Source organism: Pseudomonas sp. IT-P171, from assembly GCF_949767765.1.
GTDB lineage: Bacteria > Pseudomonadota > Gammaproteobacteria > Pseudomonadales > Pseudomonadaceae > Aquipseudomonas > Aquipseudomonas fluorescens_B.
Window position 1 is genome coordinate 112912 of record NZ_CATKQN010000033.1, and the last position, 109237, is coordinate 222148.

Annotated in this window: 115 protein-coding genes and 3 pseudogenes (2 of these 118 running past the window's edge); 64 read left to right on the top strand and 54 right to left on the bottom strand. The window is 59.0% G+C overall.

The features are described from left to right. Window positions 1-383 carry the 3' end of an ATP-dependent Clp protease ATP-binding subunit ClpA gene (gene clpA / locus ACM6I5_RS17850; RefSeq protein WP_017339592.1) on the top strand. 1888 nt of this gene lie to the left of the window's left edge, so 383 of the gene's 2271 nt are visible here — the last part of the coding sequence; its start codon lies beyond the left edge, outside the window; it ends in the stop codon at window positions 381-383. 141 nt (window positions 384-524) lie between these two features. Here the strand turns inward: clpA and infA are convergent, their stop codons facing one another. The 4 genes from infA to trxB form a co-directional block, all read right to left on the bottom strand. After that, window positions 525-743: a translation initiation factor IF-1 gene (gene infA, locus ACM6I5_RS17855; RefSeq protein ID WP_002553999.1), complete on the bottom strand. Its 219-nt coding sequence runs from the start codon at window positions 741-743 to the stop codon at window positions 525-527. A 100-nt stretch (window positions 744-843) separates the two neighbouring features. After that, window positions 844-1551, bottom strand: a complete 708-nt coding sequence (locus tag ACM6I5_RS17860) for an arginyltransferase (protein ID WP_414884308.1) — start codon at window positions 1549-1551, stop codon at window positions 844-846. 57 nt (window positions 1552-1608) lie between these two features. Further along, window positions 1609-2289, bottom strand: coding sequence for a leucyl/phenylalanyl-tRNA--protein transferase (aat, locus tag ACM6I5_RS17865; RefSeq protein WP_017339590.1), 681 nt, complete (start codon window positions 2287-2289; stop codon window positions 1609-1611). Between the two features lie 64 nt (window positions 2290-2353). Next, entirely contained in the window at window positions 2354-3313 is a 960-nt protein-coding gene (gene trxB, locus ACM6I5_RS17870; RefSeq protein ID WP_414884309.1) for a thioredoxin-disulfide reductase, read from the bottom strand. 294 nt (window positions 3314-3607) lie between these two features. Between trxB and ACM6I5_RS17875 the strand changes: the two genes are divergently transcribed. The 6 genes from ACM6I5_RS17875 (at window position 3608) to cysG (ending at window position 11287) form a co-directional block, all read left to right on the top strand. Beyond that, window positions 3608-6016: a DNA translocase FtsK gene (locus tag ACM6I5_RS17875; RefSeq protein WP_017339588.1), complete on the top strand. Its 2409-nt coding sequence runs from the start codon at window positions 3608-3610 to the stop codon at window positions 6014-6016. A 65-nt stretch (window positions 6017-6081) separates the two neighbouring features. Next, complete coding sequence (gene lolA / locus ACM6I5_RS17880) at window positions 6082-6705, top strand: outer membrane lipoprotein chaperone LolA (RefSeq protein WP_414880070.1); 624 nt, start codon at window positions 6082-6084, stop codon at window positions 6703-6705. 194 nt (window positions 6706-6899) lie between these two features. Then, complete coding sequence (locus ACM6I5_RS17885; RefSeq protein ID WP_017339586.1) at window positions 6900-8222, top strand: replication-associated recombination protein A; 1323 nt, start codon at window positions 6900-6902, stop codon at window positions 8220-8222. Then, window positions 8222-8596 (top strand): fluoride efflux transporter CrcB, encoded by a 375-nt coding sequence (gene crcB / locus ACM6I5_RS17890; RefSeq protein WP_017339585.1) that lies wholly within the window; start codon window positions 8222-8224, stop codon window positions 8594-8596. Before ACM6I5_RS17885 ends, crcB begins: the two co-directional genes overlap by 1 nt. A gap of 15 nt (window positions 8597-8611) precedes the next feature. Continuing rightward, window positions 8612-9892 carry a serine--tRNA ligase gene (gene serS, locus ACM6I5_RS17895; protein ID WP_414880068.1) on the top strand — a complete coding sequence of 427 codons (1281 nt, stop codon included), beginning with the start codon at window positions 8612-8614 and terminating at the stop codon, window positions 9890-9892. After that, entirely contained in the window at window positions 9893-11287 is a 1395-nt protein-coding gene (gene cysG / locus ACM6I5_RS17900; protein ID WP_017339583.1) for a siroheme synthase CysG, read from the top strand. A 117-nt stretch (window positions 11288-11404) separates the two neighbouring features. On the opposite strand, the gene ACM6I5_RS17905 is transcribed toward cysG, so the two are convergent. The 9 genes from ACM6I5_RS17905 to ACM6I5_RS17945 all read right to left on the bottom strand — a co-directional run bounded on the left by ACM6I5_RS17905 (window position 11405) and on the right by ACM6I5_RS17945 (window position 16334). Further along, window positions 11405-12406 (bottom strand): glutathione S-transferase family protein, encoded by a 1002-nt coding sequence (locus ACM6I5_RS17905; protein WP_414884310.1) that lies wholly within the window; start codon window positions 12404-12406, stop codon window positions 11405-11407. Window positions 12407-12496: 90 nt separating this feature from the next. Further along, window positions 12497-13498 carry a glycosyl transferase family protein gene (locus ACM6I5_RS17910; RefSeq protein ID WP_414884311.1) on the bottom strand — a complete coding sequence of 334 codons (1002 nt, stop codon included), beginning with the start codon at window positions 13496-13498 and terminating at the stop codon, window positions 12497-12499. Further along, a complete protein-coding gene (locus tag ACM6I5_RS17915) occupies window positions 13495-13830 on the bottom strand; it encodes a TusE/DsrC/DsvC family sulfur relay protein (RefSeq protein WP_017339580.1) in 336 nt (111 codons plus the stop codon). Before ACM6I5_RS17915 ends, ACM6I5_RS17910 begins: the two co-directional genes overlap by 4 nt. Then, complete coding sequence (gene tusB, locus ACM6I5_RS17920) at window positions 13827-14120, bottom strand: sulfurtransferase complex subunit TusB (RefSeq protein WP_017339579.1); 294 nt, start codon at window positions 14118-14120, stop codon at window positions 13827-13829. The genes ACM6I5_RS17915 and tusB overlap by 4 nt, the downstream gene beginning before the upstream one ends. Beyond that, window positions 14120-14482 (bottom strand): sulfurtransferase complex subunit TusC, encoded by a 363-nt coding sequence (gene tusC / locus ACM6I5_RS17925; RefSeq protein WP_414880064.1) that lies wholly within the window; start codon window positions 14480-14482, stop codon window positions 14120-14122. Before tusC ends, tusB begins: the two co-directional genes overlap by 1 nt. 1 nt (window position 14483) lies before the next feature. Further along, window positions 14484-14876 (bottom strand): sulfurtransferase complex subunit TusD, encoded by a 393-nt coding sequence (tusD, locus tag ACM6I5_RS17930; RefSeq protein WP_031319020.1) that lies wholly within the window; start codon window positions 14874-14876, stop codon window positions 14484-14486. A 126-nt stretch (window positions 14877-15002) separates the two neighbouring features. Continuing rightward, window positions 15003-15707, bottom strand: coding sequence for a YoaK family protein (locus ACM6I5_RS17935; protein ID WP_414884312.1), 705 nt, complete (start codon window positions 15705-15707; stop codon window positions 15003-15005). A 28-nt stretch (window positions 15708-15735) separates the two neighbouring features. Beyond that, window positions 15736-16065, bottom strand: a complete 330-nt coding sequence (locus ACM6I5_RS17940; protein ID WP_017339575.1) for a DUF6388 family protein — start codon at window positions 16063-16065, stop codon at window positions 15736-15738. Window positions 16066-16085: 20 nt separating this feature from the next. Continuing rightward, window positions 16086-16334: a hypothetical protein gene (locus tag ACM6I5_RS17945; RefSeq protein WP_150582959.1), complete on the bottom strand. Its 249-nt coding sequence runs from the start codon at window positions 16332-16334 to the stop codon at window positions 16086-16088. Between the two features lie 161 nt (window positions 16335-16495). On the opposite strand from ACM6I5_RS17945, the gene ACM6I5_RS17950 reads away from it, so the two are divergent. Then, on the top strand, window positions 16496-16846 hold the full coding sequence (locus ACM6I5_RS17950; RefSeq protein ID WP_414884314.1) for a hypothetical protein: 351 nt from the start codon (window positions 16496-16498) through the stop codon (window positions 16844-16846). Between the two features lie 54 nt (window positions 16847-16900). Here the strand turns inward: ACM6I5_RS17950 and ACM6I5_RS17955 are convergent, their stop codons facing one another. Continuing rightward, entirely contained in the window at window positions 16901-17332 is a 432-nt protein-coding gene (locus tag ACM6I5_RS17955; protein WP_017339572.1) for a GNAT family N-acetyltransferase, read from the bottom strand. Window positions 17333-17482: 150 nt separating this feature from the next. On the opposite strand from ACM6I5_RS17955, the gene ACM6I5_RS17960 reads away from it, so the two are divergent. Together ACM6I5_RS17960 and ACM6I5_RS17965 are read left to right on the top strand one after the other, a co-directional pair. After that, window positions 17483-17920 carry a hemerythrin domain-containing protein gene (locus tag ACM6I5_RS17960; protein ID WP_414884315.1) on the top strand — a complete coding sequence of 146 codons (438 nt, stop codon included), beginning with the start codon at window positions 17483-17485 and terminating at the stop codon, window positions 17918-17920. Window positions 17921-17972: 52 nt separating this feature from the next. Further along, window positions 17973-18563, top strand: a complete 591-nt coding sequence (locus ACM6I5_RS17965) for an NUDIX domain-containing protein (RefSeq protein WP_414884316.1) — start codon at window positions 17973-17975, stop codon at window positions 18561-18563. A 132-nt stretch (window positions 18564-18695) separates the two neighbouring features. On the opposite strand, the gene ACM6I5_RS17970 is transcribed toward ACM6I5_RS17965, so the two are convergent. Beyond that, on the bottom strand, window positions 18696-19217 hold the full coding sequence (locus ACM6I5_RS17970) for a methylated-DNA--[protein]-cysteine S-methyltransferase (RefSeq protein ID WP_017339569.1): 522 nt from the start codon (window positions 19215-19217) through the stop codon (window positions 18696-18698). A gap of 147 nt (window positions 19218-19364) precedes the next feature. Here ACM6I5_RS17970 and ggt point away from each other — a divergent pair, with 147 nt between their 5' ends. Both ggt and ACM6I5_RS17980 read left to right on the top strand, forming a co-directional pair. Next, a complete protein-coding gene (gene ggt / locus ACM6I5_RS17975; RefSeq protein WP_414884317.1) occupies window positions 19365-21092 on the top strand; it encodes a gamma-glutamyltransferase in 1728 nt (575 codons plus the stop codon). Between the two features lie 69 nt (window positions 21093-21161). After that, window positions 21162-21695 carry a cysteine hydrolase family protein gene (locus ACM6I5_RS17980; RefSeq protein WP_414884318.1) on the top strand — a complete coding sequence of 178 codons (534 nt, stop codon included), beginning with the start codon at window positions 21162-21164 and terminating at the stop codon, window positions 21693-21695. On the opposite strand, the gene ACM6I5_RS17985 is transcribed toward ACM6I5_RS17980, so the two are convergent. Beyond that, complete coding sequence (locus tag ACM6I5_RS17985) at window positions 21692-22051, bottom strand: DUF3630 family protein (protein WP_017339566.1); 360 nt, start codon at window positions 22049-22051, stop codon at window positions 21692-21694. The genes ACM6I5_RS17980 and ACM6I5_RS17985 overlap by 4 nt on opposite strands. A 247-nt stretch (window positions 22052-22298) precedes the next feature. Between ACM6I5_RS17985 and ACM6I5_RS17990 the strand changes: the two are divergent. After that, window positions 22299-22529, top strand: a pseudogene (locus ACM6I5_RS17990) (hypothetical protein); the annotation flags it as partial. Continuing rightward, entirely contained in the window at window positions 22430-22888 is a 459-nt protein-coding gene (locus tag ACM6I5_RS17995) for a GNAT family N-acetyltransferase (protein WP_414884319.1), read from the top strand. The pseudogene ACM6I5_RS17990 and the gene ACM6I5_RS17995, both read left to right, overlap by 100 nt. 4 nt (window positions 22889-22892) lie before the next feature. Here ACM6I5_RS17995 and ACM6I5_RS18000 read toward each other — a convergent pair whose 3' ends face one another. From ACM6I5_RS18000 to ACM6I5_RS18010, 3 genes are read right to left on the bottom strand one after another with little or no spacing between them, the layout of a single operon-like run. Further along, on the bottom strand, window positions 22893-24329 hold the full coding sequence (locus ACM6I5_RS18000; RefSeq protein WP_414884320.1) for a M15 family metallopeptidase: 1437 nt from the start codon (window positions 24327-24329) through the stop codon (window positions 22893-22895). A gap of 40 nt (window positions 24330-24369) precedes the next feature. Further along, window positions 24370-24696: an NIPSNAP family protein gene (locus tag ACM6I5_RS18005; RefSeq protein ID WP_017339563.1), complete on the bottom strand. Its 327-nt coding sequence runs from the start codon at window positions 24694-24696 to the stop codon at window positions 24370-24372. Window positions 24697-24731: 35 nt separating this feature from the next. Continuing rightward, window positions 24732-25613 (bottom strand): AraC family transcriptional regulator, encoded by an 882-nt coding sequence (locus ACM6I5_RS18010; RefSeq protein ID WP_414884321.1) that lies wholly within the window; start codon window positions 25611-25613, stop codon window positions 24732-24734. 152 nt (window positions 25614-25765) lie between these two features. Here ACM6I5_RS18010 and ACM6I5_RS18015 point away from each other — a divergent pair, with 152 nt between their 5' ends. Further along, entirely contained in the window at window positions 25766-26494 is a 729-nt protein-coding gene (locus tag ACM6I5_RS18015) for a cysteine hydrolase (RefSeq protein WP_017339561.1), read from the top strand. Window positions 26495-26558: 64 nt separating this feature from the next. Here ACM6I5_RS18015 and msrA read toward each other — a convergent pair whose 3' ends face one another. Beyond that, window positions 26559-27065, bottom strand: a complete 507-nt coding sequence (gene msrA, locus ACM6I5_RS18020; RefSeq protein WP_017339560.1) for a peptide-methionine (S)-S-oxide reductase MsrA — start codon at window positions 27063-27065, stop codon at window positions 26559-26561. A 688-nt stretch (window positions 27066-27753) separates the two neighbouring features. Between msrA and ACM6I5_RS18025 the strand changes: the two genes are divergently transcribed. Both ACM6I5_RS18025 and ACM6I5_RS18030 read left to right on the top strand, forming a co-directional pair. After that, window positions 27754-29103 carry a gluconate:H+ symporter gene (locus ACM6I5_RS18025; protein ID WP_052909684.1) on the top strand — a complete coding sequence of 450 codons (1350 nt, stop codon included), beginning with the start codon at window positions 27754-27756 and terminating at the stop codon, window positions 29101-29103. Window positions 29104-29247: 144 nt separating this feature from the next. After that, window positions 29248-30573, top strand: coding sequence for an OprD family porin (locus ACM6I5_RS18030; protein WP_414884322.1), 1326 nt, complete (start codon window positions 29248-29250; stop codon window positions 30571-30573). Window positions 30574-30801: 228 nt separating this feature from the next. Here ACM6I5_RS18030 and ACM6I5_RS18035 read toward each other — a convergent pair whose 3' ends face one another. Next, window positions 30802-31041, bottom strand: a complete 240-nt coding sequence (locus ACM6I5_RS18035) for a hypothetical protein (protein WP_017339314.1) — start codon at window positions 31039-31041, stop codon at window positions 30802-30804. A 158-nt stretch (window positions 31042-31199) separates the two neighbouring features. Between ACM6I5_RS18035 and ACM6I5_RS18040 the strand changes: the two genes are divergently transcribed. Next, window positions 31200-31454: a hypothetical protein gene (locus ACM6I5_RS18040; RefSeq protein WP_414884323.1), complete on the top strand. Its 255-nt coding sequence runs from the start codon at window positions 31200-31202 to the stop codon at window positions 31452-31454. Window positions 31455-31514: 60 nt separating this feature from the next. Here the strand turns inward: ACM6I5_RS18040 and ACM6I5_RS18045 are convergent, their stop codons facing one another. After that, entirely contained in the window at window positions 31515-33227 is a 1713-nt protein-coding gene (locus ACM6I5_RS18045; protein ID WP_414884324.1) for an amidase, read from the bottom strand. Window positions 33228-33411: 184 nt separating this feature from the next. Here ACM6I5_RS18045 and solA point away from each other — a divergent pair, with 184 nt between their 5' ends. Both solA and ACM6I5_RS18055 read left to right on the top strand, forming a co-directional pair. After that, window positions 33412-34581 carry an N-methyl-L-tryptophan oxidase gene (gene solA / locus ACM6I5_RS18050; protein WP_414884325.1) on the top strand — a complete coding sequence of 390 codons (1170 nt, stop codon included), beginning with the start codon at window positions 33412-33414 and terminating at the stop codon, window positions 34579-34581. 354 nt (window positions 34582-34935) lie between these two features. Then, on the top strand, window positions 34936-35271 hold the full coding sequence (locus ACM6I5_RS18055; protein ID WP_017339310.1) for a hypothetical protein: 336 nt from the start codon (window positions 34936-34938) through the stop codon (window positions 35269-35271). Window positions 35272-35322: 51 nt separating this feature from the next. Here the strand turns inward: ACM6I5_RS18055 and ACM6I5_RS18060 are convergent, their stop codons facing one another. The 5 genes from ACM6I5_RS18060 to ACM6I5_RS18080 all read right to left on the bottom strand — a co-directional run bounded on the left by ACM6I5_RS18060 (window position 35323) and on the right by ACM6I5_RS18080 (window position 41561). Beyond that, the gene (locus ACM6I5_RS18060) at window positions 35323-35742 is read right to left on the bottom strand and encodes an organic hydroperoxide resistance protein (RefSeq protein ID WP_017339309.1); all 420 of its coding nucleotides are present in this window, start codon (window positions 35740-35742) and stop codon (window positions 35323-35325) included. A 211-nt stretch (window positions 35743-35953) separates the two neighbouring features. Next, a complete protein-coding gene (locus tag ACM6I5_RS18065; RefSeq protein WP_414884326.1) occupies window positions 35954-37510 on the bottom strand; it encodes an amino acid permease in 1557 nt (518 codons plus the stop codon). 114 nt (window positions 37511-37624) lie between these two features. Then, on the bottom strand, window positions 37625-38785 hold the full coding sequence (locus ACM6I5_RS18070) for an iron-containing alcohol dehydrogenase (RefSeq protein WP_414880050.1): 1161 nt from the start codon (window positions 38783-38785) through the stop codon (window positions 37625-37627). Window positions 38786-38788: 3 nt separating this feature from the next. Beyond that, the gene (locus tag ACM6I5_RS18075) at window positions 38789-40180 is read right to left on the bottom strand and encodes an aldehyde dehydrogenase family protein (protein ID WP_414884327.1); all 1392 of its coding nucleotides are present in this window, start codon (window positions 40178-40180) and stop codon (window positions 38789-38791) included. Window positions 40181-40187: 7 nt separating this feature from the next. After that, window positions 40188-41561 carry a glutamine synthetase family protein gene (locus tag ACM6I5_RS18080; RefSeq protein WP_414884328.1) on the bottom strand — a complete coding sequence of 458 codons (1374 nt, stop codon included), beginning with the start codon at window positions 41559-41561 and terminating at the stop codon, window positions 40188-40190. Between the two features lie 359 nt (window positions 41562-41920). Here ACM6I5_RS18080 and ACM6I5_RS18085 point away from each other — a divergent pair, with 359 nt between their 5' ends. Continuing rightward, a complete protein-coding gene (locus ACM6I5_RS18085; RefSeq protein WP_414884329.1) occupies window positions 41921-42310 on the top strand; it encodes a c-type cytochrome in 390 nt (129 codons plus the stop codon). Window positions 42311-42314: 4 nt separating this feature from the next. On the opposite strand, the gene ACM6I5_RS18090 is transcribed toward ACM6I5_RS18085, so the two are convergent. Then, window positions 42315-42884, bottom strand: coding sequence for a chorismate mutase (locus ACM6I5_RS18090; protein ID WP_414884330.1), 570 nt, complete (start codon window positions 42882-42884; stop codon window positions 42315-42317). 150 nt (window positions 42885-43034) lie between these two features. After that, window positions 43035-43475 carry a phage infection protein gene (locus ACM6I5_RS18095; RefSeq protein ID WP_414884332.1) on the bottom strand — a complete coding sequence of 147 codons (441 nt, stop codon included), beginning with the start codon at window positions 43473-43475 and terminating at the stop codon, window positions 43035-43037. A 267-nt stretch (window positions 43476-43742) separates the two neighbouring features. On the opposite strand from ACM6I5_RS18095, the gene ACM6I5_RS18100 reads away from it, so the two are divergent. Both ACM6I5_RS18100 and ACM6I5_RS18105 read left to right on the top strand, forming a co-directional pair. Beyond that, window positions 43743-45419: a tetratricopeptide repeat protein gene (locus tag ACM6I5_RS18100; RefSeq protein ID WP_414884333.1), complete on the top strand. Its 1677-nt coding sequence runs from the start codon at window positions 43743-43745 to the stop codon at window positions 45417-45419. Between the two features lie 264 nt (window positions 45420-45683). Further along, the gene (locus tag ACM6I5_RS18105) at window positions 45684-47357 is read left to right on the top strand and encodes an MFS transporter (RefSeq protein ID WP_414884334.1); all 1674 of its coding nucleotides are present in this window, start codon (window positions 45684-45686) and stop codon (window positions 47355-47357) included. A 42-nt stretch (window positions 47358-47399) separates the two neighbouring features. Here the strand turns inward: ACM6I5_RS18105 and ACM6I5_RS18110 are convergent, their stop codons facing one another. After that, window positions 47400-47936 carry a cupin gene (locus tag ACM6I5_RS18110; RefSeq protein WP_414880044.1) on the bottom strand — a complete coding sequence of 179 codons (537 nt, stop codon included), beginning with the start codon at window positions 47934-47936 and terminating at the stop codon, window positions 47400-47402. Between the two features lie 428 nt (window positions 47937-48364). Then, the gene (locus ACM6I5_RS18115; protein WP_008040440.1) at window positions 48365-48727 is read right to left on the bottom strand and encodes a hypothetical protein; all 363 of its coding nucleotides are present in this window, start codon (window positions 48725-48727) and stop codon (window positions 48365-48367) included. A gap of 218 nt (window positions 48728-48945) precedes the next feature. Between ACM6I5_RS18115 and ACM6I5_RS18120 the strand changes: the two genes are divergently transcribed. Genes ACM6I5_RS18120 through ACM6I5_RS18135 form a run of 4 tightly spaced genes read left to right on the top strand, consistent with a single transcriptional unit; the run spans window position 48946 to window position 53264 of the window. Continuing rightward, a complete protein-coding gene (locus ACM6I5_RS18120) occupies window positions 48946-50496 on the top strand; it encodes a T6SS phospholipase effector Tle1-like catalytic domain-containing protein (protein WP_414884335.1) in 1551 nt (516 codons plus the stop codon). Beyond that, a complete protein-coding gene (locus tag ACM6I5_RS18125; RefSeq protein ID WP_052909711.1) occupies window positions 50496-51152 on the top strand; it encodes a DUF2931 family protein in 657 nt (218 codons plus the stop codon). Before ACM6I5_RS18120 ends, ACM6I5_RS18125 begins: the two co-directional genes overlap by 1 nt. Further along, entirely contained in the window at window positions 51076-52608 is a 1533-nt protein-coding gene (locus ACM6I5_RS18130) for a phospholipase effector Tle1 domain-containing protein (RefSeq protein ID WP_414884336.1), read from the top strand. Before ACM6I5_RS18125 ends, ACM6I5_RS18130 begins: the two co-directional genes overlap by 77 nt. Beyond that, window positions 52608-53264, top strand: a complete 657-nt coding sequence (locus tag ACM6I5_RS18135) for a DUF2931 family protein (protein WP_017338282.1) — start codon at window positions 52608-52610, stop codon at window positions 53262-53264. The genes ACM6I5_RS18130 and ACM6I5_RS18135 overlap by 1 nt, the downstream gene beginning before the upstream one ends. 63 nt (window positions 53265-53327) lie before the next feature. Here ACM6I5_RS18135 and ACM6I5_RS18140 read toward each other — a convergent pair whose 3' ends face one another. Together ACM6I5_RS18140 and ACM6I5_RS18145 are read right to left on the bottom strand one after the other, a co-directional pair. Continuing rightward, window positions 53328-54020, bottom strand: a complete 693-nt coding sequence (locus ACM6I5_RS18140) for an RES family NAD+ phosphorylase (protein WP_017338283.1) — start codon at window positions 54018-54020, stop codon at window positions 53328-53330. Next, window positions 54014-54418 carry an antitoxin Xre-like helix-turn-helix domain-containing protein gene (locus ACM6I5_RS18145; protein WP_017338284.1) on the bottom strand — a complete coding sequence of 135 codons (405 nt, stop codon included), beginning with the start codon at window positions 54416-54418 and terminating at the stop codon, window positions 54014-54016. Before ACM6I5_RS18145 ends, ACM6I5_RS18140 begins: the two co-directional genes overlap by 7 nt. 131 nt (window positions 54419-54549) lie before the next feature. Between ACM6I5_RS18145 and ACM6I5_RS18150 the strand changes: the two genes are divergently transcribed. Further along, the gene (locus tag ACM6I5_RS18150) at window positions 54550-54942 is read left to right on the top strand and encodes a GFA family protein (protein WP_414880040.1); all 393 of its coding nucleotides are present in this window, start codon (window positions 54550-54552) and stop codon (window positions 54940-54942) included. Window positions 54943-55017: 75 nt separating this feature from the next. On the opposite strand, the gene ACM6I5_RS18155 is transcribed toward ACM6I5_RS18150, so the two are convergent. After that, a complete protein-coding gene (locus tag ACM6I5_RS18155; protein ID WP_017338286.1) occupies window positions 55018-55866 on the bottom strand; it encodes a hypothetical protein in 849 nt (282 codons plus the stop codon). Between the two features lie 117 nt (window positions 55867-55983). Beyond that, a complete protein-coding gene (locus ACM6I5_RS18160; protein ID WP_414884337.1) occupies window positions 55984-57162 on the bottom strand; it encodes a GGDEF domain-containing protein in 1179 nt (392 codons plus the stop codon). A gap of 297 nt (window positions 57163-57459) precedes the next feature. Between ACM6I5_RS18160 and ACM6I5_RS18165 the strand changes: the two are divergent. The 3 genes and pseudogenes from ACM6I5_RS18165 to ACM6I5_RS18175 all read left to right on the top strand — a co-directional run. Next, window positions 57460-57660: pseudogene (locus ACM6I5_RS18165) on the top strand (dihydrofolate reductase family protein); the annotation flags it as partial. Between the two features lie 86 nt (window positions 57661-57746). Continuing rightward, window positions 57747-58238 (top strand): VOC family protein, encoded by a 492-nt coding sequence (locus ACM6I5_RS18170; protein ID WP_017338289.1) that lies wholly within the window; start codon window positions 57747-57749, stop codon window positions 58236-58238. A 244-nt stretch (window positions 58239-58482) separates the two neighbouring features. Continuing rightward, entirely contained in the window at window positions 58483-58941 is a 459-nt protein-coding gene (locus ACM6I5_RS18175; RefSeq protein WP_017338290.1) for a MarR family winged helix-turn-helix transcriptional regulator, read from the top strand. A gap of 192 nt (window positions 58942-59133) precedes the next feature. On the opposite strand, the gene ACM6I5_RS18180 is transcribed toward ACM6I5_RS18175, so the two are convergent. Next, the gene (locus ACM6I5_RS18180; RefSeq protein ID WP_414880038.1) at window positions 59134-59559 is read right to left on the bottom strand and encodes a hypothetical protein; all 426 of its coding nucleotides are present in this window, start codon (window positions 59557-59559) and stop codon (window positions 59134-59136) included. 126 nt (window positions 59560-59685) lie between these two features. On the opposite strand from ACM6I5_RS18180, the gene ACM6I5_RS18185 reads away from it, so the two are divergent. Next, window positions 59686-60336, top strand: coding sequence for a TetR/AcrR family transcriptional regulator (locus ACM6I5_RS18185; RefSeq protein WP_017338292.1), 651 nt, complete (start codon window positions 59686-59688; stop codon window positions 60334-60336). A 16-nt stretch (window positions 60337-60352) separates the two neighbouring features. Here ACM6I5_RS18185 and ACM6I5_RS18190 read toward each other — a convergent pair whose 3' ends face one another. Next, a complete protein-coding gene (locus tag ACM6I5_RS18190; protein WP_414880037.1) occupies window positions 60353-61030 on the bottom strand; it encodes a class I SAM-dependent methyltransferase in 678 nt (225 codons plus the stop codon). Between the two features lie 97 nt (window positions 61031-61127). After that, the gene (locus ACM6I5_RS18195; protein ID WP_017338294.1) at window positions 61128-61769 is read right to left on the bottom strand and encodes an FMN-dependent NADH-azoreductase; all 642 of its coding nucleotides are present in this window, start codon (window positions 61767-61769) and stop codon (window positions 61128-61130) included. Between the two features lie 96 nt (window positions 61770-61865). Between ACM6I5_RS18195 and ACM6I5_RS18200 the strand changes: the two genes are divergently transcribed. Continuing rightward, window positions 61866-62720, top strand: a complete 855-nt coding sequence (locus ACM6I5_RS18200) for a LysR substrate-binding domain-containing protein (RefSeq protein WP_414884338.1) — start codon at window positions 61866-61868, stop codon at window positions 62718-62720. Window positions 62721-62775: 55 nt separating this feature from the next. Here ACM6I5_RS18200 and ACM6I5_RS18205 read toward each other — a convergent pair whose 3' ends face one another. Further along, window positions 62776-62994: a DUF4287 domain-containing protein gene (locus tag ACM6I5_RS18205; RefSeq protein ID WP_414884339.1), complete on the bottom strand. Its 219-nt coding sequence runs from the start codon at window positions 62992-62994 to the stop codon at window positions 62776-62778. A 37-nt stretch (window positions 62995-63031) separates the two neighbouring features. Next, on the bottom strand, window positions 63032-63283 hold the full coding sequence (locus tag ACM6I5_RS18210) for a hypothetical protein (RefSeq protein WP_414884340.1): 252 nt from the start codon (window positions 63281-63283) through the stop codon (window positions 63032-63034). Window positions 63284-63484: 201 nt separating this feature from the next. On the opposite strand from ACM6I5_RS18210, the gene ACM6I5_RS18215 reads away from it, so the two are divergent. Then, window positions 63485-63817: a hypothetical protein gene (locus tag ACM6I5_RS18215; protein WP_017338298.1), complete on the top strand. Its 333-nt coding sequence runs from the start codon at window positions 63485-63487 to the stop codon at window positions 63815-63817. A gap of 130 nt (window positions 63818-63947) precedes the next feature. Here the strand turns inward: ACM6I5_RS18215 and ACM6I5_RS18220 are convergent, their stop codons facing one another. Together ACM6I5_RS18220 and ACM6I5_RS18225 are read right to left on the bottom strand one after the other, a co-directional pair. Beyond that, window positions 63948-64448: a GNAT family N-acetyltransferase gene (locus tag ACM6I5_RS18220; RefSeq protein ID WP_031318794.1), complete on the bottom strand. Its 501-nt coding sequence runs from the start codon at window positions 64446-64448 to the stop codon at window positions 63948-63950. 98 nt (window positions 64449-64546) lie between these two features. After that, the gene (locus tag ACM6I5_RS18225; RefSeq protein WP_017338300.1) at window positions 64547-65818 is read right to left on the bottom strand and encodes an epoxide hydrolase family protein; all 1272 of its coding nucleotides are present in this window, start codon (window positions 65816-65818) and stop codon (window positions 64547-64549) included. Between the two features lie 92 nt (window positions 65819-65910). On the opposite strand from ACM6I5_RS18225, the gene ACM6I5_RS18230 reads away from it, so the two are divergent. Together ACM6I5_RS18230 and ACM6I5_RS18235 are read left to right on the top strand one after the other, a co-directional pair. Beyond that, window positions 65911-66138 carry a hypothetical protein gene (locus ACM6I5_RS18230; RefSeq protein ID WP_414884341.1) on the top strand — a complete coding sequence of 76 codons (228 nt, stop codon included), beginning with the start codon at window positions 65911-65913 and terminating at the stop codon, window positions 66136-66138. A 124-nt stretch (window positions 66139-66262) separates the two neighbouring features. After that, window positions 66263-69160 (top strand): EAL domain-containing protein, encoded by a 2898-nt coding sequence (locus tag ACM6I5_RS18235; protein ID WP_414884342.1) that lies wholly within the window; start codon window positions 66263-66265, stop codon window positions 69158-69160. Window positions 69161-69277: 117 nt separating this feature from the next. Here the strand turns inward: ACM6I5_RS18235 and ACM6I5_RS18240 are convergent, their stop codons facing one another. Then, window positions 69278-70732: a TrkH family potassium uptake protein gene (locus ACM6I5_RS18240; protein WP_031318797.1), complete on the bottom strand. Its 1455-nt coding sequence runs from the start codon at window positions 70730-70732 to the stop codon at window positions 69278-69280. Between the two features lie 339 nt (window positions 70733-71071). Between ACM6I5_RS18240 and ACM6I5_RS18245 the strand changes: the two genes are divergently transcribed. The 4 genes from ACM6I5_RS18245 to ACM6I5_RS18260 all read left to right on the top strand — a co-directional run bounded on the left by ACM6I5_RS18245 (window position 71072) and on the right by ACM6I5_RS18260 (window position 73310). Then, complete coding sequence (locus tag ACM6I5_RS18245) at window positions 71072-71473, top strand: GNAT family N-acetyltransferase (protein WP_414884343.1); 402 nt, start codon at window positions 71072-71074, stop codon at window positions 71471-71473. Beyond that, a complete protein-coding gene (locus ACM6I5_RS18250) occupies window positions 71440-71871 on the top strand; it encodes a bleomycin resistance protein (protein WP_414884344.1) in 432 nt (143 codons plus the stop codon). Before ACM6I5_RS18245 ends, ACM6I5_RS18250 begins: the two co-directional genes overlap by 34 nt. Window positions 71872-72018: 147 nt before the next feature. After that, complete coding sequence (locus ACM6I5_RS18255; RefSeq protein WP_017338305.1) at window positions 72019-72447, top strand: VOC family protein; 429 nt, start codon at window positions 72019-72021, stop codon at window positions 72445-72447. A gap of 278 nt (window positions 72448-72725) precedes the next feature. Continuing rightward, a complete protein-coding gene (locus ACM6I5_RS18260; RefSeq protein ID WP_017338306.1) occupies window positions 72726-73310 on the top strand; it encodes a hypothetical protein in 585 nt (194 codons plus the stop codon). 318 nt (window positions 73311-73628) lie between these two features. Here the strand turns inward: ACM6I5_RS18260 and ACM6I5_RS18265 are convergent, their stop codons facing one another. Continuing rightward, window positions 73629-74537, bottom strand: coding sequence for a LysR substrate-binding domain-containing protein (locus tag ACM6I5_RS18265; protein WP_017338307.1), 909 nt, complete (start codon window positions 74535-74537; stop codon window positions 73629-73631). A 92-nt stretch (window positions 74538-74629) separates the two neighbouring features. On the opposite strand from ACM6I5_RS18265, the gene ACM6I5_RS18270 reads away from it, so the two are divergent. Further along, window positions 74630-75616: a DMT family transporter gene (locus ACM6I5_RS18270; protein ID WP_414884345.1), complete on the top strand. Its 987-nt coding sequence runs from the start codon at window positions 74630-74632 to the stop codon at window positions 75614-75616. Window positions 75617-75647: 31 nt separating this feature from the next. On the opposite strand, the gene ACM6I5_RS18275 is transcribed toward ACM6I5_RS18270, so the two are convergent. Next, window positions 75648-76742 carry an NAD(P)/FAD-dependent oxidoreductase gene (locus ACM6I5_RS18275; RefSeq protein WP_414884479.1) on the bottom strand — a complete coding sequence of 365 codons (1095 nt, stop codon included), beginning with the start codon at window positions 76740-76742 and terminating at the stop codon, window positions 75648-75650. Between the two features lie 247 nt (window positions 76743-76989). Between ACM6I5_RS18275 and ACM6I5_RS18280 the strand changes: the two genes are divergently transcribed. Beyond that, window positions 76990-77835 carry an AraC family transcriptional regulator gene (locus ACM6I5_RS18280; RefSeq protein ID WP_414884346.1) on the top strand — a complete coding sequence of 282 codons (846 nt, stop codon included), beginning with the start codon at window positions 76990-76992 and terminating at the stop codon, window positions 77833-77835. A gap of 44 nt (window positions 77836-77879) precedes the next feature. On the opposite strand, the gene ACM6I5_RS18285 is transcribed toward ACM6I5_RS18280, so the two are convergent. Next, entirely contained in the window at window positions 77880-78389 is a 510-nt protein-coding gene (locus ACM6I5_RS18285) for a YkgB family protein (protein WP_017338311.1), read from the bottom strand. Between the two features lie 436 nt (window positions 78390-78825). Between ACM6I5_RS18285 and arsN2 the strand changes: the two genes are divergently transcribed. Then, window positions 78826-79275 (top strand): arsenic resistance N-acetyltransferase ArsN2, encoded by a 450-nt coding sequence (gene arsN2 / locus ACM6I5_RS18290; RefSeq protein ID WP_414884347.1) that lies wholly within the window; start codon window positions 78826-78828, stop codon window positions 79273-79275. 125 nt (window positions 79276-79400) lie between these two features. Here arsN2 and ACM6I5_RS18295 read toward each other — a convergent pair whose 3' ends face one another. Both ACM6I5_RS18295 and ACM6I5_RS18300 read right to left on the bottom strand, forming a co-directional pair. Next, window positions 79401-79721, bottom strand: a complete 321-nt coding sequence (locus ACM6I5_RS18295; protein ID WP_017338313.1) for an isochorismate lyase — start codon at window positions 79719-79721, stop codon at window positions 79401-79403. A gap of 141 nt (window positions 79722-79862) precedes the next feature. After that, the gene (locus tag ACM6I5_RS18300) at window positions 79863-81722 is read right to left on the bottom strand and encodes an ABC transporter ATP-binding protein (protein ID WP_031318803.1); all 1860 of its coding nucleotides are present in this window, start codon (window positions 81720-81722) and stop codon (window positions 79863-79865) included. Window positions 81723-81940: 218 nt separating this feature from the next. Here ACM6I5_RS18300 and ACM6I5_RS18305 point away from each other — a divergent pair, with 218 nt between their 5' ends. The 3 genes from ACM6I5_RS18305 (at window position 81941) to ACM6I5_RS18315 (ending at window position 85102) form a co-directional block, all read left to right on the top strand. Beyond that, window positions 81941-82849, top strand: a complete 909-nt coding sequence (locus tag ACM6I5_RS18305; RefSeq protein ID WP_017338316.1) for a LysR family transcriptional regulator — start codon at window positions 81941-81943, stop codon at window positions 82847-82849. A gap of 106 nt (window positions 82850-82955) precedes the next feature. Further along, window positions 82956-83978: an LLM class oxidoreductase gene (locus tag ACM6I5_RS18310; RefSeq protein ID WP_414884348.1), complete on the top strand. Its 1023-nt coding sequence runs from the start codon at window positions 82956-82958 to the stop codon at window positions 83976-83978. A 29-nt stretch (window positions 83979-84007) separates the two neighbouring features. Next, window positions 84008-85102: an alkene reductase gene (locus tag ACM6I5_RS18315; RefSeq protein WP_414884349.1), complete on the top strand. Its 1095-nt coding sequence runs from the start codon at window positions 84008-84010 to the stop codon at window positions 85100-85102. A 75-nt stretch (window positions 85103-85177) separates the two neighbouring features. Here the strand turns inward: ACM6I5_RS18315 and ACM6I5_RS18320 are convergent, their stop codons facing one another. Next, window positions 85178-85912 carry a FadR/GntR family transcriptional regulator gene (locus tag ACM6I5_RS18320; protein WP_017338319.1) on the bottom strand — a complete coding sequence of 245 codons (735 nt, stop codon included), beginning with the start codon at window positions 85910-85912 and terminating at the stop codon, window positions 85178-85180. Window positions 85913-86175: 263 nt separating this feature from the next. Here ACM6I5_RS18320 and ACM6I5_RS18325 point away from each other — a divergent pair, with 263 nt between their 5' ends. Next, a complete protein-coding gene (locus tag ACM6I5_RS18325) occupies window positions 86176-87282 on the top strand; it encodes a mandelate racemase/muconate lactonizing enzyme family protein (RefSeq protein ID WP_414880023.1) in 1107 nt (368 codons plus the stop codon). A 117-nt stretch (window positions 87283-87399) separates the two neighbouring features. After that, entirely contained in the window at window positions 87400-88341 is a 942-nt protein-coding gene (locus tag ACM6I5_RS18330) for an AEC family transporter (protein ID WP_414884350.1), read from the top strand. 82 nt (window positions 88342-88423) lie between these two features. Here the strand turns inward: ACM6I5_RS18330 and ACM6I5_RS18335 are convergent, their stop codons facing one another. Next, window positions 88424-89317: an AraC family transcriptional regulator N-terminal domain-containing protein gene (locus ACM6I5_RS18335; protein WP_414880131.1), complete on the bottom strand. Its 894-nt coding sequence runs from the start codon at window positions 89315-89317 to the stop codon at window positions 88424-88426. A 139-nt stretch (window positions 89318-89456) separates the two neighbouring features. Between ACM6I5_RS18335 and ACM6I5_RS18340 the strand changes: the two genes are divergently transcribed. Genes ACM6I5_RS18340 through ACM6I5_RS18350 form a run of 3 tightly spaced genes read left to right on the top strand, consistent with a single transcriptional unit; the run spans window position 89457 to window position 91386 of the window. Continuing rightward, a complete protein-coding gene (locus tag ACM6I5_RS18340) occupies window positions 89457-90200 on the top strand; it encodes an SDR family NAD(P)-dependent oxidoreductase (RefSeq protein ID WP_017338324.1) in 744 nt (247 codons plus the stop codon). A 17-nt stretch (window positions 90201-90217) separates the two neighbouring features. After that, window positions 90218-90406, top strand: coding sequence for a hypothetical protein (locus ACM6I5_RS18345; RefSeq protein ID WP_017338325.1), 189 nt, complete (start codon window positions 90218-90220; stop codon window positions 90404-90406). Then, on the top strand, window positions 90403-91386 hold the full coding sequence (locus ACM6I5_RS18350) for a saccharopine dehydrogenase family protein (RefSeq protein WP_414884351.1): 984 nt from the start codon (window positions 90403-90405) through the stop codon (window positions 91384-91386). Before ACM6I5_RS18345 ends, ACM6I5_RS18350 begins: the two co-directional genes overlap by 4 nt. A gap of 7 nt (window positions 91387-91393) precedes the next feature. On the opposite strand, the gene ACM6I5_RS18355 is transcribed toward ACM6I5_RS18350, so the two are convergent. Next, window positions 91394-92287 (bottom strand): AraC family transcriptional regulator N-terminal domain-containing protein, encoded by an 894-nt coding sequence (locus tag ACM6I5_RS18355; protein WP_414884480.1) that lies wholly within the window; start codon window positions 92285-92287, stop codon window positions 91394-91396. Between the two features lie 208 nt (window positions 92288-92495). Here ACM6I5_RS18355 and ACM6I5_RS18360 point away from each other — a divergent pair, with 208 nt between their 5' ends. Continuing rightward, the gene (locus tag ACM6I5_RS18360) at window positions 92496-93245 is read left to right on the top strand and encodes a glucose 1-dehydrogenase (RefSeq protein ID WP_414884352.1); all 750 of its coding nucleotides are present in this window, start codon (window positions 92496-92498) and stop codon (window positions 93243-93245) included. 162 nt (window positions 93246-93407) lie between these two features. On the opposite strand, the gene ACM6I5_RS18365 is transcribed toward ACM6I5_RS18360, so the two are convergent. Next, a complete protein-coding gene (locus tag ACM6I5_RS18365; RefSeq protein ID WP_017338329.1) occupies window positions 93408-93569 on the bottom strand; it encodes a DUF2986 domain-containing protein in 162 nt (53 codons plus the stop codon). A gap of 220 nt (window positions 93570-93789) precedes the next feature. On the opposite strand from ACM6I5_RS18365, the gene ACM6I5_RS18370 reads away from it, so the two are divergent. The 10 genes and pseudogenes from ACM6I5_RS18370 (at window position 93790) to ACM6I5_RS18415 (ending at window position 105839) form a co-directional block, all read left to right on the top strand. Beyond that, window positions 93790-95481 (top strand): Hsp70 family protein, encoded by a 1692-nt coding sequence (locus tag ACM6I5_RS18370; protein ID WP_414884353.1) that lies wholly within the window; start codon window positions 93790-93792, stop codon window positions 95479-95481. 6 nt (window positions 95482-95487) lie between these two features. Beyond that, complete coding sequence (locus ACM6I5_RS18375) at window positions 95488-96873, top strand: J domain-containing protein (protein WP_414884354.1); 1386 nt, start codon at window positions 95488-95490, stop codon at window positions 96871-96873. Window positions 96874-96950: 77 nt separating this feature from the next. Then, window positions 96951-97571 (top strand): DUF4157 domain-containing protein, encoded by a 621-nt coding sequence (locus tag ACM6I5_RS18380; protein WP_414884355.1) that lies wholly within the window; start codon window positions 96951-96953, stop codon window positions 97569-97571. 69 nt (window positions 97572-97640) lie between these two features. Then, window positions 97641-98567 carry a Gfo/Idh/MocA family protein gene (locus tag ACM6I5_RS18385; RefSeq protein WP_414884356.1) on the top strand — a complete coding sequence of 309 codons (927 nt, stop codon included), beginning with the start codon at window positions 97641-97643 and terminating at the stop codon, window positions 98565-98567. Between the two features lie 129 nt (window positions 98568-98696). After that, window positions 98697-98903, top strand: a pseudogene (locus ACM6I5_RS18390) (sodium-independent anion transporter); the annotation flags it as partial. Window positions 98904-99330: 427 nt separating this feature from the next. Continuing rightward, a complete protein-coding gene (locus ACM6I5_RS18395; RefSeq protein ID WP_017338335.1) occupies window positions 99331-100329 on the top strand; it encodes a helix-turn-helix domain-containing protein in 999 nt (332 codons plus the stop codon). 42 nt (window positions 100330-100371) lie between these two features. Next, entirely contained in the window at window positions 100372-101205 is an 834-nt protein-coding gene (gene ucpA, locus ACM6I5_RS18400) for an SDR family oxidoreductase UcpA (RefSeq protein WP_238588298.1), read from the top strand. Window positions 101206-101287: 82 nt separating this feature from the next. Next, on the top strand, window positions 101288-102694 hold the full coding sequence (locus ACM6I5_RS18405; RefSeq protein ID WP_017338337.1) for an APC family permease: 1407 nt from the start codon (window positions 101288-101290) through the stop codon (window positions 102692-102694). 346 nt (window positions 102695-103040) lie between these two features. After that, window positions 103041-105017 carry a primary-amine oxidase gene (locus ACM6I5_RS18410; RefSeq protein ID WP_414884357.1) on the top strand — a complete coding sequence of 659 codons (1977 nt, stop codon included), beginning with the start codon at window positions 103041-103043 and terminating at the stop codon, window positions 105015-105017. A gap of 57 nt (window positions 105018-105074) precedes the next feature. Continuing rightward, window positions 105075-105839, top strand: coding sequence for a cytochrome c oxidase assembly protein (locus tag ACM6I5_RS18415; protein WP_414884358.1), 765 nt, complete (start codon window positions 105075-105077; stop codon window positions 105837-105839). Here ACM6I5_RS18415 and ACM6I5_RS18420 read toward each other — a convergent pair. Together ACM6I5_RS18420 and ACM6I5_RS18425 are read right to left on the bottom strand one after the other, a co-directional pair. Then, window positions 105784-106701 (bottom strand): helix-turn-helix domain-containing protein, encoded by a 918-nt coding sequence (locus tag ACM6I5_RS18420; protein WP_414884359.1) that lies wholly within the window; start codon window positions 106699-106701, stop codon window positions 105784-105786. The two genes, ACM6I5_RS18415 and ACM6I5_RS18420, sit on opposite strands and share 56 nt — an antisense overlap. 31 nt (window positions 106702-106732) lie before the next feature. Beyond that, window positions 106733-107317 (bottom strand): TetR/AcrR family transcriptional regulator, encoded by a 585-nt coding sequence (locus ACM6I5_RS18425; RefSeq protein ID WP_017338341.1) that lies wholly within the window; start codon window positions 107315-107317, stop codon window positions 106733-106735. Window positions 107318-107477: 160 nt separating this feature from the next. Between ACM6I5_RS18425 and ACM6I5_RS18430 the strand changes: the two genes are divergently transcribed. Beyond that, a complete protein-coding gene (locus ACM6I5_RS18430) occupies window positions 107478-108644 on the top strand; it encodes an ATP-NAD kinase family protein (RefSeq protein WP_414884360.1) in 1167 nt (388 codons plus the stop codon). Between the two features lie 36 nt (window positions 108645-108680). Then, window positions 108681-109237, top strand: the 5' end (the start) of a protein-coding gene (gcvPA, locus tag ACM6I5_RS18435) for an aminomethyl-transferring glycine dehydrogenase subunit GcvPA (protein WP_031318813.1). The gene runs 847 nt beyond the window's last position; 557 of the gene's 1404 nt are visible here — the first part of the coding sequence; it begins with the start codon at window positions 108681-108683; its stop codon lies beyond the right edge, outside the window.

The window sequence follows — 109237 nt, forward strand, 5'->3', positions numbered from 1 at the left end:
CCGATGCGATGGAAGTGATCAAGAAGAGCTTCACGCCGGAGTTCCGTAACCGTCTGGACACCATTATCCAGTTTGGTCGCCTCAGCCATGAGGTCATCAAAAGCGTGGTGGACAAGTTCCTTACCGAGCTTCAGGCGCAGCTGGAAGACAAGCGCGTGCAGCTGGAAGTGAGCGATGCGGCGCGCAGCTGGCTGGCGGCGGGTGGCTACGACTCGGCAATGGGCGCTCGACCAATGGCGCGTTTGATCCAGGACAAGATCAAGCGTCCGCTGGCGGAAGAGATCCTCTTTGGCGAACTGGCCGACCATGGCGGTGTGGTGCATATCGATCTGAAGGACGGCGAGCTGACCTTCGAGTTCGAAACCACGGCGGAAATGGCCTGACGTTCATCGCAATAAAGCAAAAGGCGCCGAAAGGCGCCTTTTTGCTGTCTGGAGTTTGTACGCTGCCCTGCATGGGGAATTCGTCAAATCCCGGGCAAACAAAAACGCCCGGCATAAGCCGGGCGTCTTGTATTGACTTGATTAGCGAGCGCGGTAAGTGATGCGCCCTTTGCTCAAGTCATAGGGCGTCAGCTCGACGCGCACTTTGTCACCGGTAAGAATACGAATGTAGTTCTTGCGCATCTTGCCGGAGATATGCGCGGTTACGACGTGCCCATTTTCCAACTCCACGCGAAACATGGTGTTGGGCAGGGTGTCGACGACAGTGCCTTCCATTTCGAAGCTGTCTTCTTTCGACATGCAGTAAAGCCCTCGGTGTCCAATGAATGGCCCGGTGCAACTGCGCCAGGCAAAAGCGGCGTGCATTGTGCCCGAAAAATGGGGTTTAAGCCAAGGGGTTCTAGTTCAGGATGACCCAGCGCTGATTAATCAGCAGTTCGATGGGGCGATATTGGGTCTTGTAGCTCATCTTTTTGCAGTTTTTGATCCAGTAGCCCAGGTAAACCGCTTCCAGCTGCAGCCGCTGGGCTTCGGCGATTTGCCAGAGGATCGCATAGCGCCCCAGGCTGCGTCGTTCCTCAGAGGGTTCGTAGAAGGTGTAGACCGCCGACAGACCGTTCGGCAGCAAGTCGGTCACGGCCACCGCCAACAGTTGGCCATCCAGGCGAAATTCGTAGAAACGGGAAAATGGCAGGTCACGCACCAGGAACGTCGAGAACTGGTCACGGCTCGGCGGGTACATGTCGCCGTCGGCATGCCGCTGTTCGATGTAGCGCTGGTACAGGTCGAAGTATTCTTCGCTGAACTTGGGTTTGGCGGGACGTACCTGCAAGTCGGCGTTGCGCTTGAAAATGCGTTTCTGCTGACGGTTGGGCATAAATTGCGCCACGGGAATGCGCGCCGGCACACACGCATTGCAATTCTGGCAATGAGGCCGGTAAAGATGATCGCCGCTGCGGCGGAAACCCATTTCAGACAGGTCTGCATAGACATGCACATCCATGGGCTGGCTAGGGTCGAGGAACAAGGTCGTGGCCTGCTCCTCGGGCAGATAACTGCAAGAGTGGGGCTGAGTGGCATAAAACTTCAAACGCGCCAACTCGGTCATGATCAACCCTCGGGGATAAGCTTTGAATTAAGTGTAAGCCACCGGCGCAAAAGTCGCTCAGCAAACCCAGCTGGCGCGGTTGGGCTGATCCAGATGCTGCGTCAGGTAGCGGGCAAACTCGCGACGCGGAATGGCCCGGGCGCCCAGGCTGTGCAAATGGTCGGTGGGCATCTGGCAATCGATCAGCACGAAACCCGAGTCTTTCAGATGTTTGACCAGGGTGGCAAAGCCAAATTTGGAGGCATTGTCGGCGCGGCTGAACATGGACTCGCCGAAAAACAGCTGGCCCATCGCTAATCCATACAGCCCGCCGACCAGTTCACCCTGGTCCCAGACCTCAACCGAATGCGCGTAGCCACGCTGGTGCAGTGCGAGGTAGGCGTTCTGCATGGCCTCGGTGATCCAGGTTCCGTCGGCGTAATCCCGGGGTGCGGCGCACGCGCGGATGACCGCGGCAAAATCCTGATCGAAGGTCACCTGATAGCGTTGCTGGCGCAGCAGCTTGTTCAGGCTGCGCGAGACATGCAGTTCGTCGGGAAACAGCACGGTACGCGGATCCGGCGACCACCAGAGAATCGGCTGGCCTTCCGAGAACCAGGGAAAACAACCGTGGCGATAAGCCTGAATCAGACGATCGGCGGACAGATCGCCGCCCGCAGCCAGCAATCCGTTGGGATCGCGCATGGCTTTTTCCAGCGGCGGGAACGTCAGGGTGTTGCGTTGTAACCAAGTCAGCATGGCATCCGGGCTTACAGAAGGGGAGGGCAGTGGTGGGCAGGTGCGCCCACCGTGAAGTTTGCCGTCAAACGGTCGGAATGTCGTCGAGGTATTTTTCTGCGTCCAGCGCGGCCATGCAACCGGCCCCGGCCGAAGTGACGGCCTGGCGATAAACGTGATCCGCCACATCACCGGCGGCGAACACGCCGGGGATCTCGGTGGCCGTGGCATCGCCCTCGCTGCCGCCCCTGACCCGCAGATAGCCGTCGCGCATGTTCAGTTGACCGATGAACAGGTCGGTGTTGGGCTTGTGACCGATGGCGATGAACACGCCGGCCAGCGGCAGCTCAGTAGTTTCACCGGTATGGCTGTCGCGAAGGCGGGCGCCGGTCACGCCGCTGGCATCGCCCAGGACTTCGTCGAGATTTTGATTCCAGTGCAGGCGAATATTGCCGTTGGCGGCTTTTTCGAAGAGTTTGTCCTGAAGGATTTTCTCCGAGCGCAACTTGTCGCGTCGGTGAACCAGGTGAACTTCCTTGGCGATGTTGGACAAGTACAGCGCTTCTTCAACGGCGGTATTGCCGCCACCGACGACAGCGACCACCTGATTGCGATAGAAGAAACCGTCGCACGTCGCGCAGGCGGACACCCCTTTACCCGCAAAAGTCTCTTCCGATGGCAGGCCCAGGTATTGCGCCGAGGCACCGGTGGCGATAATCAGTGCATCGCAGGTGTAAGTGCCGCCGTCGCCGGTAAGTTCGAACGGGCGTTGTTGCAACTTGGCCGTATGGATGTGGTCGTAAACGATCTCTGTGTCAAAGCGCTCGGCGTGTTTTTGCATGCGTTCCATCAGTACCGGGCCGGTCAGGCCTTCGACGTCGCCGGGCCAGTTATCGACTTCGACGGTGGTGGTGAGCTGGCCACCTGCCTGTATCCCGGTGATGACCACCGGTTTGAGGTTGGCGCGGGCGGCATAAACGGCCGCGCTGTAACCGGCTGGGCCGGAACCCAGAATGATCAGGCGGCAATGCTTGGATTCGCTCATAAAACACCTCATAAGCCTTTGTCACAAAAGAGAATGCGTGCTCAAATTGAATCGCAGGTACGCGCCGTTGGCTATGCTGATCCATGGCCTGCCAGCATGGCATCGTACGAACAAACCCGTACAATGCGTGCCGGTCACTTGAATATTCAGTGCGCACCGTGTTTATAAAAACCGGAGTGCAGTGTTAAAAGTAGTCCCAGTTGCGCCTGTTAACTTTTTTACCTGCCTGGATTGGGCAGTTTTTTATAGTCATTCAACAGATGGACGCGCCAAAGGCGCAGGAAAAGAAGCGTTTTGAAGAAATCCACCGCAGCACCTAAACCAGCCGTCGTTCCGCTTTGGCGCCAGCATTTGCACTACCGACTCAAGGAAGGTGCATTGATCGCCATCGGCGGCTTGTGCCTGTTCCTGATGATGGCCTTGTTGACTTACGGCAAGGACGATCCGGGCTGGAGCCATAACAGCAAGATCGACGATGTTCAGAACTTCGGCGGCCCGGTCGGCTCCTACAGCGCCGACATCCTGTTCATGGTGCTGGGTTACTTCGCTTATATCTTCCCGTTGTTGCTGGCGATCAAGGCGTGGCAGATCTTCCGTCAACGCCACGAGCCGTGGCAGTGGAGCGGCTGGCTGTTCTCCTGGCGCCTGATCGGTCTGGTGTTCCTGGTGCTGTCGGGCGCGGCGCTCGCGCACATCCATTTCCACGCCGCGACCGGTCTGCCGGCCGGTGCGGGCGGTGCGCTGGGTGAAAGCCTTGGCGACCTGGCCAGGAACGCGCTGAACATTCAGGGCAGCACGTTGCTGTTCATCGCCCTGTTCCTGTTCGGCCTGACGGTGTTCACCGACCTGTCTTGGTTCAAGGTGATGGACGTCACCGGCAAGATCACCCTCGACCTGTTCGAACTGTTCCAGGGCGCGGCCAATCGCTGGTGGGCCGCCCGTGTCGAACGCAAGCAACTGGTGGCGCAGTTGCGTGAAGTCGACGATCGCGTGCATGACGTGGTCGCGCCGACCGTTACCGACAAGCGCGAGCAGGCCAAGGTCAAGGAACGCCTGATCGAGCGCGAGCAGGCCCTGAGCAAGCACATGTCGGACCGCGAGAAGCAGGTGCCGCCCGTGATTGCCCCTGCGCCGCCGAAACCCGCCGCGCCGAGCAAACGCGTGGAAAAAGAGAAACAGGCGCCGCTGTTCGTCGACAGTGCCGTCGAAGGCACCTTGCCGCCGATCTCGATTCTCGATCCCGCAGAAAAGAAACAACTCAATTACTCTCCAGAATCGCTGGCCGCCGTCGGCCATTTGCTGGAAATCAAGCTCAAGGAATTCGGTGTCGAAGTCTCGGTGGATTCGATTCACCCGGGACCGGTGATTACCCGTTACGAAATCCAGCCTGCGGCCGGGGTCAAGGTCAGCCGTATCGCCAACCTGGCGAAAGACCTCGCCCGTTCCCTGGCCGTGACCAGCGTGCGGGTGGTGGAAGTGATTCCGGGCAAGACCACCGTCGGTATCGAGATTCCGAACGAAGACCGGCAGATTGTGCGCTTCTCCGAAGTGCTGTCGACCCCTGAGTACGACAACTTCAAATCCCCGGTGACCCTGGCCCTGGGCCACGACATCGGCGGCAAGCCGGTCATCACCGACCTGGCGAAAATGCCGCACCTACTGGTGGCCGGTACGACCGGTTCCGGTAAATCGGTGGGTGTGAACGCGATGATCCTGTCGATTCTGTTCAAGTCCGGCCCGGAAGACGCCAAGCTGATCATGATCGACCCGAAAATGCTCGAGCTGTCGATCTACGAAGGCATTCCGCACCTGCTGTGCCCGGTCGTGACCGACATGAAGGACGCGGCCAACGCCCTGCGCTGGAGCGTGGCGGAGATGGAGCGTCGCTACAAACTGATGGCGAAGATGGGCGTGCGCAACCTGTCGGGCTTCAACGCCAAGGTCAAGGAAGCCCAGGACGCCGGAACGCCGCTGACCGATCCTTTGTACAAGCGCGAAAGCATCCACGACGAAGCGCCGCTGCTGACCAAACTGCCGACCATCGTTGTGGTCGTCGACGAGTTTGCCGACATGATGATGATCGTCGGCAAGAAGGTTGAAGAGCTCATTGCCCGTATCGCCCAGAAGGCCCGTGCAGCCGGTATCCACTTGATCCTCGCGACCCAGCGTCCGTCGGTTGACGTGATCACCGGTCTGATCAAGGCGAACATCCCGACGCGCATGGCGTTCCAGGTGTCGAGCAAAATCGACTCGCGGACCATCATCGACCAGGGCGGCGCCGAGCAACTGTTGGGCCACGGTGACATGCTCTACATGCCGCCAGGCACCAGTCTGCCGATTCGGGTTCACGGTGCGTTCGTGTCCGATGACGAGGTTCACCGGGTGGTTGAAGCCTGGAAACTGCGCGGTGCGCCGGAATACAACGACGAGATCCTGGCGGGTGTCGAAGAGGCCGGCAGCGGCTTTGAGAATGGCGGTGGTGGCGGTGATGACGATGCCGAAACCGATGCGCTGTACGACGAAGCGGTGCAGTTCGTGCTGGAAAGCCGTCGCGCGTCGATCTCCGCGGTTCAGCGCAAGCTGAAAATCGGCTACAACCGCGCCGCACGCATGATCGAAGCCATGGAAATGGCCGGGGTCGTGACATCCATGAACACCAACGGCTCGCGTGAAGTCCTGGCCCCTGGCCCGGTACGCGACTGATTTGATTTGAAAGGATGGCGCAGTAACGCGCCGCCCGAAATCCCACGAATGTTATGAGGACTCCCATGCGTCTTATCCGCATGCTGTTGCTGCCGGTTCTGGCTTTGACCACGCTCTCGGCCCACGCCGACGACAAGGACGTGACGCGTCTGACCCAACTGCTGGAAAAATCCCAGACCCTGACCGCGCGTTTCTCGCAGCTGACCCTCGATGGCAGCGGCACGCAATTGCAGGAAACGGCCGGTGAAATGTCTCTGCAGCGCCCGGGCCTGTTTTACTGGCATACCGATGCGCCCGCCGAGCAGGTCGTGGTTTCCGACGGCAAGAAGGTGACGCTGTGGGATCCGGACCTGGAACAGGCCACCATCAAGACCCTCGACCTGCGCCTGAGCCAGACGCCGGCGTTGCTGCTGTCCGGTGATGTGTCCAAGATCAGCGAGAGCTTCGCCATCAGCGCCAAGGAAGCCGGCGGCGTGATCGACTTCACCTTGAAGCCGAAAACCAAGGACACCCTGTTCGACAGCCTGCGCCTGTCGTTCCGCAATGGCCTGGTCAACGACATGCAACTGATCGACAGCGTCGGTCAGCGCACCAACATCCTGTTTACCGGCGTGAAGGCCAACGAGCCGATCCCTGCGTCGAAATTCAAGTTCGACATTCCTAAAGGTGCGGACGTCATTCAAGAGTAAAACGCAGAGCCTGTGAGAACGGGCTGTTGTGGCGAGGGAGCTTGCTCCCGCTGGACTGCGCAGCAGGCCCCTTCTTTTCAGTTAAAAAGAGGGGGGGGCGCTTCGCGACCCAGCGGGAGCAAGCTCCCTCGCCACAGATTGATGACATGCTCGGCTGATTGGCATCTGGAATATGAGGTTTTAGAAAAGCAGTGATGGACCTGTTTCGCAGCGCCCCGATCTCCCAGCCCTTGGCCGCCCGTTTGCGCGCGGCCAATCTGGATGAGTACGTCGGTCAGGAACACGTGCTCGCTCGCGGCAAGCCATTGCGCGAAGCGCTCGAGCAGGGTGCCCTGCACTCGATGATTTTCTGGGGGCCGCCGGGCGTGGGTAAAACCACGCTGGCGCGGCTGCTCGCGGAAGTCTCGGATGCGCACTTCGAAACGGTCTCGGCAGTCCTGGCTGGTGTGAAGGAAATCCGCCAGGCGGTGGAAATCGCCAAGCAGCAAGCCGGACAGTACGGCAAGCGCACCATCCTGTTCGTCGATGAAGTGCATCGTTTCAACAAGTCGCAGCAGGATGCGTTTCTGCCGTACGTTGAAGACGGCACGCTGATTTTCATCGGCGCGACCACGGAAAACCCCTCATTCGAGCTCAACAATGCGTTGCTCTCCCGAGCCCGCGTCTATGTGCTCAAAAGCCTCGACGATGCAGCCCTGCGCAAGCTGGTGCACCGCGCGCTGACCGAAGAGCGTGGCCTGGGCAAACGGCAACTGACCCTCAGCGATGAAGGTTTCCAGATGCTGTTGTCTGCCGCCGATGGTGATGGCCGGCGCCTGCTCAATCTGTTGGAAAACGCCTCGGATCTCGCCGAAGACAACAGTGAAATCGGCGTCGATCTGCTGCAAAGTCTGCTCGGCGACACCCGTCGGCGGTTCGACAAGGGCGGCGAAGCGTTCTACGACCAGATTTCCGCGCTGCATAAATCGGTACGCGGCTCCAATCCCGATGGCGCGTTGTACTGGTTCGCGCGGATGATCGACGGCGGTTGTGATCCGCTGTACCTCGCCCGGCGCGTGGTGCGCATGGCCAGCGAAGACATCGGCAATGCCGACCCCCGCGCCCTGAGCCTGTGCCTGGCGGCGTGGGAAGTGCAGGAGCGCCTCGGCAGTCCGGAAGGTGAACTGGCGGTGGCCCAGGCCATCACTTACCTGGCTTGCGCGCCGAAAAGCAACGCGGTGTACATGGGCTTCAAGGCGGCCATGCGCAGCGCCACCGAACATGGCTCGCTCGAAGTGCCGTTGCACCTGCGCAACGCGCCGACCAAGCTGATGAAGCAACTCGGTTACGGCGATGAATATCGATATGCCCACGATGAACCGGACGCCTACGCTGCCGGCGAAGATTACTTCCCCGAAGAGCTTGAACCACAACCGTTCTATCAGCCAGTGCCCCGTGGCCTGGAGCTGAAGATCGGCGAAAAGCTCAATCACCTTGCGCAACTGGACCGTCTCAGCCCCCGGCAAAGGAGAAAATAGTGCTTCCATTGATCGTTGCGGTTTCCGTCGGCGGTGTCGCCGGCACACTGTTGCGCTTTGCCGCCGGTAATTGGGTCAACGCTAATTGGCCGCGGCACTTCTATACCGCGACGCTGGCCGTTAATATCGTCGGCTGTTTGCTGATCGGCGTTCTATACGGTCTGTTTCTGATTCGCCCGGAAGTGCCTTTCGAAGTGCGCGCCGGGCTGATTGTCGGTTTCCTCGGGGGCCTGACGACTTTTTCATCCTTTTCACTGGATACGGTGCGCCTGCTGGAAAGCGGGCAAGTGCCACTGGCCCTGGGCTATGCTGCCATCAGCGTATTCGGCGGGCTGCTCGCCACCTGGGCTGGCCTGTCCTTGACCAAACTTTGATAACGAGAGACCGACATGCTCGATTCCAAACTGTTACGTAGCAACCTTCAGGACGTAGCGGACCGCCTGGCTTCCCGTGGCTATACGCTGGATGTTGCGCGCATCGAAGCGCTGGAAGAACAGCGCAAGACCGTCCAGACCCGCACCGAAGCACTGCAGGCTGAACGTAATGCGCGCTCCAAATCCATCGGTCAGGCCAAGCAGCGCGGCGAAGACATCGCGCCGTTGATGGCGGACGTCGAGCGCATGGCGAATGAATTGAGCGCCGGTAAAGTCGAGCTGGACGGGATCCAGACCGAACTGGATTCGATCCTGCTCGGCATTCCTAACCTGCCGCACGAGTCCGTGCCGATCGGTGATGACGAAGACGGCAACGTCGAAGTGCGCCGCTGGGGCACCCCGACCGCATTCGATTTCCCGGTCCTGGACCACGTCGCCCTGGGCGAGAAGTTCGGCTGGCTGGACTTTGAAACCGCCGCCAAGCTGTCCGGCGCGCGTTTCGCCTTGCTGCGTGGCCCGATCGCCCGTCTGCACCGCGCCCTGGCGCAGTTCATGATCAACCTGCACACCAGCGAACACGGTTACGAAGAGGCTTACACGCCTTATCTGGTCCAGGCGCCGGCGCTGCAAGGCACTGGCCAGTTGCCGAAATTCGAAGAAGACCTGTTCAAGATCACCCGCGAAGGCGAAGCCGATCTGTACCTGATCCCGACCGCTGAAGTGTCGCTGACCAACATCGTGGCCGGCGAGATCGTCGATTCGAAGCTGCTGCCGATCAAGTTTGTCGCCCACACCCCGTGCTTCCGTAGCGAAGCCGGCGCATCGGGTCGCGATACCCGCGGCATGATTCGTCAGCACCAGTTCGACAAGGTCGAGATGGTCCAGATCGTCGAGCCTTCGACATCGATGGAAGCGCTGGAAGGCCTGACTGCCAACGCCGAGAAAGTCCTGCAACTGCTGGAGCTGCCTTATCGCACCCTGGCGCTGTGCACCGGCGACATGGGCTTCAGCGCGGTCAAGACCTACGACCTGGAAGTGTGGATTCCGAGCCAGGACAAATACCGCGAGATTTCGTCGTGCTCCAACTGCGGCGATTTCCAGGCCCGTCGTATGCAAGCGCGTTTCCGCAACCCGGAAACCGGCAAGCCTGAACTGGTTCACACCCTGAACGGTTCCGGTCTGGCAGTCGGTCGTACGCTGGTGGCGGTGTTGGAAAACTACCAGCAGGCCGACGGCTCGATCCGTGTGCCTGAAGTGCTGAAACCGTACATGGGTGGCCTCGAGGTCATCGGCTAAATGGACTATCTGCCGCTGTTTCACAACCTTCGCGGCAGTCGTGTGTTGGTCGTCGGCGGGGGGGAGATTGCCTTGCGCAAATCCCGCCTGCTGGCCGATGCCGGTGCGCTGCTGCGGGTGGTCGCACCTGAAATCGAACCGCAACTGCGTGAACTGGTGACCGGCAGCGGTGGCGAGTGCTTGCTGCGCGGTTACGTCGAGGCGGATCTGGACGGTTGCGGGCTGATCATTGCCGCCACCGATGACGAACCGCTGAACGCGCAAGTCTCTGCCGATGCTCACCGGCGCTGCGTGCCGGTCAACGTGGTGGATGCGCCGGCCTTGTGCAGCGTGATTTTTCCGGCGATTGTCGACCGGTCGCCGCTGATTGTTGCCATCTCCAGCGGCGGCGATGCGCCGGTACTGGCGCGGCTGATCCGGGCGAAAATCGAAACCTGGATTCCTTCCACCTACGGGCAATTGGCCGGTCTGGCCGCGCGTTTCCGCAACCAGGTCAAAGGCCTGCTTCCGGATGTGCAGCAGCGTCGGGCGTTCTGGGAAGATGTGTTTCAGGGCCCGATCGCCGATCGGCAACTGGCCGGGCAGGGCGCTGAAGCCGAGCGTTTGCTGCTGGCGAAAATCGCTGGCGAGCCGCCGACAAAAACCGGTGAGGTGTATCTGGTCGGTGCAGGGCCGGGTGATCCCGACCTGCTGACCTTCCGCGCCTTGCGCCTGATGCAGCAAGCCGATGTGGTGCTGTATGACCGTTTGGTGGCGCCGGCGATTCTCGATTTGTGCCGTCGCGATGCCGAGCGGGTGTACGTCGGCAAGCGTCGCGCCGATCACGCGGTGCCTCAGGATCAGATCAACCAGCAATTGGTGGACCTGGCCAAGCAGGGCAAGCGCGTCGTGCGGTTGAAGGGCGGGGATCCGTTTATTTTCGGGCGCGGCGGTGAAGAGATCGAAGAGCTGGCGGCCCATGGCATCCCGTTCCAGGTCGTGCCGGGAATCACGGCGGCCAGCGGTTGCGCGGCGTATGCCGGGATTCCGCTGACCCACCGCGATTACGCGCAGTCGGTGCGATTCGTTACCGGCCACTTGAAGGACGGCTCCACCGATTTGCCATGGGCCGATCTGGTCGCACCGGCGCAAACCCTGGTGTTTTACATGGGGCTGGTGGGCTTGCCGATCATCTGCGAGCAGTTGATCAAGCATGGTCGCGGGGCGGATACCCCGGCGGCGTTGATCCAGCAGGGCACCACGGTCAATCAGCGGGTGTTTACCGGCACCCTGGCCGATCTTCCACGGCTGGTGGCGGAGCATGAAGTGCATGCACCGACGCTGGTGATTGTTGGGGAAGTGGTGCAGCTGCGCGAGAAACTGGCGTGGTTTGAAGGGGCTCAGGCGCAGGTCTGAACACCGGGTCGGTCGCATCGCCAGCAGGCTAGCTCCCACAGGGGATTTGTGAGCGACACAGATCCAGTGTGGGAGCTAGCCTGCTAGCGATTAGGGGCCTCTAAAATTGCACAAACCTCAGGCCCTGCGCCAAACCCCTTTCCCGCTCAACCGTGCCCGATCATGGGCCGCGCTGAAATCCTGCTCCGGCCCTTTCGGCACGATACCCGTCGGGTTGATGGTCTTGTGGCTGCCGTAGTAGTGGTTCTTGATGTGGGTAAAATCCACCGTCTCGGCAATCCCCGGCCACTGATAAATCTCGCGCAGCCAATTCGACAGGTTTGGGTAATCGGCAATCCGCCGCAGGTTGCACTTGAAATGTCCGTAGTACACCGCATCAAAGCGAATCAGCGTGGTGAACAGCCGAATGTCCGCTTCGGTCAGGTATTCGCCTACCAGATAACGATTAGCGCCTAACAACGCTTCCAGCCGATCCAGCTCGGCAAACACCTCAGCGAACGCTTCTTCATAAGCCTTTTGCGATGTGGCAAACCCGGCGCGGTACACACCGTTGTTCACCGCCGGATAAATCCGTTCGTTCAGTGCATCGATCTCGCCCCGCAGCGGCGCCGGGTAAAAGTCCAGGTCATTGCCGGTCAACTCATCGAACGCGCCATTGAACATGCGGATAATCTCCGCCGACTCGTTGTTGACGATGCGATTCTGCTGTTTGTCCCAGAGCACCGGCACGGTGACGCGCCCGGTATAGTCGGCGGTATCGGCGGTGTAACGTTGGTGCATGAAGTCGAGGTGATCGAGCTTGTCGCCAGTCGAGCCAAAATGCTGGTCGAAGGTCCAGCCGTTTTCCAGCATCAGCCAGCTGACCACGGACACGTCGATCAGGCTTTCGAGGCCTTTGAGTTTGCGCAGGATCAACGTGCGATGGGCCCACGGACAGGCGAGGGACACGTACAAGTGATAACGACCCGCTTCTGCCGCAAAGCCACCGACACCGGTCGGGCCGGGTTTGCCGTCGGCGGTCAGCCAGTTGCGCCGCTGCGCCTGTTCACGCTGGAATGCGCCGTCCTTGCTGCTTTCGTACCACTGGTCGTGCCAGCGACCTTCAACTAACAAACCCATGTTCAAGACTCCTCAACCGATAAGCGTTGGAGAGGAGTCTATTCGGATAGGTTCGATAAAAAAGCGCAAAGGTTGGAGGGTTATGATCGGTTAAATCGATCTGTCCCGAGCGTCCCAATACTGCTGGGCGGTTTCGAAGGCTTGCTCGCGCGTCTGGCCGAGGCCGCGCAAGGCGAGGGCCATGGTCGCGATCAGCGCCATTTGCGGGTAGCTGTCGACCACGTCGCCACGCCATACGGCTTTCAAATGTCCGGGGTCGAGCGAGGCGGGTTTGACGTGGCGCTGGCTCGACAGCTGTGGCCATTCTTCATCCCAGCTCTCGCCGCCGGTGGTGCCGTACAAGTGGCTGTCGGCGTCGGGGTTGATCTCGATTTCGCCGCCATCGCCCTTGACCACGATCGCCGTGTCGCCGAGCAAGCCGCTGGCATCACGGTGCACCGCCTGATAGCCGGGGTGGAAAATGCTTTGCAGGCCACATCGAGCGCGCAACGGATTGAGAATGCGCGCCAGGGAATGGATCGGCGAACGCAGGCCGAGGGTGTTGCGCAGGTCGATCATGCGTTGCAGTTGCGATGCCCAATCCACCAGCGGCATGAATGCGAGGCCGCCGTTGTCGAGGGCCGAGCCGACCTGTTGCCAGTCGCGGCACAGCGGGATGTTCAACTCGTCCAGCAATTGCTCGCTGTACAGCCGCCCGGCGGTGTGCGCGCCACCGCCGTGCATGAAAATCCGCACGCCGTTCTGCGCCAGGCACTTGGCCGCCAGCAGATACCACGGCAGATGACGCTTCTTGCCGGCGTAGGTCGGCCAGTCCAGATCGACATTCAATGCCGGTGCCTGCAAACGTTCACGCAAGGCTTCGGTGAACCCGGCCATTTCCTCGGCACTTTCTTCCTTGTGCCGCAACAGCATCAGAAATGCACCGAGCTGAGTGTCTTCGACCTTGTCGTCGAGCACCATGCCCATGGCTTCGCGTGCTTCCTCTCGGGTCAGGTCGCGGGCGCCGCGCTTGCCTTTGCCGAGGATCCGCACGAACTGGGCGAAGGGGTGTTCGGCGGGCGTTTCGAGGGTCAGCGCTGGGTAGTCGGTCATAAGCAATTCGTCGGTTTGGGCAGGCCCGCGAGTTTCGCGGCGAGTTTGGCAGGGGTGCCTTTGAACAGTCGGTTCAGGTGCAGGCTGTTGCCTTTTTCCGGGCCGAGCTTCAACGCGGTGTATTTGATCAGCGGGCGCGTCGCCGGGGACAGCTGGAATTCGGCGTAGAAGCTGCGCAGCAGTTCGAGGATTTCCCAATGGTCAGGGCTCAACTCGATGTCTTCGGCGGCGGCGAGGGCACTGGCTACTTCAGCGGACCAGTCGCTCAATTCAACCAGGAATCCATCCTTGTCCAGCTCGATGGCGCGGGCGCCGACGGTCAGTGAATTCATAGCCAACTGTTGACCTTGTCGTAGTGAATCGACAGTTCGACGAAAGCTGGATAGTCGATGGCCTTGGCGGTGTCAGGAATGTCCAGCGCGCGCGCCCGGGCATCTTCGGCCAGCACGAACAGCGTCGGGTGGCGAGCGTTCAGCGCGTCGCAGGGTACGGTGCCCGGCTGCAACGCGTACACCGCGTCGCCGGTCAGCAGCAGCGCATCGTTTGCACCGATCACGCGCAGGCAACTGGTCAGGCGATCGTCGCCGAACGGGGAATGAGACAACACATGCAAAGTCGACATCAGAGGGTGATCACCTGGTCGTAACGGTCAATGAGGGCGGTGATGTCGTGGGTGCTCAGCACCTGGGCTTCTTCGAGAGCCAGACCGGTCGGGTCCAGACCGCGTTCAGCGGCGCTGTCGCCACAGACGAAGAGGTCTTCGACGCCGAACATTGGCAACGCCTGCAGGTTGGCGCTCAGGTCTTTCTGTTGCAGGGCCCTGGCGTCCTGTTTCGCGGCGAGCTGGAACACGCCGTCATCGAGAAACAGCAGGCCGATCGGCAGGTCGAACGCGCCGCCGGCCAGCACGATGTCCAGCGCTTCCCGCGCGCTCGGCCCGGACCACGGTGCCTGACGACTGATGATCAGCAGGGATTTAGGCATGTCACGCACCTCCGAAGCAGATCAGGCGGTCGGCATCCTGCACCGCGTCATGCAACTGGCCGAGCCCGGACAACTCCCACGGTGCGCCGACGGCAATGGCCTCGCGCTGATAGCGCCCGGCTTCTTCTTCGTTCAACACGCCACGGCGCAGGGCGGCGGCGATGCAGACCACGCCGTCCAGCTGGTGCTCGGTGACGAAGGCGCGCCATTGCTTGGGCAAATCCAGCTCATCCTGCGGCGTGACCACGCTGCTGGAAGCGTTGTACACGCCGTCCTGATAGAAAAACAGCCGGACGATTTCATGCCCGCCGGCCAGCGCAGCCTGGGCGAACAGCAAGGCGCGGCGCGAGGAGGGCGCATGGGCGGCGGAAAACAGCGCGATGGCGAACTTCATGACGGACTCGATCAGCAAAACTGCGGCCATGATAAAGCTTTATCGCGGGTGCGGCTAAATCGATGTTGTCTATGCGGGCCTCGTCGCGGGCAAGCCCGCGATGAGGCCCGAACAGTCGATACAGGATCAACGCGGCATATACCCCAACTGCCAGCGCCGCGGAACCTTCAACGACAGCGCCCCCAGCGCACCCGCCAGCAATCCGCTGACAAACAGCGCCTGGAGCCCGAGATGCTGTTCCAGCACGGCACCGAGCACTGCGCCGGCAAACATGCCGGTCCAGGGGATCAGTTGCACCCGCCATCCGTTGCGCCGCTCGCCGAGCATCCAGCGTCCCAGGCCGCGGCCGAAGCGCGACAAGGCGCCGGTGACATAGGTCAGCCCCACCGGCAGACCGTTCACTTCTTCGACGGCCGCATTGAGCATGCCCATGGCGATGATCGCTGCCAGCAGCGCCGGCAGTTGTTCGTCATAGGGCCAGGCCGCGGCCGCACACAACAGCATGGCGATGCACAGTAATAACGGCAGCGCCCGACGCCCGCCCAGACGACTGACCACAATGCCCAAGGCATTACCGAGGATGAACGTCCCCACGAGCAGCAGCAGGCGCAACGTCAGGCCCATATCGCCGTCGCTGATCGCCACGGCCAGGCGAGTGGTGTTGCCGCTCATGAAGGAGACGAAGTCGCCGCTGGCCATGAAGCCGATGGCGTCGGTCATGCCGGCGAGTACGGAGAGTGCGGCGACCAGCGACAGGCCGATACGCCCGCGCCATTTCTGGGTGTGCAGGTGCCCCGGACTGGCGCGGGTTGTGGAGGACGAAGGCAGCATCGGTGGCGGGATCCTTGATCGGTGACGGTTACGGATTCAATCCATATAACTCGCAATAGTCCCGCCAGTCCATCCCTGCCATTTCCGCTACTTCCTTGTGCACTTCCATGCGTTGGGCCTGATAATCCTCGGCCGTCGCGGCCGTCAGTTGCAGCGTCAGCTCCCAGGCGAACAAGCCCAGGCGCTCGGCCTCGGCTTCGAACGCTTCATGCAAGCGTTCGTCGCGAAATTGCGCCGCTGTTTCACCCTTGGCCTGGGCCAGCAGCGGGTTGAGGTTGTCGAGTTCGTGGCGCAGCTCGGGGCGCTCATCGAGAAACTTCCTCAGCGCCTGCTCGTGTTGCTGTTCGGTTGCCGCCATGGTCGCTCCTTGAGAATGGGTTACGAAGACTGCTTCTTGCTGGCCTTGGCCGCAGCGGCCAGGCATTCGAGGGCCCACTGCTCGGGGTAGGTCATCTGGATCGGCGTGGTTTCGCCCTTCACGGTGCGTTCGCCATCGAGGATGTAACGGATCCGCTTGTCGGTGACGCCGATTCGCTTGGCGATCCAGGAAGGCGTCTGACCGATCTGGCTGATCAGCTTGTCGGCGTATTCAGCGGTCGGTTTGTAAAACTCGGCGTTGGGTGTCATGGACGTTCCAGAAAAAATAGGCCCGGAAATAGGGGCGATACGGCGTTTGGCGCGACAGGGTGCGCGAATCGTTGCGCGGTGTCGCGGTATAAATGAAGTAAAGCAGAACGATACGCCTGCCCACGGTGATACAGTCCGCTTTTTCTTGATGAGCACATGCAATGCGAATTCTGATGGTGGCGCTGGCCGCAACGTTGCTGGCGGGATGTGCCGGTTCGGCAATGAACGATGCCCGCACCGGAGCCCCGTACAAAACCCTGACGTCGGACAAGCCGGAAAAGGTCGTTGCCCAGTGCGTGCAGTTTTCCTGGCAGGACGAAGCGGTGTTCGGCGTCGATGCGGGCGCGTACCTGCAGCCGGGCAAGAAGGGCGGGTCGACTGTTTACACGCGTTCGGCGGAATCCTTTGTGGACATCACCGCGGATGCCTCGGGTACGACGTTGAGTTATTACGCCCGGCATGACGATTTTGTCGCCAAGCGCCGGTTGGCGGCACTGGCGACTTGCCTCTGATTTACTGAACACCGCAATACCCTTTGTAGGAGCCAGCAAACCGGCTCCTACAGGTTAGGCGTTGTTAATCAGGCGCTTCTGAAAGAAGAACCGCTTGTGCCCCGGCGGGTAATCAGCGATCTGGCCCAACTCGCTATACCCGAGCTTCTTGTAAAACTCCGGCGCCTGAAAATCGAAGGTGTCCAGCCAGATCCCCACGCACTCCTTCTCCCGCGCCAGGTCTTCGGCCATCTGCATCAGCCTGGAGCCTATGCCTTGTCCCCGGCCCTGTTCTGGCACCGAGAGCAATTCGATAAACAACCACTGATAGAAAAACCGGCCATACAGTCCGCCCAGGGTTTCACCCTGGTCATCGCGAACCATCAAGGCCAGCGGTTGCGCCTTGCCGTCACCCGCTTGCGCGACGTTGTAGGCGCGCAACGGTGCAAGGATCGCCTCGCGATCTTCCGGTGTCGGGTTTTGCAACAGTTCGATGCTTAATGTCATTGGCTACATCCTTATGGCAGTGAGGCACGAGCGTATCCGGGTCGCGACGTTTGTTCTATCCCCCCGACGAACAGAGGAACCGTCGCCAGCGCGCAGATGTCTAGCCTTTACAGCGTCATTCCAGAACGCAACCGAAGAGGGCCACCTGCCTTGAACATTTTTGAAGCCTTGCGCGAAAGCCATGACCGCCAACGCACCTACGCCGATGCACTGATCAAGACCAGCGGCGACACCCCGGAACGCGTCGAAGCGTACAAACAGCTCAAGTCCGAACTCCAGGCCCATGAAACCGCTGAAGAGCGGCATTTCTATATGCCGTTGATGGAATTCGACAACGGTGTCGACCTCAGCCGCCATGCGATTTCCGAACACCACGAGATGGACGAAATGATGGAAGAGCTCGACGAGACCGAGATGTCGAGCCCTGCCTGGACGGCGACCGCGAAGAAACTCTCCGAGAAGGTCCATCACCACTTGAAAGAGGAAGAGCAGAAGTTCTTCCAGATGGCCGGCAAGTTGCTCGACGACAAGCAGAAGGAAACGCTCGCCGGGCAATATGAGAGGGAATACAAGGCTCAACTGTCATGAAGGTCTTTTCGTCTAAGATGGGCGTCTTCTGACGATTTAAGGACGCCTTGTCATGCCGAACACAGCCGAACGGGTCAACATCATCGAGTCCCAGGTGCTGTCCCACGACTGGTATTTGCTGAAGAAAATCACCTTTGATTACCAGCGCAACAATGGCGAATGGCAGCGCCAGACCCGCGAGGTCTACGACCGTGGCAATGGCGCGGCGATTCTGCTGTTCAACCGAGAGAAAAAAACCGTCGTACTGACCCGGCAGTTCCGCTTGCCGGTGTTCGTCAACGGTCACGACGGTTTACTGATCGAAGTGGCGGCGGGGTTGCTTGAAGGTGCCGCGCCGGAAGCGCGCATACGCGATGAAGCGGAAGAGGAAACCGGATACCGCGTGCACCATGTGCAGAAGGTCTTTGAGGCGTACATGAGCCCGGGCTCGGTGACTGAAAAACTGCACTTCTTCATCGCCGAATACGACGCTTCATCGAAAGTCGGCGAGGGTGGCGGGCTGGAGGAAGAGACCGAAGAGCTGGAAGTGCTGGAGTGGTCGTTCGAGGCGGCGCTCGAGGCGTTTTATCGTGGCGAAATCTGCGATGCGAAGACCATCATGCTGTTGCAGCATGCGGCGATGAAAAACATCTTCTCGGCGTGAGTCATCCTCCCTGTGGCGAGCTCGCTGGCGCCGGGCTGCGAAGCGGCCCCAAAATCTTCAGCCTTATCCAGGATTTTGCCAGCGCTGCGCACTGGAGCGGGAGCAAGCTCCCTCGCCACAAAGGAGCGGGCGTTAATTCGAAAACAAATCGCCCATCCTGTTGGCGCCCGACCACTCGCATCCCTCCAGCGTCAGCAACAATTCCTTCGCCTCAAGCCCACCCGCAAACCCCGTCAGTTTCCCCGAGGCGCCAATCACCCGATGACACGGCGCAACAATCGAGATCGGGTTCTTGCCATTCGCCGCACCCACCGCGCGAACCGCGCTCGGGTTGCCGATCTGCTCGGCAATCTGGCTATAGCTGCGCGTTTCGCCGAAGGGAATGGTCAACAGCGCTTGCCACACCTTCTTTTGAAAATCAGTCCCGGTGAAATCCAGTTCCAGGTCGAAGCGATTTCGTGTGCCGGCAAAGTATTCCGTCAACTGCTGCCGGGCGCGAACCAGGATCGGGTTGTCCGGAGCTTCGCTGAGCGGGCCAAGCCGCACACGGTTCGGTTTGTCGTTTTCCCAGAGGATGGCCGCGAGTCTTGCACCGTTCGCGACCAGCTTCAATTCGCCGACCGGAGAGGCCAGGGTGGTGAAGGTAAACGTCATGCCGACGAACTCCAAAACGGGTGAACAGGGGACAAGCATACTGCCTCGTTGGGGAGGCGCAATACGCAATCCCAGCCATACTGCGTACTGCTCTTGACACGTTTTCTCTGTTTTTTACCGACCCTAAAAACAAAAAGAGACCGACTCATGAAGTTCGAACCTTTTGCCAAATCGCTCATCGCGACCTCCTTGGCGCTCAGTTGCCTGATGGCCCACGCGGCCTCCGTCGCGCCTGTCGCTGCCGAAAACGGCATGGTGGTCACCGCCCAGCACCTGGCCAGCCACGTGGGTGTGGATGTGCTCAAGAACGGTGGCAACGCCATCGATGCCGCGGTCGCGGTCGGGTATGCGCTGGCGGTGGTGTATCCCGCGGCGGGGAACCTGGGTGGCGGCGGTTTCATGACCATTCAACTGGCGGACGGGCGCAAGACCTTCCTCGACTTCCGCGAAAAAGCCCCGCTGGCCGCCACTGCCGATATGTACCTCGACAAAGAGGGCAATGTCGTGCCGGATCTCAGCACCCGTGGCCACCTCGCCGTCGGCGTGCCGGGCACGGTATCCGGCATGGAGCTGGCGCTGAGCAAGTACGGCACCAAACCGCGCAAGGAAGTGATCGCCCCGGCCATCAAGCTCGCTGAAGACGGTTTCACACTGGAGCAGGGCGATGTCGATTTGCTGGAGTACGCCACCGACGTGTTCAAGAAGGACATCAAGGATTCCGGCTCGATCTTCCTGAGCAACGGCGAGCCGATGCAAGTCGGGCAGAAACTCGTTCAAAAAGACCTGGGCAAGACCCTGCGGGAAATCTCCGAGAAGGGGGCCGACGGCTTCTACAAGGGGTGGGTGGCTGACGCGATCGTCACTTCCAGCCAGGCCAACAAGGGCATCATCACCCAAGCCGATCTCGACAAATACAAGACCCGCGAACTGGCGCCCATCGAGTGTGATTACCGTGGCTACCACGTGGTCTCGGCACCGCCGCCAAGCTCCGGCGGCGTAGTGATCTGCGAGATCATGAACATCCTCGACGGTTACCCGATGAAGGACCTGGGCTACCACTCGGCGCAGGGCATGCATTACCAGATCGAAGCCATGCGCCACGCGTATGTCGACCGCAACAGCTACCTCGGCGACCCGGATTTCGTGAAAAACCCGATCGCCCATCTGCTGGATAAAAACTACGCGACCAAAATCCGCGCCGCCATCAATCCGCAAAAGGCCGGCGTGTCCCGCGAGCTCAAACCCGGCGTCGCGCCCCACGAAGGCAGCAACACCACCCATTATTCGATCGTCGACAAATGGGGCAACGCGGTCTCGGTGACCTACACCTTGAACGACTGGTTCGGCGCTGGCGTCATGGCCAGCAAGACCGGGGTCATCCTCAACGATGAAATGGACGACTTCACCTCGAAAATCGGCGTGCCGAACATGTACGGCCTGGTGCAGGGCGAGGCCAACGCCATCGCGCCGGGCAAGGCGCCGCTGTCGTCCATGAGCCCGACCATTGTCACCAAGGATGGCAAAGTCGTAATGGTGGTCGGCACGCCGGGTGGCAGCCGCATCATCACCGCGACCTTGCTGACCATCCTCAACGTGATCGACTACGGCATGAACATCCAGGAAGCGGTGGATGCGCCGCGTTTCCACCAGCAGTGGTTGCCGGAAGAGACCAACCTGGAAACCTTCACCACCAGCCCGGACACCGTGAAGCTGCTTGAAAGCTGGGGACATAAGTTCGCCGGGCCGCAGGATGCCAACCATATCGCGGCGATTCTGGTCGGCGCGCCGTCGCTGGACGGTAAACCGGTGGGCAAGAACCGTTTCTACGGGGCGAACGATCCGCGTCGCAACACCGGGTTGTCGCTGGGTTACTAAGGGTTGTGTTCGCAAGGGGGCGGATTTACTTTCTGTCCCCTGACTTACCGACAGATCAAGGAAGGAATCATGTCCACTGCACTGTTAATCATCGACGTCCAGCAGGCGCTCTGTGCTGGCGAGTACAAATGCTTCGAGATTGCGCGTGTCATCGACACCATCAACGGTCTCAGCACCCGCGCCCGACAGGCCGGGATTCCGGTGGTGCTGATCCAGCATGAGGAAGCGGGCAGCCCACTGGCGCATAACGCCAAAGGCTGGCAACTGGCCGAGGGGCTGGACGTCTCGCCCAAGGATTGGCGTGTACGCAAGACCACGCCGGATTCGTTCTACCAGACCAACCTGCAAAAATTGCTGCCGAGGGAGGATTTCGAACGTCTGATCATCTGCGGTTTGCAAACCGATTATTGCGTCAACGCCACCGTGCGTCAGGCGCTGAAACTGGGGTACGACGTGGTGCTGGCGGCTGACGCTCACTCCACGGTAGACAATGGAAACCTCGCCGCCGAAGACATCATCGCCGAGCACAACAAGGACCTGGCGCATTTGACCGGCTCGGTGACGCGGATCGACGCGACGCCCGCGGCGGCCATCACGTTCTAGCGCCAGTGCCAGAACCGTTTTTTCACAGGAACCTGGCTTGCCGGCGATGGCGCATCCAAGGGCACCATCGCCGGCAACTCACCCACTTGCAACCGCTGCACCAACGCCTGAAAGCGTTCCGATGCCACCCAGTCGGGATCGGCGTCATCCACGAGCAGCATGATCCCCAGGTAATGTTCCAGGTGCAGCGTGATGACCTGCCCCTCGGCCTCCAGATCCCAATAACGCTGGTCCAGCCCGCTGGCCTGTACAACCCACGTTCCGTCGAGTGCTTGCCTCAATTCATCGGCGATCCGATCGAACAGCGCCCGGTCAGATGTATCGGACAGGTAGATCGTTGGCGCGGGTTTGGTCATGTCGGACTCCGGAAAGTCCCCTGACTTTACGTCAGCCACACACCCTGTGGCGAGGGTGATGCTGTTCACTTAAGCGCGGGCCCGGATCTATGTGAACGGAATTATGCGGCGTGAAGCTTGCCCTTCACTCCAAAGGGACGTGCAGCGCCCGGAAACGGAACTACACTCAAGAACCGTTCTCGGTTACGGCGTGATTGGCAATGACCTTGCCTGGATGAAGGCGAGCCCGTCGTGGATGCTCTTGCCTAAACCCGAAGCCCTCCGGTTCGGCACTGGTGAACAGGATCACGACAGATACCTGACGGTTTACAGCGTCATCGTCACGCCGTTTATCGACATTGCCCGACACACCACTGTTGTCTCATGGAGACCTCTCCCATGGATGTCCAGGTTCATCGCGCCGACGCCACTCACCTCGACAACGTTGCCAGCCTGTTCGACGCCTATCGAGGTTTCTACGGCCAACCCTCAAACCTGACGCAATCGCGTGACTTCATCGCCGAGCGCATCGCCCGGGATGAGTCGGTGATCTTCTTCGCCCAGGACGCCACCGGCGAAGCACTGGGTTTCGTCCAGTTGTTCCCGACGTTTTCCTCCATCGACGCGCATCGCACCTGGCTGCTCGGCGACCTGTTCACCGCACCCGCCGCCCGAGGCCGCGGGGTCGGGACGCAACTGATGAACACCGCGCGGACCTTCGCGTTGCTCACCGGCGCGAAAGGCATGACGCTGGAAACGGCCACGGACAATCACGGCGCACAACGCTTGTATGAATCATTGGGCTACGTGCGCGAAACGGGTTACTACACCTATTGCCTCGATTTGAAGCAAGGCTGATGCCTCACCGTTCCGGGAGATTCCAGCGTTCACGCAAGTGTTCGTATTGCGCCTCGGGCATTTGCACCAGCAGGGGCGACTGGCGAGGATCGAGCCAGTCGAACAAACGGGAAATATCCGCCTGATCCATGGCCGTGCAGCCCGCCGTCGGTGAGGTCGGGCTGCGCCAGATGTGGAAGAAAATGCACGAGCCCGAGGCGGGGGACGCCGGTGTGTTGTGCTCGATGACAATGCCTTTGCGATAGCCTTCCTCGCTGCGCATGCGTTCGGCGCTGTTCCAGTCCTTTGCGATCTTCGAGCCGTCGACCAGTTCGTTGTAGCGTGCGGAGTGGCTGTCGTCGACGCATTCGATGGCCGGCGTCAAGGCGAGGTAAGGCAGTTTCGTTTCGGTCGTGTTGTCGTAGCCAAATGCCGTACCGAGCTTGAATACCCCGGCCGGCGCTTTGCCGTCACCTTCACGTTTGACCGGCCCGTCGCCTGGCTCATCGCTGCTCAAGCCCTTGCCCCAGGCCATGCCGTTTTTGCCGACCACGACCGCAAACGCATTACCCGATTTTCGAAAGGTTTTGCCGTCCCGTTCGTAGCGTTGGGCGGTGCCCTGGATGTCATCCCAGTTTTTGCTGGTGACCACAATCAGCTGATGGCTGGCGTCGAGCGCTTCGCTGGCGCTGAGCGGTGTAATCGGGAAATCCATGACCTCGTTCGGCGCTCCGGCGCCGGTGTAAGTGAAGTGCCACCACTCCTTCGAGTACCCGGAAAATCCTTCTTTTTCCATCGCACGGCTTAGCCGCTGACGATTGTCCTTCGCGGTTGCGTTGATGGTCGGGTTGGCGGTATGCGTCCGCTCATCGAAGCAGTCGAAGCCGGTGCCTATGTCGAGCGCGCCGTCGTGCCAGCGCTGGGCATAGGGCGCAGTGCAATCGACCTGCGTCGCCGAGGATGACCAGGTTGCGGCGGGCATCGCTGTCGGACCGGTGAGTGTCAGGTCGACGGTGGAGCCGCGGGAGTGGTTCGACACCCGTGCCACATACCCCAGGCGCCAGAAATCCTGCTTGTCCACGCGTGGGTAGAACTCGGCCTTGCGTGGGTCGCCAGGCATGGAAGCGAAGCGGCCCATATCGGCGACTGCACGACTGGGCCGATAACAGTCGAACACCTTCAAGCCATAGCCTTGCACCTGCAATGACGCCTGCACCCGTGCCAGCGCTTTAGCCGCATCCAGCGTCAACAGACACTCGGCGGCGGCGTACCCGTCGAGTGGATGACCGGTGAAGTTGTGGGCGCTGGCGTAGCGGATGTCCTGCTCGATGGTGGGGGCGATCGTGCGCAGATAGACCATGTGTTCGGGCCGTGGCTCGGCGCTGGTCATGGCGGGAATGACGATAGTCAGGAGCAGCAGAGATTGCAGCCAGGATCGTGCGGTTTTGTAAGAGGAACCCATGCAATTTCTCCTGGGTAGGGCTGCACACTGCCGACCGACATCAGGCCGGTTGCTGCGCCTGATCGCCAAATACGGGCCTGAAGAAACTGCGCTCATAACTGAGGATGCATTTTGTCTCTTCGGCGAACTTGAACGCCGCGATGCACTCGGGATCTTTCATCGAGTCCTGGCGATAACGCTCATACGCGGCAAGGCTTGGAAAGCTGAACATCGCCATGGCGATATTGTTCGCGCCTTCGGACGGCAGGAAATAGCCGTGATGCTGGCCGCCGAATTTTTCAACGAGGGGAATCCACAACTTTCCATAGTGTTCGAACGCTGCGATCTGGTAGGGATCGAGTACATATTTCAGATAACAAGTGATCATGTCTTTGCTCTCTTGGGCTGGAAGATCAAGCGATTTTAAAGTGCGTCGTCCGACGCGATTTGCTGCACGTGCGCCACCACCAGGGGAATCTCCTCACGGCTATCACGCTTGAGCCATTCGGCGGGGGGCGAGCCCACCACGTTCAGGAAGGTTCTGGAAAACGACGCTTGCGAACTGTACCCGACCGATGCAGCGATGACTTTGATTTGTACACCGTCGCGCAGCAAGTCCTGGGCGACTTTCATTCGCCACGCGGTGACGTAGCCCATCGGTGAGACCTCCATGATCCGGGTGAAGTACGCCGAGAATTTTGAGCGGGACATGTGAGCCAGCGCTGCCAGTTTTTCCACGGTCCAGGCGGCTTCGGGCTCTTGGTGAATGCGATTGAACACTGCGCCAAGGCGCCCGTCCTGCAAGGCATAGAGCAGGCCGCTGGAAATCTTTTGCTCGACGACGGAGCGTCGCACCAGCAGTACGAAGATGTATTGGAGCAACAGGTTGAGTGCCTTGGTTCTGCCGGGTGCCTGATCCTGGAATTCGCCGATCAGCGAGCCGATCACCGGAGCAATGTTTTCCAGGCCGCTGATGGGAAATACCAGCGTTTCCTTGAGGCCGAGGGGGAAGGGCTGGAGCGTGTTGCGTCCGAACTGGAAAGAGGCGCAGACCAGCTCGGCGCCCTGTGCTGAACTGGAACGCAACCGGTAACGGCAACTGCTCGGGCAAAACAGCACGCTGGGCTCGGCAATCGATATCTTCGGCAGGCCGGGCTGAATCATGTCGATACCGCCCTGGCTGATGACGTGGATGAACGCCATGCCCGGTGGTTTGTCGAGTACGAGCGTGCCGTCGACCCGGCCGGAGAAGAACAGCCGGCCCTGGAGATGGGTGCGCTCGAAGAACTCGGAGAGGATATCCATGATAGGGACGACCGGGTAAAGACTCTGCACGTCCTGGCAAAAGCGAAGCTGTGCGCGGCAATAGGATGAAGTTCTCGCCGATGGTAGACAACGGCCCTCCCGGGCGCCATGGCGATATCGTTATTTCTGATTGTCGACTGGAGTCTACTGCCATGAGCAACCCTTCACCTCACATCGCCTCCCCGTACGCAGACCCGCTGGAACCGGCCTTGCCGGATCCCGGCATGAAGCTGGACCTGAGCCGCGCCGCGCTGGTGGTGATCGATCCGCAAATCGACTTTCTCAGCCCCGAGGGGGTCAGCTGGTCCGTGTTTGGCAAAAGCATTGTCGAGCACGATACCGTCAAGCACATTGGCCAGCTGTTTGCTGCAGCAAAGAGTGCCGGCATCACGGTCGCGGTTTCCCCGCATTACTACTATCCGTGTGACCACGACTGGCATTTTGGCGGGCCGCTCGAGAAGGTCATGCACAGCATCTGCATGTTTGATCGCAAGGGGCCGTTGAGCCTCGACGGTTTCGAAAACTCCGGCGCCGACTTCATGCCCGAGTACAAACCCTACATTCTTGATGGCAAAACCCTTATCGCTTCACCGCACAAGGTGTACGGCCCGGAAACCAACGACCTGGCGCTGCAACTGCGCAAACATGGCGTTTCGCAGATCATTCTGGCCGGCATGGCGGCGAACCTCTGCGTCGAGTCGCACCTTCGTGAACTGCTGGAACTCGGTTTCGAAGTGGCGGTGGTTCGGGACGCGACGGCCGGCCCGACAACCCCTGAAGGCGATGGTTATCTGGCGGCGTTGATCAACTATCGCTACATCGCCAATGCCTTGTGGAGCACGGCGCAGACGCTTGAGTTTCTTGGTCGCGGGAACCCATGAGGGAGAGGTGCGATCGGGCATGAAATAACAGAGGCGGCTCATTCGAGCCGCCTCTGTTGCGTGACTACCCGCGTACGGGCAATTTCCAGCCTGGCCGGATGAAGTGACAGGTGTAGCCGTCGGGCAGGCGTTCGAGGTAGTCCTGGTGTTCCGGTTCGGCTTCCCAGAATGGTCCGGCCGGGGTGATTTCGGTGACCACTTTGCCAGGCCAGAGGCCAGACGCTTCGACGTCAGCCACGGTGTCTTCGGCAATCTCCCTCTGCTTGTCGCTGAGGTAGAAGAGGGCAGAGCGATAGCTGGCGCCGACATCGTTGCCTTGGCGATTCGGGGTCGTCGGGTCATGGATCTGGAAGAAAAACTCGAGGATCTGGCGGTAACTGATCTGCTGCGGGTCGAACACAATCTCGATCGCTTCCGCGTGGTTTCCGTGGTTGCGATAGGTCGCATTCGGCACATCGCCTCCTGAGTAACCCACTCGCGTGGACAGCACGCCGGGGTAGCGCCGCAGCAGATCCTGCATGCCCCAGAAGCAGCCGCCGGCCAGAATGGCGGTTTCGGTTTGCGTCGTCATAGACGGTCATTCCCCTCAAAGTGTTGACACGCTACTGATTGCCGATCGGGCTGTTGAACTGGCCGGAGTAGCTGCCGTCCATCAGCGAGGATGCCACCCGATCCGATCCTATACCACTGCGGGAGTATGCCAGACGAACAGCACCGACGTGATCAGCGCCATCCGACGCCAGGGCTCGTGTCGCTGCAGCCCAGGCACCGGGGGGCAGCACCCTTGTTGCAAGACCCATACAACCCCCGAAAAAGTTTTCATGACATTCTCCACAATCCCTCAGCCATGGAGCCATTGAACACGACCCGTCATCTGATGCTGGACGGCACAACGCCTGGGGTCTTGGCTGGTTACGTTTGCGATTGGCACGGGCGCGCTTTGGCGCGCACGGGTGTCGAGGGATTTCCTGACACAGAGAAGACGAACTGAAGAAGTATAAGGCTGTGGTGGCGATTGTTCAGAACCGGTGACCACCGGTGCGGATACCGCACTTGGCAGACCTTAAAACCGAGCGCAAACAGCGCAGGCGCAATGAAAATCCGCCTGACCCAATTTCAAAAACCACGACCCTCCATACCTCTACGCGACAACCCTTATCCCTCTACGAAAATTACTTTCGCCTCGTTTGAAAATCGCTCTTCGAAATGTTTTATGAGTTTCACAACCCATTCGACGTGACCCTTTCGAGGAGTACCGCATGACCCTGTCCTTCGGCTATTGGCTGCTGGTGTATGCCGCCATCGCCATCATTGCCCTGATCGTTCTGATCGCCCGTTACCGGCTTAATCCCTTCATCGTCATCACCCTGGTGTCCATCGGCCTCGCGCTGCTGGCCGGCATGCCGCCGTCCGGGGTGGTCGGTGCGTACGAGGCCGGCGTCGGCAAGACCCTGGGGCATATCGCGCTGGTGGTGGCGCTGGGCACGATGCTCGGCAAGATGATGGCCGAGTCCGGCGGTGCCGAGCAGGTGGCGCGGACCTTGATCGATCGTTTCGGCGAGAAGAACGCGCACTGGGCGATGGTCTGCATCGCGTTCCTGGTCGGGCTGCCGTTGTTCTTCGAGGTCGGTTTTGTGTTGCTGGTACCGATCGCCTTTACCGTGGCGCGTCGCGTTGGCGTATCGATCCTGATGGTCGGTTTGCCGATGGTGGCCGGGCTCTCGGTGGTGCATGCCCTGGTGCCGCCGCACCCGGCGGCGATGCTGGCGGTGCAGGTGTATGGGGCGTCGGTCGGGCAGACTTTGATGTACGCGATTCTGATCGGCATTCCGACCGCGATCATCGCCGGTCCGCTGTACGCCAGGTTCATCGTGCCGCGCATTCAATTGCCGGCGGAAAACCCGCTGGAGCGGCAGTTCCTCGAACGCGAACCACGCGACAGCCTGCCGGGTTTCGGCATCACCATGGCGACCATTCTGCTGCCGGTGGTGCTGATGCTGATCGGCGGCTGGGCCAACCTGATTTCCACGCCAGGCAGCGGCTTCAACCAGTTTCTGCTGTTCATCGGCAACTCGGTGATCGCCTTGTTGCTGGCAACCTTGCTGAGCTTCTGGACCCTCGGCATCGCCCAGGGCTTCAACCGCGAATCGATCCTCAAGTTCACCAACGAATGCCTGGCGCCGACCGCCAGCATCACCCTGCTGGTCGGTGCTGGCGGCGGGTTGAACCGGATTCTGGTGGACGCCGGGGTGACCGATCAGATCGTCAGTCTGGCCCATGAATTTCACCTGTCGCCGCTGCTGATGGGCTGGCTGTTCGCCGCGCTGATGCGCATTGCCACCGGTTCCGCCACCGTAGCCATGACCACCGCGTCGGGCATCGTCGCGCCGGTGGCCATTGGGCTGGGCTATCCGCATCCGGAGTTGCTGGTGCTGGCGACGGGCGCGGGGTCGGTGATCTTTTCCCACGTCAACGACGGCGGCTTCTGGTTGATCAAGGAATACTTCAACATGAGCGTCGCCCAGACCTTCAAGACCTGGACCGTGCTGGAGACCATCATTTCCGTGGTCGCCTTTGCGTTGACCGTAGGTCTTTCCTATCTGATCTAGCTCGAACCCTCCGATCGCTCTCCAGTTTCAATGCTCATGGTCACCCATTGGGCGCGTCATCGTGCGCGCCGGTGTTGGGTATCAGCGGCGGATTGCGCTCGGGCAAAACTCAAAAACCATAAAAAAATCACCCTGGAGCATCGTATGTTCAAGCGAGCAATCCCCACCGCACTCTTGTTGGCCACCGGTTCGATCTGCGCACAGGCAGCGGACTCTGGCACGCACGGTTTTCTGGAAGACAGCAAAGCCAGCCTCTCGATGCGCACGCTGTATTTCAACAGTGATAACCGCGATGGTGCGGCGGATCCCTCGAAAACCGAGGAGGCTGCGCAGGGTTTTGTGCTGCGCTACGAGTCCGGGTTTACCCAAGGCACGGTCGGTTTCGGGCTCGATGCTCAGGCGCTGCTGGGGGTGACATTGGACAGTGGTGCCGGGCGCCACGTCGGTAGCGGCATGATCCCGACGGAGGGCGACGGTGCAGCCGAAAGCTGGAGCAGCTTCGGTCCCGCGGCGAAGATGCGTATTGCGAAGACGGAGTTCCGCTACGGCACGTTGTTGCCGAAACTGCCGATCCTGCTGTCGAACGATGCCCGCGTCTTGCCGCAATCGTTCACCGGCGCCCAGATCACGTCGAATGATATCGATGGGCTGATGCTGACCAGTGGTGTGCTTGAACATGCGGTCGGTCGTGCTTCGACGGACCGGACCGGTTTGTCCGTACCGGGCGCCACACAGGACAGCAACAAGTTTTACTTCGCCGGGGGTGATTACTTCATCACCAAGGATCTGAAAGCACAGTATTACTTCGCGCAGATGGAAGACTTCTATAACCAGAATTTCTTCGGTCTGACCCATGTACTGCCGATCGACAGCAAGAGTTCGTTCACCACTGACCTGCGTTACTTTCGCACCACGTCGACCGGGGCCAACAGTTCCGCCGCTGGCCGCGCACAAGGCTACCGCGCTTCCGGTTACACCGAGGACAACAATGGTGAAATCGACAACAACACCTGGGTTGCGATGATCACTTATATGAACGGTGGGCACTCGGTGTCGCTGGGCCATCAGCAGGTGGGTGATGGCAGTAACTTCGTCCAGCCCAACCAGGGCAGCCTGGTTGATAAAGGGGCGGGTGGCGGCAGTGTTTATCTGCCGACGGACCGCATGATCCAGAGTTTTACCCGTGCGGGTGAGCAAACGAACTTTGGTCAGTACACCTATGACTTCGCGCCTTTGGGCGTGCCGGGCCTGAAAGCGTCGATCGTGTATTTGAAGGGGACTGATATCAAGGTTCGCAACGCCGGTGATCAGTCAGAGTGGGAACGCGATATGACCCTGGATTATGTGTTGCAGTCGGGGTCGCTCAAGGGGCTTGGGTTCAGTGTGCGCAATGGCAAGTCGAACACTGATGCGGGGCGTAATGTTGACCAGAATCGCTTTATCATCAACTACACCTTGTCGCTCTTGTAAGCGCCGGGCGAATAAGAAACTCCGTTTCTGCGGTAACGGCCGCCTTACAGCGAGTCATTTGGAAAAGCCCCACGTAATGGCCTCTCGAGGGGCCAGCACCTGGCTCTTCATGTGTGCGCATTCCCCCCTGTGGGAGCTAGCAGGCTAGCTTCCACAGGGGATTGATGTCCGGCATTGCATCGGGTTACGCCGCCGGTGATTCGGCCGGACCCAACCAGGTCGGCGCGGCTAATTGCCGTCGGCAACCTTGCGTTCTATCTCGTCGATTTTGCGCTGCAGTTGCTCGGCGTCCTGCTCTTTGGTTCGGGTGGAAGAGGGCGTGATGGCTTGATCGACACCTTCGGCTTCACCGTTTCTGTCCTGCACATCCCGCTCGACCACATTCACCGGTTTGCCCGACGAATCGATGGGCGGAGCGTTTGACGTCGTTTGCGATTCGAGTGCGTTATCACGGTCATCACTGTTCATGTCGCGTACCTCCGTTTGCCTACCCATTGGATGCGACGGTTACCCACGAGTTCGAGATTTTTCGCCCACGATAGTCGCCCCCTCACCTCTGGTCGGGCGTGATGAACCTGTGTCGCACCCGATCGCTCCATTCAGAAACGACCGTGGAAACCGCCGCCATGAATTCATTCAGAAACCTGCTGACGAGAACCCAGGAGCAAAAACTTCGGGCCCTGGATGCCTGGCACCGTACGCTCGAAAACTGCTCGCTGCGCATGGACTGCCCGGATGCCTACCATGAGGAACTGCTGCGGCAGGCGGATGAAATGGATCGCCAGGGCATCATCGATTGGGAGGAGTGGCGAGACTTGCGCACGAAGAGTGACGAGGCTTATCTGCGAGCGGTCGCGGGGGAGGATTACCACGGTCGTTGAAGCGTAGACTGGCTGAAAAAAAACGGGATTGGAGCGTGTGCCCCAATCCCGTTTCTTCCATTATTTACCGGTCGACAACGGTGGGGTTCGAGGCGGGATTTTGCGCTTCGATCCGGTCGATTCAAACGCCGAGGCAACACGCAGCAGCGCCGAATCGTCATAGGCACGACCGGCAAAGGTCAGCCCGACCGGCATGCCGATATCCGGCATGATGCCCATCGGCACAGTGACCGTTGGAACACCGAGGTGACGGATGGCGAGGTTGCCGTTGGCGACCCAGACACCATTGCTCCACGCGATGTCGGCGGAGGCCGGATCGACATCGGCATTCGCTGGCGCAACGTCAGCCACCGTCGGGAACAGCACCGCATCGAGGCCCAGCCGGTCCATCCAGTCTTCAAGGTCGATGCGACGGGTCTGTTCAAGTCCGCGCAGCCCATCGGGAACGGTAGTGATCTGGTCCCACGGTGTGATGCCGCGCTCGGCCATCCGCACGTACTCGTCCATGCCCGCGACGAGGTCGCCTTCGCGGTTGGGCAGGGTGCCCGGGTCGTGGGGGAAAATCAGCGGCCCGTCGACGTCGACCAGGCGGTTCAGTTTCGGATCGCCGTTGGCCTGCAGGAAATCATCGAACGCCCAGGCCGTCAGGTCCCACAACTCATGATGCAGGAACTCCTTCGACACCAGGCCCCGGGTGAACACTGTCGACGCGCCCGGACGATCACCCTCGCAATTGGAGACCAGCGGAAAATCGACTTCGATCACTTCGGCGCCCGCGGCTTCGAGTGCCTTGCGTGCCTCTTCCCAGAGAGCAATCACTGAAGGCCGGGTGTTGATGCGTTGCCCCGTCGGCCCACCGATCCCCGGCGCCTCGCTGGTGCCGGCGTCGGGATCGGCGTTGATGAACATGCGCGGAACACCCAGGCGCTTGCCGGCGAGGGCATCGGGCTTCGCCGCCAGTTCGGCATAGGAAGCAGGGCGCACCGAGGTGACACTCGGAATCGGCACCCAGGGCTGCATCCGCCACAGGTCGCCGCGGGTATCGGGGTCTTCCGCCACCACCACGTCGAGCACTTCGAGCAGGTCAGCCATGGTTCTGGCGAACGGCACGACCACGTCCATCGTCGGCGTCAGCGGCCAGTTGCCGCGCACCGAAATCACCCCGCGGGACGGCGTATAGGCGCACAGCCCATTGTTCGAGGCCGGGCCGCGACCGCTCGACCAGGTTTCTTCTGCCAGGCCGAATGCCGCGAAACTGGCGGCGGTGGCAGTGCCTGCGCCGTTGGACGAACCGGAGGCAAAAGGCGCGGTGAGGTAATCGGCGTTGTACGGACTTTCCGCACGGCCATAAACGCCGCGCTGCATGCCGCCGTTCGCCATCGGTGGCATGTTGGTCTTGCCCAGGCAGATCGCCCCGGCGGCGCGAAGCCGTTCGATGGTGAACGCATCGCGATAGGCAATCAGGTTGGCGAAGGCGGGACTGCCAGAGGCGGCGGTCAGCCCTTTGACCAGGTAACTGTCCTTGGCCGTATAGGGAATGCCATCGAGTGGCCCCAGCGTTTTGCCCTGCGCTCGCCGGCTATCGGAAGCCTGCGCTTCCTTGAGCGCCTCGGGATTGCGCACCACCACCGCGTTGAGGGCGGTGGGCGTGTCGGCGCTGTCGTAGGCGTCGATTCTGGCGAGATAGGCCTGGACCAGTTCCACTGCAGTGGTCTGGCCGGATTCGAGCGCCGCGCGCAGTTCGGCAATGGAAACCTCGGTGACCTCGATCATGCTGTTACCGCCGTTTTGATAGGGAAGAAGTGAATGCGCGGCATGGTATGTCCAATGAAGGGGTTGTTGCCAGTGCCGGGGCGTTTTATGGCCGCGGGATCCCACCCTGCACTGAGGGCTTTTTCGGCCCTTGAGTTTTCATCGGCTTTCAGACTCAAATGATCATTTTGCGGACGGTGATGATATGGAACATCGGTGTGAAGTAGCCGTGGTCGGGCTGGGTGCGATGGGCGCTGCGACGGCCTATCAATTGGCCAAGTCCGGCGTCAGGGTGATCGGTGTCGACCGATACCATCCGCCCCACACCCAGGGCTCCAGCCACGGTGATACGCGTATCACCCGACTGTCGGTCGGGGAAGGCGCGGCTTATCTGCCTGTCGTCCGTAACTCCCACCGGATCTGGCGCGAACTCGAAGCACTGTCCGGCGAGTCGCTGTTCGAGCAGTGTGGCGTGCTGGTCATGACCTCCAGCCCCGACTATGACGCCAATGATGCGAGCGACTTCACCCACCGCACCTTTCAACTGGCGAAAACCTACGGCATCGAGCATGAGGTGTTGTCCGCCGAACAGATTCGCCAACGATTCCCGCAGTTCTCCCCGGTGCTGGACAGCGCCGTCGGCTACTTCGAACCGAGTGGCGGTTTTGTCCGGCCGGAACGCTGCATCGCCGTGCAACTGCGGCTCGCCGAGGAACACGGCGCGACGCTGCTGAAGGGTGAAACCGTCACAGGCATCACCTCGCACGAGCAGGGCGTCACCCTCACCACCGACCAGCGAACGATCCATGCCGACAAAGTCGTGGTCAGTGCTGGCATGTGGTCCCGGGACTTGTTGGGTCAACCGTTCGACCGGTTGTTGCGGGTGTGTCGGCAGAAACTGTTCTGGTTCGAGCTGGAAGAGAACGCCCGGTTTGCGCAGGTCTCGCCGACGTTCATCTTCACCCACGGGCGAGGGCAGTCCTACTACGGCTTTCCGCCGTTACCCGGCGAGAGCAGCCTGAAAGTCGCGACGGAACAGTACCGCGAGGCATCTTCCCCGGACTCCCTGGACCGCACCGTCAGCGCCGCCGAAGCGTGCGACATGTTCGAGACGCAGGTGCGCGGCAGGATCGCCGGTGTGACCTCGCGGGTGGTCAAGTCAACGGTGTGCGCCTATACCGTCACGCCGGATTCGCACTTCATCATCGACGAGCATCCGACCTTGAAAAACACCCTGGTGGTCTCGGCCTGTTCAGGGCATGGCTTCAAACATTCTGCGGCGTTGGGCGAGGCGGTGGCGCAGTGGTGTGTGCGTGGCTCCAGCGACCTGGATCTGTCGGCGTTTTCGTTGAAGCGGTTTGAGGGGCAATCCTGATTCATTATTAAGCCAAACCGATGAGCCCGTTGTTTTCCCCCCTTCCTTTGCAATGCCGCGTGTCGGGGTCATGCTGTTCATGTTGCTCGCGTTGGGCTGCGTAGCGGCCCCAAAATCTGACCACCATCGCCGGTTTTTGTGAGTGCTGCGCACTCAAGCGGGAGCAAGCTCCCTCGCCACAGGTTTCTTCTGACCCCGGACGGTGAACGACAGCTTCATACGGAAAATCAAAGCCCCCCGGCCGTTACGCCGGGCGATAATGCGGCTACATCTGATACCAATTGGCCACTACCTCCGGTAAAGTGTGCGCCGCTCGAGAGATGGATCCCGGGTGTTTTTCCATGGAGTTACTCAGTGAATTACCTCAGCAAAGTGGTTGCCGTTTCCCTGCTCGGTCTGGTTCTGGCAGGTTGCACCGGCGCGCCGATGAAAACCCAGCAATACGATGCCAGCCAATACACCGTCGTTGGCCACAGCGAAGCGAGCGCCACCGGCCTTATGCTGTTCGGTGTCATCCCGATCCGCCAGAACAACCGTTTCGTTCGCGCACAAGACGCGGCGATCAAGGCCAAGGGCGGCGACGCACTGATCAACACCCAGGTGCAGGAAAACTGGTTCTGGGCCTGGGTCCTGACTGGTTACACCACCAAGGTGTCCGGTGATGTGGTCAAGCTGAAAAACGTTCAGTAAGCGGTCACCAGCACAGCCTGCCGCAATGGCAGGCCGCGCTTGTCGCTATGGTTAAACCAGGTTGATCACGACGTCGATGTTGCCACGGGTCGCCTTCGAATACGGGCAGGTCTGGTGCGCGGCATCCACCAGCGAACGTGCGACAACTGGATCGAGGCCCGGAAGGCTCACGTTGAGACGTGCTTGAAGGAAAAAGGCGTTTTCGGTCTTGCCCAGGTCCACTTCGGTATCGACCGCGACGTCAGTCGGCAACGTCACTTTCAATGCAACCGCCGCTTTACCCATGGCGCCGATGAAGCAGGCGGACCAGCCTGCGGCCAGCAGTTGTTCAGGATTGGTGCCACTGCCTGAAGAGCCAGGCGCGGAAAGCTTGATATCCAGACGTCCATCGTCACTTCGCGACTCGCCGTTACGGCCTCCGGTCGTGTGGGTCTTGCCGGTGTAAAGCACGGTGTCGATTTGATTGATCATGGCGGGTTCCTGCTGAGGTTTTTGGGCTCTTCTACATTGCTGTTCGCCGGAAAACGTCTGAGTTTCCGATGTGGCCCACTTTTTCATCCTCATGTAGTGCGGATGTGTCCTGATCCGGCACTTGTGTAACGCTGTGTAAGATCGCCGCGAAAAAATACAGATCGATACAAATGCGGGAGCGAGCAAGCTCGCCCACCACAGGTAAAAGCCTTCACACCTGCTTGTTCAACGCCGCCTCCGTCGCCGCAATTTCCGCCTGACGCTTGACGATCAGATCGCCCGTCGGCGGGCCCTGAAAGCGCCGAGCCTCAAAACCGAACCAGACAATGGCCGTCAGCACCAGGAATCCGATGGTGATGTACAGCGCCCAGTCGTTCGGTGGCTGGATGCCGATGACGAAGATCACCACCATCGACAGGATCGAGAGGATGGCGAACAGTGAATACAACCCGCGTCCCATGTTCCACGGCCCCATGGTCGGCCACTTCGCGGTCCCGTAAGTGAACAGGCCCAGCACGATGGGGATGATGAAAGAGAAGAACAGGAAGATCACCGTGCACGAGACCACGATGGTGTAGACCGGCGTTGCCCCGATCGAGATCACCGACGAGCCCCAGTCGAACAACACCGCCAGGGTAGCGCCGGTCCAGATGGCGGCCACCGGGCTGCGATATTTCGGCGAGACCGAGGCCAGTGCTTTCGAGCAGGGCAGGCCGCCGTCCCGGGAGAAGGCGAAGATCATGCGTGACACCGAGGTCACGGTGGCCAGACCGCAGAGAAACTGCGAGATGAAAATCGCCACGTAAAGCGCCAGTTTGATGGTCGGGCTCACCTGGGCATTCATGGCCCAGAAGAACACGTTCCAGCCCTGTTTCGCCGCTTCGTCCATGCTTGGCAGCATCAGGACGAATGAGCTGAGCATCACCCAACCGAACAGCAACGACCAGACCACCGACATGACCATGCCGCGCGGCACCGACATGGCCGCGTTGTGGGTCTCTTCGGAGGTATGCGCCGACGCGTCATAACCGGTGATGGTGTAGATCGGCAACAGCAGGCCGAGCATGAACACCCAACCGTTCGAAACCTGTGGCCAGACGCTGCCGCCGGCTTCGCCGGAATAGTTGCCGAAGGTCCACAAACGGGCGAATTCATAGCTCGGTGCGGAGATCAGGCAGACGAGGGTCAAGGCAAGCGCCGTGGCAAAAATCAGGTAGCCCGAGAAGTCGGTGAGCTTCGCGGTCAGGCCGATTCCCAAGTGGTTACACAGGGCCTGGATACCGGTCAGGATCGCCAGGAAAATCACCCTGACCGTGGTGGTGTCTTCCATGCCGAGGGCCGGTCCGAAGGCACCGAAAAAGAAGTAGTAGGTGCCGACGTTGATGGCGCCCAGCACGGTGATCAGTCCCAACAGGTTGAACCAGGCCGTCAGCCAGCCGGTAAAGCGGTTACCCAGGATCGAGCCCCAGTGATAGAGCCCGCCAGCGGTGGGGTAGGCCGAGGAAATCTGCGCCATGGCCAGGGCAAAAACCCCTGAGATCAGGCACCCGATAGGCCAGCCGATGCCAATCGACGCACCCCCTGCACCCGACGTGCCCTGGGCCAGTGAGTTGATCCCGCCGGAGAGGATGCAGATGATCGAAAAGGAAATGGCGAAGTTGGAGAAAACACCCATTCGTCGCGAGAGTTGCTGGGCGTAGCCCATGCTGTGCAGCACCTTGACGTCATCGTCGTGCGCGTCGGTGCCAGGCTGGCTTGCTGGGTTCATGCTGTGTACCCCATCAGGTTTTGATTCAATCCACTGGCGTGTGCGCAATGGACTGGCCTTCAACACCTTGTCGTACTGCTCCTTTTCCAACCGATACCACTGACTGCTCCGGATCTAGAGACGGCCGTGAAAAGCCGCATCGAAAATGTGGGCCACGCCGTCCTTGGTCAATGGCAGCGGGTTGCCGCCGGCCGAGGGGTCGACAATTGCCATGTCCGCGATCAGGTCGGCCTGCCGGTCATCCACGCCCAGTTCAAACAGCGTATGCGGCACGCCGATGTCCTTGCGCAGCTTGAGGACGAAGGCCAGAAAGCTGTCGAAGCCGGGGGAGGGCAGGCGCAGATACGCCGCGAGGCGGGTGATGCGCTCTTCGATGGCCGGGCGATTGAATTGCAGGACATAGGGCATGAACGTGGCGTTGGTCATGCCGTGATGGGTGTCGTACAACGCACCCACCGGATGCGAAAGTGCGTGCATGCCGCCCAGGCCTTTCTGGAATGCGGTGGCGCCCATTGCTGCGGCAGCGAGCATTTGCGCCCGCGCCTCAAGGTCCGAGGGGGTGTGCACGGCGCGCACCAGGGCATTGGCCACCAGGCGCATGCCTTCCACCGCGATGCCGTCGGCCATCGGATGAAAACCGGGGGCACAGTACGACTCCAGGCAATGCGCGAACGCATCCATGCCGGTGCCGGCGGTGACTTTTGCCGGCATGCCGACGGTGAGCGCCGGGTCGCTGATGACCACCCGCGGCATCATTTTGGGGTGGAAGATGATGCGTTTGGTGTGCGTGCTTTCGTCGATGATCACCGCCGCGCGGCCGACCTCGGAACCGGTGCCCGCCGTGGTCGGCACCGCAATGACCGGGGCGATACTGCTTTCGTCGGCGCGGGTCCAGTAGTCGCCGATGTCTTCGAAATCCCACACCGGTCGGGTCTGCCCGCTCATGAAGGCAATGAGTTTGCCCATGTCCAGGCCGCTGCCACCGCCGAAGGCGACCACGCCGTCGTGCTTGCCGGCGCGCCAGGCGTCGAGCCCGCCGGCGAGGTTGGCCTCGATGGGATTGGGCTTGAGGTCACAAAACAGCGCGACGCCCAGGCCGGCAGCGCGCATGGATTCCAACGCTGCCGTGGTGATCGGCGCGCGCGCCAGGCCACTGTCGGTGACCAGCAGCGGTCGCTCGATACCCTGGCTGCGACAGACCTCGGCCAGCTCGGCGATGCGACCGACACCGAAGCGAATGCTGGTGGGGTAGTTCCAGTTTCCAGTCAGGTTCATGGCCTACACCTCGTGGCGCAGATGAAAGGATTTGGCGCGGGTCAGGTGCTCGTAGCCCAGGCGCGAGAGGGTGACGCCGCGTCCACTGTTCTTGACCCCGGTCCAGGCCAGCGCCGGGTCCAGGTAATCGCAACGGTTCATGAACACGGTGCCGGTGGCGATCTCATTGCCGAGGCGTTCGGCGGCGGCGAGGTCCCGGGTCCACAGGGATGCGCTGAGGCCGAACGCGCTGTCGTTCATCAGGGCGATGGCTTGGTCGTCACCAGCTACCGGCATGATGCCGACCACCGGGCCAAAGCTTTCGTCGCGCATGACTGACATTTGATGAGTGACATCGACCAACACCTGCGGCGCCAGGTAGGCGCTGCCCGGCGCATCGGCGGGGAAAGTCTTTGGATCGATCAGCGTTCTGGCGCCTTGCGTGAGCGCGTCGGCGATTTGTCCGCGAACAAAATCAGCGGCGCCCGGTGTCACCATAGGGCCCAGCGTCGTGGCCTCGTCCAGTGGATTGCCCAATACATAGTGGCCAGTCAGTTCGATGAAGCGTTCGACAAATGCCGGATGGATTGTTTGATCGACGTAGATGCGCTCGATGGCGCAGCAGCTTTGCCCGGAATTGAAGAAGCTGCCATCCACCAGATTCTCCACCGCGTGCTCAAGGTTGGCATCGGCGCGAACGTAGGCCGGGTCTTTGCCACCGAGCTCCAGGCCCACGCCGATGAAACGCCCAGCGGCAGCGGCTTCCATGGCTTTGCCGGCCTCGACCGAACCGGTGAAGTTAACCTGGTGCACGCGGCCCGAAGCAATGATCGCGGACGTCTGCTGATGGTCGAGCAGCACGTTATGGAACAGCCCGTCGGGCAGCTTGGCGCGACGCATGGCTTCGGCGAAACGTTCGCCGACCAGCAGCGTTTGCGTGGCGTGTTTGAGGATCACACTGTTGCCGGCCATCAGCGCCGGGATGATCGTATTCACCGCCGTCAGGTACGGATAATTCCAAGGCGCAACGACCAGCACCGTGCCCAACGGTTCGCGTTTGATAAAGCGCCGAAAACCCGCGACAGGATCGGGTTCCACAGGTGCCAACGCTTCAGGCGCTATCGCGATCATGTGGCGGGCGCGTTCGGCGAAACCGCGCAGTTCTCCCGCGCCAAAGCGCACCGGGCGACCCATCTGCCAGGCCAGTTCCGGCACGATGTCCGCCTGCATCGACAGCATCGCGTCCACGGCGGCGCTGCACAAGGCAGCACGTTCGCTCAGCGATCGGCGCTGCCATAGAACCTGGGCGGTGGCGGCCGCCGACAGGACCTGCTCGATCTGCGCCGTAGAGGCACAATCGCGCTCGACAAAAACCCGGCCATCGACCGGTGAAACAAGCTGAATCTTGGCCGTCATGATGTGCTCAATAGCGCTCGAAGCCGCGCTGCAGTTCCCAGTCGGTGATACGCCGGTCGTACTCTTTTTGCTCCCACTCGGCGGTGTGCACGTAGTGTTCGATCACTTCATCGCCGAACGCCTCGCGCAACATGCTCGAGCCCTTGAGTGCGGAGCACGCGTCGCGCAGGGTTTTCGAGACTTCCGGCAGATCCTCGCCGAGGTAGGCATCGCCCTCGAACGGCGCCGCGAGTTCGAGCTTCTCATCGACACCGGCCAGGCCCGCCGCGATCAGCGCAGCGAAGGCCAGGTAAGGGTTGAGGTCCGCGCCGCCGATGCGGCATTCGATGCGGATGGATTTGCTGGCTTCGGCGCACAAACGAAAGCCGGCGGTGCGATTGTCCCGGCTCCACACTGCCCGCGTCGGTGCGAAGGTGCCGGCCTGGAAACGCTTGTATGAATTGATGTACGGCGCGAGAAAACAGGTGATGTCGTTGGCGTACTTGAGCTGCCCGGCGACCCAGGCGCGCATCAGTTTCGACATGCCGAACTCGGCTTTCGCGTCGAAAAACAGCGGCTTTTTGGCGTTCTTGTCCCACAGCGAATTATGGATATGGCTGCTGGAGCCGGCGGCGTCATAGCGCCACTTGGCCATGAACGTGATCGCCTTGCCTTGCAACTGCGCGATCTCTTTGCAGGCGTGCTTGATGATGACGTGATGATCGGCCATGGTCATGGCATCGGCGTAACGGATGTTGATTTCTTCCTGGCCGGGTCCCCATTCGCCCTTGGAGTTTTCCACGGGAATGCCCGACGCCTGCAAATGTTTGCGAATCGCCCGCAGCACCGGCTCCTCGCGGGTGGTCTGCAGGATGTTGTAGTCCTCGATGTAATGGCCGGCGGTTTTCGGTTTGTGATAATTGCGCTTGTGGATCGCCTCGTAGCTCTCATCGAACAGATAGAACTCGAGTTCCGACGCGAACATGCCGGTGTAGCCGCGTTCGCGCAGGCGCTCGACCTGTTTTTTCAGAATCGCCCGCGGGCTGTGGGGCAAGTCTTTTCGATGGTGATGATCGAGCACATCGCACAGCACCAGCGCCGTGCATTCCAGCCAGGGCACGCGGCGCAGCGTGGACATGTCGGGCTTGAGGACGAAGTCGCCATAGCCTTTGCTCCAACTGGCCGCGGCGTAACCGGGGACCGGTTCCATGTCGATGTCGTCGGCCAGCAGGTAATTGCAGCAGTGGGTTTCTTCGTGGCCACTGTCGATGAAAAACTCGACCTGGAAGCGCTTGCCGACCAGGCGTCCCTGCATGTCGACCATGCAGACCAATACGGTGTCGATTTCACCAGCGGCAGCAGCGCGCTTGAGCGCATCAAAACTGAGGAGGGGCTCGGTCATCACGTCAATCCTGCGTGAAAGGGTTGGGCCTGTCTGAGATAGCTGTTGCAGACGCTCTCCAGAAAAACCAAAACCCTGCAGAATCGAGCATCGTGAGCAATGAGCTGATCCAAGCTTAGCCTACTGTTGAAAACTGCAAGTCCACATGACCCCAAGCCCTCTGAATCAAAGGCGTGTAGCCAATCCGGCGCAAACGATCCGGCACGCCCCTGGCACCGTCTTGACCGATTGCGGGATCAGTGCCGGACCCGCGCACCCCGTCGACGCTTGAGTGACCTGTGCCCGTCAGGCTGCTGCAATCGGGTAAGGTAGGCGCGAAAATGCACCGGCTGCGCCGATTGACCTCACTGGAACCGAACATGATGAAAGCCGTAAGCCTCACCTTCGTCCTTGCACTGACGGCAGGGGCATTTTGCACACCGGTGGCAGCGGCGGGGGATGTTGAAGCCGGGGCGAAACTGTTCACGCGGATCTGCGGTGGCTGCCATCAAGTGGGCGAGTCGGCCCGGGGCGGTTTCGGCCCGCCACTCAACGGCATCTTCGGCCGCCCTTCGGGAAGCTCGGCGGACTACCAGTACTCCGACGCGATGAAAAACGCCGGCATTGTCTGGACCCGCGAGACACTGACGGCTTACCTCGAAGCGCCGAAGAAAGTGGTGCCGGGCACCCGGATGATTTTCTGGGGGCTCAGCGATCCAGAGAAGATCGAGGATGTGCTGGCGTACTTGCAGACGTTTCAGCCGCAGTAGCCCATCAATCCGTCACGCACAAATCCCCGGTGGCGCGGATCAGTGCCTGGCCGTGCAGGCCATCCTTGATCAGCGCGGATCGCTCCTTGGCCAGCCATTGGGCACAGTTCGGGTCTTTGCGATAAGGCGCGAAATCGGCGTAGTGCTGCAACAGGCGGTTTTGCAGCTCATCCAGCCGTGGGCGGATTTGATGGGCAAGGTCCGGCCGTGGCGTGTCCGGCGCCTTGCCCGACGCTTGCCATTGCGCGAGCAGTCCGTATTGCACCAGCTTGTTGGCTTCGATCTGTGCGGCGATCAACTCCGCGACCTCGTCCGGGTCGAGATTACGGGTAACGGCCTGCTTCCTGGCGTTGGCGATGACCTGCGCTTCCCGGACGCTGTCCTGGATCGGTTTGTGGCTGTCCCATTTGGTCAGTGCCACCAGGTCAGCGATGTTCAGGCGTTCGTTCATCGTCACCAGCAGCGGCTGCAGACTGTCGGGCGCCGGGGATGGCGTGGCGGCGTGTGCACCGCAAGCGAGTAAACCGGACAGGGCGCAGGTCAGCACCAGCGGCAGGCGTGGGAAACACAACATGGGCAAACCTCATTGGGTACGGGACTCGCAATCAGGTGTTATTTATCACAAGTGGGACAGCGACATTAAGCAGGGGCTGATTTTTGTGCATGAAAAAGCCCGGCGGGTCAGGCCGGGCTTTTTGTCGGGTACTGCGGCAAGGCTATTCATTCATGCGGCGCGGCTTTCGATCAGGCGGTCGGAACCACCTTCGGCCACGCGGTTTTCGATCAGACGATCGGAGCCACCTTCGGCCACGCGGTTTTCGATCAGACGATCCGAACCACCTTCGGCGACGCGGTTTTCGATCAGGCGGTCGGAGCCACCTTCGGCGACGCGGTTTTCGATCAGGCGGTCGGAGCCACCTTCGGCGACGCGGTTTTCGATCAGACGATCGGAGCCACCCTCGGCGACGCGGTTTTCGATCAGGCGGTCGGAGCCACCTTCGGCCACGCGGTTTTCGATCAGACGATCCGAACCACCCTCAGCCACACGGCTTTCAATCAGACGATCCGAGCCGCCTTCAGCGACAACCGGGTGAGCAGAAGAAGCGGCGAAAGCGTTAACTGCAAAAACCGAGAAAGCGATGCTGAGGAAGAGTTGGCGTTTCATGATGGTGTGCTCCGGGGTGTAGTTGTTGGGTATGGAGCTGATGTTACGCCGCGGATTTTTTATGAGAACTTCATTGAGTTGATGGTGACTATCGACGTCGGCAATGGTCCTCGGACTTCCATTGCGCCAGCCTGTCGTCGGTTGCAGTGCTGGGGCAGAACCTGCGGGGTATGCTGGATCTCTTGAACGATCGACGGTCTCCAGGAAATCAGACCGTGGCAAGGCGTTTCCTGAGAGGTTCCAGGCTCTGATCGAGAGGGTAAACCGATGCACGACTATTACGATTTGGGCACTTACAGCCGCCCCGTAACGACCCGTTCACCACAGGCTCAGCTCTGGTTCGACCGGGGATTGTTATGGTGCTACGGCTACAACCACGACGAATCCATCCGCTGTTTCCGCAAGGCGATCGAACATGACCACGATTGCGCGATGGCCTACTGGGGCATCGCCTATGCTTCCGGCCCCAATTACAACAAACGCTGGGATGCGTTTATCGAACAGGAATTGAAAGACGCCGTCACCCAGGCCCGGCTGGCGACGCGTGCCGCGCTTGCGCATGGCGAGGGTGCAAAACCGGTGGAACAGGCGCTGATCCGGGCGCTGGAGCAACGCTATCAGGCTGACGAGGCCGCCAGCGTTGAACAACTTTTCGACTGGAACGATGCCTACGCGGCGTCGATGCGCGATGTCTATAAAGCCTTTCCCGACGATCCGGATGTGGCGGCGCTGTTTGCCGAAGCCTTGATCGACCGCACACCCTGGCTGCTGTGGGATCTGAAAACCGGCGAGCCCGCACCGGGTGCCGACACCCTGGAAGCGCTGGCCGTGCTGGAGCAGGCGATGCGGCGGGTAGAGCAACACGGCGATGCGCCGCACCCCGGCGTGCTGCACATGTACGTCCACACCCTGGAAATGTCGCCCCATCCCGAGCGAGCGTTGCGCGCCGGCGATGTCCTGCGCGACCTGGTGCCGGACGCCGGGCATCTGCGCCATATGCCGTCGCACATCGACGTGCTCTGCGGCGATTACCGAGGGGCCATGGTCACCAATAGCCGGGCGATTCTGGCCGACGGCAAATTCCTGGAGCGGGAAGGGCCGCTCAACTTCTACACCCTGTATCGATGCCACAACTACCACTTCAAACTCTACTCGGCGATGTTCCTCGGGCAATACCAACCGGCGCTGGACGCCGCCGACGAACTGATGTCGACCATCAAGGAAGAACTGCTGCGCGTCGAGCAACCGCCCATGGCCGACTGGCTGGAAAGCTTCGTGTCGATGAAGGTCCACGTGCAGATCCGCTTCGGCAAATGGCAGGACATCCTCGCCACGCCGTTGCCGAATGACCAGGAGCTGTACTGCGTGACCACCGCGATGCTGCATTACGCCAGGGGCGTGGCCCACGCGGCCAGCGGGCACATCGCCGCCGCGGAAGCCGAACAACGGCTGTTCATCAATGCACTGACGCGTGTGCCGCAAACGCGTTACCTCTTCAACAATAAATGCACCGACATCCTGGCGGTGGCCGGCGCGATGCTGCGGGGGGAAATCGAGTACCGCAAAGGCAACTACGACAGCGCGTTCACGTACCTGCGCGAGGCGCGGTCACTGGACGACAACTTGCCGTACGACGAGCCTTGGGGCTGGATGCAACCGGTACGACATGCGCTGGGTGCGCTGCTGCTGGAACAGGGCTGTGTAGAAGAAGCCTTGCAGGCTTATCGCGCCGATTTGGGGCTGGACACCACGCTGAGCCGCGCGTCCTGGCATCTGGACAACGTGTGGGCCCTCCACGGTTACGTGGAATGCCTGACGCGATTGGGGCGGGACGCCGAAGCCGCTGCCGCCCGGACCCGCCTCGACCTGGCCATGGCCCGAGCCGATGTGGAAATCACCGCCTCCTGTTTTTGCCGTGTCGGGGCACGCTGCTGTCAGGGGTGAATCCTTACGAAACGGGCGGCGGGGCGCCCGTTTTCAGGCGACGATCCACTCGTTGCTTCGTGTCGGTCGCGGACAAAGCCGGATGGCGAGTGGATATCTGCGCGAAGGTGATTATGCTTCAGGAAACCTTGCAGCGATGTGAGGCGGTCAGCCTGTTGCCAGGCTTCATGAAATCGGTAATCCGATGACTTCAGCCCAGGGCCTGGGTACGACGATGGTAGTGAGGTGCTCCGGCCTACAACAAGAGCAAGACGGAGAAGACTCATGGCCGCAATCGACACCACCACGGGCAACGTGCCCAACCACGGGATCACCAGGGAGGAGCGCAAAGTCATCTTCGCCTCGTCCCTGGGCACTGTGTTCGAATGGTACGACTTCTACCTTTACGGTTCCCTCGCGGCGATCATCGCCAAGCACTTTTTCGCCGGCGTCAACGAGACCACGTCCTTCATCTTCGCGCTGCTCGCGTTCGCGGCGGGGTTTGCCGTGCGGCCCTTCGGCGCGATTGTGTTCGGCCGACTGGGCGACATGATCGGGCGCAAGCACACCTTCCTGATCACCATTGTCATCATGGGTGTCTCCACTGCCATCGTCGGTTTTCTGCCGGGCTACGCGACCATCGGCGTGGCTGCACCGATCATCCTGATTACCCTGCGCCTGCTGCAAGGCCTGGCCCTGGGCGGTGAATACGGCGGGGCGGCGACCTACGTGGCCGAGCATGCGCCGAAGGGGCGGCGCGGTTATTTCACCTCGTGGATACAAACCACCGCGACCCTCGGTCTGTTCCTGTCGCTGCTGGTGATCCTCGCCTGCCGCACGATTCTCGGCACTGAAGCCTTCGAGGCCTGGGGCTGGCGGATTCCGTTCCTGCTGTCGATCCTGTTGCTGATCGTCTCGGTGTACATCCGCCTGCAACTCAGTGAGTCGCCGGTGTTCTTGAAGATGAAGGCTGAGGGCAAGGCGTCCAAGGCGCCGCTGACTGAATCCTTCGCTCGCTGGGAAAACCTGAAGATTGTGATCATGGCTTTGCTCGGCGGTACGGCTGGCCAGGCCGTCGTCTGGTACACCGGGCAGTTCTACGCGCTGTTCTTCCTGCTGCAGACCCTGAAGATCGACGCGCAGACCGCCAACTTGCTGATTGCCGGCTCCCTGCTGATCGGCACGCCGTTTTTCGTGATATTCGGCAGCCTGTCCGACCGCATCGGTCGCAAGGGCATCATCATGGCGGGCTGCATCCTGGCGGCGGTGACCTACTTCCCGATCTTCCACGCGTTGACCCAGTACGGTAACCCTGACGTGTTCATCGCCCAGGATAAGAATCCGGTCACGGTGGTCGCTGATCCGGACCAGTGCTCGTTCCAGTTCGACCCGGTGGGTAAAGCCAGATTCACCAGTTCCTGCGACCTCGCCAAAACGGTGCTGGCGAAGCGGGCCATTCCCTATAAAAACGTGAAGGCTGAGCCGGGCGCAGTCGCCCAGGTTCGTATCGGCGACAAAGTGATCCCGAGCTTCGAAGGCACCGGCATGCCGGCCGCCGACTTCAAGACCCGCAACGACGCCTTCACCGCCACCCTCGGCACTGCCCTCAAGGACGCCGGTTACCCCGAGAAGGCTGACCCGGCCAAGACCAATTACCCGATGGTGTTGTTACTGCTGACTATCCTGGTGATCTACGTGACCATGGTCTACGGTCCGATCGCTGCGTGGCTGGTGGAACTGTTCCCGGCGCGCATCCGTTACACCTCGATGTCGCTGCCGTACCACATCGGCAACGGTTGGTTCGGCGGCTTCCTGCCGACGGTGGCATTTGCCATGGTCGCGGCCACGGGGGATATCTACTACGGGTTGTGGTACCCGATTGTCATTGCGGTGTTGACTGCAATACTCGGTACGTTCTTCCTGCCGGAAACCAAGGATCGGGAAATTCATCACACCTAGGGCTGGCGTTCGCCCTCTCTCGCGGGGGAGAGGGCGAGGTTGTCATGGCTGATGCTGGCTGACCCAGTGCTGGCCGACCGCCCCATCCTCGCCCTGCACCGGATCGCGCTCGGGAAACGGCAGCGTGTTGATGCTTGCCTGTTGCTCGGCACTCGGTGCCTCGCGGCAAATATCGGCGTGCTGCCCGGGCGGGTAGGCACCGACTACCAGAAAATCGTCGCTTGAACCCAGGTTGCAGTGGCCCGTGCCCGCTGGCAGCAGCACCACATCACCCGCACTGACTTCCAGTACATGACCGTCCGGACCGCCCAGCATCAAACGCGCATGACCGCTGGCGATGCCAAGCACTTCATGGCCTTCGGTGTGATAGTGGTGAAAGTCGTAGACCCCGTAACGCCATTGCGGTGGCCAGCCATTGGCCTTGAACGTTTTCTCGAACAGCGCCGCCGGATCGTTGCCCTGGACGGCAATGGCCTTGGGGTAAATGAGTACCGGCAGGCGCGGATTGTTGGGCACCCAGTCGTTGGCTTCGAGCAACAGGGGTTGCGCGGGGGCGGGGAGGGAATGCGAACGTGCCATGGGAATCTCCGGAGCGGTTGACGCTGATTCCGGTGTGACCAGTGACCCGGTGGCGAATTCGGCTCGGCAGACGAACAGTATCTGAAGGTTCGCACTTCTCCGAGAAAGAATGTGTGGGCACCAGCCCGAATCAACCGGACGACAGTAGGTCATCGGCGGTGAACACCCATGTCATGCTCGCTAAAAATCCGCTGTGGGAGCTGGCTTGCCAGCGATGGAGGTTCACAGCGCGTTCATTCAGCACGCGTTATCGTTAACGTCGCAGCGCGCCGGGCCCATCCTGGTCGGCATCAAGATCGGGCTGGCGCGATACGCGAGAGGCGTGTTGCGGCTTCATCTCAATGAAGGACATTCATTTATTTTGAGCAAGAAAAAGCCCGGCTGATCAGGCCGGGCTTTTTGTCGAGTTCTGCGTTAAGGCTATTCATTCATACAGCGCGGCTTTCGATCAGGCGGTCGGAACCACCTTCTGCAACGCGGTTTTCGATCAGGCGGTCGGAACCACCTTCGGCAACGCGGTTTTCGATCAGGCGGTCGGAACCACCTTCTGCAACGCGGTTTTCGATCAGGCGGTCAGAGCCACCTTCGGCGACGCGGTTTTCGATCAGGCGGTCGGAGCCACCTTCGGCGACGCGGTTTTCGATCAGACGATCCGAACCACCCTCAGCCACACGGCTTTCAATCAGACGATCCGAGCCGCCTTCAGCGACAACCGGGTGAGCAGAAGAAGCGGCAAAAGCGTTAACTGCAAAAACCGAGAAAGCGATGCTGAGGAAGAGTTGGCGTTTCATGATGGTGTGCTCCGGGGTGTAGTTGTTTGGTATGGAGGCGATGTTACGCCGCAGAATTTTTAAGAGAACTTCATTGAATTAATGGTGACCATTGACGAAACCAATAGATGGACGAGGCCCATGTCGTCCGAGTGATGGCACCTGGCTACGCGTTGCTTGATTGGATCCACAGTGGCACCCTCAGCGCCCGTTGCACCAAGGAGCCAGGTGATCAAGGAATGAGTGGATACGTACCCAACCCCCCGAAAAACTTCCGCTACGACGAAGCCAAACCCGTCGACATCCACGCCAAGCGCTGGGCCGAGTATGAGAAATACGGCAAGGCACCGGCGGCGGCGAAGGAAAAAGTCAGAGTTGCGTTGCGCATTGGCGTGTTCTTTGACGGAACGCTGAACAATGCGGGTAACTCTGCGTCAGGATTATTGTGCGGCGCCCATCACCCGATTCGCCCGGAAGACGTCGATGCGAGCTGCAAGCCGTATATGGCGGATCCGGAGGGGAGCTATGGGAATGATGTGAGTAATGTTTTCAGACTGTATGAACTGTACCCAGCCAACAAAGATGTGAAGGGGGAAGGCACGCCTACACTGGCGTTGCGAAGTCTGTACATCGACGGCATCGGTACGGAAAGCGGGAGCAAAGACAGCTTTGGTAATGCCGCCACCGGACGGGGTGAAACGGGTGTCGCGAGTAAGGTCCAAAACGCATTTTCTCGGCTGAAAGTCCTGATCAAACAAGTCGTCGATCAAAACCCCTGCGGTGAAATCACTTCGCTAACCTTCGATACGTTTGGTTTCAGTCGAGGAGCTGCGGCGGCCAGGCATTTTGCAAATGAGGTCGTGCGCTGCCAGAAGGGGCCACTGGGAGAGGTGTTGCGTAGCAGTCCCAATGGTTTTAGCGCCAGCTTTACAGGTCAGTACAACAGCGAAATTCTGATGGGCTTCATCGGTCTGTTTGATACTGTTCCTTCTGTCGCGGGATTCACCAATCTTGGGAATATCCAGAGTCCAGTCGCTCCTGGAATCAAGCTTTACCTGGACCGCAAATACTTTACCGATGTCGTTCAAATTACCGCCCGTGACGAACGCCGTGCCAATTTTGCGTTGAGCACAGTGATTCCTGCGCATACTGAAATCCCGGTACCAGGGGTGCACTCCGATATTGGCGGTGGTTACCGTGAGGAAGTGGAGGAGTGCGTGCTGGTCAGCCCTATGCAGGCACTCACGGTCCCCAATGGTACCGATGTCAAAACTACATCCATCTACCGGGATGCAATACAGAAAAAAGCAAAAATGGTCGCCGACGGTTGGCCTGAGACGATGCTGGATGTGATCACTCCAAAGCCAACATTGGCACATGACAATGAGCAGCGGAGGTTAGGACCAAAGGAACTACGGGTGTATGCAGGAGTGCAACTCAAGCGCGCAGTCAGCGGCAAACTATCGTTGGTGTATTTACGCTTGATGTACAAATTGGCTAAAGAGAACGGCGTTCAGTTTGAAGCGCTTGATGAGAACGATCCCGCGTACAGTTTACCTTCTGAGCTTCAACCAATTTGCGCCAAGATCCTCGCCGGGAATTACCAACTTGATCCCGGTGAAGAAAAGCTATTGAAACTCAAATACATTCATACTTCTGCCAATTGGAATAATCCTATTGGCGCTAGCCGCGAACGCGGCGTGACTGTTCGTTACACCAATGCACCCACTGACGATGGCATTCGGGTGCGACATCCTCATGTATCTGACTCTAACTGGAGAACGTTTTAATGCGCTCGATCCTAATATTACTGGGCGCGTTTTTTGTAGCCGGATGTCAGGCAGCCGACCCACTTTCCAGCGAAAACGACCCTAAAGATCAATGGTGGAGCCTCAGCTTCGTTGAGCCCGCCTACATGAAGGTATGGGTGGAAGACTCTGCCGTAGAAGACATCAACGGCAAGCGGTTTAATCGAACGGGTGGAGGCACAGCAGGTAGCCATGACTCCGAGGACGGTACCGAAGCAGCTCGTGGCTGGAGTAAATATATAAGCAGCGGCATCCGTGGCGTAGTTGGAGCAGATCTACCGAAACGCATCTTTGTCCGATGGCAGTCGGTTGTCGAGTCGAAGACCTATCGTGGGTGGGTCGATATACCCGAAGAAGCACGGCAGATCATGCACGCCTCGGTCAATGAGCGATGCCCGGCGACGCCCGACGAGCCAGCCAACTACATAACCATGGTTTACCTCGGACTTGCCCCCGGCGGCATCGTACAGGTGTGGGTGACTGATAAATGCTTGAAGTCAGTCAAGGTTGCTCGTGCCCAAGCAGAAATAGAACCCTTGGGACCCCACCTCGGAAAATCCGGTGGCAACTATTACCCGTTGTCCGACGAGTCCAAACGCTACGTCGAACAATTCGGCATCCCCTACGGCAGCTGGTAATCATCACCGCACAAAAAAAACGGGCGCCTATCAAGGCGCATTCAGAGTTGCGTTGCGCATTGGCGTGTTCTTTGACGGAACGCTGAACAATGCGGGTAACTCTGCGTCAGGATTATTGTGCGGCGCCCATCACCCGATTCGCCCGGAAGACGTCGATGCGAGCTGCAAGCCGTATATGGCGGATCCGGAGGGGAGTTATGGGAATGATGTGAGTAATGTTTTCAAGCTGTATGAGCTCTATCCGACAGCGGAAGTAGCCGGAAACGATGCGTCATCCAAACTCGTACAGCGCAGTCTCTACGTAGACGGGATCGGCACCGATGCGGGCGCTGAAGACAGCATGGGTGCCGCGGCGACCGGGCGAGGAGACGCAGGCGTAGCGGGGAAGGTACAAAAAACGTTTGTCGCCATGAAAGCACTGATCAAGGAAGCAATCGATCGCAATCCTGACGGCGAGATTACATCGCACACATTCGACACCTTCGGGTTCAGTCGAGGTGCCGCCGCTGCCCGACATTTCGCCAATGAAATCGTACGTTGCAAACTAGGGCCTCTGGGCGAAGTGCTCCGCAGCAACCCCAAGGGGTTCAGCTCCAGTTTCGATGCCCGGTACAACAGCGAAATCATCATGGGGTTCATCGGCCTGTTCGATACCGTGCCCTCGGTCGCGGGGATCACAAACATAGGTAACATCCAAAGTCCGGTAGCACCGGGGATCAAACTGTACCTTGACCGCAAGTACTTTACCGATGTCATTCAATTGACTGCACGGGACGAGCATCGGGCCAACTTTACGTTAAGCACAGTCATTCCCGCGCATACGGAAATACCCGTTCCCGGTGTGCATTCGGATATCGGTGGAGGTTATCGGGAAGAAGTGGAAGAGTGCGTACTGGTCAGCCCAATGCAGGCCATGACGGTGCGACAGGGAACCGACATTCAAACCACTTCGATTTATCGTGATGCCCAGCAGCAGAAAGCGAGTTGGGTCGCCAATGGCTGGCCAGAAGCAATGCTGGAAATCGTGACTCCGAAACCGAGTTCATTGTCGAGGGAAGAGCAGACATCCGGGTTCAGGCAGGTGCGGGTGTACGCAGGTTTGCAACTCAAGCGTCCGGTTAGTGGGAAGCTGTCAGTGGTGTATCTGCACTTGATGCATAAACTGGCCAAGGAGAAGGGGGTGCAGTTCAAGGATGTTCCGAAAACCTCTCAGTATTCCGTTCCATCAGAGCTTCAACCACTCTGCGACAGGTTCCTCGGGGGCAATTACCAGGTTATGCCTGCGGAGGAGAAACTGCTCAGATTGCGCTACATCCATATGTCTGCCAATTGGAGCAATCCAGTGGGATCGACTCGTGAGCGCGGGGTGAATCTCCGCTACACGAATGCACCGACCGAAAGTGGTGTGCGCGTACGTCACCCTCATGTACCGGATTCAAGCTGGAGAACATTTTAATGCGTTTGTTGGGATTGCTTGTAGGACTGTTACTGGTTTCTGGCTGCCAGGCCACAAATCTCGCAACGCCCGAAACGGAGCTCACCAGAAAATGGTGGAGCCTCAGTTTCAACGAACCGTATTACATGAAAGCCTGGGTTGAAGACAGTGCGGTCGAAGACGTTAACGGCAAATTGTTCCGTCGCACGGGTGGCGGTACGGCAGCGGGGGGCGAGCCAGAAAATGGTACGGAGTCCGCAAGAGGGTGGGGTGAGATTACGGGGGGGATTCGCGAAGTTGTCGGTGCAGACTTACCGAAACGAATCTTCGTCCGTTGGCAGTCCATCGTGGAGCCACAAACGTACCGCGCCTGGGTCGACATTCCAGAGCAAGCCCGACAAATCATGCGCGATACGCTGAATGAGCCTTGTCCTTCAACGCCGGATGAACCAGCAGGCAATGTCGCGCTGGTGTATGTCGGTGTAGCGCCGGGGGGCGTCGTTCAGGTGTGGGTCGCGGACAAATGTATGAAGGCAATCAAGGTCGCTCATGCTCAAGCAGAAATAGAACCGTTGGGCCCAGACCAAGGAAAAAGTCAGGGGCAGTACGCCTATCCAGTCAGTGAAAAGGCGAAACGCTACGTCGAACAATTCGGCATCCCCTACGGCAGCTGGTAATCATCACCGCACAAAAAAACGGGCGCCTATCAAGGCGCCCGTTTTCATTCCCGCATTACGCCGTCATGCTTCACTGATCTGACTGACACTCGTCACCTGCCCATTCCAGATCATCTCGTAATGCGCCGCCTGAACAACCGATAAAACCGGCTTCGGCGTCATCAGTGCCCAGCAATGACTGCCGTGCATTCGCACTGAGTTGTAACGAAGCCCGGGACAACCCGCCTCTTTGACCAACTTCCCCAAATGCCGGGAATGCGTGTAATCGTCCGGATCATAAACAGGGTCGGTCATCGCAATGGACGTCGCATCCTTCATCCCTGCATCCACAAAAGAGCAGGACAACCCCCGGAAAACGAACCGCTCATAGTTCAGGCCCGGCACGTTCGACCAGTACAGACTCTGGTGATGCTTCACTTCGGCCAATGCCGTTTCCAGTGTGTCCGCCAGGTACAGCACCCCGAAACGGCCATCGCTGAACCGCGAACCCGCGGGGTTGACGTGGGTGAATGGTGCTGTGGCGTAAGAGCAGCCTGGAATACCGAACGGGATTTCACTGCGGCGAATCAGCTCAAGGCGACCCACTTCATTTTTCAACCTGGGGTTGGTGAGTTCCTGTATCTGATACAGCACCTCGAACTCGTCGGCGTCGGCGACATCATCAAACAACGCCACCGGCGGGAACTTGGAATTGACCAGTCGATAGGCCTGCAATGGCTCACCGGCAAGTTCTGCCAGTTCGCTCAGCCTCACCATTGCGCACCACGCAGCACGTCGATGCGCCGAAAGGTTTCATACAGCGAAATCATATCGCCCTGAGCCATGATCTCGAGCGGCGAGCGACCGTTGAAGAATTCGTTATCGTTGGCCATCGACGGGAAGCCGTAGACGTTCTCCGGGTTATCGAACACCAGGCGCAAGGCGGCGTGGATGTTGAGCACAAAACTGATGCGTTGCATCTGGTCCGCGTCCAGCGCCACGGCCCAGTCGGGATCGAGCTGCCGTGCGCGGGTGTAGGTGCTGCGGGAAATGCGCAGGATACGGCAGGCCTGATCGCTGGACGCTCCCCACTTTTCGAGGATGCCGACAGCGGCCCGCAGGCCCGTTACACACTGGCGCTTGCTGAAGGCTTGTTGCTGGAGGGCAACGGCCATATCCAATACCTCTTTTTGAATCCATGGATTCAAAGTTAGGTAAAAAGCGTCTATAGAGCAAGTTCATCGCGACCAGTGGAGGCTGCTATCGTTATAAACCTAGCGACCGTACGAATGAGAGGAGGCGCAACATGGACCGTTTTACCGGCGGTTGCCTGTGCGGCAACGTTCGAATTGAAGCGTCGGGACGCCCTTACCGGGTTGGCCTGTGCCACTGTCTCGACTGCCGCAAGCACCATGGCGCGCTGTTTCACGCTTGCGCGATATTCCCGCAGGACGCGGTGACGATCACCGGTGAAACTCGCGACTACGCCGGGCGGTGTTTCTGTCCGCGCTGTGGTTCTTCGGTTTTCGCCCGCAGCGACGACGAAATCGAAGTGAGCCTGGGATCCCTGGATGCTCCCGACCAACTGACGCCCACTTACGAAAGCTGGATCACCCGTCGCGAGTCCTGGTTGCCGTCGTTTCCGCTCACGAGAAAATACGCGCGCGACCGTGAGGGCACGGGGCGTTTTGAGGAGTAGGGCGCGACGAAAGGCGCGAGGGCGTCATGCCTTTCGTCCGGAACGCTCAGCCAGCAAGCCCGCGCTCCACCAGTGTCACGACGTCAACGATTGCAGCTTCTTCAGAATCTCGACGCTTGGATCTGCATGCTTGGCTGCACTGGATTTTTCGCTGTCAGATCCGTCCGTCACGATGCCCGCAAGAATTTCAGCCAGGTTGTGAAAGTGCCCGGTCTTTTTCTCGGCAGGGTCCGTGCCACCGCTCTGATTCAATGCCGCTTCCAGCGACAAATGCTGGGAGAGCCACTCAGGGGTGGCTTTTTCTTCAGGACTCATGTTGTCCATAAATGCCAGCGCCGCTGTGGCTCGACCGAAAGGATCATTGATGAACGGGTCTTTCCAGTTTTTTTGCTGATCCGCCGGGCCGCTGTAATAACCGGTGGCGAGCCGGGCTTGCTGGCGCATCAAGGCTTGCGCCGAGGCTTGTTCCTGTGCGGTGAATTTCCCGCCCTGATTGGTGGCGACGGCGTTCAGCGAACGTCGGTCCAGATCGCCCATCAACGCATTACGGTCTTCATCGCTGCCGGTGTAGGGTTTGCCGCTGGCGGTCATCAGTGCGTATTTTTCGTCCATGCGCTTGCGGGCATCAGCGGCCACTTCGGCAAAGGTCTTGTCCTTGGAACTGGAGATCGCACCAGGCTTGGAGGCGCCCAGGACAAGTGCATCGGCGTTCATCCCCGAACGCACCGGGAAGAACGGCGCGTTGCCCGCGATCGAGTTGCTGTACTCGGTAGAGGTGCTGGACAGACTCACTGAATCATCGTTCTGCGGCTTGGCCTGATCATCTTGCGTGACGCGTTTTTGCGCATCGGCCGCAGCCTTTGCATCGACGGCAGAGGTGTAGGCAGACATCGCCGCATTCGTTGAAGTTGAAGCAATGATCATTGTTCTTCCTTGACGAGGAGGCCCAGGCGGCCGCGTTGAGATGCTCAATGGGGGACAAGGTACGCTGAAAGTGTGAATCTGGCATTTCCATGTATCAGCAATGCAACAAATGGCCAATCAACGGGCCTGCTGCGGCTCGCTGCTCGCGAGGGTCCGATCCACCAGGCGGATGCGGTCGCGTCCGCCACGCTTGGATTCATACAGCGCGGTATCGCCTTGCTCGATCAATGCCGCCAGACTCGTTGGCGGCTGGTCAAACAGGTTGGCACCGATGCTCAAGGTGACCCGTTCAGGCGTGGCGAATGTCTGTGAGGCCGTGTGGTGAAACAGCTCACGCAGTGCGTTGCCCAGCCCCACGATCTGTTCGCTCGATGTGTTATTTAACAGAATGACGAACTCGTCACCCCCCAACCGCGCTGCCAGCGCGCCTTCTGGCAGCACCGAACGAATCATCTCGCTCAGCGCGATGAGCAACTGGTCGCCGGCGGTATGGCCGTAGAGGTCGTTGACCAGTTTGAAGTTATCGATATCGATCAGCAGCAGGGCGCCCGGTCGAGTGCTCGAGACGTCGTCCAGCAGACGCGACGCCCGTACCTCGAGGGCACGGCGGTTGTACAGGGCGGTCAACGGATCACGCGCGGCCAGTCGGGCGATCCGTTTCTCCCGTCGATAGCGCTCGGTGCCGGTCATCGAGAGCGCGATCAACATGATCGCCATCGCACCCTCGACCAAAGAAATCTGGATGATCTCGCCACGAAAGGCCGCCAGGTCGATCAGCGTGCCCGGAACGACAACCGATATCGCCTTGATGAAGTAGAACAGCCCGTGAGTCAGCAGCACATAACGCAGCTGCACCGCCCCCACGCTCAACGACTTGCCGTGGGGGCGCAGGAGGAAGCTGGCCCTGAGCGTGGGCAGGGCGACCAGCAGCGAGTTGGCCACCAGCATGATCTTCGACCAGGACGGTTCGTCGGGCAGCAACAGCATGGCAAGCCAGGCGACAAAGATCAGGTACCAGGCGCGAGAAAGACGCACCTGCGTGAAGCGCGCCACGCCGAGCAGGAAAAGCCAGTGGGCCGTCACCAACAGGCCGTTGGCGAACCAGATGCCGATCAGCAAAAGCCCGCTGCCGCGCAGCAACGCAAGTGTCGAGCCCACGGTGATCGTCGCAAACCCCGCACTCCAGAACAGCAGCGAGGGCTCACGAATGCTGCGCCACTCCACCGCCAGATACAGCGCGGCCGCCGCTGCCAGGGCGATCGAGAGGGTCAACATCGTTGGAGGGTCGAGCGCCATAGCCTGACGGGTTTGCCTGATTTGCGGTTAAGGGCTGTGATTGTAGCGTTCGAGACTCTTTTTCGCAGTGGCTCGTTATCTGGATATCGCACTGTCGATCCCGCAGTTCCCCGTTCGACTATGGGGCAGGGAATGCATTGCACGGTCACTGCGCCTGTCGGCGTTCCCTGTACACAAACGTTCACGAAGACGAACCGGGAGAAGACCCATGCGCACACTCACCGTTGCCGCGCTCATCAGTCTCGCAGCCGTTCGAGTTGCTGCTGGGGCGTCGCACCTATGACATCTTCGCGGCGGCTGGCAGCCGGGTTGGTGGACGAACTTCGGCTGATGATTTTTCCCGTCGTGCCGGGGCGTGGCAAGCGCCTGTTTGACGACACTGCAGTGGCATCGGCCTTCACATTGGTGCATTCGAGCACCACGCCGACGGGGGTACTGATCACCCGATACCTGCGCAGCGGCGAGGTGTGCACCGGAACGTTCGAAGACGTTGAGTAGCAACAGGCGCCAGTATTGGCCGCCTTCATTTGCCTGGCTGACTGCTTGGCTAGAATGAAATGTCAGCCCATTGTTGGAGAAGCAAAATGACCAGTAAAAACACCATTTGTCTCTGGTACGACGGCGACGCACTGGACGCCGCGACCTTCTACGCCAAGACGTTCCCGGACAGCGCGGTGGGCACAGTCCTTCGCGCACCCGGCGACTACCCGGCGGGCAAGCAGGGCGATGTCCTGACCGTCGAATTCACGGTGATGGGCATCCCGTGCCTGGGGCTGAACGGCGGGTCGGGGGTCAAGCACAACGAGGCGTTCTCGTTCCAGGTGGCGACCGATGACCAGGCCGAAACGGACCGCTTGTGGAACGCGATTGTCGGAAACGGCGGCCAGGAAAACGTCTGCGGCTGGTGCCAGGACAAGTGGGGACTGTCATGGCAGATCACCCCGCGTGTGCTGACAGCGGCGATCAAACATCCCGATCGAGCGACAGCCAAGCGCGCGTTCGACGCGATGATGACGATGGGGAAGATTGATGTTGCGGCGATTGAAGCGGCGGTTGGGCGTGCTGCAGGTCTTTAAGGGACGGATATGGAAGGGTGAGTGCCGACTCGTGGCTCACCCCTTGCCCCGGTGACGCAAGCGCGAGTAAGTAGTCAGCATGCTGGTCACGGCCGGCTCATCCGGTTCATCCCGGTCAACCGGCCGTCGGCTGCTACAGGCCTGGAACGCCCGCGCGGAACCCGTCGATGGTTGACGCACTTCCGATACCATCGCATACGATGTAGAGTTTCAGCCTTGCAAGATTGGCCAAAGAGAACGCCCCATGAAAACCACCGACAAGCCAGCCGCCCTCGACCTGAAGCTCTCCGAATTCCTGTGTTTTGCGGTCTATTCATCCAATCTCGCCTTCGGCAAGGCTTATAAGCCAATGCTCGAACGGCTCGGGCTGACCTATACGCAATACATCACCCTCGTTGCACTGTGGGAGGAAGACAACCAGACCGTTGGCAGCCTCGGCGAAAAGCTGTTCCTGGAGTCCAACACCCTCACGCCGATCCTGAAGAAGCTGGAAGCGATGGGTTATGTGCTGCGCCAGCGCGACCCGGAAGACGAACGCCAGGTGCGGATCAGCCTCACGAAAGAGGGGCGAAAGCTGCGTGAAGGGCTCTCGGAAGAGGGCTTCCCGCAAACCGGTCTTGACCCCGACGACTTCGTGAAAATGCAGAAGGCGATTGTGAAATTGCGGGGCAATCTCATCCGTTCGACGAAAGACAGGGAGTAAGAGGGCGGAGCTTCGATAGTGTTTCAGAGGGGCGACCCAGCGATAACGGCATCGGTATTTCCGCCAACGCGCTGCCCTTTATCTTCGAACCTTTTGTGCAAGATGTCGGCGAAGTGAGAAGGGCAGCAGCCCAATTCGAGGTCAATCTCCCTCGCACCGATACGCTGCCCAAAAACGCCTGCTGGTCCTTCGTTATGACAGGCGCGATTCCCGTGACGCGCTGTTCAAGTGCTCCGCCGTGACACCGATGCGCGAAAACACCAGCCACACAAACAGCAGCACACTGCAGCCAATCAGGACGGATGCGCCAGCAATCAATGGCTCGACCGACGCAAAGCCCTTGAGGCGCAGCGTCAGCGCGCCGAGCATCACCGGGACGGCCACGTTGTACGTCCAGAACTGGGCAGCCGCCACGCGCCCTTCGGTGATTGACGGGTGCGCGGTGCCGATGATGCCGAACAGGGCCATCGACACCCATCCCAACAGATTGACATGGGCATGTACCGCGAACAGCGAGTGGTCGCCGGAAGCGCCCATCGCCACGCCCAGCATCACGCCAAGCGCAAAGTAGATCGCAGCGAGCCGAAACCAGGTCCGCGAACGGAGGTTGTGATTCATGGCATACACCTCATGCGCCCTGAGGCGCGTTCAGTTGCTGAAACATAATGGGCAACCTTGCAGGTTGGTTGCTGTACGTCTATTGTGAGACTGTATCTCACGAAAAGACAGAGTCTCATATATTCCATGTCCATACCGAAGTCAAGCCCGTCGAACCCCAACGGCGGTACGCAAGGTCGCACCAACCAGAAGCTGCGAACTCGCCAGGCGCTGATCGATGCCGCCGTCGCCTTGCGCGACGAGGGCCTTCACCCGACGGTTGCGCAAGTGGCCGAGCGCGCAATGGTTTCGCGCGCCACGGCCTATCGCTACTTTCCCTCGACCGAGGCGTTGATCAGCGAGCTGGCCGCCGATCGCGAAATGAAGCCGCTGGAAAGCTTCTGGCGGCCGGGAGACGATCCGGTAAAGGGCATTGGCCTGGCCGCGAACGCGTTGAACACACTCTTGATCGACGACGAGATCGGCCTGCACGTGATGGAACGTTCGTTCATGTCGGTGTGGCTGGAAAGCGAGACCCACGAACCCCTGCGGCCGGGCCGACGGATGAGCTACATCGAGCCGATCGTCGACTCGCTGAAGGACGTGCTCACACCCCGTGCGCGCAAACGCCTGAAGCAGGCGCTGTCGATCGTCATCGGCACTGAAGCGTTGATCGCCGTGCGCGATATCAGTGGCGCGAGCGTTGAAGAATCACTCGATGCCGCTGCCTGGGCGGCGAGAGCGCTGGTTCGTCAGGCGCTGGCGGAGGAGGAACAGGCGCGGCAAAAGCGAAAGTGATGCCGGGCGCCATCGCTCATCCTCGGCGTATAGGCTCGGCGATCAATAGCAACGACTGCGGCACGGGACTTTGTGGGTGCTGCGGCTCTTGCAGGCCGGCCAACCGAAAACCGGCCATGTCCAAGGCATTGAGCCAGCTGGACAAGGTGCGGAAATACCAGGGCATGGGTTGCCACTGCCCCTTGAACCCGGCAAAGGTCTCTGTGCGCCAGCCATCCTGATAATTCCCCGCCGCTGCGGCCCACGGATGCAGTGTCTGGATCACCAGCGCACCGTCTGGGGCGAGCAGGGGAGGCATGGCGGCGAGCAGAGGGATGATGTCCTGGTGCAGCAAGGCGAAGTTGGCGCAGATCAGGTTGTAGTCACGACCGATATCGACTTTTGCCTCCGCCAACGCTTCATAACTCGCCAAATGCACCACAGAAGTTCCCGCCGCACGGGCCGCTTCGACCAGCGTTGCATCGCCATCCACACCGACTGCCTCGATGGAACGTTCCGTCAACGCACGCAACAGCCAGCCCTCACCGCAGCCCAGGTCGAGCACGCGCTCGGGTTGACGGCCCAGCACCGCCAGCAGGATGGCCTGGTCTGTGACCGTGTGGCGGCTTTCTATGGTGCCGGCGCGGATGGCTTCGATCCAGGACCGGGCATTAAGGTGCCAACTTTGGAGGAGGGTGGATTCGGGGGCGGACATGGCGGTGACCGGCGTTCTGGGTTGGATAAAGGATAGGTCAAATGTTGATGGGCGAATGGGGTTGGGCAGTCGCGATGGGGGCCTTGATGCTGAAGCGTCAGCGACAGATCTCATCTGCCAGTTTCCTGGCCTGCCGAGTCGCAGCCTCGCGCGCGCCACGATCAACGTCTTCCCCCAGGATGGTTTTTTCCACAATCACCGAATGCACATCGGTCACGCCGATGAATTGCAGCCAGGCTTCCACATAAGGCTTCTGAAAGTCGAAACGCTCCGCCGGCGTGATCGACTGCGCCGAAAAATCCAGGCCGCGGGCGTACGCCACCACGGCGGTTTTGTTGTGCAGCATGCCTTCCAGGCCGCGTTCCGGGTCGAAGCTGAACAGGATGTCTTTCTGCGAAACCAGGTCGATGAAGTGCTTGAGTTTGTACGGGATACTGAAATTCCAAAGCGGTACGGACATCACCAGCACATCCGCACGGTGCAAGTGCGCAGCCAGGTCTTTCAAAGTGTTCCAGGCCTCCTGTTGCGCCGGGGTCAAGGCAGTGCCATTGAGTCCTGCGTATTTGGCTTCCATGGCCAGGTCATCGAATTCCGGCAACGCCATGTTCCAGAGGTCGAGCGTGAGGATTTCGGTGTTCGGGATGTGTTCTTGATAACGCGAGATGAAGCGGCGGGCGACTTCAAGGGACGCCGAACGCTGCTTGCGTGGAGAACATTCAATATGCAGAAGAGTAGTCATGGCGCGCCTCGAGTGGTGGGGTAGGGAGGCATTGCAACATAGTTGTATTTGAAATATAAATCGTAAATTAGTACTCGATTGATCACGTATAAAACTATGTTCGATACCCTGCTGCTCAAAACATTTGTCGCTGTCGTCGATGAAGAAGGCTTCAGTCGTGCAGCTGAAAAGCTGCACCTTACTCAATCTGCGGTCAGTGGCCATGTGCGGCGACTGGAAGAACAGGTTGGTAAACCGCTGTTGACGCGGACCACCCGCTCCCAGCAACTGACGCCCGATGGCGAGCGCCTGCTGTCTTATGCGCGCACGATCCTTGTGTTGAATCGTGATGCCTGGGCAGAACTGACGCGTACGCCATTTCACGGGCGACTGCGGATCGGGGTGTCCGAGGATTTTGTCGAATCTCGACTACTGCGCACTTTTCAGGATTTCGCCGCGCAGTACCCAGGGATGGAGATCGACGTGCAAGTGAGCATTCCTGGCACGTTACTGGCGCTGATGAAGCAAGGGCATCTGGAGTTGGTCATCGGTTCGCTGTGCGAAACCAGCGCAGCGGGTCTTTTGCTATGGCAAGAACCGTTGGTGTGGGCCTGGTCGGCGCAACCCGTCACGCAGCTACCGACGCCGTTGCCGCTGGCCCTGTTCCCCGAGCCGTGCCCTTATCGCGAGGCAGCGCTGAAGCGACTGGCTCAGGCGGGCATCGCCCAACGCACGGCCATGTTATGCAGCAGCACGGCCGGGTTGCAGGCAGCGGCGCTTGCAGGCTTCGCGGTAGCGCCCATGCCACTCAGCCAGTTGAGGCAAGGACTGGTGGTTCTTGGGGCGGAACAAGGGTTGCCGGAGTTGCCTGATGCGGAGTTTCGGTTGTTTACCTCACCTGAAGCGGACCAGGCGATAGTGGCAGCGTTCACTCAGCTTATTGTGGCGTATTGCTCTGCGCGCAGGGCCTGACAGTCATTTCAAAGGCTTGGTATCGAATGCTGCGATATCGATGCGACCCCTCTCGTCAGTCGGTTTTAGCGCTCGCTAAAAAGTACGCAACCAATGCGTTGGCATGGCCATGGCCCATGCCGTGTTCAGTCTTGAGCAAGGCCACCATTTCCATATGCTTCTTGCCGCTGACTGTTTTGAGCAGGCTTAGCCAGTGGGTGATCGGCTGCCCATACTTTTTTTCAATAGAGGGGAAGTACGACGCTGGTCCTTTTAGTTTTGAATCGTCGGTCATGACGCAAACTCCTTTTTGGTTTTGTGTGCTGCTTCTGTCATTGGTCGATCGTTAAAAGCCACGTATTCACCACCCGCCGATCCAGCTCCTCCCAATCCGCCATACCCAGCACCCGCGTGGTATTCAGCCCGCGCAAATACCCGCGCAACTGATTGGCGGTGGCCTGCTCCAGCTCCAGGTCGGGCGCCGGTTTGCCCAGTAGTACGGTTTCGTACTGCACCAGGTACTCGGCCACCCGATCACGGAAATCGGGCAAAACAGCGTCACGAATCAAGTCAAACGTTCTCAAGGAGAGTTCCTCATCCATCGTTTCCAGTGGCGATTGAGTATTCATCCGCCGGCACGGCGCGCAACTATTGTTAGAGGTAATAGTGACCATCAAGAAACGCAAGTTCTACTTTGTTCGCAATACCCGGAAAATCACCTCCAACGACACACCACTCACGAAAATTTGCGTGATTTGATGAACGAACCTTTCAGGATGAGACCGATGCGTCTTTTAAGTGTGCCTGCCATGGCCTTCGGCGCCTTGTTGCTCGCCGGTTGTGCCTCCGCGCCGAACGACCCGACCCTGACCTTGCAGACCAGCAAGACCCCGGCCCAATACGCTGAATGCGTTGTACCGAAATTGCAGGGCAACCCGACCGTCTCGCAGACCCAGCGCAGCTACCGGATCGTGGTGCCGAGCAAAGTCTCGGCGGACAACGTGCTGGAAGCCTACAAGGCCGGCAACGGCGGCAAGGTGTTCATCTACGAGCGGCACTTGTTGGCCTCGAACTTGTTGCCTTCCAGTTTTGAACGCGCCGCACAGGACTGCATCTAACCCCGGTACGTAAACGTTTTCTACAGAGCTCCTTTGGTTGGCCGCAACCAACCAATTTTTTGCCCCGCACCGCATTCGGTGGCGGGGTTTTTTTTGTCTGCGAATAAACGATAGCTGTTTTTCCACTCGTCTAAATCGACAGGCCAAATCGATATTCCTGGGCTGTCCCTTCTTGCCCGGATGGATGCTCGATCAAGAAGCCACAGCGCGCAAGTACCTTTGCCGAGCCGATATTTGCGGCGTATACATTGGCAACCAGTTGTTTAAGGTTCCAACGCAACCGCGCCTCCTGGATCAGATGCTCCACCGCCTGCGTGGCCAGTCCTTGACCACACGCACTTTGAGCAATTCGATAGCCGACTTCTGCCGACCGTTCTGCCGTATCGATGCCTTTCAGGTTCGCCCGACCCACGATTTTCCTGCCAGCGTCTTCGATGACAAAAGGGTGCCAGGTTCCGGCGGCATAATCGGACAAATAAGCCGTGATGTGCTCGGTGACACCCCGCGTCGAGTAGAAAGCAGCGTCACGCGCGTCAATGTGGCGCTCGAACCACTCGCGATTGTCCAATTCAAATGTCAGCAACGCTTCAGCATCCGTGCTTTCCAGAGTCCTGATTCTGACGGGCTTCATAAGTACGCTCCCTCCTTGGTAAACAACCTGGATCATTGTGCAGTGGGACACCGGTCCGCTCCTGGCCGCCAGCATCCTCTCACGCATACCAGGCACCGCTAACGCAGAGACTTGAACGCTGTGCGAAGTTCTTCAGTAAAGAGGCGGGGCTGTTCCCAGGCTGCAAAGTGACCGCCTTTGTCGGCTTGATGGAAGTAGATCAGACGGCTGTAGGCGCGTCGGGCCCAGGTTTCCGGAGGGAAATAAACGTCATCTGGAAACACTGTGACCGCCACTGGCAGGGAAATCTCGGTGGTCTTCTGTGCCGCAGAGGAAAGGGGGCTGCGCCCTTTGTTTTCCCAATACAGCCGTCCTGCCGAAGCGGCGCTGTTCGTGAGCCAGTACAACGTGAAGTTATCCAGCACTTGATCCTTTGTCGGCAGCTGTTGAGCGTCGGCGCCGTACATCCATTTTGAAAATCCCGGGTGAACGAGCAGGAGCGCCGCGAGAAAGCTCGGTGAATCCGCTACGCCGTAGCCCATCATCTGCGGTCTTGCGGCCATCATTGCGCTGTACGCCAGGTTGCCCTGCTTGATCAGTGTGGCAACGGCGTCGAAGGTGGCGCGCTCCTGCGCGGAGAAGTTCTCCGGTGCCGGCCCGCCCGCAGCGAGTGCCGCAGTCGCTTCCGGCGGAATTGTGGCCGGCAGGTTGAGGTGAATGCCGAGCAATCCGGCCGGTGCCTGGCGCGCCATCGCGCTGGTGATCGGGCCACCCCAGTCGCCACCCTGGGCGACGTACCGCGTGTACTCGAGGCGTTTCATCAACTGCGCCCAGGCCCGTGCAATATGATCCGGGTCCCAGCCAATCCCCGTCGGTTTTCCGGAGAAGCCATAGCCAGGGATCGACGGAATCACCACATCAAATGCATCCGCCGCGTTGCCCCCGTGAGCGACGGGGTCGGAGAGCGGGCCGACGACATCAATAAACTCGAGAATGGAGCCTGGCCAACCGTGGGTCATGATCAACGGCAAAGCGTTCGGACGGGGAGAGCGCACCCAGATGAAATGGATGTCCACGCCATCGATCGTCGTGACGTACTGCGGCAAGGCGTTGAGCCGGGCCTCGACTTTGCGCCAGTCGTAACTCGTGCCCCAGTAGTGAACCAGCGCCTTCAATTGTTCCAGTTGAGCGCCCTGGGACCGATCGGAAACCGTCTCTTTATCCGGCCAGCGGGTCGCCGCAATGCGCTCACGCAGATCCGCCAGATCGCGGTCAGGAACGTGGATCTGAAAAGGGCGGATGGCTTCGGTCTCTTCAGTGGCGACCGCATTGGCGGGAAGCGATGAGGTGAGCATGACGGCGACTGCGGCAGCGACGAATGCGAATTTCATATTCACTTCCTCGAATGAGGGCATGCTGGACATCATTGGAAATTGAAGGTTAGTTCAACCGTGCGCACTTCTCCCATTACGAGGATCCCGGCATGCGCCACTACACTGTGCAATACCTGTTCAACGGCGAGCCCCGCACTCACGTGTTCGAGTTCAATCAGCCTCGGCTGCCTGTCCATGAGGCGGCGATGCACCTGTTGCAACTGCATTTTGGGGATGGAGAGAACAGCCTGATCATGCCCAATGCGGATGCGACGCCAGCGGAGATTTCAGAGCAGGCCGAGCGGGTAGGGCTGACGCAGATACAGGTCGTGGACTAACGTGCGTAGCAAACCGAAAAAATCTATTGAATAAAAGCTCTATAAGCTTTAAACGGGATGCTCACTGGCGCATTGCTAGCAATCACTCAGTAAGTATCGCCAGTTACTGGCTCAGGGAGCGCTGATGAGTGTTCGTCCATGCAACGACTCTGCGCGGCAATCGAACGATTGCCACGTGGTTGCATCTCAACGAAAAGGAAATTCGGAGACTGTCGGCATGGCGTACGCTGGCAACGAAAATACGATCGAACAATTGCTGGATTCAGCGCGCAACTGGGGGCACACCACCGCGTGGGTGGTTTACCGCGCCGGCGAACAAATGCATTTGGTCGGGCAGGGCGATCCACGTGCGCGGTGGCCTTCAAGTGTTGCGAATGACGAGTTCGAAGCCTTTTGCCTGACCTGGCGATTGCACCGCTGGCCGACCGGCAAGGGCGAAAGTGAACTGGGTTGGCTGCTTGCGCCAGTCGACGATGCCGCTGAACCGGCGCTCGCCGAATTTGCCCAGCGCCTGGGCATTGAGGTACAGACCAATACGCTTGCCCGTGCGCAGATTACTCAGCGTGTGCTGTATGAAATTACCTACCTGGCCAGTTCGACCCGCGACCGGTCGGTGTTTCTGGTGGGGGTTCACCAACTATTGGCGAGCCTGATCGATGCCGAGAACTTTTATCTCGCGTTGTATGACCCGCACAGCGGCAAGATCGACTATCCGTATTACGTCGACATCATCGACGTTGATGCCGTCGAGTCCCAGCACTACGAATACCTTGACCCGTCACACCTGTCCTTGACCGGGCAAGTGTTGACCACTGGCCAGCCATTGCTGATCGACGCCGCCGGCATTCTCGCGGCTCAGGCCGAGGAGCGTTTTTACTGCGTGGGTGATCGTCCCGAGTTCTGGATGGGGGCACCGTTGAAAAATGCCTCGGATGACGTGTTCGGCATGCTCGCGATGCAGGTCTACGAGGTTTCCCGAACCTACAGCGCCGAGGACCGCGCGCTGTTTCTGGTGGTGGCACGCCACGTGGCCATGGCGCTGGACCGGATCCTGCACCGAGAGGACCTGGAAGCGACGGTGATACGTCGTACCCTGGAGCTGTCGGCACTCAACGACGCATTGCGGCAGGAAGTGGCAGATCGAGAGCGCGCCGAGCATCTGCAGAGCGCGCTGTTCCAGATCGCTGAACTGTCCAGCCAGCCTGGCGACATGGCTGAGTTGTTTCAAACCCTGCATGGCATCGTCGGTGATCTGTTGTTCGCGCGGAACTTCTACATTGCGCTGTTCGACGACGCGACCAGTGAAGTGACCTTTCCCTATTACGTTGATGAGCGGCAGACGACCTGCCCGGTGGCACGGCGTGGGAGCCGGGGCTTGACCGAGTACGTGATCCGTCAGCGCCGACCTTGCCTGATTGATGCCGACGAAGCCGAGCGATTGACTGCGCACGGTGAAATCGAAGTGGCCGATGCGTATTTCCAATCCTATTCCTGGCTGGGCATTCCCTTGTTCGATGGCGATGTGGTGCGTGGCGTGCTGGCAGTGCAAAGCTATACCTCGCAGGTGCGCTATACCCTGCGTGACCAGGAATTGCTGACGTTCGTGTCGCGGCACATCGACACCGCGTTATCGCGCCGCACGGCCGCCGAAGCGATCCATGCCGCCAACCTCAAGCTGGAAGCCCGGGTGCAGAACCGCACCCGCGAGCTCGATCACGCCAATGCCAAGTTGCAGCACGAGAACTCCCACGATGCGCTGACCGGGCTGCCGAATCGTACCTACCTGCAACAGCGCCTCAATCTGGCCTGGTCGCAGTTCGGCAGCGAAGGCGGGCACCTGGCGGTGATGTTCATCGACCTCGACCGTTTCAAACTGGTCAACGACAGCCTCGGCCACCATTTTGGCGACCTGCTGTTGAGGCAGGCCGCCCACCGTTTACGCGGTTGCCTGCGCGACACCGACATGCTCGCACGCCTGGGCGGCGATGAGTTTTCCGTGCTGGCACCCGACGCGCCGCTGGACGTGGTGATCGAAATCGCCGAACGGATTCTGGTGGCGTTTGACCTGCCGTTTTTGATCAATGGCTATGAGGTGTTTTCGTCCTGCAGCATCGGTATCGTCAGCGCCGACAGCCAGTTTCATATGGAGCCCGCCGACTTGCTGCGCGATGCCGATGCGGCGATGTACCGGGTCAAGAGTGCCGGACGCGACAGCTACGCGGTGTTCAATCAGGAAGTGCGCCGTGAAGTCTCGGACCAGGTCGAGCGGGAAGGTGCCTTGCGCAACGCGCTCAAGCGTACCGACGAATTGCTGCCGTATTTCCAGCCGATCGTCAGCGTCGAAAGCGGCGAACTGGTTGCCCTCGAAGCGCTGATTCGCTGGCATCAGCCGGGCGGCCGGGTGATCGCGCCGGGCGAGTTTTTGCCGGACGTCGAGGGTTTGCGCCTGATCGGTCGCCTGGACCTGTACATGCTGACCAGCATCGCAATGATCCTCGCGCAACCCGAGCACGCCAACTGGCCGCCGGTGCACGTCAATTGCTCCAGCTACAGCATGACGCGTCCGGACTTCGCCAGTGATGTGCTTGCCTTGCTGGCGCGGCACCGGGTCGAGCCGTCGCGGATCTGCCTGGAATTGACCGAAGGGGCGCTGGTCGCCGAACCGGCGATTGCCCGACTGACCATGCAGCAATTGGCCGACAACGGCATGTCGGTGGTGCTTGATGACTTCGGTGCCGGGTTTTCATCCCTGAGCTATGTGCATCAATACCGTTTCAGCGGCCTGAAGATCGACAAGTCGTTCATCCTCGAATTGACCGCCAGCCCCCGCAGTCGCGCGATTGTCCGGGCGATTGTGCGGATGGCCGAATCGCTGGACCTGAGCGTGGTGGCCGAAGGTGTCGAGGATCAAGCGACGCTGGACCTGCTGCGCGAAATGGGCGCAGGGCAGGCCCAGGGTTATTACTTTGCCAAGCCGATGGGGTTGGAGGCGTTGTTGGCGAGTTCGTTGATTGAGGGTTAGGGGTTGTTGAGGTATTGCGCCCTTATCGCGGTTTCCTGACCTTCACGAGCGAGTACGGCCTGTACCTCATCGGCCCCATTGATGAAATCGGCCAGAAGCTGCCCTCGACTAGCGGGGTCAATATCTCCAGAAAACTGGAGTTACGAGCACCAACACAGTCAGGATTTCCAACCTTCCCAGAAGCATTCCAACGGTGAGTAGCCATTTGGCGGCATCCGGTAATGACGAGAAATTACCTGCCGGCCCAATGATCGTGCCCAGGCCTGGCCCGACGTTACACACCGCCGTAGCGGCACCACTCAACGCGGTTATCCAATCAAGCCCAATGAAAGCCAGGCCCAAAGCGATGGCGGCAATCGTGATGGTGAAGAAAAACGAGAAGGTCAAAAGCGAGCGCACGATCTCCTCGTCGATGGGGTGACCGTTGTATTTTTTCTGAATCACGGCTCGAGGATGGATCAACTGCTTCAAGCTGCTGACCAGCAGAGCGGCAGCCACCTGGAAACGGAAGATTTTAAGACCGCCTGCCGTTGAGCCGGAACAGCCACCGACGAAGGTCAAATAGAAAAACAGCAAAACAGCGAAACTGCCCCACAAGGTGTAGTCGCCAACCGCAATTCCGGTGGTCGTGACGACCGAGGTCACATTGACTGCCACGATACGAAACGCATCCCACCATCCGTAATCGCTGTGAAAATACAGCCAGGTACCAACAGCCAGCGATGTGACGAGCAAGAATCCAATAAATCCGCGTACCTGGTGATCCTTGATCAGCGCACGCCGATTACCCCGCAATGTCGCGACATACAAGGTGAATGGCAGGCTGCCCAGAATCATGATGACAACCGCCACCCAGTGAATCGCTGGTTGAGTCCAATGCCCGAGAGAGGAATCCGAAGTTGAGAAACCTCCGGTAGAGATTAGCGACATCGCGTGGTTGACCGCTTCAAATGGCGTCATTCCCGCGAGCCAGAGCGCTAGAGCTCCGATGCCCGTCAGCCACAGATAGAGCAAAAGAATGTACTTGGCTGCCACATGGGAGCGCGGTGTCACTTTCTCCGACCAATCTGAGGACTCTGTCTGGAACAGACGCATGCCGCCGACTCGCAACAGTGGAAGAATCGCCACAGCCATGCCGATAAAGCCGATGCCACCCAACCAGTGGAGCATGGAGCGCCAGATCAGCAAGCCGGGAGATGAGCTATCCAGACCGGTGAGTACAGTCGAGCCAGTGGTCGTGATGCCAGACATCGTTTCAAAGAATGCGTCGGTGTAGCTGATATCGCTGATGAACACCATGGGTAAAGCTGCGAAGGTGCACACAACTACCCAGCTTGCGGTAGTCAGCAAGTACATGTCCCTCGGCCGAAGATCGCCAGTATTCGGGCGCCCCCGCACGATCAACAGGAGACCACAGATGAAGGTAATCAAACTCGACCAGAGGAAGGCCGAGAGATCGTCGCTACGCTCATAGATCACCAGTGTGATCATGGGAATAGCCATGCTCACGGCCAGCGTGATCAAAAAAATACCTAAGATGAAGCCGATAAGCCGAATTGCTGCGAGGGACATCACAGTAGCGTTCCAAATTAGCACCGCGCAGTATCGGATGCCCGCCCTAAAGGCTCCGTAAATTCTCCGTAAAATTTCTATGAGCAATCAGTCAGGCTGCATGGGTCAAAGAGCAGCTTTGGGTCCTGTTGAAAAGGTCGGCCGTAGTACGAGCTTGAGATTGACACCTTCACTTTGAGCAGAGCATTCCGGGCTCGGATTTCGTGTAGCTGCGCGCAAAAAACGCGTTTTCAGCAGTCGGTTTATTGAGTGGTGTTGCTGTTTGTTTTTACAGGCGCTAGCCTCTCCGGACTTCAGCACAAATCAAAGTTATGCCGATATAGCGCAGCACTGGAGGGTATGCGTTATCAGGGCTTGATAAGCGATATGACGGTTCGCCCCGCAACTGACAGTGATCGAACAGCCCTGTTTGACTTGCATCGAGCAGTTTTCCACGGGCACATCGAGAAAATTTGGGGCTGGGGTGAAAGTTGCCAGCGCTCTAATTTTGCAGCCGAATTCGCATATGCAATCACGTCGGTTATTGAAGTCGACGGCCAGACTGTTGGCTACTTTCAAGTTCTGGACAAAGACGATCGAATCCATGTTCAGAACATCGCGGTTTCACACGAATTTCAAGCCAAGGGTATCGGCACCCAGATTCTGAATGGACGCCAGCTGAAAGCCGCAGCCCGCCATGTAAGCCATTTTGAAATGGAAGTCATCTCATGTTCGAACGTAACAAACTGGTGCCGGAGCTGATGGTCACCGATCTGGGTAGCAGTATGGCTTTTTGGGTTTCTTGCCTGGGGTTCAAAATAGCTTATCAACGTCCGGAAGATGGATTCGCATACCTTGATTTAAATGGCGCTCAAGTAATGCTTGAGCAGATTGATTCGAATGCCGGGCAATGGCTGACTGCGACGTTGACTAAACCGTTTGGAAGAGGCATCAACCTGCAGATTGATGTCGAGGCCGTTGCACCCATCATCCAAAAACTTGATCAGGCTGGATTTCCACTCTATCGAGAATGCAAAGACACCTGGTATCGGGCTGAAAATGTAGAAGTAGGGCAGCGCGAGTTCATCGTTCAGGATGTCGACGGTTATCTCGTAAGGTTAGTAGAGCGGTTAGGCGAGCGACCAGCCTGCTCAAGTTGAATCCGAACCAAGTCGACCGTCAGCTTTGGTCACAAGCGAGCATTCATGGTCGTCCGCTTTCGGCCCCAGAGTGTGTAAAAACAGCTTCCAAGACCGACGGAGTATGTTTCGGGCTAGGAGTTGAAAACAGCCTGAAAAATTCTTGGTATGGTGCGAGAAGGCTTCCTCTTTTTAGGACAAAAAATGATTTCACATGTATTCATCGGAGTGAATGACTTCAATCGAGCATTTGTGTTTTATCAAGGGGTCATGCAGATACTCGGACTTGATCTCAAGTTCACAGAACTTGAACGCCCATGGGCGGGCTGGAAACACCCCGACACTGCACGCCCTCTTTTCGTGGTGGGCAAACCGTTCGACGGCGAATCTGCGACGCTAGGAAATGGGCAAATGATTGCTCTGCTGGCACCTAATCGACAGATCGTACACAACGCCCATACCTTGGCGTTGGCATTGGATGGAACATGTGAAGGCGCTCCGGGCTTGCGACCCGAATACCACCCGAATTTTTATGGGGCGTATTTTCGAGACCCTGAAGGAAACAAGCTTTGCGTCTGTTGTCACGATTCGGAGTAGGTCAAGTGTAGGATCTATTTTTGGCTGAAATCGTGAACAAAACATTGTCGAGAGCCCTTGCTATGATTTCTGATAGCAAGGGTTCACGAAGGCGTTTTTACACACTCTGGGCCAAAAGCGGACGGTCGGATCAGGTCCAATTTGGCAGTAAAAAAGGCGGTCGATCGACAAACCTCACTTGGAGCCTTAGGCTCAACTACAACACAAATCTCAAAACAAGCAGCGACTGTCGCCGGTAAAAGAAAAGTCGCTTGCCCCAAGGTATTCCAAGGAGTGGTATGGGCATTTTGGATCGGTTGTTTGGTGGGCGCTTTACCATGCCTCCACCCGAGGAAACTAACCTCAGCGCTTCAGCGATCATGAAAGAATTACGGCCCGGCCCACCCGATCCCGCACAAAAAAAGGCACTCGAGACTTTTGCCCAGGCGCTGTTGGCGGTGGTTCCGGAAAAAGAAGGCGCCAGACTTGTCAGGCGCGTCATGCGTAGATACGCGATGGGAGATGACGCATGTAGTGCTTTCACAGATGGATTGTTGGATGGTTCAAAGGCGCAAAAACTTGAACACCTCGTTTTAATGAGCCTGGATTGGAAAGGTTTTGATGTGTTTGAATATCAGGCTCCTTATCTGGTTAGCGCCAACCAATTGAAAGAGCCCTACGTCTACGTGCGAAACGGTGCCTCATCAATGCCAGAGGTGCTTGATGAATTCGACCGATGGTTGGTTCGGTTTGGTAAACGTTATCTTCACTTGGACTCCGGTGGTGAAAATTACGATGGTTTTATTGTTGACGCTGACCGGGTGGAAGAGACCATTGAGTTGGCCGGCCGTGCGGGCATTAAAGTCAGTCTCGAGAACTTCTGACGTTGAGCAGTGCATAAGGGAAAATGGGCGGTGTGACGACCGTGGTGTCAGTGTTTAAGAAAGGCCGCTGTGGGTCGATTGCTGCTCTTCGCGACAGGCAACAATCGGCCCAGAGTGTGTAAAAACGCTTCGCCAAAATTGAAGTGTGCGCGTCTACGTTAAATCTGAAATTTATCGGCACGTCAGCAGATGTAGATTTCGCGTAGAAGCGCGATTTTCAATCCGGTTTTGAGTACCTGTCGCACTGAAAAACGTTTTTACACAGCCTCGGCCAAAAGCGGTCGTTACTCAAACGTCATAAACAGGGGAATTGATCTGTTAGCTTTCATTACGTAATTCCTCTGCAAGCCACTCAATCAGCGCGCGCACCTCAATCCGGTCTTCCCCACCCTGCAGTCTGAAAACCGATATCGCATTAGGTAAAGGGACACTTTCTGCGCAAGGTCTCACCAGCGTACCGTTTTCAATAAGCCTCCCGGCGGTTCGACGCCACCCCATTGCAATTCCATGCCCTTCAACGGCGGCCTGAAGCATCAAGGGGTAACTGTCAAACAAAGTGCCCTGAGAACAACCCTCCAATGTCTGCCCAAATGCCTGCAGCCAGCTATCCCATTCCATCAAGTGCGGTGGCGTGGCGCGATGGTGTAAAAGCGTGTGGAGGCGAAGTTCACTGATCCCGAGTGACTGTCGGGCAGTCAGGTAATGAGGACTGCACACTGGAAACACTTCATCAGCGGCGGTAAACGCCAGAACATGCAAGCCGCTGGGGCGTCCGGTGCTTTGTAAGGCCACGTCAAAATGGTCATTGAATTCAGTCAACGGTCTGGTGGATGTCGCGACCTGGATCTCGATTTCCGGGTGTTGCTGGTGGAACGTCGAAAGGCGCGGCATCAACCAATAGAACGCTTCGCACAACTGACACAGTAAAACGACGCGGTTTTTACGGGGTGATTCACGAAGGGTGACGGCACTGTCGCTGATACTTTGCAATGCGGTGCTCACCACGCGCCCTAGCTCACGCCCCTCCTGCGTCAGGAAGACTGCACGGTTGCGGCGGCAAAAAAGCTTCAACCCAAGATTTTCTTCAAGCCCACGGATCTGGCGGCTGATCGCCGCTTGAGTGATGTGCAATTCATCGGCAGCCTTCGAAAAGCTTTCCAGTCGAGCAGCCGCTTCAAAGGGCAGCAAACTGGCAAGCGGCGGCAATGACTTCCCAAGCGTATTCATAATCAGACGTTATGCATCCAAGACCGAGAACTCGTTTGTAGCATACCCCTGGCGCTGTGCAACATGAGCTGAATACCTCGCGGATATGCCTGATGACCATTGCTCACTCAAACATCATCGCCGGAGTGATCCTTGCCGTGGTCGCGACCCTGAGCTGGGCTCTGAATTTCATAGCCCCTTACGTCACTGGCGCCTACAGCATCTATGACTTGATGGTTATCCGGTTTCTGATCTCCGGTGCGCTGGGCGTGGTTGTCATGGTGCTCTGTCGCGCCCAGCTACGGTGCCTGCGTCGCAATCAGCAATTTCTCGCCGCCGGTCTGGGCGTGATCGGATATCTCGGGTACAGCACCTGCATTGCCGCCGGTGTTATTTTTGGCGGCCCCGTGCTGACTCCAGCGTTCATTGGCATGGTGCCAGTCTTGTTGGCACTGCTCAGCAACGCCGCGAAAAAAACGCTTCCATGGCGCAGACTGATGATACCGCTGACATTCTTGACTGGCGGGCTTGTGCTGACGAACATCAGCAGTATCAATCAACCCGTTGCGGGCCATGGGTCGTGGTTGATGGGGTTGATTTTTTCTGTCTGCGCCGTGGTCTTGTGGCTCGCATTCAGCTTGCTGAACCAGAGTGCACTGGAGAAACTCCCGGCCAATTCGTCAGGTGTCTGGACAGGCCTCATGATGGCCGGTGCCGGAATGGGCACCGTGTGCTTGTTACCGGTTGTGCTGGCGCTCGACCTTCTCAAGCTGCCAATCCTTGGTTTCAGTGTTTCCCTGGCAGGACATTTGTACGTCTGGGGCCTCGTTATTGCGATGATGTCCTCACTCGTCGGGGCCTGGGCCTGGAACGCAGCGTCCCGTCGCCTTCCCATGGTGCTTTCTGGACAACTGATCTCCCTTGAATCGCTGTTCGCTACATTACTCGGCCTGTTGTTTCATAGCCGGCTGCCAACACCTTTAGAAGCGTCAGGTCTTGCTGCCATTCTAGTAGGTGTGATTATGGCTGTTCGTATCATCCTGACTTCAATCGGTAACCCATCCTGCACGATAAGAAAAATCAACTCCGTTAACTCCTAACAGCCGATTGCTGTCTCACAAGAGGATCACCCTACGCTTTTAAGAATCGGTCGGGCCGGCATGGCCAAAGGGCACTGGACGTCTTGCCATCGATGATCTCCTCGCTGGCTAGACGTCCCACTGCCGCCGCCAAAGTAATTCCAGGGTGCATTGCACAAACGTAGACGCCACCCACTTTGGGTAGATAACCGATGATGGGGATGCCATCGGTAGGCATCGGCCTAAGTCCGATACAAGCCCTTTCCGGATCTATGGAAACAACACCATGGAGTTCGTTCTGTATTGTCTTGGCAGTTCGAAGCGCTATCGCTGCCGGCTGATTGTCCATGGCGTCGTCCAGGTAATCTTCTGCCGCCAGCAATGCACCATCCGAACTTTGCCTCACTTCTATTTCAGGGCTGGAGATGAGGGTGTGCACGAGGTTGGGTTGTGACTTGTAACGGATGAAAATGGCAGGCGAGGCTTCTATAGGCAGGGACACTCCAAGCATGTCTGTCAGCTTCGTGATGCCTGTCCCGGCTGCCAATACGACAATATCGGCATCGATAATGCCTATTGTTGTTTCGACTCCGGTCACCGTTGCACTCTGGGTTACAAAACCGAGCACTCGCGTCTGAGTGAGAATATTCGCCCCATACGCCTGGGCACCTGCGATCAACGCATGCGTAGCTGGTACTGCGTCCAGCGCTCCTTCTTCAGCCGCATATAGAGCAGACTGGGGAGGGTTCTTGAGATTTGGTTCAAGGTCGAGAATCTGCGATCGAGACACCAGGTTTGCCGAAGCCTGGTGACCTGGGGTCGGCAGCGCTCCACTCGCCATCACGCTGTAAGACAAGGCACCTGTCCATCGTATCTTCAGACCAGGCAGCTGCGTTTCGAGCCGGCGGTACTCCTTGATGGCAGAACCGCGCAGTTGCGCAATTGGGTCAGGTTCGGGGTGTGCGGTATTGATCCAGGCGAATGAGCTGCCAGTCACTCCGCAAGCTATACCTTCAGCCTCGACCAAGGTGACATTCGCGCCTTTACCTGCCAAGTGATACGCCAATGACGCGCCCACGATGCCTGCACCAATGACAACGACTCGTTTGCCCTGACCATTTCCCATATCAACCTCCGTTCTGTCGATGTGCCGATGGTACGACAGCAGGATGATTTCATGACATGAGAACCTGATCGTTCAGGACGCTTTTTAAGTGTCAGCTCCTGGCCGATTACTGCCTGTCGTGACGGGTAGTAATCGACGCTAAGCGGCCGTCACTTCAGGCAAAGATTGATCGAACTTAGCCCATCAGGTAATACAGCATTTGAGTCACGATGGGGCGCAATCCGGCGGTGTTATGATCTGGGCGTCTATTTCTGCCAAGAGATTGCCCATGGATCGCTTGTCTACCTTGTTGTCACAGTTCGGCGTGCGCGCAAACCTGTTTTACAGTGGCAAACTGTGCGGCTTGTCGTCTTACGACGGCGCTGACGGTCGTGGGTATATCCATCTGCTACAGGCTGGCAGTGTTACGTTACTGGGAGCCGATCGTAAGGAATTGCTGCTGATCCGGCCCAGCCTGATTTTTATGCCGCGCCCCAGCCGGCATCAATTGTTTGCCGGTGAGTCCGAGGGAGCTCAGTTGTTGTGTGCGTCAATGGAGTTTGAGGGTGGGGTCGATAACCCGCTGTCGGCTTCGTTACCCGATTGTCTGGTGTTGTCCCTGGATGAACTGCCAATGCTGGCCGATACGTTGAAATGGATGTTCGGCGAGGCGGCGGGTGCACATTGTGGCCGGGAGGCAGCGCTGGGACGGTTATTCGAACTGCTGGTCATCCTGTTGTTTCGACATCTGCTTGATCACAACCAGTTGCGTACTGGAATGATGGCTGGACTGGCTGACCCGCGGTTGTCGCGCTCTTTGGTGCAGATTCACAACGCACCTCATCGTGCTTGGTCAATTGCGGAACTGGCGAGCGAATCGAACATGTCTCGCGCGGCCTACGCGGTGCATTTCCGGGCCGTTATCGGGCAGACGCCCGCCGATTATCTGCTGAGTTGGCGTATCAGCCTGGCGCAGAAGCGACTTCGTGAAGGACGGTCGATTACACTGATCGCCTCCGAAGTCGGTTATGAAAGTCCTTCGGCACTTGCGCGCGCGTTTCGACGCAAGACTGGCTACAGTCCTCGGGACTGGATTAAAGACCTGGCAGGTGCAGATGATGGAGCGATGGCCTGAAACATCTAACTGCTCCGGGCCATCCCGGGTGGTCGATCATCGGCTCAACGGCGTTCCAGCTCCGTCAGAGAATGGCCAGCCACGAAAATCGAAGCGGCAAGTAACCCGATGTCTTTAAGTAGAAACTGACCAGGAGCGACCGTAATAGCGGGAAAACCGAGGCCGGGTTCGATCACGCCGGGGGTCGAGAACATGAAGCTCAAGGTGGTGAAAAAGAGTCCGGCAGAGAGCACGCCACCTACCAAAGAAAGCTTCGGTGACAGCAAGCGACCTGCAATCAGTATTCCGATCGAGACCTCCAGAACGCCAAGCAGATTGGAGAAGGTGTCGACACTGAAAATCTCATAAACCCAACCCAGGAAAGGGCTGTTGCTCACCAGCGGAACCAGTCCGACCGCTTCGTAGTGTGTGAACTTCATTCCGCCGAACCAGAAGTAAATGACGGCGAGCGCAAAATAGGCCCCGTAGATGCCAAGTGCCATGGTTTTGAACCCGAGCGTTGAAGGGTTTTGTGCGCTGTTGGTTTCGTAGTTCTCGATTCTGAAGGTTTTCATGATCAATGCTTCCAAGAGTGTGGTGAGGAACGCTAATCAGCAACCCTGCGCGGTGTGCGTTGGGAGTCGATACAGTGTTGCCTTTGTCCGCACGCTCGTGGCGTCTGAACGTATTGCGTTCGGTGCAGATCGTCTCGACTCATTCAGGTCTAAAGCGATCGCCATGCTCCCTGGCGGCACCATTTAAACCGTTTCTGAATGGCATAAAACAAGAGTCCTCGACGTCGGCTTTGGGTCGAATAGCGACCACCAGCAATTGTGACTGATCCACCCCTGTTCTCCCCTCAACGTGGAGGACGAGCCATGAACACTATTGCTAGTATGCGACCGTCGCTATCCGACCCAAAACGGACGAATTTAAGTGCCGTTGTCGATTGATCGGCGACAAGGATTGAGCCTGCTAGCATTGAGTGTCAGAGAGCCTATAAGAGCACTGATGATGCAGATGATTAAAGTTGGAGCGAGCGGTTTGAATCAGCTCCGTGCGTCTTTGAGTCAAGCTGGATTGCCCTGCGATGATGTGAGCGATCCCGGGCGGCAGTTCTACCGATTCGACGTGGATGGGAAACTGGTTGCTTATGGAGGGTTGGAGGGTACTGGCCCCGATCTCCTGCTGCGCTCTATGGTCGTTTGCGAGGAGCATCGTGGAGCGGGACTGGGTACAGCGGTGTTGTCGGAACTGGAACAACACGCGGTCTCCCGAGGCGCAGCCCGACTGCATTTGTTGACCCAAAGCGCTGTTAATTTTTTCACGGCCAACGGGTACGAACTGCTTGATAGGGGTAAAGCGCCTGTTGCAATTGCCCAGACAGCTCAGTTCCAGCATTTGTGTCCTTCGTCAGCAAGCTACCTGCGGAAAACTTTAAGCAGATCCCCTCTGCGCTGAGTGAGCCATCGAAACGCTTCTGGGTCATTGCCAGTGTTGGTAACCAACACCCGCTTTTGGCCGTTTTCTGCATGTCGCGACGGAGTGAAATCCATCACCCAAAGCGGAAAGTCCGGACACCAGAATCAGGTCTCGGATTGATGAGTCACCCAGTGTTTCATCTCTTCGGCAATGAAGTGGTTTACCAGGTCGCTGTACATCTTTTCGATTGCATCCGGGTTCAGGCCCTCGACCTCGGCCCACTCGCGACGTGTCGCCAGCATGGCCTTGAAACGCTCCGGAGCACGCACCGAAGTCGCCGAGGTCTTGAACTTCGAGGCAGCCAGCACGTAGTGAAAACGCTTGCCTAACAGCTTGATAACGACCTGATCAAGGGCGTCGATTTCGCGTCGGATGTCCTCCATGCCCGCACAGTCTGCGGGTTGCAACTGATTGATGACTTCCATGCAGGTGACTCCGTTTGTTGAAAAAAATGGCGAGCCTTCGGAAGAGGATCGCCGCGGCATCTACGTGCGTGATACAGCCAAAACACCATAACATCCATTGTCCGCTGCACGAGGAGCGGTCTCATCCCCGAGCATTCACGCTCATACCTGATCCATCGCCTCGGGCACCCCCCGATCCTCCCCCAGGAACCCGCCACTCTGATGGTGCCACAGCCGCGCATAGAGGCCGTTCCTGGCGAGCAATTCGGTGTGGGTGCCCTGTTCGATGATGCGTCCATCGTCCATGACAATGAGTCGATCCATCGCCGCAATCGTGGACAGCCGATGGGCGATGGCGATGACGGTTTTGCCCTTCATCATTTCATCGAGGCTTTCCTGAATGGCCACTTCGACTTCCGAATCCAGCGCGCTGGTCGCCTCGTCAAGTAGCAGGATCGGGGCGTTCTTGAGCATCACTCGGGCAATGGCGACGCGCTGACGCTGACCGCCCGACAGTTTGATGCCGCGCTCGCCTACCAAGGTGTCGTAGCCGGTGTGTCCCTGGCGGTCGCTCAGTTGGCTGATGAACTCATCGGCCTGGGCATTGGCCGCGGCACTGTGGATTTGCGCATCGGTCGCATCGGGGCGACCGTAGGCAATGTTGTCGCGAATGGAGCGGTGCAGCAGGGACGTATCCTGGGTGACCATGCCGATCGCGCTGCGCAGGCTGTCTTGTGTCACGTGCGCAATGTCTTGCCCGTCAATGCGAATCTGCCCGCTGTCGACGTCATAGAAGCGCAGCAGCAAGTTGATGAGCGTGGATTTGCCTGCGCCGGAGCGGCCCACCAGGCCGATTTTTTCGCCCGGACGAATGTTCAGGCTCAGGCCATCGAGCACCTGGCGTTCGCCATTGTAGTTGAAGCTCACGTTGTCGAAGGTCACCGCTCCGCCCGAGGTCACCAGAACGCCCGCGTCCGGCGCGTCCTGCACCTTGGGGCCGCGGGTCAGGGTGGCCATGCCATCCTGCACCGTGCCGATCCCCTCGAACAGCGAGGTCATCTGCCACATGATCCAGTGCGACATGCCGTTGATACGCAACGCCATGGCGGTGATTGCCGCCACGGCACCTGCGCCGACATCGCCTTGGTGCCATAGCCACAGGGCATAACCGCCAGCGGCCATGATCAACGCCACCACCAACGCCTGGTTGACGATCTCGAATTGGCTGACCAGACGCATCTGGCGAAAGCCGGTTTGCTTGAAGTCCTCCATGGCCGCGCGCGCGAAGTGTGCTTCACGATTGGAATGGGAGAACAGCTTCACGGTCGTGATGTTGGTGTAGGCATCGGAGATGCGTCCGGTCATCGAGGAGCGCGCGTTGGCCTGTTCCTGACCGACCTTCCCCAAGCGGGGGACGAAGTAGAGCATGGCCAGCCCGAACAACACGATCCAGGCAACGAAGGGCAGCATCAGTTTCAGTGCGAAGCCGCCGGCCAGTGCGATGATCGCGATGAAGTACACCCCGATTCCGGGTGCGATCTCGATCAGGGTGAACAGCACGTCGCGCACGGCCAGGGCGGTCTGCATCACCTTGGTGGTGACCCGGCCGGAGAACTCATCGGAAAAGAACGAAAGGCTTTGCCGCAGCATCAGGCGGTGGAAGTCCCACCGCAGCCGCAATGGCAGATTGATCGCCAATATCTGGTGTTGCACCATGGTACGCAACGCCACCAGCCCGATGCTGGTCAGCATCACGATGCCCATGCCCCACAACACGCGACTTTCCTGCGCCGCCGCCTCACCACCGGCCTGCCAGGTCGAGAGCAGGTCCACGACCTGGCCGAGGAAAGAAAACAGCCAGGCTTCGTAGATCGATACCGCGGCACTGAGCAGCGCAAACGCAAGAATGTAGCCGCGCGCACCCCGGGTGCATGCCCACAAGAACCGAGCCAGGCCGTCGGGTGGTGGCGGGACCTCGTCGGGCGGGAAGGGGTCGAGTCTTTGTTCAAATACGCGAAGCATGGTGGTCACCGAAACGATCAAGTTCAGGGATTCTGACACCAGGGACCGCTCAATGGCCAATCAGCACAAGACAGGTCTTGATTCGACACCGCTTGTGATTCTGTGACATTACCTCCTTGGCAGGGTAATAATTTGTGATCCCGGCCTGGCAGCAAAGACCACTCTTTCGGGCTTTATGTCCCGCTACAACGTATCCATGCACTGGAGTCAAGCTACCCATGGAAGCCAACCGATTCGGTGACATCGCCGCGTTTGTCTGCGCTGTGAAGGCTGGAAGTTTTACCTCCGCGGCCGCTTCACTGGGTCTGACCCGATCTGCTGTCGGTAAAAGTATCGTTCGTCTTGAAGGCCGGATGGGAGCACGGCTTCTGAATCGCACGACGCGCAAACTGAGCCTGACCGACGAGGGGCAGGTCGCCTACGAACGCTGGAAGCAGATTCTCGAGGATCTTGATGAGGTGGATGCAACCATGGCCTTGCGCCGTGGACGGCCGACCGGCACTTTTAAACTCACAGCGCCCCTTTCCTTCGGTCAGCGCCATATCCTGCCGATTCTGGATGCTTATCTGAAACAGTGGCCTGAACTGCGTGCGGACGTCTGGTTTACCGATCGCTTTGTCGACCTCGTCGAAGAGGGTGTCGACATCGCCATCCGCATTGGCACGCCCAAAGACGATTCACAACTGTTGACCAGAACCGTGGGTTGGCAGCAGTTCGCAACATGTGCCTCGCCCTCGTATCTGGCCCGTTGCGGTGTACCGCAAACGCCTGCAGATCTTGTAGGGCATGACACCATCGCGTTCATCAGTGGCCAGGCCAGTGTCTGGCGTTACCAGACGCCCACCGGCCTTTATTTATATGAACAACCCGGGCGGCTGAACATCGACAGTTCTGAAGCCATGCGCGAAGCGGCGCTGACGGGCATTGGCCTGATTCACTTGCCGACCTATATCACCGGTAACGACTTGCGCGACGGAACGTTGGTGGAAGTACTCAAGCCTTATCGAGCAGCGCCCGACCCCATCCGGGTTGTCTACCCGAGCAAGCGTCAGTTGTCGCCGCGTGTCCGCGCATTTATTGATCTGTTGATCGAGCGTTGGGAATCAGGAGTGCCTTGGGAAACCTGAGCATATTGGGGACTCATTGGACCGTGTGATGGTCTGCCGGTGTTGTTTATCCGGTTTGAGGATTCAATAAATATGTCAGTCATCGTCACTCACCGAGACTGCCATCATGACTATCGCCACCCAACTCTCGCCACAAGTGCAACCTGCCGCCTTACCGACCGCCGATCCTTCGCTTGAGCGTCACCCTGGTTTTCGACGCCTGTTTCAACCACAGACGCTGACGGTTGGCCTGATTTTGCCCCTCGAAACCCATGCTGGCCGAGCGGCACCCACCATGCGTGGTCACGTGGAAATGGCGCAACGCGCGGAGGCGCTTGGTTTTGGGGCGCTGTGGATGCGTGACATTCCTTTCTACGATCCGGATTACAACGATGTGGCGCACATCTTTGAGCCCCTGGTTTACATCGGCTTCCTGGCCGCAGCTACACGCAGCATAGTCCTGGGAACCACCGGCATCGTGCTGCCTACCCATGAGCCTATGTATCTGGCCAAGCAAGCGACGTCCCTGGATCAGTTGAGCGAAGGGCGCCTGGTGTTGGGGTTGTCCTCGGGTGATCGATACAGCGACTACCCGATGCTGGGTATCGATTATGAAACCCGTGGTGATCGCTACCGTGATGCCTTCTCGGTGTTTCGCACTTTGATTGAGCAGGACTTTCCGCGCTTTCGCTCTGAGCGATTCGGCGGCTCGCCTGGAAACCTCGACCTGGTGCCGAAAGCGCCGTTTGGACGCGTCCCTTCAATCGCTGTCGGCCAGGCGCAGCAGAGCATTGAGTGGCTGGCTGAACACCTTGATGGCTATCTGGCCGGCGTGCAAAGCCCCGAGCGGTTGGCATCGTTGGGCGAGAGCTGGCACGCCAGAGTGCGTGAAATCGAAGGCCGAAATGCTTTCAAGCCGTTAGGGCTAGGCGGCTATTTCGACCTCAGCGACAACCCGGACCAGCCATTCCAGCGCATCCAGGGAGGCTTCCGGGCGGGGCGTAACGGTCTGCGCAATTACCTGGAGCAAGCGCAGGCTGCCGGGATTTCGCATATCGCGCTCAACCCCAAGGTCAGCCGGCAACCCTACGGCGAGATTCTTGACGAGCTCGCTGAGCACATCTTGCCGTTCTTCCCGTCGCATGTTTGAGGTTTGGCCCACCCTCGGAGGATCGATACATGTCATCTCTTTTTGAGTCTTACGATCTGGCGGGTCAGCGACTGTCCAATCGCATCGTCATGGCGCCGATGACCCGCGCCCGCGTCAAGGACACCGTGCCGTCTGCGGATATGGCGATCTACTATGCCCAGCGCGCGGGAGCAGGCCTGATCATCACCGAAAGCGCCCAGGTGTCGGCGCAGGGGCGTGGCTACCTGTACACCCCGGGGATCCACACACCCGCGCAGATTGAAGGCTGGAAACGCGTCACTGACGCGGTTCACCTTGCCGGGGGGCGCATTGTCATTCAGCTCTGGCATGTGGGGCGGGTCTCGCACTCGTCCTTGCTGGAGGGAAGGGCACCGGTTGCACCTGTGGCGGTGTCTGCCGCGCAAACGTTGGTACACGCTTATGACAATGAAGGTCAGCCTGCGCAGGTGCCGGTGAGCGCGCCCGTTGCTTTGGATGCCGAGGGTATTCGACAGGTCATCGCAGACTTTCGACTGGCCGCAAAAAATGCCATGACCGCGGGTTTTGACGGCGTCGAAATTCATGCGGGTAACGGCTACCTGTTTGAACAGTTCATCAACGGCGGCTTCAACACCCGTGAAGACCGTTACGGTGGCGCCACAATTGCCAATCGCTTGCGTTTGTTACTTGAAACGGTCGACGCGGTGAGTGCACAGATCGGCCGATCGAAGGTGGGCGTGCGCATATCGCCTTTTGCGCGGCTGGCCGATCTGCACGCGTTCGATGAAGAAGAGGCAACGTGGCTTGCACTGGCTGGAGCCCTGTCCCAACGCGAGATCGCTTATCTGCATGCCAGCCACTTGGGCACGCCAGACTTTCAGAAAGCCATCCGCGCGGCTTACTGCGGCACCTTGATCCTGTCGGGCGGGTTCACCCACGTAACCGCGCAACAAGCCATCGATGACGGGTTGGCAGACCTGGCGGTTTTCGGTCGACCGTTCATTGCCAACCCTGATCTGGTCGATCGCTTGCGGCATGGCTGGCCATTGGCCGAAGCAGGTCGTGAAGCGTTTTATGGCGGCGGCGCTCAAGGCTACATCGATTATCCTGCTTACGCGTCGCAAGATGCGCAGAAGGCATTCTAGGGATACCGCGATAGCGGTGTGTCATCCCCTGTCTTTCTTGTAGGACAACGAAACAACCGCCGTCGGCAGTGCACGTCAGAAGAAATTGATTTCGTAGCCGAATCGTGAGGCTGCATTGACGATGTGCTGCCCCATGATCTGACGTGCCGCCGTCGCGTTCCGGTCGGTCAAAGCCTGCACGAGGTCTTCATGCTCACCGCGTGCCGCATGCGGAATGTTGCTGAACACCGGGCCTCGTCGCGCAAAGTTCATGGTGATCAGTGCCCGCATCGGCTCGAGCACCGTGCGAATCATCGTCTCGAGATAGTCGTTGCCAGACGCTGCGGCCACAGCCCGATGGAAGTCGAGGTCGGCATTGACAGTGTCCAGCGTCGGTTCGCCTACGTACTGCATTCGCAGGACCGCAGCCTGGATCATTTTCAGCTTTTGGGGCGTCATGTGCGACGCCGCCAGCGCGGCAGCCTGGCTTTCCAGTACGGCCCGCACTTCGAACATGTTGCGCATCGTATTGTCACCGTCAAGCAACGGCACGTTCTCGCGCTGGGGGGAAGGCTCCGGCGATTGGGTCGCGGCCGAGACGAATACGCCAACGCCCTGGCGAGACTGGATCAGCCCCTGCGCTCGAAGCGTCGCGATCCCTTCCCGTACGACGTTCCTGCTGACGCCGAAGTTTTGCGACAGAAACTGCTCGGTGGGCAAACGGTCGCCCGGCCGCAGACGTCCCGATGCAATCTCGTCGCTCAACGAGCGGGCGATGTGCTCGGCAAGATGAGGTCGCCGCGCTACGGGTTGTACATTCATTTCACTCATGCGTGTTCATCCGTTTCACTTGTCTTCTTAATCTACATCAGCCGACTTGTTCTCGTCAGTTAAAACTGAATTTCATTAACTGTATAAAATAAAAAACACTTTAATAACAATAAGTTAAGTTTGATCTAGGCCAAGGTCCGACGTAAGGCAGCAGTTGTTCAGTTGAAGGGCAACAGAACGTCATGTACGTTGTCCTCAGTCTGATGTAGGCGAACCCCCCAAAACGCCGCATCACCTTCGCAACCTGCTTGAGGCGCAGCCTTATGAAAATTGCCAGCATTGAAACCATTCCGCTTCGGATTCCCTTCACCACGGGCGGGCGGTCGGCCGGCGGAGTCTGGGGGCCGAAAGACCTTCAGATGGTCGATTCCCTCGTGGTTAAAGTCACCACGGATGACGGTATCGTCGGTTGGGGCGAGACCTTCGGTTTCACCGCGATCCCTGCAGTGAAAGTCGTGATCGACACGATCCTTGCGCCCGAGCTGATCGGCAGTGATGTCACGCGTCGCGAGAAATTGCAGGGCGATCTGCAGAAGAAGTTCCACGTCTTCGGTCGCAGCGGTGCGTTCATTTATGGTCTGTCGGCGATTGATATCGCGCTCTGGGATATCGCTGGCAAAGCGGCCGGTAAACCGGTCTACCAACTGCTGGGCGGCAGCGAGGCTACTTCACTCGCGGCGTATGCAAGCTTGATCCGCTATGCCGACCCCGAGCTCATTCGCATCAATGTGCAGCGCGCGGTCAACAGCGGTTTTCGACACTTGAAGCTGCATGAGGTTGATGTCGATGTCATCCGTGCCGCGTGCGAAGCCGCGGGTCCTGGCGTGGAAATCACGCTCGACGTCAACGCCCCGTGGACGGTGCGCGAAGCGCTCGATATGACCGAGAAACTTCGCCCGTTGAACCTGCGCTGGATCGAAGAACCGGTGTGGCCGCCGGAAGACTATTCGGGTCTGGCGAGGGTACGTCAGCAAGGCGGCATTCCGGTTGCGGCCGGTGAGAATGCGTCGACGCTGATGGACTTCCAGCATCTGCTTGAAGCCGGTGCAGTCGACTTCATTCAACCCAGCCCGGCAAAAATGGGCGGCATCACCGAACTGCAAAAAGTCTACGCGCTGGCCAATGCCCACGGCGTCACCGTGATGGTCCACGCCTTTTATGACGGCCCAGGCCTGCTGGCCGCCGTGCATGGAAGTGCCGCCCTCGGCGGTGCGAAGTCACTGGTCGAATGGCGTTACTTCGATCTCGAAGCGCAGCTCTATGGCGACGCCATCATTCCGCGCAATGGCCGTATCGACGTACCGCAAGGGCCGGGGCTTGGCATCGAGCCGGACCAGGACGTCATTCAGGACTACCGCTTCAAACCCTGATCGCAAAGACCGCCAGGTCATTGCCTCGTTTGATCGACGCCAATGCGGCCGCCGCCGTGTCGGCCTCGATCAGCCACGACGACATTCTTGATAAAAATAAATACGAGGATTGAGCACATGTTAGACAGGATCGTAGGGCCAATCTTGCCCGTCGCCTTTGTGATTGCGCTTGGCTATATCGCCGGCAAGCGCGGACGGCTTACCCATTCGGACAGCCTGCTGATCAGCCGGTTGGTACTCGGCTGGATATTCCCGGCGCTGCTGTTTGTCGGGATGGCGAGTACGCCCCGTGAGCAGTTGTTCGACTTCAAGTTCGTCGTGGCCACGTTCATCGGCATCATGGGCATGTACACGATAGCGCTGGCGATCGGCTGGTTCACCACGCGCAATCTCAAGGTTGCAACGCTCAAGGGCTTCGTCAACGGTTACCCGGACGCGGCCTTCATGGGCATCCCTATTCTCGCGACGATGTACGGGGCCGGCAGCATCTATTCAGTGCTTGTGCTGAATCTGGTTGCGAGCCTGGTCATGATCCCGCTGACGACCATGTTGCTGACCATCGCCGATGGAAAGGGCAGTGGCGCCCAGGCGTTCGTGTCGAGCCTGTCGGGAGCGGTACGCCGTCCGCTGATGTGGGCGCCGGCCCTTGGCATACTGATCTCACTGCTGCAGGTCAAAATGCCGCCCATTGCTGTGGAGTCACTCAACCTTCTCGGCAAGGCGACGCCTGGCGTCTCCCTGCTGTGCCTGGGACTGATCATGTCGTCCGAGAAACTGAAAATGTCGGGTGAAGTGTGGGGCAACCTCGGGCTCAAGCTGTTTATTCACCCGGTGTTGATGTTCGCCGCCACTGTATTGCTGGGCACACATGGACTTTACGCCCAACAGATGATCCTGCTTTGCGCGCTGCCGTCGGCGACGATCCCGGCGATGTTTGCGAACCAGACGGGCGCCTATCAGAGTGAAGCCGCGACCTCCATTCTGGTCAGTACGGTGCTGTCGATCGTGACTTTTTCTTTCGCGATCTACCTGATTGATGGAGGACTGGCCGCAGCCTGATTGTCGATTCCGGATGGCGGGGTATGAGGCACTCGTGTCGAAATACCACGCCTGGTTTTGTTCCGCCAGTCACAGGCCGGGACTAACTTCTGAAAGCTCGGGTCTCCCTGAGGATTCTGCCGGCATCTTGTGCGGGAGGAAGCCCGAACACCCGCACGTAATCTCGGCTGAATTGCGTCGCGCTTTCATAGCCGACCTCGAAGGCCGCAGCCATGACGCTCTTCGCGCTGGCCACCATCAGGGTTCTGGCCTGGAGCAGGCGAACCCTTTTCTGGTACTGCAAAGGGCTCAAGTTGGTGACCGCCTTGAAGTGGCGATGAAACGCCGAGACACTCATCGACGCGCGTTCCGCCAGGCGCTCGATCCCGATGGGTTCAGCAAAGTCACGGCGGATCCATTGGATAGCCATATTCACTCGGGCCATGGCGGTATCCGGCGCTGCTATATCCCGCAGCATCCAGCCATGGGGCCCCTTGAGGACACGGAACAGAATTTCACGTTCGTATACCGGGGCGAGGGCGGCTATGGCATCCGGGTCGCCCATCAGCCGCAGCATGCGCACCCACGCATCCATCAGCTCGGTCGTGACCGACGCCACTGAAAACCCGGCATTGTTTTCGTAGCGTGCGGCAGGTTTGGGCAGGTCGGCGAACAGCGTGGACAACACTGCAGGATCAAGCGTCAGGCTGACCGCCAGATACGGCTCTCCTGACACCGCTGGGTGCACCGACCCCACCGCTGGCAAGCCAATGGACATGACGAAATAGGTCGCCGGGTCATACCGCAGCGTCCGGTCGCCCACCGTCATGCTTTTGCTGCCTTGCAGGATCAGGTTGATCATCGGGTCATAGACCGCCGCCAGCATGTGCTCGGGGATTTTGCCCTGGACCATGGCCACTCGCGGGATGCCCGTTTCAGTGCGGCGATTTTCAGCCTTGGCCGCTAGCGACCTGAGTTCATTCAATTGATTGTCCATGCGCAGCATGTTGCGGGCGGAGCACGAAGCCGTGCAAGCAAAAAGCAGAAACAGGCAGGTTTCGAGCAGGAACGGGTACGTCCCTGGCGAGAACGATGAGTACTGTGGAGGCACGTTTGAACCACAGGGGAAATTTGATATGGGCGTAATCGTCATTACTGGCGGCAGCCGTGGCATCGGTGCGAGTACAGCCGAACACGCGGCTCAACGAGGTATGGGGGTCATCCTGACCTACAACTCTGACCCCCAGGCGGCCGCTACGGTCGTGGGGCGCATCGAGCGACACGGTGGCAAGGCTGTTGCGCTCAAGCTCGATGTGTCTGATGTCGGCAGCTTCGAGGCATTTCGGGAGTCAGTGCGCCTGGCCCTGGGGGAAACCTGGGGCTCCACCACGCTGAGCGGCCTGGTCAATAACGCGGGCTACGGCCTGTTCAACCCCTTGGCAACCGTCAGCGAAGCGCAGTTCGATGGCCTGTTCAATGTCCACCTCAAAGGCCCGTTTTTTCTCACCCAGGCTTTGCTGCCCTTGCTGGCGGAGCACGCCAGTATCGTCAATCTGAGCAGTGCCACCACCCGCGTAGCCACTGCCGGAGTGGCACCCTATGCGGCGTTCAAGGGCGGGCTCGAAGTACTGACCCGTTACATGGCCAAAGAGTTTGGCGAACGACGCATCCGTGCCAATGCCGTGTCCCCCGGCGCTATCCGCACCGAATTGGGTGGCGGTCTGAATGATGAATTCGAGGCAATGTTGGCGGCGCAAACGGCGCTCGGCAGGGTCGGCGAGCCGGAAGACGTCGCGCGAGTGATCGCCATGTTGCTGTCCGAGGAGGGCGCCTGGATCAATGCCCAGACCATCGAAGTCGCAGGCGGCTACAACATCTGAACAAGCGAGGGTTTGACATGCTGGATCATATTTTCCTGTCGGTGAGCGCCATCGCACGTTCCATGAATTTCTACGAGGCTGCCCTGGTGTCATTGGGTATCACCGCACGCTTGCAGTATGACCCCGATTACTACGCCGCCAATGTGCTGGACCCGGATGGGAATAGCCTGGAATTTGTCTACAAAAAAGGGCAGCACGTCCAATGAGCACACTTCTGATCTACGGAGCGACAGGTTATACCGGTCGCATGGCAGCAGAACACGCGAAAGCGCTGGGTCTGAACTTCGAAATCGGCGGGCGCAGTCACTCGCCACTCGCGACACTCGCCGCACATCTGGACGTGCCTTTTCGCGTATTTGAGGGCCCGGATGCCGAGAATGCCTTGTCTGGCATCACGGTATTGCTGAACTTCGCGGGGCCATTTGCGCAAACGGCAGAGGCGTTGATGCGCGCCTGCATCAAGGCCGGGATCGACTATCTGGACATTACCGCCGAGATCAACGTTTACCGGCTGGCCGAAACGCTGCACGTTGAAGCGGCCAGGGCACAGACCCTGTTGTTGCCAGGCGTCGGCTGGGACGTTGTCCCTACGGACTCGCTGGCGGTGCACGTCGCTCAGCGGGTCCAACAGCCTCGCGCTCTGAACATCGCGCTTCAGGTCCCAGGGTCGATGTCCCGTGGCTCGGCCAGGAGCGTCAGCGAAATCATCGGTGCCGGCGTGCTCGCAAGGGTCGATGGCGAACTCGTTGCAACGCCTGAGGCCCAGCCACGTCACTTTGATTTTGGTGAGGGACCGGTCCTCTGCGCGCCGCTGTCTTTCGGTGACCTGGTGACGGGCTGGCATTCGACTGGTATCCCTGATATTGCGATGTTCGTGCATCTCTCTGGCGATGCGTTCCCCGAAGGCGACCTGTCGCTACTTCCTGATGGCCCCACCGCAGAGGAAAGGGATGGCCATCGGGCACGTGCGGCGGTGGAGGTTACAGGAGCAGACGGCGTCATCGCACGTTCGGTCATTGAAACGATGAATGGCTATTCCTTCACGCCACTGGCCGCCGTCGAAGCAGCGCGCCGGGTTTTGAATGGCGAACGGCGGCCGGGTTTTGCAACCCCGGCGCAGGTCTTCGGTGGTGGATTTGCCCAGAGTATTGCCGGGACGGTGATTACCGATCTCCAGGACCGATAACTGTTGCTCAAGAGGCTGTCGTCAGCTCACTGACAGGGCTCATTACGGGCTGGGGAGACCTGAATCTCGCCGCGTCCCGCACAGGCGGCAGCCCGAACAGTCGCGCGTATTCGCGATTGAATTGCGAGGCGCTTTCATAACCCACCTGGTAGGCGATGGACGTGGCATCCAGCGTATCGAACAGCAGCAACCAGCGCGCCCTCAGCAAGCGCAAGCGCTTCTGGTATTGAATCGGGGTCATGGCCGTCACGGATTTGAAATGCCTGTAGAAGGCTGCAACGCTCATGTCGGTCATGACCGCGAGGGGTTCGACGCGAAAAGGCTCGGTGTAGTGCTCACGTATCCACTGGGTGGCACGGCGGATCTGCGTCATCCGGCCATCTGGCCGTGCAACGTCACGGAGAATACCCCCCAGGGGGCCCTGCAAGGCGCGGAACAAGATCTCACGTTCAATCATCGGGGCGAGTAGTGCAGCCTCGTGCGGTCGATCCATCAGCCGCATCATGCGTAGCCACGCGTCAATCATTTCAGCAGACGCGAGCACGGCTTCAAAACACGAATTTTGCGCTGCCCGTGGCGCTTTGCCTTCGTCCATCAGCAGTGTAGCGATCACGTCGGGGTTCAGGGTCAGGCTGATCGCGAGATAGGGCTGATCCGCGGCGCTGGAGTGAATCTGGCCCGTAGCGGGTATATCGACAGGCACCAGAAAATAGCTGCCGGCCGTGTACCGGGAAACCTCTTCCCCTATCGACAGGGTCTTGGTGCCCTGGAGCACCAGATGCAACATCGGCTGATAAACCTGAGATGCACAAGCCTCGGCCCGGACCATCGCCACCCGGGGCAATCCGGTTTCCGTCCACTTGTCTTGCGCGCGCATCACGATACTGCGCAGTTCTGCCATCGACTTTTCCATGCTGCCCACCGTGGGCTAAATGCCGGGGCATAGCAAGCCAGCTGAGAAGAATAGGCAAGGATGCGCGAGTAACCGGCAAACGTCCGCCCCTTCGTTGCCGGAATACTGATGACACGAGGTTCGTTGCATTCCCGTTGTTGACGCGATAGCAGCGAACGCTCGATGCGATATCACTTAACTTAAAGAAGGTCACTTTATGAAGCTCGTAGGAAAAATAGCGGTTGTCACTGGTGCGTCCAAAGGCATAGGTGCCGGTATTGCCAAGGCACTGGGTGCGCAGGGCGCAACAGTCATCGTCAACTATGCCTCGAGTAAGGGCGACGCCGATGCGGTGGTTGCTCACATTGCGGAGCGTGGCGGCTCAGCCTTCGCCCTACAGGCTGATATGAGCCAGGCGGCCGATGTTGTGCGCCTGTTTGACACGGTCCGGACGAAGTTCGGGACCTTGGATGTCCTGGTCAACAACGCAGGTGTCGCGGTGTTCCAGATGATCGATGACCTGACAGAGGAAGCCTTCCATAAGCAATTCAATCTGAATGTGTTGGGTTACCTTCTCTCGGTGCGAGAGGCTGTCAAACTGCTGGGACCCAAGGGGAGCATTATCAATATCAGCTCAATTCTCAGCACCGATCCCTACCTGGCTTCGAGTGTGTACTCGGCGACCAAGGGCGCCGTCGATACCTTGACCCTCGCATTGGCCAGGGAGCTGGGGCCGCGTGGCATCCGGGTCAACGCCATCCGGCCCGGGCACACGAACACACCCGCGACAGACGGAAATTTTGCCGGTGAGTTGGGCGTAAAACTTCTCGCGGGAACTCCGTTGGGCCGCTTCGGCGAGCCCGAAGATATCGCACCGTTGGCCGTGTTTTTGGCGTCCGACGACTCGCACTGGGTGACAGGCGAATCCATCAGGGCAGCCGGTGGAGTTCGCGGTGTTGGTTATTGACACGGCTGATTGAACCTACACAGAGACATCAACGCTCCCGCAGCATCGAGCTTCGCCTGGCATTCCGGTGTCGCATTGGCGATCTCGATCCTGCCGGCGGCACACGCTTGCAGAGAGCGGTAAAGCATTGCCATAGCGTTGGTGGTGTTCAAGCCAGGCAGATCAGTTCTCAGGGGAAGTGTCTGAGTCTTGACTGGGTTCAGCATCCAGTTTCAACCGGTCAGCCTTGCTGATGTATTTCGACTTGCTTTTCGGTGCCAGTTTGGCGCTGGCCTTTTTGGCGTGAGCCTTTAATAACTGCTTTATTTTTTTTTGACGATTCATGTTTGTACCCGGCTTGTCAGTTCTTCAATGATGACAGAGGTTTGCGTGCGAGGCCCAGGGAGTGAGAGGGCTTCGTCGCGTCTTCGAGCATGTTAAAGCTAGCGCCAGCGTTGCCGATATCCCCAGCCATAGACTTGCGTACCACCGGTACGACTGTAATGACTGACCTTGCGACCCATGCGCTCTGCTGCCCGGCCGCGTCATTTAAGGAAAAGTGACTGTGATCATTGGTATCGACCTGGGCACCACCAACAGCCTCGTGGCTGCCTGGGATGGCGAACGTGCCCGAATACTCCCCAATGCCGTGGGCAACCTTCTCACGCCGAGCGTCGTTGGCCTCGACGACCATGGCCAACTGGTGGTCGGGGATATCGCCCGCGAGCGGTTGCACACCCACCCGCACCTCACCGCGTCTCTGTTCAAGCGCTACATGGGCAGCGCCCGTGAAACCCTACTCGGCGGGCGCGCCTACCGCGCGGAAGAACTCTCGGCGATGCTGCTGCGCAGTCTCAAGGCCGACGCCGAGCGTGCCTTGGGCGAGCCTGTTCACGAAGCGGTGATCAGCGTGCCTGCGTATTTCAGCGATGCTCAGCGCAAGGCTACGCGTATCGCCGGCGAACTGGCGGGGCTGAAAGTCGAAAAACTGGTCAACGAACCCACCGCCGCAGCCCTGGCTTATGGGCTTCAACAGCGAAACGAGGCGACCTTCCTGGTGTTCGACCTCGGCGGTGGCACCTTTGACGTGTCCGTCATGGAGCTGTTCGAAGGCGTCATGGAAGTTCGCGCCAGCGCGGGGGACAATTTCCTTGGCGGTGAAGACTTCGATGACCTGCTCGTGGAGTTTTTCATCGCTAAAATCGGCGCCGCTGACCTGCCAGACACGGCCCTCCCTGCCACCGCACAGCGGTTGCGGCGAGAAGCGCAGCGGGTTCGCCACGCTCTGGGGCAGGCGCAGCTCGCACGCTTTACCCTTCGCGAGCAAGCGCGTGAGTGGAGCATTGAACTGACCCAGGCCGACCTTGCGGACATCGTCCGTCCCTTGCTGGACCGCTTGCGCGCCCCGATCGAACGCGCGCTCCGCGACGCCCGGATCAAGGTCGCGGACCTGAACGAAATATTGCTGGTCGGTGGCACAACGCGCATGCCGCTGGTGCGCAAGCTGGTCGCGGCGCTGTTCGGGCGAATCCCGGCGATGCAGCTCAACCCGGACGAAGTGGTCGCGCAGGGTGCGGCCATTCAGGCGGCGCTACTGGCGCGCCATGCCTCCCTTGAAGAAGTGGTGCTCACCGATGTGTGCCCTTATACCTTGGGAATCGAGACGTCGGTGCAGGCAGGTGCCGGTTTCCAAAGCGGCCACTACTTGCCGATCATCGAGCGCAACACCGTGGTGCCGGTGAGCCGCTCCCGTACGGTATCGACCCTCAGTGACAACCAGAAGGTGGTCAACCTCGGTATCTATCAGGGCGAAAACCGCTTGGTGAGTCACAATATTTTCCTCGGTGAGCTGGAAATCTCCGTGCCGCCGCGCAAGGCCGGTGAAGTCACCCTGGATGTCCGCTTCACCTACGACAACAACGGTTTGCTCGAAGCCCAGGTGCACCTGCCGATCAACGGCGAAACCCGCCGGCTGGTCATCGAGAACAACCCGGGTGTACTGGCTCCAGAAGAAGTCGCCCAGCGTCTGGCTGCCCTCGAAGCGCTGAAAGTGCACCCCCGCGATCAGCAGATCAACACCCTGCTGCTGGCCCGACTGGACCGCTTGTATCAGGAAAGCCTCGGCGATGGCCGGCAGTTTATTGCCGGGTTGGCGAACCATTTCCAGCAAATGCTCGACACTCAGGACGAACGCCAGATACGCGAAGCCCGCAGCGACATTACTCAACGCCTTGCTCATTTCGAGCGAGAGGGTTAAGCGACCATGAACCACTGGCAATTGCTCAGCCTTACCCCGGATGCGGACGAACGCAGCATCAAGCGTGCCTATGCGCGGCTGCTCAAAACCCACCGCCCGGACGAAAACCCCGATGAGTTCCAGCGCCTGCGTGAAGCCTATGAAGCCTCGCTGGCCGAGGCTCGCTGGCGCGCGCAGGCGGATGAGGAAGTTGTTGAGGCCCCGATCGCCGTCAGCGCGCCAACCCCTGAATGCCCCCAGCCAGCGGAAGTCTCCCCGCTAGCCATCTCCTTGGAACGCCTCGATATCACATCGGCCATCAGCCCACCGGAACCGTCCATGGGGCAAATGCAGCAGTGGTTGGCCGAGGGTAAAGACCGTCAGCTCGTGGACGCGCTGCGCGTTTGGATGGCCAGCGACTGGCTAATACCTTTCGAGCGCCGCCAGCAATTCGAGCAGAGCGTACTGGATTGGCTCGAATCCGCCCCGCAATGGTCGCCAGCCTTCTTCGATGGCGTGTGCAAGGTCATGGGGTGGGACGAGGCCCAGGGCACCCTTCCTTGCGAGTATTGGCGTTGGGACAGACTGATCCGACGGTGCGAGGTGCAAGCCATGGAGGAGACCGTACGCGGCGATCTGGCCAGATTCGACGCCGATAAAATCCATGGGCAGGCGGCCGCCTTGCTGCTCAAACCCATGAGTGACCACCGCCGTCGTGGAATGGCCGACTACTTTACCGGCCTCGACTGGCAACGCTTTACGCAGCTCGCTCAAACCATCGAATACCAATACCCCGAGGTGCCCCAACGTCTTGGGCTGCAACCACTCGACAACTGGCGGGACTGGTTGCCGGCCTCAAGCTATCGAGGGGTCTATCTTTTCCTGTGGCTGACGCTGTCCGCTTTGGTTGTTTCTTCCTTGCTTGCTGTGCCGGCGAAAAGGAATGGGCTGGCCTCCGTGGTTATACTGCCGCTGATGATGCCGGTATTGATGTGGTTCGGCATGAAGGCCTACCAGTTTTGGGCCATGGTGGCCGTGGCAGCGGGGCGGCTGGATGTGCTGCTTAGCCGATGGTTGCTCCCGCGCCGTTGGTACCGGCAAGGCGCCGGGCTCCTGGTGCTTCGACACATACTGCCCAGTGCAGTGCCCGCAGCCTTGGCGTGCGCCTGGTCCGGTAATGTGCCGTGGCTGCGGTGGGTCAGCCCGGTGGTGGTGTTCCTCGGCACGATTTATTTCACGAATTCAGCGCTGAGTGGCGGAAAGGTCTCGCTGGGCGCTCGGGCATTGCGAGCAATCAAGCTGAAGGTCGGGCGGTTGCCCTGGCACATGCTCAAGCGTGAAGGCATCCTGGTTCTGATGGCCGTGGCGGCGATGGCGGTCTGGATACATTTGCATCTGAAGGCTGTTGTTTAGGAGGGGGCGCCAATGGGTGCGTGGCGTCGATCACTTGTGATCCACTGATCGCGCTGCTTCCGTCCCTGGAGGTCCGAATGCCGTCTATCACCACGCGCCTGGTGGCGCTGTTGGTTCTTTGCCTGGCGCTTGAAGTGCCAGCCCAGAACAACGCCTGTCCGGCTGGCGAGAAACAAGTGTGCCTGGACGGCTGCATCTGCCTGCCAGACCTCGGGCAGGTGCTCGGCCCCGTGCCTGACGGCATCTATCAGATCGCGGCACCTGCCCTGGCGCTGTGGCTGACCCAGGCCCGCGCTGAGGCAGCCAACGCCGGCCTTCAACCCATGCCACCGCACATCCGCGAGCAACTGCTGCGCTGGTACGCCCCTGGCATTCTCGATACCGCGCACTACAAAGTCAGCGACATCGGCCAGTTCAGCGCCGCCACTGCCATGCTGCAAAACCCCGATGTGGGTGCCGTGACGCTGATCGACATCATCCTTTTTCGGGATGCCCAGACCGCAGAACAGAACGTCGTGCTCTGGGCTCATGAACTCAAGCATGTGCAGCAGTTTCAGGAATGGGGAGTAGAAGGTTTTGCCCAGCGCTATACACAGGATTTCAATGCGGTGGAGGCGCCGGCTTATGCCATACAGGCTGAGGTCAGACGTTTTGTGCGCGAAGGGAATGATCACGAAAACCCGGCACATCCTCGATGACTTCCCCGGCAGACAAACGTACTCTTGCTGATCCGCTTCTCAAGACAAGAATAAAACCAGGAGTCATTGATGCAACCAATCCGTCTCGGTCTGGTGGGCTACGGCAAGATTGCCCAGGATCAACACGTTCCCGCTATCAACGCCAACCCTGCCTTCCAGTTGGTCGCTGTCGCAACGCAAGGGCAGCCCTGCGCCGGGGTAGAGAACTTTCAGTCTCTGGGTGAGCTGCTCGAAAACGGTCCGCCGGTGGATGCAATTGCGTTTTGCACACCGCCGCAAGGACGATTCGCGCTGGTGCGACAAGCGCTGGCCGCCGGCAAACACGTGCTGGTCGAAAAACCGCCGTGCGCCACCTTGGGCGAAGCGATGGCGTTGGTGAATCAGGTCGGTGAGCAAGGCGTCAGCGGTCTGTTTGCCTGGCATTCACGCTACGCGCCCGGCATCGAAGCCGCCCGTGACTGGCTGGCCACCCGCACCCTGCAAAGCGTACAGATCGACTGGAAGGAAGACGTGCGCAAGTGGCACCCCGGCCAGGCATGGATCTGGCAACCCGGCGGCCTGGGCGTCTTCGATCCCGGCATCAACGCCTTGTCGATTGCCACCCATTTGCTGGCGCTGCCGCTGTTTGTCGAGTCTGCCGAACTGCGCGTCCCGAGCAACTGCCAGTCGCCAATCGCCGCGTCCATCAAAATGTCCGACGCGCGCCACCTCGATGTCCGCGCGGAGTTCGATTTCGACCACGGTCATGACGAACTCTGGAGCATCGAGATTCGCTGCACCGAAGGCATCCTGCGACTGGACAACGGCGGCGCACTGTTGAGTATCGACGGCGTGCGCCAGGCTGTATCGGAGGAGGGCGAGTACGCGGCGGTGTATCGACATTTTCAGCAGCTGATTGGCGACAAGGCCAGCGACCTGGATCTCCAGCCGCTGCGCTTGGTCGCAGACAGCTTTTTTGTCGGGAGCCGGATGTCGGTTGAGCCGTTTTATGATTAGTGGCGGCATGGGTGAGTGAGTGTTTTTGGGCGATTGTTGTCTGACACCAAGGACAGCCATCGACCCATAGTTGACGTTCAGCAACTGCAAAATTCAGCCAAGAGATGCCTCGGGAGAAAGAAGTCTGGCTTGGCTGTGCCGGACCTTGCAGCAAGCTCCGGGCTGTCGGTCCTCGACTCTCTCCCACAAGGGATGCCGGGATTTACCATCCCTTGGATTACCAACGCCAATATCGTTCCCATGCTGATTGTCGGTTGCGCCGTGGCGCTGGTTTCTTTCGCCGACACCGACCTACTGTCTCGCGTCTACGCGGCGCGGACCAGAACCTACGTGGATGTGAGCTTGGCCGACATTCTGGTCGAAGTGGAAGAAACCCAGCGCGCAGCGGGCATCACATTGTGCGTGACCGAGATGAAAGACCCCAGTCAAGGTGAGTTCAAGCGATTCGGGGTTTACACGTCACTGGGGGAGGCACGGATTTTCCCACGCTAGACGATGCCGTTGGCAGGTATGTGCAGAGTCATCCGGTTGATCTGGCGGATTGGGAGAACGAGGGGGCAGTGAGTGGTGCCGCCGTTGCAACCGGATGACGCGGCTATCAAAAAAATGCGCAATCTCGGGCCCCTTGCCCCCCGGCTCAATAAGCATCGTGTAAATTTGAAACTGTAGCCATTGAGCATAGGACGCGAGGCACAGGCTCGATAGTCGGTAAAGCCGCCATTCGAATAATAAAAAGAACACTGATGCGCCCAGGAGATATGCCATGAGATCGCAACCGGTCCAGCAAAAATCTCAGCAAGCAGGATTACAGAGCGTTTCTGTCACCGACGCCAATGTGCTGGCGAACTCTTTGTCGGAGTGGCAGCAAGAGTACCTGCAGATAAGCCCGGGGCAATTCGCAGGTTCGGTCACTGAAATTTCCGTGGGTGTGGTGCAGATTTTCCGTGAGGTGATGAATCAAGCGGTGGATCAACATGGGCAAACCCTGCCTGGCAAGTTTGCCTTGGGCATTCCCATCGCGTTGCGCGGCCACGGTTACTGGTGCGGTAAAGAGCTCGATTGCATTGATTCCGTGTTCTTTCTCCGGCCGGATTCCGAACTCAAATTCAAGACCCCCGGCTATTCGGATATTTATGGTGCATCCGTCGATGTTGAAGCCTTCAGGAAATACTCGCTGGATGATGAGTTTGATGACAAGAGTGTCATCGCGCTGACCAAGGAAGTCAGTGCACTGGCGCCCGAAAAATGTGCAGCCTTCCGGCAAGGCTTTGATAACTTTTTCCGTGCCGTCGAGGACAACCCTTCAATTCTCGAATCGGCGTCAGCCAAAAAACAACTCACCTTCGACATCATGCAATTGCTCCTTGGCATGACAGCAGACTTGCCCGTATCGAAGAAATCTCACGCAGAGCAGTTCATTCATCGCCATGTTGTAGACAGTGCACGCAATTATATTCTTTCAAGAAAAAGTGAAGCGTTAACGGTGACCGATTTGTGTGAGGGGCTGCGCACCAGTCATCGTTCGCTGCATTATGCCTTCAACAAAGTCTTGGGTATCAGCCCCGTGACTTATCTGCGCTACATACGTTTGAACGGCGTCAGGGCGGAACTTGTCTCCAGCGATAAGCCAACCTTGATTAGTGAAGTGGCCGCCAATTGGGGCTTCTGGCATATGGGCATGTTCAGCGTCTATTACAAACATCTGTTTGGCGAACGGCCGTCCGAAACACTTAAAAACCATCGTTCGACGGTAATTACTTAATACCTGATTGTGAAACAGCATGCCCGGGGACACGACCCGGGCATGACGGGATTTTTTTGTTCAAAAAAACCGGAGGACATCATGAGTAAGTTGAACGGGAAAGTGGCCTTGATTACCGGGGCTTCAAAAGGAATGGGGAAATCTCATGCCAGCATCTACGCAAAATATGGGGCCAGCTTGATCCTGGTTGATCTTGATGAGTCTATCCATGAAGTGGCAGCAGAGATTCAAAATACCTACGGCGTGGAAGTACTTGCGCACGTCGGTGATGTGACCGATCCGCAGGCCATGCGCCTGATTGCCGAAAAAGGCATGCAGCGTTTTGGCCGCTTGAATGCGCTGGTCTGCAATGCCGGCGTTTGCCGACTGGCGAAGTTTCTGGATTCCAGCGATGCCGATCTCGACTTGCACATCAACGTTAACGTCAAAGGTGCATGGCATACCGCCCGGGCGGTTCTGCCGCACATGATCAACTCCGGCGGCGGTGCGGTGGTCGTCATGTCGTCCGTCACCGGTGACCTGACGGCCGATCCGGGTGAGGTGGCCTATGCCTTGTCCAAGTCCGCGCTGATTGGCTTCACCAAGGCGCTGGCGGTGGAAATGGCTCCCCATCACATTCGGGTCAATGCCATTTGCCCGGGCTTCATATGGACACCGATGGCGGAGCAGGTCGCCAGGCAAGTCAATCCGGACGATCCGAAGTCGGTTCTTGATGAACTGGCCACAGCCATTCCCATGAAACGCCTGGGCAGGCCCGATGAAGTCGGTGAGTTGTCGGCATTCCTCGCGTCCGACGAGTCCAGTTACATCAACGGTGCGCAAATCGTGATCGATGGTGCCAGCACGCTGCCTGAGACAGTCAGCATCGGGATGTAACCCACGTTGGGTTTTCAGCAAGGACGCTACTGCATCGACCCATTGGCGTGATCCATAACAATAAAAGAGTGGAGCTTTTGTGATGACAGAGCTAACCGAATCCCTGCATGAAGAGGCGCCTATAGTCAGTGAAAAGCTGAAGGGCAACCTGGGTACTTATCAGATCGCATTGTTGGTGATTGCCGCCGCCGCACCTTTGGGCGCTGTTCTCACAGCCGCGCCCATCGGCTTTCAACTCGGCAACGGTCCGGGGCTGGCCGGAACATTTTTGGTGGCCGGATTCTTGATGGTTTGTTTCTCGGTCGGCTATGGCGAGTTAATTCGCGCGATCCCGGGTGCAGGCGCGTTTTACAAGTATCTATCGGTGGTGTTTGGCCCGCGAGTTGGCGCGGGCGCGGCATGGGTAGCATTGGCGTCCTACCTGGCAATTACCATTGCCCTGGCCATTGTGTCGGGCTACTACACCAATTTGACCTTGCAAACATTTGGCGTGGATATTGGCTGGACGTCATGGACATTGTTGCTCATGGCGCTGACATCTTATCTCGGCCGGGCGAACATTGATTTTGCCGCGAAGATCCTGGTGCCATTGGTGCTTGCTGAGTTCTTCATGCTGTTTCTGCTCGGTATCTCCATTTTCATGGATAAAGGCCTCGCTGCGTTTCCAGTTGAAGCGGTATCGATTGATGCAATAACGTCGCCCGGCCTCGGGGTCGGAATGATGGTCGCGCTGGCAGCGTTCCTCGGTGTCGAGTCCGCAGCGCTGTATGCGATGGAAGCCAAGCGGCCGGAAAAATCCATTCCGGGTGCCACGCGTCTCGCAGTAGCCTTGGTGGCTGTCGCTTACTTTGTGATTATCTGGCTGATTGTAGGTGGCATCGGGGTAGAAGCGATCAAGGGCGAAGCGGCATCGGCGCAAGGCGAACTGATCATCAACCTGTTCTCGACACGCCTGGGAGGCACAACGGCCACCCTTGTTTCGATCATGCTGTGCACCAGCAATTTTGCCTGTTTGTTGTCGCTGCACAACGCGGCCACTCGCTACGTGCATGTGCTGGCCAAAGATAAACATTTGCCGCGTGTGCTATCGAACATTCATCCGCAAAAAAACTCCCCGGCCAATGCGAGCCTTCTAGTAACGGTGGTGGTTGCTGTCTGCATCGCCGTCCCATCGTCGCTGGGTTACGACGCGTTTGTCTTCCTTTTCCCGGTGACGCTGGCTTTGGGAACGATTGGGCTCATCGGGCTTCAGGCATTCATTTCGCTGGCAGTGGTTGCCCATTTCAAGAAAGTCAGCTCTCGCAAGTATCTCAAAGTCTTGGTCAGCCCACTGGTTGCACTGGCGGGGCTTAGCGTGGCGGTTTACTTGATCTATGAGAACTACGGGCTGCTGACCGGCAGTGAATCCGCTTGGGTGAACGGAACGCCATTACTTCTGGTGGTGCTGTTCTTTTACGGCGTGATTAAAGGCCGTTCAAAGAACAATTAATTCAACAGTCCGTCGGACGCTGTAAGCACCGCATTAGTGCAGGTTGCTCTTTGATAGTGCGAAGTGATGACTAAAGTCTGGATAACTGGAACGCGCAGGAGGGTTGCCGACCTGACCGCAGCGTTGCCGGATCATTTATCCGCTGTGCCTTGAGCGATTAAAAAGCCAGAAACATGCCAGCTCTTTTAGTTTGGCGAGTGCCCGCTATGTTTCTGCCAATTTGTGTTAATGCGCCTGCGGTAGTTGGTCGTAGTCTTTATAGGCCGACTTACCGCAGTGCTGCAGTTTCTTCATCGTCTGAATGCCTTTAAACCCAAAAGTACATTTGACTGGAAGAGTACGAAGCATGAACGTTAATCTTAAAATAACCACCGCGACCCACCCGCTTGACCCGCTTTCGCTAGAGGAGCTTGCTTTGGCGAGCAGCATCCTGAAACGGGAAAAAAACCTTCACGACAAATGCCGCTTCCCGTACCTGCATCTCGCCGAGCCGGATAAGCGTGAGGTATTGGCCCATGTGCCAGACCAGGCATTTTCCAGGCGTGCATTTGCCTTGGTGCTGGACAAATTGACGGGCAACACCTTCGAAGCGCTGGTTGATTTGAACAGCCAAACCCTTGTCGATTGGCAAGCGGTCGACATTGAAACCCAGGGTCATGCACCGATCATGATTGAGGAGTTCGACCTGTGCGTGGAAGCTGTGCAAAACGACCCCGCGTGGCGTGCGGCTGTCAAGCGCCGGGGCCTCACCGATGCCGATATTGAAAACGTACAGATCGATCCCTGGTCATTCGGGCATTTCGGCGATGATGAACGTTATCAGGGCAAGCGGTTGATGCGCGGTGTCGCGTTCTACCGTGACAAGCTGACCGACAACGGTTACGCCCACCCGATCGAAGGACTGGTTGCTATCATCGACCTGAACAAAGGCGAGGTCATCGAGCTGTTGGACGACGGTCGTCTGACGCCGATTCCCAAAGCCACGATCAACTACGATTCCGCGTCCCTGGGCCAGCCGCGTGACGGACTCAAACCGTTGCACATCACGCAGCCCGAGGGCGTGAGCTTCACCGTCGATGACTGGAAAGTGAGTTGGCAGAACTGGGAGTTCCGCGTCGGCTTCACGCCGCGCGAAGGTCTGGTTCTGCACCAACTGGGCTACAAGGACGGTGACGTCGTGCGCCCGATCCTCTATCGCGCCAGTGTCACCGACATGGGCGTTCCCTATTCGGACAACGAGCTCAATCATTACTGGAAATGCGCGTTCGATGGCGGCGAATACGGGCTCGGTCGTCTGGCCAACCAACTGGAGCTGGGCTGTGATTGCCTGGGGGCGATTCGTTATTTCGATGTGCCTTCGGTCAATGATCAGGGCGAACCTTTTGTCATGAAGAACGCTATCTGCATGCACGAGGAAGATTACGGCACGTTGTGGAAACACTATGAGTTTCGTACCGGTGTGTTCGAAATGCGTCGCTCCCGGCGCCTGGTGATCAGCTTCTTCTGCACCGTGGCCAACTACGACTACGGGTTTTTCTGGTACCTCTATCAGGACGGTACGATTCAACTCGAAGCCAAGCTGACCGGGATCATCCAGACCGCCGCGTTGGCTCCCGGTCAACGCCCCGCCAGCGGGGGCGGCATGGTCACGCCCGAGTTCTATGGCCCGACCCACCAGCATTTTTTCAGTGCGCGTTTGCACATGATGGTGGATGGCGAGCACAACTCTGTGACCGAAACCAATTTCCAGTCGCGCCCGCAAGGCGAGGGAAATACCTGGGGCAACGTCTTCGACAGTGTGACCACCACGTTTACCCATGAGCTGGACGCCGCCCGTGAGGCCAACGGCCAGACCGGGCGCTTCTGGAAAATCATCAATCCGAACGTCAAGAACGCCGTCGGCAATCACCCCGGCTACAAGCTGATGGCCGAGCACAATCCGGTCATGCTCGCCCAACCCGACAGCTCGTTTGGTCGACGTGCAGGGTTTGCCAGCAAGCACCTGTGGGTGACGCCTTACGCGCCCGGCGAGCGTTACGGCTCCGGCGATTACCCCAACCAGCATCGGGGTGACGGCCTCCCGCTGTACACGCAGAACAACCGCGAGATCCAGAACCAGGATCTGGTGGTATGGCACACCTTTGGCCATACCCACATCTGCAAACCGGAGGATTTCCCGGTGATGCCGGTGGAATACGTCGGGTTCAAACTCAAGCCCAATAACTTCTTCAACGGCAACCCGGCCATGGACTTGCCGGCGAGCAGGGACCACGCCAGTGTCCAGGACGGTCAGCCGGCCAGTTGCTGCAAACACAACGACTGATCAGGTCTCTATCGATGAATGCCCAAGCGCTCTGCGCTTGGGTCGAGGGTGGTTGTCATGTCTGGATTTTCGAGTTGGGCCTGGCTGGAGTTATTGCCGATAGCCGTGTTTGTTTGCTGGGTGAGCGGAGGGCCTAAGGGTTGGAAGCGTCAACCGTTGTTGCTGGGCGGTGCTGCGCTGGTGTTTTTGCTGGGCATGCAGCCGGCGCTGGACGCCGCTGCGCGCCACAGCGTCTGGCTGCACTGCCTGCAAAGCGCCTTGATTCATCACCTGGCGCCGATCCTTTTACTGTTTGCCGTCGCCCGGGAGCCGGCCAGTGAAGCGGGTTTCACAAAGGAAGGGAGGGCGGTGCGAATTTGGGTGGTGATCGCGTTTGGTGCAATGAGCGGCGTATGGATGCTGCCGCAATTGCATCAACGATTGATGGACGATGCCACGCTGTATGCGCTGATGAAATGGGCCATGGCCGTGAGTGGGTTGTGGTTGTGCCGGGTAATGGGGCGTTATTGCCAGCGCGCGGATGTTCCCTTGCGCAAGCAGTGGAGCTTCAGCCTGGGGGTGGCGCTACCGCAAGTGCTGGTCGGTGTGATGCTGCTGCTTAGTCCACCTCTGTATCCCATGCACGGTCACTCGATGATGCACATGCACGATGTCGGGAACATGAGTGCTCAACTGGATCAGTTTTTGGGGGGGGCGCTGATGTGCCTGTCGGCGTTGCTTCTGCTGTGGGTCGATCGTGTTATGCACCGCAAACCTGGGCCGACTATCAACGCCGTTGGGCCGAGGGTGAATGGCCAAACAGGCGTTTGTACTCCTGGCTGAAATAGCTTTGATGGGTGAACCCCCAGCGGTACGCCACATCGGCGACGCTGGGGGCCGGGTGCTCGGTAAGGCTGCGCTGGGCGGCGTTCAAACGGACGGCGCGCAGATACGTCAGAGGCGAGCTGCCGGCGATTTTTTCGAAGCTGTAATGCAGCGTGCGGCGGGGGATCTTCAACTCCCTGCACAAGTCCAGGATCGACAGCGATTCCCCTGCAGGGCTTTGCAGCACGCGCTCATGGCAGTATTTGACAATGTGCTGGTGGCTGCCGCCCAGTCCCTGTAAGCGCACCGGGTTTTGCGGCTCCAGCAAGTCGAGCAGCGTATCGAGTACGCAGTTCTGAAGGGCTTGATCATTGAGGTCGTCAAGGATTTGGAGCTGATCAAGCAGGCCGGTCATGGCAACCTGGGCACCTTGTAGACCCCCGGCGCACAGCTTCATCCCGTAACCCCTGGGTCGACGGTAGAACAGTTCAACGTCCTCAGCGACCAACAGTTGTTCAAGCACCTGGCAATTTAACGAAACCACAATGTAGTCAGTGTCCGGCGGTGTGACGAAGAAAAAATCGTCGTCGTAGGGCAGGAAGTTCAGCCCGTCGGCAAGAAGGCTTCGATTCGGCGCCACGTTGGGCTGACTCGGCAGGTTCACCGGCAGCAGCAGGTTTATGCACTGGGCAGGCGTGTGCGTGTGCTGGGCAACAGCGCTGCTCAGGGTTTCACGGAACAATCGGACGCCGTTCAGTTGCACGTCCTGCAGGGCACCGTGAAAAGCACCGGGCGTCAGCTTGTCGTAGTGTTGCGACCAGTGCGCCAGTGATGCGGCGTGTTCGATGATTTCGTCGAAGTGTTGAGTCTGCCTGTGCATCGTGCGGCACCGTTACGCCTGTCGCTTGTCCTTACAGCAGCAATCCGGACGCCAATGCCCGGAAACTTTCGACGGCTTTTTCAGAGGCGGTCTGGGGATCCTCAGCATGTGCAATCCACAAGGAAGCGCCGAGCAGGGCACCCATGATCAGGCGCGCCGTCGCTTCGGTGTCGACCACGCGGATCGTTCCTTCGTCAATCAGCTTTTGAATGCTGCGTTGGGTGCTTCGGATGCACGCGTTCTGGCTCGGCCATTGCGACGGATCGCCCAGTACCGCTGGCCCGTCGAGGAAGAGAATGCGCTGGATTTCAGGTTCCAGGGACATCTTGATGTAGGCGATGGACTCATCGATGAAGCCGTCCCAGGTTGTGCTGGCCTCTTCGATAATGACCGACAACCGTTCCATCATTTCTCCATCTATCTGGGCGATGACGGCCTGTAGCAAGCCCTTTTTGTCGCCAAAGTGATGGTACAGCGCACCCCGGGTCAGACCCGCTTGAGCGGTGAAATCGTCCATCGAACTTTCCGCATATCCCTTCGCAGCAAATGCGTCTCGCGCCGCCTTGATCAGTTTGCCGCGAGTCTCCGCAATCATGTCCGCACGCTTCTGCGCCATCGGTCGTGTTCCCTATAAAGAATTTAACATTCGTTGCGTATGTAAGTTGACATACTTCGCGTATGTCGTATTGTGTATCACATACGAGGCGTATGCAATGAGTCTGAGCTGTGTGCTCTCAGCCTCGGGAGCCCCGCCATTTCGCACAGGATACCGAGCAATGCGTGAACAGCGCGATTCCGATATTTCACTGCACCCCGCAGGTCAGGGGAAAACCCTGGGATTTATCCTCAACCCGGTCGCCGGAATGGGCGGACGCGTGGGGCTAAAGGGCACCGACGGGATCGAGGTTTTGCAGGAAGCAAGGCGCCGCGGTGCGCAACCCGTTTCAAGCGATCGGGCCTTGATCGCGCTCAAGCGTCTGGCGGCTTCGACGACGCCATTCCGGCTGATCACCGGCTCGGGTGAGCTGGGCGAAGATGTCGCGCGCGCCGCCGGTCTCGACCCGATTGTCGTCTATACGTCGTCGCCGGGAGCGAGCCGGCCCGATGACACCCGAAATGCCGCGCTCGTCATGGCGCATGCCTCGGTCGATCTGCTTTTGTTCGCCGGCGGAGATGGCACCGCGCGCGATGTGCTGGAAAAGGTCAGTGATCGCGTACCGATCCTCGGTATCCCTACGGGTGTGAAGATGTATTCCGCCGTGTTCGGCACTAATCCGCAGAACGCTGGACATCTTGCGGCACGCTTCGTAGCCGGCGACTCGTCGGTGCGCTTTCGCGAAGCCGAGGTCATGGACATCGACGAGGCTGCCATGCGCAACGATCAGGTGTCGGCGCGGCTGTATGGCTACGCCCGCAGCCCGCACCAACGTCACCTGACGCAAAACGCCAAGGCCGGTTCCTTGGCCAACGAAAACATGGCGCTCGACGCCGTGTCCCGACAGGTTGTCAGGGACATGAAACCCGGCTGCCTATACCTGCTGGGGCCAGGCACCACCACGCGACGCATTATGACTGAGCTCGGCCTGCCGTCGACGCTGTTGGGCGTAGACGCGGTCATGGACGGTGCGCTGGTGGGTGCCGACCTCAATGAACACGCGTTGATCCGTCTGATGGAAGGGTACGAGACACGCATCATCGTTGGCGTTCTGGGCGGTCACGGCAGCTTGTTCGGCCGTGGCAACCAGCAGATCAGCGCCGAGGTCATCCGCCGGGCAGGGCGCGAACACATCATCGTGATCACCTCGATGGACAAGCTCCTTTCCCTCGATACCGGCTGCTTGCGCGTCGACACGGGTGACGCCGAAGTCGATGCCATGCTCAGCGGCCACATACGCGTGCACACAGGGCCTGACCGGTCCGTCTTCTTCAGGGTTCGATCCTGATCAATTGTTTCATCCGATAAAAACGAGGATAACCCCATGAGTAATCATGTCGCCCACCCCTACATGGCGAACTCTGTTCCTGCACTCAAACAGGAGATGCTCGACTCGATCGGTGTAGACAGCATTGAGGAGTTGTTCCAGCAAATTCCCAATGAACACCGCCTGCAACGTCCGATTGATTTGCCGCCGGCGCTCAACGAGAGCGAGCTGCGTCGGCATCTGCTCAGCACGTTGTCGAAAAACAAGACCTGCGAGCAAAACCTTAACTTCCTGGGTGCCGGCTGTTGGCAGCATCACGTTCCGGCAGCGTGCGACGAAGTCGTGCGCCGTAATGAATGGCTGACCTCGGTGTTTGGTGAGCCGAGCTCCGACCACGGTCGCAATCAAGCCTGGTTCGAGTTCTGCAGCCAGCTCGGCGAGCTGCTGAACATGGATCTGGTCGGCCTGCCGGTGCGCAGCTGGGGTTGCGCTGCGGGTCACGCCATTCGCATGGCAACCCGAATTACCGGGCGCAGCGAAGTGGCGGTGGTCCGTGCCATCGATCCTGAGCGGCTTTCCATCATCCGCAACTACTGCGAACCCGTGGAAATGCC

What these genes read in the sequence shown, in the direction of transcription:
- infA (WP_002553999.1), bottom strand. Translation starts at nt 743, where the DNA reads ATGTCGAAAGAAGACAGCTTCGAAATGGAAGGCACTGTCGTCGACACC.
- ACM6I5_RS17860 (WP_414884308.1), bottom strand. Translation starts at nt 1,551, where the DNA reads ATGACCGAGTTGGCGCGTTTGAAGTTTTATGCCACTCAGCCCCACTCT.
- aat (WP_017339590.1), bottom strand. Translation starts at nt 2,289, where the DNA reads ATGCTGACTTGGTTACAACGCAACACCCTGACGTTCCCGCCGCTGGAA.
- trxB (WP_414884309.1), bottom strand. Translation starts at nt 3,313, where the DNA reads ATGAGCGAATCCAAGCATTGCCGCCTGATCATTCTGGGTTCCGGCCCA.
- lolA (WP_414880070.1), top strand. Translation starts at nt 6,082, where the DNA reads ATGCGTCTTATCCGCATGCTGTTGCTGCCGGTTCTGGCTTTGACCACG.
- ACM6I5_RS17885 (WP_017339586.1), top strand. Translation starts at nt 6,900, where the DNA reads ATGGACCTGTTTCGCAGCGCCCCGATCTCCCAGCCCTTGGCCGCCCGT.
- serS (WP_414880068.1), top strand. Translation starts at nt 8,612, where the DNA reads ATGCTCGATTCCAAACTGTTACGTAGCAACCTTCAGGACGTAGCGGAC.
- cysG (WP_017339583.1), top strand. Translation starts at nt 9,893, where the DNA reads ATGGACTATCTGCCGCTGTTTCACAACCTTCGCGGCAGTCGTGTGTTG.
- ACM6I5_RS17905 (WP_414884310.1), bottom strand. Translation starts at nt 12,406, where the DNA reads ATGGGTTTGTTAGTTGAAGGTCGCTGGCACGACCAGTGGTACGAAAGC.
- ACM6I5_RS17910 (WP_414884311.1), bottom strand. Translation starts at nt 13,498, where the DNA reads ATGACCGACTACCCAGCGCTGACCCTCGAAACGCCCGCCGAACACCCC.
- ACM6I5_RS17915 (WP_017339580.1), bottom strand. Translation starts at nt 13,830, where the DNA reads ATGAATTCACTGACCGTCGGCGCCCGCGCCATCGAGCTGGACAAGGAT.
- tusB (WP_017339579.1), bottom strand. Translation starts at nt 14,120, where the DNA reads ATGTCGACTTTGCATGTGTTGTCTCATTCCCCGTTCGGCGACGATCGC.
- tusC (WP_414880064.1), bottom strand. Translation starts at nt 14,482, where the DNA reads ATGCCTAAATCCCTGCTGATCATCAGTCGTCAGGCACCGTGGTCCGGG.
- tusD (WP_031319020.1), bottom strand. Translation starts at nt 14,876, where the DNA reads ATGAAGTTCGCCATCGCGCTGTTTTCCGCCGCCCATGCGCCCTCCTCG.
- ACM6I5_RS17935 (WP_414884312.1), bottom strand. Translation starts at nt 15,707, where the DNA reads ATGCTGCCTTCGTCCTCCACAACCCGCGCCAGTCCGGGGCACCTGCAC.
- ACM6I5_RS17940 (WP_017339575.1), bottom strand. Translation starts at nt 16,065, where the DNA reads ATGGCGGCAACCGAACAGCAACACGAGCAGGCGCTGAGGAAGTTTCTC.
- ACM6I5_RS17945 (WP_150582959.1), bottom strand. Translation starts at nt 16,334, where the DNA reads ATGACACCCAACGCCGAGTTTTACAAACCGACCGCTGAATACGCCGAC.
- ACM6I5_RS17950 (WP_414884314.1), top strand. Translation starts at nt 16,496, where the DNA reads ATGCGAATTCTGATGGTGGCGCTGGCCGCAACGTTGCTGGCGGGATGT.
- ACM6I5_RS17955 (WP_017339572.1), bottom strand. Translation starts at nt 17,332, where the DNA reads ATGACATTAAGCATCGAACTGTTGCAAAACCCGACACCGGAAGATCGC.
- ACM6I5_RS17965 (WP_414884316.1), top strand. Translation starts at nt 17,973, where the DNA reads ATGCCGAACACAGCCGAACGGGTCAACATCATCGAGTCCCAGGTGCTG.
- ACM6I5_RS17970 (WP_017339569.1), bottom strand. Translation starts at nt 19,217, where the DNA reads ATGACGTTTACCTTCACCACCCTGGCCTCTCCGGTCGGCGAATTGAAG.
- ggt (WP_414884317.1), top strand. Translation starts at nt 19,365, where the DNA reads ATGAAGTTCGAACCTTTTGCCAAATCGCTCATCGCGACCTCCTTGGCG.
- ACM6I5_RS17980 (WP_414884318.1), top strand. Translation starts at nt 21,162, where the DNA reads ATGTCCACTGCACTGTTAATCATCGACGTCCAGCAGGCGCTCTGTGCT.
- ACM6I5_RS17985 (WP_017339566.1), bottom strand. Translation starts at nt 22,051, where the DNA reads ATGACCAAACCCGCGCCAACGATCTACCTGTCCGATACATCTGACCGG.
- ACM6I5_RS17995 (WP_414884319.1), top strand. Translation starts at nt 22,430, where the DNA reads ATGGATGTCCAGGTTCATCGCGCCGACGCCACTCACCTCGACAACGTT.
- ACM6I5_RS18000 (WP_414884320.1), bottom strand. Translation starts at nt 24,329, where the DNA reads ATGGGTTCCTCTTACAAAACCGCACGATCCTGGCTGCAATCTCTGCTG.
- ACM6I5_RS18005 (WP_017339563.1), bottom strand. Translation starts at nt 24,696, where the DNA reads ATGATCACTTGTTATCTGAAATATGTACTCGATCCCTACCAGATCGCA.
- ACM6I5_RS18010 (WP_414884321.1), bottom strand. Translation starts at nt 25,613, where the DNA reads ATGGATATCCTCTCCGAGTTCTTCGAGCGCACCCATCTCCAGGGCCGG.
- ACM6I5_RS18015 (WP_017339561.1), top strand. Translation starts at nt 25,766, where the DNA reads ATGAGCAACCCTTCACCTCACATCGCCTCCCCGTACGCAGACCCGCTG.
- msrA (WP_017339560.1), bottom strand. Translation starts at nt 27,065, where the DNA reads ATGACGACGCAAACCGAAACCGCCATTCTGGCCGGCGGCTGCTTCTGG.
- ACM6I5_RS18025 (WP_052909684.1), top strand. Translation starts at nt 27,754, where the DNA reads ATGACCCTGTCCTTCGGCTATTGGCTGCTGGTGTATGCCGCCATCGCC.
- ACM6I5_RS18030 (WP_414884322.1), top strand. Translation starts at nt 29,248, where the DNA reads ATGTTCAAGCGAGCAATCCCCACCGCACTCTTGTTGGCCACCGGTTCG.
- ACM6I5_RS18035 (WP_017339314.1), bottom strand. Translation starts at nt 31,041, where the DNA reads ATGAACAGTGATGACCGTGATAACGCACTCGAATCGCAAACGACGTCA.
- ACM6I5_RS18040 (WP_414884323.1), top strand. Translation starts at nt 31,200, where the DNA reads ATGAATTCATTCAGAAACCTGCTGACGAGAACCCAGGAGCAAAAACTT.
- ACM6I5_RS18045 (WP_414884324.1), bottom strand. Translation starts at nt 33,227, where the DNA reads ATGATCGAGGTCACCGAGGTTTCCATTGCCGAACTGCGCGCGGCGCTC.
- solA (WP_414884325.1), top strand. Translation starts at nt 33,412, where the DNA reads ATGGAACATCGGTGTGAAGTAGCCGTGGTCGGGCTGGGTGCGATGGGC.
- ACM6I5_RS18060 (WP_017339309.1), bottom strand. Translation starts at nt 35,742, where the DNA reads ATGATCAATCAAATCGACACCGTGCTTTACACCGGCAAGACCCACACG.
- ACM6I5_RS18065 (WP_414884326.1), bottom strand. Translation starts at nt 37,510, where the DNA reads ATGAACCCAGCAAGCCAGCCTGGCACCGACGCGCACGACGATGACGTC.
- ACM6I5_RS18070 (WP_414880050.1), bottom strand. Translation starts at nt 38,785, where the DNA reads ATGAACCTGACTGGAAACTGGAACTACCCCACCAGCATTCGCTTCGGT.
- ACM6I5_RS18075 (WP_414884327.1), bottom strand. Translation starts at nt 40,180, where the DNA reads ATGACGGCCAAGATTCAGCTTGTTTCACCGGTCGATGGCCGGGTTTTT.
- ACM6I5_RS18080 (WP_414884328.1), bottom strand. Translation starts at nt 41,561, where the DNA reads ATGACCGAGCCCCTCCTCAGTTTTGATGCGCTCAAGCGCGCTGCTGCC.
- ACM6I5_RS18085 (WP_414884329.1), top strand. Translation starts at nt 41,921, where the DNA reads ATGATGAAAGCCGTAAGCCTCACCTTCGTCCTTGCACTGACGGCAGGG.
- ACM6I5_RS18090 (WP_414884330.1), bottom strand. Translation starts at nt 42,884, where the DNA reads ATGTTGTGTTTCCCACGCCTGCCGCTGGTGCTGACCTGCGCCCTGTCC.
- ACM6I5_RS18095 (WP_414884332.1), bottom strand. Translation starts at nt 43,475, where the DNA reads ATGAAACGCCAACTCTTCCTCAGCATCGCTTTCTCGGTTTTTGCAGTT.
- ACM6I5_RS18100 (WP_414884333.1), top strand. Translation starts at nt 43,743, where the DNA reads ATGCACGACTATTACGATTTGGGCACTTACAGCCGCCCCGTAACGACC.
- ACM6I5_RS18105 (WP_414884334.1), top strand. Translation starts at nt 45,684, where the DNA reads ATGGCCGCAATCGACACCACCACGGGCAACGTGCCCAACCACGGGATC.
- ACM6I5_RS18110 (WP_414880044.1), bottom strand. Translation starts at nt 47,936, where the DNA reads ATGGCACGTTCGCATTCCCTCCCCGCCCCCGCGCAACCCCTGTTGCTC.
- ACM6I5_RS18115 (WP_008040440.1), bottom strand. Translation starts at nt 48,727, where the DNA reads ATGAAACGCCAACTCTTCCTCAGCATCGCTTTCTCGGTTTTTGCAGTT.
- ACM6I5_RS18120 (WP_414884335.1), top strand. Translation starts at nt 48,946, where the DNA reads ATGAGTGGATACGTACCCAACCCCCCGAAAAACTTCCGCTACGACGAA.
- ACM6I5_RS18125 (WP_052909711.1), top strand. Translation starts at nt 50,496, where the DNA reads ATGCGCTCGATCCTAATATTACTGGGCGCGTTTTTTGTAGCCGGATGT.
- ACM6I5_RS18135 (WP_017338282.1), top strand. Translation starts at nt 52,608, where the DNA reads ATGCGTTTGTTGGGATTGCTTGTAGGACTGTTACTGGTTTCTGGCTGC.
- ACM6I5_RS18140 (WP_017338283.1), bottom strand. Translation starts at nt 54,020, where the DNA reads ATGGTGAGGCTGAGCGAACTGGCAGAACTTGCCGGTGAGCCATTGCAG.
- ACM6I5_RS18145 (WP_017338284.1), bottom strand. Translation starts at nt 54,418, where the DNA reads ATGGCCGTTGCCCTCCAGCAACAAGCCTTCAGCAAGCGCCAGTGTGTA.
- ACM6I5_RS18150 (WP_414880040.1), top strand. Translation starts at nt 54,550, where the DNA reads ATGGACCGTTTTACCGGCGGTTGCCTGTGCGGCAACGTTCGAATTGAA.
- ACM6I5_RS18155 (WP_017338286.1), bottom strand. Translation starts at nt 55,866, where the DNA reads ATGATCATTGCTTCAACTTCAACGAATGCGGCGATGTCTGCCTACACC.
- ACM6I5_RS18160 (WP_414884337.1), bottom strand. Translation starts at nt 57,162, where the DNA reads ATGGCGCTCGACCCTCCAACGATGTTGACCCTCTCGATCGCCCTGGCA.
- ACM6I5_RS18170 (WP_017338289.1), top strand. Translation starts at nt 57,747, where the DNA reads ATGACCAGTAAAAACACCATTTGTCTCTGGTACGACGGCGACGCACTG.
- ACM6I5_RS18175 (WP_017338290.1), top strand. Translation starts at nt 58,483, where the DNA reads ATGAAAACCACCGACAAGCCAGCCGCCCTCGACCTGAAGCTCTCCGAA.
- ACM6I5_RS18180 (WP_414880038.1), bottom strand. Translation starts at nt 59,559, where the DNA reads ATGAATCACAACCTCCGTTCGCGGACCTGGTTTCGGCTCGCTGCGATC.
- ACM6I5_RS18185 (WP_017338292.1), top strand. Translation starts at nt 59,686, where the DNA reads ATGTCCATACCGAAGTCAAGCCCGTCGAACCCCAACGGCGGTACGCAA.
- ACM6I5_RS18190 (WP_414880037.1), bottom strand. Translation starts at nt 61,030, where the DNA reads ATGTCCGCCCCCGAATCCACCCTCCTCCAAAGTTGGCACCTTAATGCC.
- ACM6I5_RS18195 (WP_017338294.1), bottom strand. Translation starts at nt 61,769, where the DNA reads ATGACTACTCTTCTGCATATTGAATGTTCTCCACGCAAGCAGCGTTCG.
- ACM6I5_RS18200 (WP_414884338.1), top strand. Translation starts at nt 61,866, where the DNA reads ATGTTCGATACCCTGCTGCTCAAAACATTTGTCGCTGTCGTCGATGAA.
- ACM6I5_RS18205 (WP_414884339.1), bottom strand. Translation starts at nt 62,994, where the DNA reads ATGACCGACGATTCAAAACTAAAAGGACCAGCGTCGTACTTCCCCTCT.
- ACM6I5_RS18215 (WP_017338298.1), top strand. Translation starts at nt 63,485, where the DNA reads ATGCGTCTTTTAAGTGTGCCTGCCATGGCCTTCGGCGCCTTGTTGCTC.
- ACM6I5_RS18220 (WP_031318794.1), bottom strand. Translation starts at nt 64,448, where the DNA reads ATGAAGCCCGTCAGAATCAGGACTCTGGAAAGCACGGATGCTGAAGCG.
- ACM6I5_RS18225 (WP_017338300.1), bottom strand. Translation starts at nt 65,818, where the DNA reads ATGAAATTCGCATTCGTCGCTGCCGCAGTCGCCGTCATGCTCACCTCA.
- ACM6I5_RS18230 (WP_414884341.1), top strand. Translation starts at nt 65,911, where the DNA reads ATGCGCCACTACACTGTGCAATACCTGTTCAACGGCGAGCCCCGCACT.
- ACM6I5_RS18235 (WP_414884342.1), top strand. Translation starts at nt 66,263, where the DNA reads ATGAGTGTTCGTCCATGCAACGACTCTGCGCGGCAATCGAACGATTGC.
- ACM6I5_RS18240 (WP_031318797.1), bottom strand. Translation starts at nt 70,732, where the DNA reads ATGTCCCTCGCAGCAATTCGGCTTATCGGCTTCATCTTAGGTATTTTT.
- ACM6I5_RS18245 (WP_414884343.1), top strand. Translation starts at nt 71,072, where the DNA reads ATGCGTTATCAGGGCTTGATAAGCGATATGACGGTTCGCCCCGCAACT.
- ACM6I5_RS18250 (WP_414884344.1), top strand. Translation starts at nt 71,440, where the DNA reads ATGTTCGAACGTAACAAACTGGTGCCGGAGCTGATGGTCACCGATCTG.
- ACM6I5_RS18255 (WP_017338305.1), top strand. Translation starts at nt 72,019, where the DNA reads ATGGTGCGAGAAGGCTTCCTCTTTTTAGGACAAAAAATGATTTCACAT.
- ACM6I5_RS18260 (WP_017338306.1), top strand. Translation starts at nt 72,726, where the DNA reads ATGGGCATTTTGGATCGGTTGTTTGGTGGGCGCTTTACCATGCCTCCA.
- ACM6I5_RS18265 (WP_017338307.1), bottom strand. Translation starts at nt 74,537, where the DNA reads ATGAATACGCTTGGGAAGTCATTGCCGCCGCTTGCCAGTTTGCTGCCC.
- ACM6I5_RS18270 (WP_414884345.1), top strand. Translation starts at nt 74,630, where the DNA reads ATGACCATTGCTCACTCAAACATCATCGCCGGAGTGATCCTTGCCGTG.
- ACM6I5_RS18280 (WP_414884346.1), top strand. Translation starts at nt 76,990, where the DNA reads ATGGATCGCTTGTCTACCTTGTTGTCACAGTTCGGCGTGCGCGCAAAC.
- ACM6I5_RS18285 (WP_017338311.1), bottom strand. Translation starts at nt 78,389, where the DNA reads ATGAAAACCTTCAGAATCGAGAACTACGAAACCAACAGCGCACAAAAC.
- arsN2 (WP_414884347.1), top strand. Translation starts at nt 78,826, where the DNA reads ATGATGCAGATGATTAAAGTTGGAGCGAGCGGTTTGAATCAGCTCCGT.
- ACM6I5_RS18295 (WP_017338313.1), bottom strand. Translation starts at nt 79,721, where the DNA reads ATGGAAGTCATCAATCAGTTGCAACCCGCAGACTGTGCGGGCATGGAG.
- ACM6I5_RS18300 (WP_031318803.1), bottom strand. Translation starts at nt 81,722, where the DNA reads ATGCTTCGCGTATTTGAACAAAGACTCGACCCCTTCCCGCCCGACGAG.
- ACM6I5_RS18305 (WP_017338316.1), top strand. Translation starts at nt 81,941, where the DNA reads ATGGAAGCCAACCGATTCGGTGACATCGCCGCGTTTGTCTGCGCTGTG.
- ACM6I5_RS18310 (WP_414884348.1), top strand. Translation starts at nt 82,956, where the DNA reads ATGACTATCGCCACCCAACTCTCGCCACAAGTGCAACCTGCCGCCTTA.
- ACM6I5_RS18315 (WP_414884349.1), top strand. Translation starts at nt 84,008, where the DNA reads ATGTCATCTCTTTTTGAGTCTTACGATCTGGCGGGTCAGCGACTGTCC.
- ACM6I5_RS18320 (WP_017338319.1), bottom strand. Translation starts at nt 85,912, where the DNA reads ATGAGTGAAATGAATGTACAACCCGTAGCGCGGCGACCTCATCTTGCC.
- ACM6I5_RS18325 (WP_414880023.1), top strand. Translation starts at nt 86,176, where the DNA reads ATGAAAATTGCCAGCATTGAAACCATTCCGCTTCGGATTCCCTTCACC.
- ACM6I5_RS18330 (WP_414884350.1), top strand. Translation starts at nt 87,400, where the DNA reads ATGTTAGACAGGATCGTAGGGCCAATCTTGCCCGTCGCCTTTGTGATT.
- ACM6I5_RS18335 (WP_414880131.1), bottom strand. Translation starts at nt 89,317, where the DNA reads ATGGACAATCAATTGAATGAACTCAGGTCGCTAGCGGCCAAGGCTGAA.
- ACM6I5_RS18340 (WP_017338324.1), top strand. Translation starts at nt 89,457, where the DNA reads ATGGGCGTAATCGTCATTACTGGCGGCAGCCGTGGCATCGGTGCGAGT.
- ACM6I5_RS18345 (WP_017338325.1), top strand. Translation starts at nt 90,218, where the DNA reads ATGCTGGATCATATTTTCCTGTCGGTGAGCGCCATCGCACGTTCCATG.
- ACM6I5_RS18350 (WP_414884351.1), top strand. Translation starts at nt 90,403, where the DNA reads ATGAGCACACTTCTGATCTACGGAGCGACAGGTTATACCGGTCGCATG.
- ACM6I5_RS18355 (WP_414884480.1), bottom strand. Translation starts at nt 92,287, where the DNA reads ATGGCAGAACTGCGCAGTATCGTGATGCGCGCGCAAGACAAGTGGACG.
- ACM6I5_RS18360 (WP_414884352.1), top strand. Translation starts at nt 92,496, where the DNA reads ATGAAGCTCGTAGGAAAAATAGCGGTTGTCACTGGTGCGTCCAAAGGC.
- ACM6I5_RS18365 (WP_017338329.1), bottom strand. Translation starts at nt 93,569, where the DNA reads ATGAATCGTCAAAAAAAAATAAAGCAGTTATTAAAGGCTCACGCCAAA.
- ACM6I5_RS18375 (WP_414884354.1), top strand. Translation starts at nt 95,488, where the DNA reads ATGAACCACTGGCAATTGCTCAGCCTTACCCCGGATGCGGACGAACGC.
- ACM6I5_RS18380 (WP_414884355.1), top strand. Translation starts at nt 96,951, where the DNA reads ATGCCGTCTATCACCACGCGCCTGGTGGCGCTGTTGGTTCTTTGCCTG.
- ACM6I5_RS18385 (WP_414884356.1), top strand. Translation starts at nt 97,641, where the DNA reads ATGCAACCAATCCGTCTCGGTCTGGTGGGCTACGGCAAGATTGCCCAG.
- ACM6I5_RS18395 (WP_017338335.1), top strand. Translation starts at nt 99,331, where the DNA reads ATGAGATCGCAACCGGTCCAGCAAAAATCTCAGCAAGCAGGATTACAG.
- ucpA (WP_238588298.1), top strand. Translation starts at nt 100,372, where the DNA reads ATGACGGGATTTTTTTGTTCAAAAAAACCGGAGGACATCATGAGTAAG.
- ACM6I5_RS18405 (WP_017338337.1), top strand. Translation starts at nt 101,288, where the DNA reads ATGACAGAGCTAACCGAATCCCTGCATGAAGAGGCGCCTATAGTCAGT.
- ACM6I5_RS18410 (WP_414884357.1), top strand. Translation starts at nt 103,041, where the DNA reads ATGAACGTTAATCTTAAAATAACCACCGCGACCCACCCGCTTGACCCG.
- ACM6I5_RS18415 (WP_414884358.1), top strand. Translation starts at nt 105,075, where the DNA reads ATGTCTGGATTTTCGAGTTGGGCCTGGCTGGAGTTATTGCCGATAGCC.
- ACM6I5_RS18420 (WP_414884359.1), bottom strand. Translation starts at nt 106,701, where the DNA reads ATGCACAGGCAGACTCAACACTTCGACGAAATCATCGAACACGCCGCA.
- ACM6I5_RS18425 (WP_017338341.1), bottom strand. Translation starts at nt 107,317, where the DNA reads ATGGCGCAGAAGCGTGCGGACATGATTGCGGAGACTCGCGGCAAACTG.
- ACM6I5_RS18430 (WP_414884360.1), top strand. Translation starts at nt 107,478, where the DNA reads ATGCGTGAACAGCGCGATTCCGATATTTCACTGCACCCCGCAGGTCAG.